Origin of the sequence: Listeria costaricensis, assembly GCF_900183385.1 — a bacterium.
GTDB lineage: Bacteria > Bacillota > Bacilli > Lactobacillales > Listeriaceae > Listeria > Listeria costaricensis.
In genome coordinates, this window is sequence record NZ_FXUT01000006.1 from 5533 (window position 1) to 120875 (window position 115343).

Here is a 115343-nt window from a genome sequence, read left to right on the forward strand (position 1 = left end):
GCAAATCTTTCAGGAGCATTGCGTTTCCCTGATGTAGTCGAAGTACTAAACAACTTAATCAAAGGTATTTTTGGTTGATTCAATGAAAGGACTATCTTAATAGATGGGGACCGGATCAAAATAATTATTAATTAAATATTCGGACTAGATACTATTGTATAAGATGGTCGGCAAAATGTATGGGGTTAGGTGCGACTTAACCCTATATTTATTAGGAGGAGTATTTAGGTGAAAAAAATAATCGCTTTCGTAACAGCGCTGGCTCTGGCATTTAGCGCGATGATTTCCGTACCGCCAGTAAAAGCTGCCAGTAGCAATACAGCAAGTAATTTAACCTATAAAGAAGTAGCGGGAGGCTTCTACTTTGTTGGTTATGAAGATGTGAAGCTTGAAAAAGGAAAAAGTTATGCTTATACCATCAACTATAAAGCAAATGTCGTGAATGAAAACGGTAAAGTCATCAGCGGACAAAATGCGAACTATGGCTTATTTGAACCTCATTCATCAGGTGCGCCAGTAAATACAGCCATTGTTAATGCACAGAATGGTTCTGATGTAGCGGCGCCTGGAAATGATACATTTGAACATAAAATTGCTTTTACAGCCAAAGAAGATGGTGTCGCAGATATTGGGGTCTATCTTTTCCCGGGTTCCGTATTGCAGACAACACCTGATGCAACGCTGATCTGGCTGAGTGCATCGGTAAACGGCGGGGAAGTGCCATCTAGCAATACTGCCCCTGTAATCAACGCTTCGGATAAAGAAATCCAAGTGGGCGACAAATTTGATCCGAAAGCAGATGTCACGGCAACAGACAAAGAAGACGGTGATTTGACAAGCAAAATCGCTGTGACAAAAAATGAAGTCGACACTTCTAAAGCGGGCGTTTATGATGTAAGTTATTCGGTTACAGACTCCGGTAATTTGACCACAACCAAAGCTATCAAAGTCACTGTAAAAGAAAACCCAGTTAACACAGCGCCAACGATTCAAGCAGAGGACCGGACGATCGGTTTGAACGCAAACTTTGATCCACTTGAAAATGTTACAGCAACAGATAAGGAAGACGGCGATTTGACGAGCAAAATCGTGGTCACGCAAAATGAAGTGGATTCCTCCAAAGCAGGCAGCTATAAAGTCAGCTACAAAGTGACAGACTCAGCTGGTCTTTCGGCAGAGAAAACCATTACAGTGACAGTTTTAGCCACTGAAAATGAAGCGCCCGTCATTAATGCTACAGATAAAACGATCAAAGTGGGCGACAAATTTGATCCAAAAGCAGATGTCACAGCAACAGACAAGGAAGACGGTGACTTAACAAGCAAGATTGAAGTGGTCAAAAATGAAGTGGATGCTTCCAAAGCGGGCAGCTACAAAGTAACTTATCGCGTGATAGATTCTGCAGGTATTATGACAGAAAAAACGATCACTGTGACCGTAAAAGATGGAACGATTGATCTTGTTATTAACGGAGATGCAACCATTTCCGGGAAGATTTCAAACGATTCCAAAGCTGAAAATACAGCAGGAAAACAAGCTGTTCAAACGAAGTCAGATGCGAAGAAAATGCCTAAAACTGGTGACACAACAATGATTTGGCTGGTACTAGCAGGAGCGCTACTTGTAACGGGTGCATCTATTGCCATCTATCGCAGACAATCTGCACATAAATAATACCAAGCAGGCAGCGGTCGAAAAAGCTTTCTTCGATCACTGCCTGTAACTTTAGAAAAAGAACAGTCGTGCTCTATCAAGAGAGATTCTGTAAGTGATAAAATGATACCCTAATATGTATTTTTTCAGAGAGGGGAATGGAAATGCCAAAAATTGCTCGTGGAGAAAGACTAGAAATTATCGCTTATGAATACATGAAAGAAAAGATTATTTCAGGGGAATATCCTGCAGGCTATCGCATTATTGAATCGAAGTTATCGGAAGAACTCAACATGAGTCGCACGCCGATTCGTCGAGCGATTGTCAGCCTTGCCCATGCAGGTTTTGTCAAACATCAATATAATAGGGGAGCATTTGTTGAAAACACACAAGTTGATACAGCTGCATTTTTTTCAAGGATGAAGTTGATTGAACTCCTGATCAACGAAAGTGTCGACAAATTAGTATTAAGGGAAAATTATATTGAAGTGGATGATTTAATTGAGAAGGCAGAAAAGATTATTCGTTGCGCCAATGAAAATTCACGAAAAGGAATGATCGAAAGTTTTGAAGAATTTGTCAGTTTATTGATTGGGAAAATAAACAATGACTACTTTAACCGACTTGTGCAGGATTTATGGATTGAACTGGATGATCATGCCACAGAAGAAATTACCATCATTTTCATTTCTGCCAGCAGTCAATTGTGCTGTGAACTAAAAAGTGTCATCAAATATCTGAAAATGAAAGATTACAGTAAACTCAAGGGGGCATCAGCACGGATGATGAACGCAATGCTCCTAACTGTTTTTTAGAAAGGTTTTGAATATGAAAAAAATAGCAATAGGTCTCCTGTGCCTCGTGGTCATTAGCGGACTCTTTTTTCTATATATCAGCTGGCAAAATCAGCAAGAGACACAAGAAACGAAACCCAGTTATGAAACAACCAAAGTCATGAAAGAAGATTTGAAAGTCTTCATATACGCGAAAGGCCAGATTATCCAAGGCGAAAATTCGTGGCCGGATTATAAAGAATATGCGGCAGAAGTATTAGTAGACGAACTGGATATTACGAAGGTCAAAAAAGATCAGACAGTGGATATTCACGTTACAGCTTTGCCAGATAAGACCCTTACTGGAAAAATCACATCGATTGATCAAAACGGAATAATTTCGGGAGATGTAACGCAGTATAAGGTTTCCGTCATGCTGGATGATGAAAGTCAGCTGATGGCAAATATGCATGTGACGGCAGATATTTTAGTTGACGAACAAAAAGATGCCCTGACTTTGCTCAAACAGGCTGTACATACCGATGATCAAAAGAAAAAATTTGTCTATCTGCCGACAAAAAATGGTAAAGTTCGCGTTTTTGTTGAAACTGGCGCCTATAATGATAAAAAAATCCAAATCACTTCCGGTTTAAAAGAAAATGAAACTGTCATTGTTGCAGATAAAAAGTAGGTGAACACATGATCCGAATGGAACATTTAAATAAGGTCTATCAGCAAGGGGGAGAAGAACTGTATGCCCTTCGCGATATCAATTTCTCATTGGAACTGGGAAGTTTTGTAGCCATTGTCGGGCCTTCTGGGTCGGGCAAGTCAACCTTTATGAATATCGTCGGATGTTTGGACCGGGCGACAAGCGGCTCCTATCATTTACACGATCGGGACTTGATGCGCCTGCCGGATAAAAAACTTTCCCAATTTCGCAATCAGTCGATCGGCTTTATTTTTCAACAATTCTATCTGCTGCATCGTTTGACGGCCTATGAAAACATGGAGTTGCCACTGCTCTATCGCGGGACATCAGCAAAGGAACGACGAAGTAAAATTGTAGAAATGTTTGCACTTTTAGGACTGGAAGGGAAAGAACAATTTTATCCCAAACAGCTCTCAGGCGGGCAGCAGCAGCGTGTGGCAATTGGTCGGGCCCTCATTGGTGAGCCGGCGCTTCTTTTAGCAGATGAACCGACTGGCGCGCTGGACTCAAAGACCGGACAGGATGTGATGGCGCTTTTGAAGAACATTCATCATAAAGGGCATACGGTAATGATGATCACCCATGATCCGAAGCTGGCGCAAGAGGCAGACTCGATTTATGAAATGAAAGATGGCAGATTGATGGAGTTGACGCGACGGTGACGATTCAAAAGAGTATCCAAATGGCATTCAAACAATTACGAAGCAGCAAATTACGATCATTTCTTACCATGCTCGGTATCATCATCGGGGTTTTCTCCATTGTTTTGCTAATCAGCCTTGGAAATGGCATGGCGAAAAATGTTGCCTCCGAGCTGAGCGACCTAGGCAGTAACGTCATCTCCGTCAGCTTTGTCCCCCAGAATGTCGAACAGACGCTTGACTATGAGACCGGCATGGCACTGGCACCTGTCGACACAATTGCCGCGCCAGAAGAAACGCGGACGGAGCCCATTGTGGCACATGGTGAGCGTGCGAATGAACAAGTCGTTGGCACCAATCAAAATTATGCCGCGATTAAAAATTTAGTTTTATCAAAAGGCCGCTTTTTAGCCCCAAGCGATCTGACCTATCATGAGCAAGTGGCCGTTATCGGTGCAGGTCTCGCCGAAGAGCTGTTTCCCAATCAATCGGCAGTGGGCCAGTCGATCTTGATTAATGGCGCCCAGTTTGAAGTCATTGGCGTATTGAAAAAGCAAAAGACAAGCCTGACGGGTTCAGCAGATGAAAAGCTACTCATTCCAATGACCAGTGCCAGTCGTTTATTCCAAAGCAACGAAGTCAGTCTTTTTTATTATCAGGCAACAGGCGGACTGGCGGTTGATCAGGCTGAAAAAGAGTTGAAGCAGTCTTTCAGCGAGACCTTTCCACAAAACGAGACAAAGAAAGCGCCCTATACGATTTTAAACCAGCAGGCAACACTGGATGCCGTAAATAGCATCACGTCAACACTTACACTCGGACTCGGGGCAATTGCGATTATTTCACTCATGGTCGGCGGTATTGGAATTATGAATATCATGCTGGTATCTGTTACAGAACGGACAAGGGAGATCGGCATTCGCAAAGCCATTGGTGCGACGGGCGGTAATATTTTAAGTCAGTTTCTAATCGAGGCCATTGTGCTGTCACTTTTTGGCGGATTCATTGGACTTTTAAGCAGTGGGCTCGTGATTCAGCTTCTTTCAAATGTCCTGTCATTCGCCATCCAGCTTGATTTTCAGACCGCCCTCATTGCGCTTGGCTTTTCCGTCCTAACAGGTGTACTTTTTGGCGTAGTGCCCGCCTATCAAGCTTCCAAAAAACTACCGATCGAGGCCCTACGTTTTGAATAAACAAAAAGGTAGGTGATTCAGCCTATGTCTCAAGATGAAGCCGGAAATGATGCCTGGGTATTGATTGAAAGCATCAGCCTCAAAACCTTTTTAGCGCGCGATGAACTTCATCAGCTTCCTTATGAAGAGCTTCTTCATCTATATGAATACATCTTTGAAGGCGGGGAGTTGAAAGGTGATTCGATAGCGGCCAAACTGCTGCAGCTCTCCCGTCAGCGCCCCTAAGGCTTACTTTTTGACCTTTATTGACCATTGTGCTACAATGATTTCGTATTTATTTGGATGAGAGAGGTGTTAGGACAGTGGAACAGGAAAAAAAGCAAGATATGAATAGCTTATTAATGGAAAAACTGATCAGCACACGAACAATCTTAATTTATGGTGAAATTAATCAAGCGCTTGCCAAGGAAGTAACCAGTCAGCTTCTTTTGCTTGAGTCGCTTGGTGACGAGCCAATCACGATTTTCATCAATAGTCAGGGCGGGCACGTGGAAGCAGGTGATTCCATCCATGACATGATTCAATTTGTGAAACCGGAAGTGCGAATCATCGGTACTGGCTGGGTGGCGAGTGCTGGGATTACAATCTATTTGGCCGCTAAAAAAGAAAACCGTTATAGCCTGCCGAATACGCGTTATATGATCCACCAGCCAATGGGCGGCGTGCAAGGGCAAAGTTCCGAAATTGAAATTGAAGCGCGGGAAATCATCCGTATGAGAGAACGAATTAATCGGATCATCAGTGAAGCAACAGGTCAGGACTATGAAAAGGTTTCACTAGATACAGATCGCAATTACTGGATGAATCTAGATGAGGCAATCGAATATGGCGTGGTCACACATAAAATCACACATGCAGGTGAACTAGATTCAAAATAAAAAATCGGGCAGCGCGTAAAAGTGCTGCTCTTTTTCATGTTCCAATTTTATTCCCTGGGAAATAACCATTCTTCCAATTAAATGTTACTATTTGAGCAAAAATAAGCTATAATATAAGAAAAGAAATACGCTCAAAAAATTGGCTTATAGAGAGACAGAATGGCACAAAAGGAGTGGCAGAATTGGATAAAAATCAGCAACTATACGATTATCTTGCGCAACAGGCGGCAGACTTTACGAACGAGTGGTACGAAGGCATTGATAAAGAAGTTTCAGATGGTATATACGCTTCTAACGACCCGGATGTCATTGCAAAGCTCAAACGACTACATAATAGTTTCTACCTTCAGTTTATACATACTTTTGTGTCGGAAAAAGGCGCCTTTTTTGAAAATCTAGATGATTGGATGACTGGAATCTCCAATGATGAGGATCATTTACATACGCCAGTTTATCAAATCATCAGTGAATTTTTACGTGTCCAGCATCAGTTTATAGATGCCGTGCATGATTTTTATGAAAAAAATCAGGATGTTTGTACGCTGGATGACGTGCGGATTTGGAGTACACTGGTTGTCAATCGAATGGGCGATATCATTGTTTGGTTTACAAAAGAGAATATGCTCCGGTCTGAGGAACGTCTGAATGCTCAGCAGGAGACGATCATGGAGCTTAGTTCCCCGGTGATCAAGCTGACAGAAAGCAGTGCACTTTTACCACTGATTGGTGAGATTGACACAGTTCGAGCGCGTTTCTTACTCGAAAATACACTTTTACAATGTGCAGAAAAAAATGTCAGCCGTTTGTTCATTGATCTCTCAGGTGTGATGATCATTGACACGATGGTCGCGCAGCAATTATTCCAACTAGTAGACACGTTACGTCTGATCGGCGTAAAGACGATTCTTTCGGGCTTGCGGCCTGAGATCGCTCAAACGGCTGTGCAGCTAGGGATCGATTTTGAAAACGTGGAAGTTCGTTCGACATTGTTGAACGTCATCAAAGAAGACTTATAAAATTCACCATGCAGCTGATGCTTCGTCAGCTGTTTTTTTTTGTATAAAATTGTATGGAATTTCACAATGACGAATAGTTGTTTTTTGTTAAAATATTTTAGGAAATGTCTTGTACAAGATATTTTTTTATCTTTTAAGGTGCTGGAATGCAATATGTAATCAAGAGCCGCTATTGTTTCCCCTCCTTAAAAGAGACATGTCAGCAAACGATAAGGAGAGAAGGAAGCATGCTTGATGTTGACTTATTGGAAACATATAAGGAAGCGCAAGTTTTAGCTGGAGAGCGGATTGCTGCTCTCTGTCGGAAAGACGGGCTCGAGATCAAATCACTCGAGAAAAATGAACACATCGAAGCGAATAAACAAAGTGAGCGGATTGTCGTCCTTGTTTCAGGCTCCTGCAAAAAAGAATTTGTCGATGAAAATGGCAAAATGCGGACACTGCTTTTTTATAAAGGACCGATCTATATTGAAAATGATCCGCGTCTATATCTGCAAGAGGATATTTTTATGACGACAATGGAGCCAGTGACCTTTTAACTGATTGATGAAAGCTATCTTTATCAAATGGTCAAACAGGACGAGCAGCTCATCAAGTGGATGTATGATGCACTCGGTACGAAGATCGAATACATGACCAGACGTTTCTTTAATCAGCGTTATGACATGTTTCGCAAGTGTGCAATCGCTCTAATCCACACCTATTATATCAGCGGAAAAGAAAGCTGCCTCAGAAATGGGCTGCCACTCACTCAGGAGCAATTTGCCGCCTATGTGGGCATCTCCAGACAAAATGTCAATCAGGCGTTTGCCGCTTTCAAGCAACTGGATGCCTTTGATCCAAAACATTGGGAAATTAAGGATCTGACCCAGATGCTGGCGATTGCGAATGGGGAACTTGACCTGCTCGGCTAGCCTAGTCGATCGCTTGTAGAAATCGCTTTAGAGTGACAGCTTGTCGCTCTGTGTTAATTAGAGTGAAAATTGAGAAAAAAATATAATGGAGACGAAGAGATGAGTAGGCCAACTCATGTACAAGGCGCGACCTAGCGGAATCGTTCTTTTTATTCCACAAAATGAAAGGTCGTGAAAAAATGAAAAACAATGAAACAGATTCAAAAAAAACGCTGACATTATTTGGCTTTTTTGCGCTGACGGCCTCCATGGTCATGACCGTTTATGAATACCCGACATTTGCCACATCAGGCCTGCATTTAGTTTTCTTTTTACTTTTGGGTGGGTTTCTCTGGTTTTTACCTGTGGCATTATGTGCGGCGGAAATGGCGACGGTTAAAGGGTTTCAAGAAGGCGGAATCTTCTCCTGGGTTGGAAACACGCTAGGGGAACGTTACGGCTTTGCGGCGATTTTTTTTCAGTGGTTTCAGATTACCGTGGGCTTTGTCACGATGATCTATTTTATTCTGGGTGCCTTTAGCTACGTGCTCGGCTGGCAGGTTCCGGCTTATCCGCTCCCGGCAGATCTTGAAGACCAAATTATTCAACGGATCGTTTGCAGAGCTGACTTTGGCCATAATATGGCAGAAGAATTTGTGGCCGATTTTAAGATGGCCATTACGGATCTAGAAAAAGCTCATTTGCGCTTTCATGAGCAAGAGAGGAACGATGCATATGGCTTCACTCATTAAAATGCTGCAAATGTTGCCAAAATTATTGAGACAAATTCACGACTAATCGCGAAACAGAAAAGCTTCTTTTACCCCTCAGAGGAAAGAAGTTTTTTTGTTTTTTTCATGTTTTTTGCCCATTATATGCCTTTTTTCAAAAAAGTACGTTATACTAAAAGAAAACGTGGAACAAGGTGATGGCCATTCGAATTTTTGCAGGCGTGCTTTCCTTACAAGCAGCGATTATTGGTTTTTTTACCTCCTATAAACCTATAAAAGACCCAGTTTCTTATTTAATGTTGATTCCGGAAACACTATCAAGAGATGCCAGCTGGATTCTTTCAGTCGTGATGTTTCTTGCCGGAATATTAGTAATCTGTGCACAGAAAAATGATTTTCTATTATTTTTGGCCATGGTATTGTGGGCGTTCGGGCTGATTTTAGGCCTGCTTTTCTGTCCTACTTATTCGGGCTTCTATTTTCGACCGTCGTCATGTGCGATCTGTCTAATCATCAGTTTCTATGTTTTTACAGATTATAGGCGCAGCAAGCATAATCAAACCTAATACTCCTTCCTTCAGAACAGGATTTCTGATGCGTGAGGAGTATTTTTACGTGTATTTCAAATAGTTATTTAGATTTAAATATGAACTTTTTGTGAACAATGAGAATGAAGCTCACTTATTCACACCAATATAATGTGTTTTATTTAAAGCTAAACTTTCTAAAAACGAAAAATATTTATTAAGTATACTATATTTGTGAATAAATTCACTTGTTTGTTGTGGAGGAGGCAGGGAAAAGCTAAGTATGATAATCATGATGTATGCTAGCTGCAAAACATGATTCGAAAAAAGGATGACAAAAAACAGGAGTGAGAATCATGAAAAAAATTGGGATGGCAATAATGCTTTGCCTTATGCTTTTTGTAACCCCTTTACAGACAGGACAAGTAATTGCTGCGGAAACTTATTCGGAAACAGCGGATCATGTTTTAGGTGTGGCTGGAACATTCAATGCTTTTATTCTAAGTGACATGTTGATTGATGGACACGGTACAGATGTGGAAGGCCGACTGGCGGTTGGCGGAGACATCAAAATTAATAACTTTGGCATCGGTTCTAAACTAGCCCTATGTAATGACACGCATCATTTGATTGTAGGTGGTTGTGTGGATATTAAAGGAGGCGAGAATCATTCGGGGAACACATTGATTGATGATCAATCGGCCATAACGAATTTTTCTCTTTCTCATCGCAATCAGAATGCGCAAAATCCTTATAGAGCCAACGTTCAACCGTTTTTTGAAAATGCTCGGCAGGAAATTTATCAAAAAAATACACAAATTGCCGCACTAACGGCAAATGGTCAAACAAATGTCGAATATGGCGCGCTGAAATTGGTGGGCACGAATGAAGATGTGAATACATTTGAAGTAAATGCAAATGACTTGCAAACCGCCAATGGTGTGCATATCAATGTGCCAAGCGGTTCAACCGTTGTGATTAATGTCAAAGGTACTGATGTTCATTTTCCAAGTGCGCAAATGTACTTTAATGGTGTAGGTCTTGGAAATAATCATTCGGAAAATAGCCGGATACTTTGGAATATGGCCGAGGCTGTGCAAATTACAGGGAATGGTGTTTCAGTCAGCGGAACCATTTTAGCTCCATATGCGAATTTCCAAATGCAAAATGGGAATATCAACGGATCACTGATTGTGGATAGTTACAAAGGACATTTTGAAATGCACAACCATCTTTTCTTGCCGGATGCCGACATTTTCGTCGTGACACCGGAAGTGACAGATATTACAGGAACGAAAGTCTGGGACGGCGGTCCGGCCGAGAAACCAACGATCGAACTGCAACTGTATCAAGATGGCAATCCCTATGGTGACGCAGTCAGCCTAGAAAATGGCGAGACGGCATACACATGGAAGGATTTGCCAGCAGGTGATGAGGCAGGAAATCTTTATCAATATACAATCGACGAAGTTAAAGTGCCAGAATCATACACAAAAACAATTAGTCTAGACGGTCTCACGGTAACGAACCACTATGAGCAAGGGACAACAGAAATCACCGGAACGAAAATCTGGGAAAACGGTCCGACCGAGAAACCAACGATCGAGCTACAACTCTATCAAAACGGCAGCCCATACGGCGACCCAGTCAGCCTGCTAAATGGCGAGACGGCCTATACATGGAGCAATCTGCCGCTGAACGACCGGACAGGAGTTGCCTATAAGTATACAATCGACGAAGTAGCCGTGCCGGAATCCTATACGAAAACGATCAGTCAAGATGGCCTCACCGTCATCAATCAGTATGAACCAGGTCAAACGAGTATCACTGGAACCAAAATCTGGGATGGCGGTCCAGCCGAGAAACCAACGATCGAGCTGCAACTGTATCAAAATGGCAGTCCATATGGCGATCCCATCACACTAGCAGATGGCGAAACGACCTACACATGGAATGATCTGCCGCAAAATAATCTGGCTGGTGAAGCCTATCATTACACAATGGATGAGGTGAAAGTGCCAGAATCCTACACAAAAACGAACAGTGAAGATGGCCTCACCGTCACCAATCACTATGACCAAGGAATAACAGAAATCACCGGAACCAAGGTCTGGGAGAACGGCCCGGCCGAGAAACCGACGATTGAACTGCAACTGTANNGCAACTGTATCAAAATGGCACTGCATATGGCGATCCCATCACGCTGGCAGACGGCGAAACGACCTATACATGGAGCAATTTGCCGCTGAACGACCGGACAGGAGCTGCCTACGAGTATACAATCGACGAAGTAGCCGTGCCGGAATCCTATACGAAAACCATCAGTGAAGACGGTCTGACAATTACCAATCACTATGACCAAGGGGAAACGGAAATCACCGGAACCAAAGTCTGGGACGGCGGTCCAGCCGAGAAACCAACGATCGAGCTGCAACTGTATCAAAACGGTGAACCATATGGTCCATCGGTCAGCTTGGCAGACGGTCAGGAAAACTATACATGGACTAATTTGCCGGAAAGAGATTTGGAAGGACAAGCCTATCAGTATACGATCGATGAAACCAAAGGCTCTGATCTTTATACAAAAGAAGTGAGCGAAGATGGCTTGACAGTCACGAACACATTCAATAAACTCACCGATCCAGTAGATCCAGTAGATCCAGTAGATCCAGTAGATCCGGTAGATCCAGTAGATCCAGTAGATCCAGTAGATCCAGTAGATCCGGTAGATCCGGTAGATCCGGTAGATCCGGCTGACCCAGTAAATCCAGTCGACCCAACAAATCCAACCGATCCAACAACTACCACGGATCCGGTGCCTGTTGTGCAAAAGATGTATCTGAGAAATGCGCCTACAATGCTGACGGTAAACGAGCAAGCGAATCCGACTGCTGCGGCCGACAAACCGACCGAAAAGCAGGCACAGACGACGCTTCCTCAAACAGGAGATCAAGATGCTCAGGCCATTGCCTTTGCAGTGGGAGCAGGGCTTCTGTTGATCGCACTTGCCAGAAAATTAAGTAGAAATTAATTAAAATGTAAACCCAGCGAAACCCGCGTGCCGGCTTTCGCTGGGTTTTTTGCGTGGCACAGCTTGACAATCTAATTATTCTAGTGTACTATAATAAGTAGTTCACTTAATACAGATAATACAGGTGGTGGATCCGATGTTTTCTTTAGATCGAACAAATCGAGCGCCCATTTATGAGCAAATCGTTCAAATGATCAAAAAGCAAGTGGTGGCAGGCATATTAAAGCCTGACGATCAGGTTCCCTCAATTCGTGAGATGGCAATCTTGTTGGGCGTAAATCCCAATACCGTCAGTAAAGCCTATCAGGAGCTAGAGAGAAGTGAAGTTTTATATACCATGAAAGGAAAAGGTGCGTTTATTGCAGAGACGACCGGTAAAACGATTTCAGAAAAAGCGCGTCTGGCGGCCGTCAATCAGCTAAAAGAGGCTGTAGTAGATCTGTTGATTATGGGCCTATCAAAGGAAGAAATTATCAACAGGGTGGAAGACATTTATAAGGAGGGGCAAATATGAAAGTCGAACATTTGACCAAGCACTTGAACGGGCGGATTTTACTGGATGGAATTGATTTAACACTGCATAAAGGAGAAATTGTTAGTTTAATTGGTCGAAATGGTTCTGGCAAGACCACATTGCTCCGTTCCATCATGGGCTTTTACAGCATTCAGGAAGGGAAGGTCACGATAGAAGGAGAGGCGCTTGCCGAACACCCCGAACGAAAAGGACAGATTTTCATGCTGCAGGACAATCTGCAACTTTGGCAGTCTTATAAGATTCAGACGATTAGAAAGCTTTTTGAAGAGAACTATCCCAATTTTGATGCAGAAAAACTACATCGACTTATGCAGGAATTAGCCTTGCCAGAAGAGAAGCGTTTTCGGGAATATTCTAAAGGGATGAAAGCCGTTTTTGGCATCATTCTGGCACTTTCCGTCGGGGCGGAATATCTGCTGCTGGATGAACCGCTCGATGGTGTCGATGTGATCACCCAAAAGAAAATTCGCCATTTGCTGCTAAAAGAGATGGCCGCTGGACAAGTGGGGATTTTGATTTCCAGTCATCAGCTGCAGGAACTAGAGCCCATCTCAGATCGTGTTTATCTTCTGAGAGAAGGGCGGATCGAAAAGAGCTATCATCTTGAAAGCCTTCGTGAAACCGGGGTCAAATTGCAAATCGCACTTAAGACGCCTAAATTGCCTGCCTTTTTAACGGAAAAGGGCCGTCTGGTGAAAAATTATGGGCGCGTTTATACCTTACTGTTTCCGGCAATCAGCGAGGAGCTGCATCAGGAAATTCTGGCGCTTGAGCCAATCTTTATCGAAGAAATGCCGCTCGACTTGGAGGACATTTTCTTTTATCATTTAGCTGAAAACGGGGAGGTCTACTAGCATGAGAGGATTATTACTGAAAGAATGGCGACAATCAGGCGGCCTTTTTTGCCTCGTGATTTTACTGATCGGCGCTTTCTATATCAACCACAGTTTCAAAGTTGTTAGCACTTACCAAACGACACTTCAACAGCATGCCTCGCAAGAATTCCAAAAGGATGATCAGGAGTGGCCGCTGAGTGATGCGGACTTCGAGAGCTCACTTAAAGTGGGTGAAACGACTCTCTATACATATGCACCAGTGGTTTTGCTTCTGCTTCTTGTGCTGGGATTTAAGCAGAGTGCAGGTGAACGATTCCGAAAAAATGACTACTTCACATATGGACTGCCACAGCCAAGGTGGCGGATATTTTGGGCCAAACAGCTCGCCTTCCTGCCACTCGCCTTGCTGAGTATCGGGCTTTTCAGCGGCGCGAGCATGTGGTACATTTACATGAAAATTCCCGAGATGTTTTTGCCGCCTGCTACAATGGCAGTCATGATCGTTTTTTCAAGCTTGGCCGTTTATTTCTTTGCTTTTGAATTGACGCTATGTTTAGGCTGGCTGTGTGGCAACCTGATATTCGCCATCTTATCAACCCTATTACTCTTCACGTCGATTTTGTATCTCATCCCTACCGGAGTGCCCTCAATTTGGGTAAGTATCCAGTCATTTGTCGAACAGAAAAGCGTGGATGTGCTCTGGCTGAATAATCTACTTGCCGGACTGGCAAACTATGCGGATTTCCGTAGCAGTGCGAGCTTGATAACATTTCTAATTCTTGGGCTGGTCTGCGGTGGCTGCGCGTATCTGGTCCATCAAAAAATGACACTGGAATACGATGGCGATTTTATCATTCTGCCTAAATTGCGGAAGCCGATTTGGCTATTTGCCAGCCTGTATGTTCCGTTTACGTGGCTATGCTACATGGAAATTTATCATTACAGCGGTTTCCGTATGATCGGTGCAGAGCAATTTTTCGGCATGTGCTTAGGGACGCTTTTCATTCTTTTTATCACAGGAATCATCACGCATTGGTTGATTTTTAAAACCTTTCCTTTTTCAAAAAAGAGTCGCGCATTGCCAGCAAAATAAAGAAGGTGCCTCCAGCCACATGTGGAGGCACCTTCTTCATATTCCCGCCAGAAAGCGGATCGCAGCCTGATAAGCTTCTTTCCCTTCCGCGGCCGTCGTTTTTGTATCGAAATCATGCGGCAGGTCCTCAACAGGATAAAACGCACTTACCAGTGTTCCACGAGCCAGGCGCTCCGATTCTGTGACCGGTACATCCTGATCGGCTCGACTATGGGCCAAAAAGAGCGGCGGCAGAAAGTGGAAATCCTGTTCTTCCTTTAACGAATAGGTTGCCAGCAGGTCTTCACTTGGCGAGTCACCCAGCACCATCTCCAGCCAGTTGCCCGTTTGTCTGGCATAAACATAGAGCGGAAAACGCTGTGCCACGTTGCTTGCGGCAATTTCGTGCGGATAGATCATCGTCTTGACAAGCGATTCGGAAAGCCGGGCAAATTTAGCATAATGGTCATTTTTTTCAATCAGCCAGTTTGCTTTTAAGGAGCTGTACCCGTAAAATGAAAGTACAGCGACTGGCGGCGAAATAAGCGGGTCACTGGCTGCTAGTAAAGCAAGATAGGCACCAGACGATTGCCCCAGAAGAATGTAGTCCTTTGTTTCCAGTTGCCATTTTGGCGCAGCCTCATCGTGGAACCACTGGATTGCCTCCGTAACGTCGCGGTAGATTTCCGGCAGCTTCGTTTCAGGAGCCAATCGGTAGTCGACGGCAAGAAAATGATAGCCGTTATCCAGAAAAAGCGAAATATATTCTTCGGCCAGATCTTTCCGTGAGCCATACATGAGTCCGCCACCGTGGAAATAGATGACCGTTCGGGCGGACGACTGGCTGCTACGATAAAAGTCAGCTTGAAGAAGCAAGCCGTCTCGTTCGGCATAGGTGATGGTTTCAGTTTTCATTATCCAACCTCCTCTCATCTAGTGTAAGCGGGATAGAAGATTTTGACCAGTAAAGTTATAAAAATTGGAAAATCTATCATTTGAAACACCCCTTTTTGAAATTTTTGTGAACAGGTAAGTTAAAACTAGTGTAGTCGAGACAGAACTGTTAAAATCAAACAAGGGTCGCAAACGATTTCAGGCAAGGTTTTGAACAGCTGGAAAGCGGGCAAAGTAAGTAGATTTGTTTTATATAATTTTAGCTTGCTAGGATTATTTAAATAATTTTGATGGAAATGAGAGGGGTATTGAAATGGCAAAAAAAGATAAAACAGTATTGATTATGAATTTTGAAACAGAAAGTGTGGCGTATCAAGCTTTTTCTGATTTAAAAAGGCTTCATGCGGAACGAAAAATTATTGGCTACCAAATGGCCGTTGTGACACACCAAGAAAATGGCAAATTAAAAGCAGATGATTTTTTGGATTTCACTGGTGCAGATAAAAATATCAAAGACAGCCTGATCGGGATGCTGATCGGGATTCTAGGCGGTCCACTTGGCGTACTGCTTGGCTGGGTAGTCGGCAGTGTGGTCGGTTCCATGAAAGATGCCGGCGAAGTGAAGAATGCGATGACTGTTTTTGAAAAAACACTCGAAACGATTCCAGCAGGTCAAACAGGTGTCATTTTGATTGCCACAGAACAAGAACGTGAAGCAGTCAATGATCTTGTTTTCGATAAACTAAGCGGACGTATTGCGCGCATGGATGAAGAACTTGTAGCGAATGAAATCAAACAAGCGCAAGAAGCAGAAAATGAAGCACAAGCCACTGCGAAGAAAAAATGGTTCGGTCGTAAATAATTGTGGGACGCTCATCAGCTAAAGGATTGCTGGTGGGCGTTTTTGGTTGAAAGTTGCGACTGTTGGTTTCTTTTTTGTGGAAACGGGAATCAGATAGAAATCGTTTGATAAAATCGACCGTATGAGGAACGCTTTCATTTAAAAATCAGTTTTAAATGCAAAAGAAACATGCTACAATAGACAAGTTGCAAGCACTTGATGCAAGTATTTGTAAAATTTTAACAGTATGGAGATGAAGTGATTTGGATATAGAAACAAGCCCCTTGATGCAAAAAATTGACTACAGTACGAAGAAAAAGATTGACCTTGTAAATAACAGCATTATCCGTTACATCATTCGTGCAATGCTTGCCTGCCTATTCTTAACGCTTGGAACAGCAGTGGCGGTTATGATTGGTGACAAGGTAGATCATTTTGCACCTGGACTTGGAAAAATCGTCTACGCTTTTATGTTTAGCTGGTCGCTCGTCATGATTATTTATATGAATGCCGAACTTGGTACGAGCAATATGATGTACATGACAACAGGGGTCTATCAAAAAATCGTTCGCCCCGGGAAAGCCTTGCAGATTCTTTTTCTCTGCATTATTTGCAACCTGATTGGCGGGATTTTGGCAGGATATTTGATGTCGCTTACGTCCGCTTTCCAAAATCTTCCGGCAGATCATTTTCTCTATACGGCCGTGAGTGGAAAATTGGAAAAAGCCCCGTTAGAGATTTTTGTAGAAGGTATTTTTGCTAATATTGTTGTTAATACAGCTGTTTTATGTACGCTGCGTATGAAAGATGACGCTGGGAAAGTAATCAGTATGATTTTTATTATTTTCATTTTTGCTTTTCTTGGTTTTGAGCACGTTATTGCCAATTTCTCTTCTTTCTCACTCGCTTTCTTTGCTTCTGGCGGAACACTTGCTGCCATGACAGTCAGCAATGTAGTGACCAATTTGACACTTGCGCTCTTGGGGAACTTTGTAGGTGGAGGTCTTGTGATTGGCCTCGGCTATGCTTGGCTAAACCGAACGAGCTCGATTTATAAAGATTAACCAATGATGACGCTGCTTCTAAAAAGAGGCGGCGTTTTTTAGTGGGGAAAAACGGGATGAGGGTCTCGGCGGCTGTTGAAGCGGCAAGCTTATTTTACAGAAAGCCTATTTACAAGCGCTATGATCTTCGTTAGAATAGAAATTGTGTTTTTGTGATGATTTTCACTTGGTGGGAGGAAGAAAAATGAGTTTTCGCGTATTGATGTATCATGAACTTCGTGATCGAAGTGTGAACAAGGTGGAAGGCTTTTCTGCCATTCAGGTGGCGCAGGATTATGAGGATCAGCTGCCACCGGTATTATTTACGTATGTGGATGATTTCAAAGCGCAGATGCAGTTCTTGAAGGAAAATGATTATCATCTTCTAAGTATGCAGGAAGTGCGAGATTTTTATGAAAAGGGGTCGACGCTTCCAGAAAAAGCGGTTTTGCTGACTTTTGATGATGCGTTCCAATCGGTGTATGAGCTGGCCTATCCGGTATTGAAGGAGCTCGGGATGCAGGCTACATTGTTTGTCGTTCGCGGCTGGCTGAATAAGGCGACCATGCCTTTTGATCCGACACGTTCTGTTGTGATGAGTGAGGCACAACTGGCTGAAATCAAGGATGTTTTCACGCTGGCGAATCATTCAACCAATCTGCACACGAAAGCAGGAGCAGGGAAAAGTGCCGTTCAAACGGTCGGTCTGCAAGCGTTGAAGGAGGATTTGGCTTATTGTGCTGAAATTGTGGATGAACCGCATGCATTTGCCTATCCATTCGGCTTTGTAGATGCCGAGCAAGATCCTGCCCATTTGAAAGAAGCGGGAATTGATCTGGCATTCACGACGACAGGCGGAAAAAATGACCGTACGACGAATCCTTATTTTTTACATCGTGAAACGGTTGTTTTAGGCATCACAATGGAAGCATTCAAACTATTAATCGATTAAGGTGGAAAGAAAATGAAAAAATTGGGCTTATTGTTGGCAGTATTTTTTGTGTTGGTATTAGCTGCTTGTTCAAATACGGGCGATGCAGATAAAGCGTCCGATAAAAAGGAAGCGGAAAAAGAATTAAAAACGACGGATCAGGTGCTGAATATTGGTACCTTGCCGGCCGAGTCAGCGATTCCGATCATCTTGGCAAAAGAAAAAGGTTTTTTTGAAGACGAAGGTGTCAATGTGGAGATCACATCTTTCAACTCGCCAAATGATCGAAATGTTGCCGCACAGGCGGGAAAAATTGATGGCATGATTGGTGACGTGATGACCACCCTTTCGATGCGTGAAAATGATATGAATTTTACCATCACATCGGACATTAATGAAGATTTCAAATTGCTTTCTTCGCCGAATTCTGGAATCACAGATGTGAAGCAGCTCGACGGGAAGGATGTTTCGCTCGTACCAAAATTCTTGCTTGAATATATTATGGATGAGATTGCGGCAGAAAATGACATCAGCTACAATGTGGTTTCCATTCCGTCCATCTCGGCTCGTTATGAAGCGCTGTTGAATGATCAGGTGGATTCAGTGATCTTTACAGAACCGCAAGCCACGATGCTCCAAGAAAGTGGTGCTCACCTTTTGGCAAGTTCAAAAGAATATGGCATTAAAGGCGGTACGATCAGTTTTGCGGATAACGTGATTGATGAGCGCCCTGGAGATATTGCGGCATTCTATCGCGCCTATAATAAAGGTGTCGACTATATGAACAACAATGATGTCTCCACTTACAGCGATATTTTGAAACAATACAAGTTTCCAGATTCGATGAGCGACTATCTTTCCAATAAAAAAGAGGACTATACGAAAGCCGCTGCAATCACAAAAGACCAATATCAAAGTATTGAAGAGTGGACGAAAAAGAAAGAAATGATTACAAAAGATTACGCATATAAAGATGTCACAGATTTTAGCATGCTACCAAACTAATCAAAAAGAAAGTGGGAATCGAGGAGATTCTCACTTTTTTTAGTGCGTGTCATTAAATTTGACTTATCAAATGATAAGAGTTTACAGTAGAGATAGACGAAGGAAACAAGGAGGATTCTCTTGATATTATCAGAAGGCGACAAAATGCTGGAGCTGCATGAACCGGATTTTCGATATTGTGAAAATATTATGCGCAAACATGCAAAAAGCTTCTACAGTGCATTTTCAAAACTACCTATAAAAAAAGCAAATGCGATTTATGCGATCTATGCCTTCTGTCGACTGGCGGATGATGCAATGGATGTACATCAGGATATTCAAGAATTAAATCAGCTTGAGGAAGAGTTGTTTCTTTTTATGGACGGGGAAGTTCCAGATAAGCCATTATGGCGGGCTTTAGCAGTTGTCTGCCATATTTTTCCAATCGAGCTGCGTTATTTTGAAGAATTAATTCAGGGGCAGAAAAAAGATCTCCATTTTGAGCAGCCGACTAGCCAAGCGGAACTAGAGGACTATTGCTATTTTGTGGCCAGCACGGTGGGACTCATGTTGCTACCTGTTTTGACCGATCAGCCAAGTGCCGTTCAAGAGCAGGCAAAAGCGCTAGGTGTGGCGATGCAGCTGACGAATATTTTGCGAGATGTCGGCGAGGATTTAAAAAATGAGCGGATTTACTTACCGACAGATGTCATCCAAATGAACGGTTATTCGGAAAAAGAGTTAGCCACACATACGATTAACCAGGCTTTTGTTAACCTATGGGAATTTGAAGCAGGACGCGCGGAGAAGCTATACAGTGAGGCGCTCACGATGATGCCTTATATAGATGAAGACTGCCGGCTGCCTTTGCTTTTGGCGATTTATTATTACCGAGAAATTTTGAACGCTGTCCGTAATGAGAAGTATCAATGCTTTGAAAAAAGGAATTTTGTCGGCACCCAAAGAAAATATACGCTATATAAAGCCGCCAAAAAAGGTTTGGCAGAGCTAAAATAAGGGAAGTTTTTGGAAAGCAGGCCTAAATGATACGGCCTTTTAGTAACAACAAGTTTGAAAAAGGGGAGGGGCCTGTTTGAAAAAAATAGCAATCGTAGGTGGCGGCATCACAGGACTTGCTTCGGCAGTTCGGCTTGCGGCAAAGGGCCATCAGGTCACACTATTTGAAAAAGAAGCGAATGTTGGCGGTCGGATGAACCAATTGACAAAGGACGGTTTTATATTTGATATGGGGCCAACAATCGTGATGATGCCGGAAGTCTATGCAGATGTATTTGAAGCAGCCGGCAGAAAAATGGCTGATTATTTGGACATGCAGCCACTGGAGAGTATTTATGATATTTATTTTTCTGATGAAGAAAAGATAACGGTAACGACTGATTTGCCACAGCTACATACGACTTTTGAAAAAATGGAACCCGGCTCGATGCAAGGGTTTTTAGATTTTCTGGCAGAAATTTACAAGCGCTATACGATCGCACGAAAATACTTTTTGGAGCGAACGTTTCGCAAGCCAACTGATTTTTATAATCCGTTTACGTTATATCAGGGCTTGCGACTCAAGACATTTAACAGTGCGGATCAGCTGATTAAAAAATATATTCCCAATGAAAAAATTCAAAAACTGCTGGCTTTTCAAACTTTGTATATCGGAATTGATCCTGCACAAGGGCCTTCGCTCTATTCGATTATTCCGATGATCGAAATGATGTATGGGGTGCATTATATTCGTGGCGGCATGTATCGCATGGCGGAAGCACTGGAGAGATTGGCATTAGAGCTTGGGGTTGTGATCGAAAAGGCGGCACCTGTTGCGCGAATACTGGTTGATGAAGCCAAGAAGCAGGCCATTGGCGTTGAAACGACGGCGCCGCATTTTTTTGACCAGATTTTATGTACGGCGGATTTTCCCTATGCGGCCCAAAAACTCCTCCCACCATTAAAAAAATATCCACCGGAAAAAATAGAGGCGATGGACTATTCCTGCTCAGCCTTTTTGCTCTATTTGGGCGTGGACGAGGACTTGCGCGGGAAAATAAATGTTCATAACGTGATTTTCTCGCATGATTTTGAGCAGAATATCCAAGAGATTTTTGGCGGCACCCTATCGGAAGATCCGTCGCTGTACTTTTATGCGCCTTCTACGATCGATCCGTCATTAGCGCCTGAAAATAAAACCGGTTTGTATGTATTGATGCCGGTACCGGAGCGAAAAACGGGCCAATTTGACTGGGATGATCCGGCGTTTTTGGATCAGGTAAAACAGATCGTCTTCCGAAAATTGAAAGAAATTCCGGCGCTTAGCCAATTAGATCAGCAGATTATTTCGGAAACAATTTTCACGCCAGCAGATTTTGAAAGGAATTACCATGCCAAATTTGGTGCGGCATTCGGACTGCGGCCAACACTCAAGCAGAGCAATTATTACCGACCACAAAATGTAAGCACTGATTATCAGCACTTGTATTTTGCTGGCGCCAGTACGCATCCCGGTGCCGGTGTTCCGATCGTCTTGACAAGCGCCAAGATTACAACGGATGAGATGTTGAAGGACATGAACAACGAGTGGTGCTGATATAAAAAAAGAACTGGCAACCAAGCCAACCATTTTATCAATGGGCTAGCCGTGGTTGCCAGTTCTTTTTAGCTTTACGAACGTTTTCTCAGGCCGATGACACCAATGCTACCAGCTATACCTAATAAAATAAGCCAGTCACTACGCGTGTCTCCTGTTTTGGGAAGGGGTGCGTCAGTTGATTTCACCATACTTATAGAAGCACCAGTATCTGGGATGATTAGAGCATTGTCGGCTGGAATTGTAGAAGCTTTATAGATGTAAGTGACCGTTTGATTTTTGAGCAGAAAATACGCCATCCGCATGACCTTTTGTCCCTACAAGTTCATACCCAGGAATAAGCCATGCTTTTGTATGATAAGGTTCTCCTAATTTGCCGGCCTGGACAATATCTTCTGCTAAAGGCTGGCCATTTTCATCTTGATAAGAAGCGGTTACTGTGCTACTTGCAAGAGGAGCCATGACGGTTATTGTAGCAGATGCATTTAATTATATTTCTTGTAAAAATGAGGATTTTCGTTATAAATGTGACAATTCTTAAAAACAAAAAACGCTTTTTAAAATAGCAAAAAAGCGTTTTGTCGATGATGAGCAGGCTTATTTTTCTTTTCGCTGCCAAGGAACTAGCAGATATTCGAGTCCGTCGATACATTTGAAAAGCAGATAGCCGAGCAGGCACAGGGCCAGAATTCCGCAAAACATATCCGGATAATCAATCATGGACCAGGCGTTCATGATGTAGTAGCCCAGACCATAATCGGTCGCATAATTTTCGGCAAAAAAGAGCGAGGCGAGGGCAATTCCGATACAAACCCGCAGACCACTCAAAATTTGCGGCAGGACGGCGGGGAAAAGCAAATGTCTGAAAGTCTGCCATCTGCCTGCGTAAAGGGAGGTCATCACTTGAAAATAGCGCGGTTCGATTTGGCTGATGCCGTCTCGTACGGATAAAATAATTTGGAAAACAATGATCCAGATAATCAACATGATTTTTGAAAAATCTCCCAAGCCGTATAAAATCATAAAGACTGGCAGAAAAGCCACTTTTGGAATGGGATAAATCATGTAGAGAATCGGCGAAAAAATTCGGTCGCACCATTTGTTGACGCCAATCAGGATGCCAAGCGGGACACCGATTAATAAAGAGACCGCGATGGCAATCAGGATGCGATACAGGCTGCTGGCAATATGCGGCAAGAGCAAAGGGAAGTCTTGGAAAAATTGGCCAATCGTTGCGAGTGGACTTGGAATTACGGCCTTATCGATGACGAGATAAAGCAATTCCCAAATCACCAGGATGCCAATCACGCCTATCAAAAACTGACCAACAGCTCGTCGAAGCGTTTTAAATTTCATTGAGGTTGTCCCTCCTCAAGCAGCTGCCGAACCCGGACGCACATTTCGTAAAAAGCAGGCGAAGTGCGCAGGTTTTCTTGACCAAAAAGCGGATTTTCTATTTCAGTGGCGATTCGCCCAGTTTGCATAATGACGATTTTTTGACCCAGCAGAATGGCTTCTTCGATAGAATGGGTCACTTGAATCATGGTGTGTTCGCGAGAGGCGGCAATTTCAGCGAGCGTGTCTTGAAGCGACTCCTTGGTCATGGCATCAAGGGCGGCCGTGACCTCATCTAAAAGTAGCACGGACGGTTCCAGTGCCAGACTGCGGCCGATCGCTGCCCGCTGTTTCTGTCCACCGCTGATCTGATGGGGATAACGGTTCTGAATATCCCTAATTTTTAACCGCTCTAAAATGTGAAGCGTCTTGTCGTGTTGCTCTTTTGGCGGATATTTTTTCATCTTTAAGCCAAGTGCCACATTTTCGTAGACCGTCTTCCAAGGAAATAACGAGTAGTCTTGAAAAATAATCGCCGTGTCCTCCGGGTAGCGAACAAGTGGCAAGCCATCATAAAATACCGTTCCGCAAGTAGGCTTTATAAAGGCGGCCAATGTATTTAGAAGCGTGGTCTTTCCACAGCCTGATGGCCCAATAATCGAGCAACTCGTACCGCCAGCAATTTCAAGCGAAAGGTTCTCTAAAACCGTCTTGTCCTCATATTTGATCGTGACATCTTGCATCTGTATGGCTTTTGCGCCCATCTCTGCACCTCTACTTCAAAAAGTTCTGCTTTTAACATAGCCCAGTTTCAAACCATTGTCAAGGCGCTCTGTAAAGCCGTTTCTTCATGAAAACTCGTCAAAAAATTGCTTCCTCCGCTTAAAAGGCACCTTTTACCCGAGTCAAATAGCGGTGAAAGAACGACTAACCTTGCACAAGCGCCCCAGGATGGATGCAAAAGAAGGGAAGCATCCCGTGCAAAACGGCACTTTTGCAAGGCTAAAGAAAAATTTGGATAAAAAGCAATGTTTTTCGATTTGAATTTTCGGGCTACCTAAATCCCACGAAAATGCGTATAATAGAAATGGAAGGACAGTTGGAGAAAGGAGAGGCACGATTGATTGAATATGATGAATTTGGACCAGCGCGACTTTTCTTTGCTGTTCGGGAGGATAAACTGATTTTTGTCAGCGGCTGTGAATGCGGGGAGAAAGAACTGCAGGACTGGCTGGCAAAGCATTTTCCTGCGGAGCAAACTGTTCGCGTAGAGCTACCGGTTTTTAGAGAGTGGCTGCGGGCTTATTTTGCAGGTGAGAAAGTAGGGATACCGCCATATGGACTGACAGGCACTGCTTTTCAAAAGCAAGTCTGGGAGGCTTTGTTTGAGGTGCATCGTGGTGAGACAATTAGCTATACAGCGCTTGCTGAAAAAATTGGCAAAAAGTCGGCTGTGCGGGCAGTTGCCAGTGCGGTCGGGAAAAATCCGCTGTTAATTGTCTGTCCTTGTCACCGGATTATCGGTAAAAATGGGACGCTGCATGGCTATCGCGGCGGGCTTGCAATGAAAAAACGCTTGCTTGAGTTGGAACAGTCCAACTAGAATGCCTTGAAACACACACTTATAAATTAGCAATCATGCTGAAAAAAAGGATCCATCTTCGCACACAGAAGATAGACCCTTTTTATATGGAGCATAGCGGGATCGAACCGCTGACCTCTTGCATGCCATGCAAGCGCTCTCCCAGCTGAGCTAATGCCCCTTATGAACACGAAATTATTATAGCGATTTTTGCTAGATTCGTCAAGATGTAAAAAAGTTTGCATTTGGATAATAAGGGTATTTTATATTGATAGTACTAGGGGAGGGAATGGAATGAAACGGGTTGCAGAGTTAGCAGTAGGGGTATTCTTTATTCTTCTGCTTGGTTTCGTGACGCATCAAGAAGAGGTAATGGCAGCAAGTGTCGGGCCAATTTCACCGGATGATTTATCACCGGAAATATCGGACAACCGCTTTCAGTCCGCTACAGGAAAAATATTACCGAGCGCGGAAGTGGATATGTCGATCAGTGATCAGAATAATGGGAAATTGGCGATTGACGAAGATTATGAAGTAACGAGTGATGGAGACTATATTTTAATTGGGACCGTTCAGGGGCAATATATTCAAGGGGTGCCCATTTTAAATGAAAAAGGTCAGTTAAATACCGTTCCTAATCGTGATATGGGCGTTATTTTACGTGTAGATAAAGATACGAAGAAAGTGCTTTGGGCGCGAGTTGTAAACGATGAATCGGGCAATTACAGCCCTACTTATGGGTCTGGCTTGTGGCAAAGCTCTTATAAAGCAATTACGAAGAATCCCGCTAGTGATAATTTTTATGTGGGTGGGGAAGTCGTCAATTATTATGGGAACAGTGGTGGCTCAACTTTAATTGTCAAATCGATCAATGCAGACGGGAATTTCCAAATTTCCCATAAATCATTTGTCAACTATAACATACCCGATTCCAGTGATTTGACCTATTCTTATTTTATGGATATCGAGTGGGAAGGAAGCAGCTTGACAATGGCTTTTTCTTCTCGTTATGCACCTGCTGGAAAACAGTTTACCCGGTACAAGCTGGATCCTTCTTCATTTAGCTTGCAAAGTTATGAATATAATCCGCTTGACGATGCGTTTTGGTCCAAATATCAGCGAACCGATATTGCCCATGTAGCAAATAAAGGCGAGATGGTCTATTTGGGAAATGCTTCCGGGACGGCTCAGATGCGCATGTCATTCCAATACGGAAACAACCAATATACGGAGCTGTCACTGTTTGATGCGGTGCCGGAAGTGAAACAAGAGTCCAGTCCGTATATTTTTCTGGAACAGGGCGAAGGGGATACGATTTATGCCGTTCTGGCGACATCATCGAAGTGGTATATTGCTTTAGTAGATGCTTCGACAGAGACGGTCATTGCGAAAAAAGAAATGGCGATGGATTCCTCGACTTCTTTGACAAGTGTGACATATAGCGCGGGTAAAGGCTTGCTACTTGGCGGCAGTACGCAGGGAAAAGAGGATATTTTCAATCATGTGAATTTGACGGCGAATAATGGCTATTATCTAAGCCTTGATAGTAATTTGAATCTATCGGATGTGCAAGTTCTCGTCACCGCGCAGGATACCACACTGCAAACGATTCTATCGGCGGAGGGCGATCAGGTAGAAGGCTTTTTCAAATATGAAGGTCAAAATAATGATGGCTATATTCAAAATGTGACCTATCCTAGCAGCTATACGGTCAATCCGAAAGGCGGCATGCTTTATACGCAATTTGAGATGCAGCCGGCACCAGTGCTTGATACTGGCAATCCAATCATGGCTTTCTATACGGGTGAGCGGGTATCGAATGTGGACGAAATGGCAGGTGTTTCAGCTTGGGTCGATTCAGACGGTGAACAGCAGGATATTACAAGCAATATCATTAAAAATGAATTTGATTTGTTCGCTGTAGGTGTGGAGCAGCAGCTCTATCAGGTGGAATCTTTGCCGGATAGTGGAAATATAACAACGGGGAGCCGCAACATTCAATTTATCCACAAAATGAAGGCGCCGAGCTTTACAAGTGACTACTTGGCTACGAATCCTTCCTTCAATGTTGGGGATACGGTTGATCAGAGCGACATTTGGGCCTTTTCCGGGCTGGACAGTGCGAATAGCATCGACTATGTTGTAACAGCTGTAACGAATGATACAGTGACCCTGCACGCTACGATTCACCGGACGGAAGGAACCAGAAGTGCCACTCCGCTTGAAACGGATATCACCGTGCCGAAAACAAATGCAGCTGACAGCACGGCGATTATTGACGTGACAAGTGCAGTAGTTGCCTCCGGGAAATATCAAAGTTTGCAGGAGGTTCGCGACGAGGGGCATTTCCATATTTTTGCCTATGATGAAGCAACCGGGGCAGCCATTTCACCAGATTATGTCACAATCGAAGAAGATCCAGCTGATCCGCTGAAACTCAATGTTCCGGGTGTCTACAATCTGATTGCAAAATTAGACCCGGCGTCTGGTTATGTGGCAAGTGAAATTCAACTTCAGCTGGCAGTAGTCGACACGGCCCCACCAGAAGTAACGAACATCGATTTGGCGGCCTATAATCCAACCAGTGCAACGGTCAGTGCGATGGATGATGTCAATGGAGACGGCATCTATAAAATGGACTGGCAAATCAAAGACCAAAATGATCTAGTGGTTCTAAGCGGGGAGCAGGCGAGTGCAGGCACGCAAATCGTCCAAACGGAAATCCCGCTGGATGTGTCAACTCTGGCCGACGGAGCTTATAAATTTGAAGTGACGGCAGCTGACCGGATTGGGCATCAGTCGGCAAGCGAGGCCAAGAGCTTTACGATTGACCGGACTGCGCCGGTAATCACGACAAACAAGACAACGATCACCTATGAAGCCTACTCGGAAAAATCCGCAGCTGAATTTTTGACGGATATTGCTGCTACAACGGATGATGGTTCGCCAGTGACGAGCGACTTTGATCAAGTGGTGGATATGCAAGCGGTAGGAAGCTATACGGTGACCTTGAATGCGCAAGATGAGGCGGGAAATCTGGCTATGCCGGTTGAAATCACGGTTGTCGTGAAGGATACGGTACCGCCAACTGTGACAATGGATAGCGCGATTACGTACAATCAAAATGCCAATCGAACAGAGTCGGAATTTTTGACGGATATTCATGCGGAAGCGAGTGAACCGGCTCGGTTTACTACCACATTTGATAGTGCTGTGAACTTTAGTGTTCCGGGTGTCTATACGGTGCAAGTGGTTGCTGAGGATATTAGCGGAAATCAGTCGCCTGCACAAAATGTGACGGTGACGATTCTTGATACGGTCGGGCCGGTGATCACGGCTGATCCTGCCATTATTTACGAAAAAGGAACGACCAAAAATGAAGCGGATTTCTTAACGGATATTCATGCGACGACGGATGACGGTTCGCCGATCACGTCAGACTTTGGCACGGCGGCGGATCTTACAAAACCGGGCACATACGAGGTAACCTTGAATGCTAAAGACACAGAGGGCAATGAGGCAGATCCAGTCATTGTGGAAGTGACGGTCAAGGATACGATTGCACCAGTTATTTCGGCTGATGATGCAATCACTTATGAAAAAGGAACCGAAAAAACAGAAGCTGAATTCTTGGCAGATATTTCCGCTAAGACAGATGACGGTTCAGCGATTACGACCAATTTTGATCCAAATGTACTGCGTCAAGTAGGTGAGTACACGGTGACCTTAAATGCGATCGATGAAAGCGGCAATTATGCGGAGCCGAAAACGGTGACGATCACGGTAGAAGATACGACGGCGCCTGTCATATCGGTGGACAAGACGACAATCACGTATGAACGCGGCACGACAAAAGAACCGCTCGCCTTCCTTGTCGATATTGGCGCACGAACAGATGACGGCTCTTTGGTGGTAAGTGATTTTGCGAAACAGGTCGATATGAACACTGCCGGCAGTTATACGGTCACACTTGAAGCGGTCGATCTACATGGCAATAAAGCGGTACCTGTCCAAATTACTGTTGTTGTCGAGGATACAGAAAAACCGGTGATCACGGCTGACAGCACGATCACTTATAACATGGGGACGGCGCGGACGGAAGCCGAATTTTTACAGGACATTCATGCTGCAACAAATGATGGTTCACCCATCACGACCGATTATGATCCGGCTATTTTGAAAACAGAAGGCACATATACGGTGACGCTTCAAGCGATGGATGCAAGTGGCAACCAGGCGGAACCGTTCAAGGTCACTGTATCGGTGGTGGACCGGGATGCACCGATCATCAATGCGGATGATGCCATCACCTATGAACGCGGTACGAAAAAAACGGAAAGTGAATTTTTAGCAGATGTCCATGCGACAACGGATGACGGTTCGGCGATTACGACGGACTTTGATCCGACTGATCTTGAGACGGCGGGCACATACACGGTCACATTGCGTTCGCAAGATCAGGACGGCAATCAGGCGGAACCGGTGACGGTGAAAATGACTGTGCAGGATACAGTGCCGCCAGTCATCACGGCGGAGACAAGTATCACCTATGAACGAGGCAGCCAAAAGACGGAAGCTGGTTTCTTGCAGGATATTCAAGCTAAAACAGATGATGGGTCACCGGTAACATCAGATTTTGCAACGGTTGACCTAAGCAAGACGGGCGTTTATCAAGTGACACTGAATGCAGAGGATGCAAGTGGGAACAAGGCGCAGCCGCTGCTTGTGACGGTGCTCGTGGAGGATACGGTAGCGCCAGTCATTACGACAGACAAGACGACGCTGACTGTGGAACGCGGTACGGACATGTCGGAAGCCGATCTTCTGAAAGCAATTGGGGCAACAACAGACGACGGTTCGGCCATCACGACCGACTTTGATCCGGCGATGCTGGATACGGCCGGAACCTATACGATTCATCTGCACGCGGTCGATGCGAGCGGCAATCAGGCTGAAACCGTCTCGATCACACTGGTTGTTCAAGATACCGTCCCGCCAGTCATCCAGGCAGATAAAACGATCACCTATACAGAAGGAGATAGTCGAACGGTTAGCGAGTTCCTTCAAGATATCCATGCCACAACGGATGACGGCTCCAAAGTGACAACAGATTTTGACCCGGCCATCTTGAAAAAACCGGGCACCTATACCGTTCATTTGACGGCCAAGGATGCCTCCGGAAATGTGGCACAAACATTTGATGTGACAGTCATTGTAAAAGAAAAAGCCGCTCCGCCGGATAATGGCGGAAACGGGGTACCACCAGCTGATTCCGGCGGTTCATCAGGGGGAACAGATGCAAGTGGTACGTCAAAAGCAAATCCCATTCAGGTAACAAGCGGTGGGGATTCGTCCGAAACGGCAAATAATCAGAAGCTTCCAGCAAGCGGCGATCAGTCGAGTGCCGGCCAGCTGATTGCAGGACTTTTGCTAGTAGGAACAGCCGTGGCTTTGAGAAAATATTGGAAATAAAAAAAGGCGTCTTGTGAGAAAGTGTCACAAGGCGCCTTTTTGGCATTCCCTTAAGAAGGGTAAATTTGCACCGATTCCCGTTCGATCAGATGCGGGGCAAGCGAAATGTGGATAAGCTCGCTGTCTGGATTTTGAAGCCGCCAGTTCATGAGTTCGATCGCTTTTTGACTCATGGAATGTAGGTCGGTACACATGGTGGAAAGCGGCGGATTGCTCAGCATGGTGAACTCGGTATTATCAAAGCAAAGGATCGAAAAATCTTGCGGAATCGTGTAGCCTTTTGATTGCAGGTATGTGTTTAGAATAAAGCCGAGTCCTGAATTGACGCAGAACCAGGCCGAGGGGAATTCGGACATTTTGTCGAGCGCCTGGTAAAGGGCCGTCTGTTCTTCTTTAATCCGAGTGATGGCAAAGGTTTCATCAATGGGAATATGGTAAAAAGAAAGCGCCTGTTTGTAGCCCTCATACCTTTCCTGATAACTGGGGGAAAAAAGGATATCACCTAGAAAACCGATTTTACGATGATTTTGATTGATCAAATATTCGACTGCCGAGAATGCCCCGTCTTTATTCTGTGTCAAAATCGCATCGGCCTTTAAATGCGGCTCGTGATGGTCAATCAAAATGGTCGGAAAGCCGAGATCGATCACCTTGCTACTATAAGCTGTGTTGATATGTGAAAGCAGAAAAATGCCCGTCCATTCCTTGCTTTCCAGTCCAAGTGGCAGAACCCCTTTCTTCGCTTCATCTTCGCCAATCGCAAAAATTGCCAGTTCAGCCTGCTGACTGAAAAGCTGCTGCTTCATATGCGTGACGATTTCACCGAAAAAGCTTTTCTGTGCGAGCGCAAATGAGGAGGCGATAATCGCGAATCGATTTTTAAAAACCTCTCGCGCAATCTCTTTTTTATATTCGTAGCCAAGCTCATCAGCCATCTTAAAAACGGCAAGCTTGGTTTTTTCGCTGACTCCTTTTTTATTGCCCAGCGCCTGTGAAACGGAATTTTTTGAAAGATTCAGCCGGTCGGCAATATCCTGCATGGTTATTTTTTTCTTCATCTGGGACTCCTTCTCTTCACACTAATTGATAATTCTATTATAAAAGTTTTAAAAGAAGAATGCAAAGTTTTTTGTAATTGATAAAATAATTTTATTTGTAATTTTTATTATTGTGGTTATTCTGTTGATTTATAGCTATTTACAGTAAATAAAATTAGAAAAGTAATGATTGACATTACATGACTGTAATGGAATAATGTAATCGTAATTAAACGCTTACAATTACAAAAAGAGAAACTAGGAGGAGTTACAAGATGAAAATGAAAAAGATTGTTTGCGCAGTACTAAGTGTGGCGGCGGCAGGCTCGCTTTTGACAGCTTGCGGCGGGGGAAGTTCGGCTGATGAAAATGACGGCAAAACAAAAGTAACATTTTGGGCAGCCCCCAACCCTACACAAGTGAAATTCTGGAAGCAAATGGCCACTGCTTATGAAAAAGAAAATCCAGATGTCGACATTGAAGTAACGCAAATGAAAGAAAGTCCGTCTTCTGAGGCGACGGTTCAATCGGCGATCGCTTCTGATACAGCTCCAACAATGTCGGAAAATATCAACCGCAGTTTTGCCGCGCAACTGGCAGACAGTGAAGCCATTGTTCCACTGAATGAAGTGGACGGCTTCGATAAAATCATTGAGGAGCGAAATATGACGGAAAGCATGGAAGGGTGGGAATTTTCGGATGGCAATCAATATGTGCTGCCGGTTTATTCCAATCCGATCCTGTTTGGCTGGCGCACGGATATCCTAAATGAACTAGGCTACTCGGAGCCACCGAAAACTTACAGTGAAGCTCTTGAAGTGGGTAAAAAGCTAAAAGAGAAATATCCGGATAAAGTTTTATGGGCGAAGGGTGACCTGGGTGATCCAACCGCTTGGATGCGCTGGTTCGACTTCTTCCCACTTTATGATGCAGCGTCGGATGGGGCCGCATTTGTAGAAAATAATCAGTTTGTGGCTGATAAAGATGCGACAATCGACACGCTCAGCTTTATGTCGGATTTAGCGGATCAGAAACTTCTTTTGACCGATCAGGTAACCGATCCGTTTGAAACTGGAACAAGTATTATGACAGACCTTGGTCCTTGGACATTCCCGAACTGGGCAGAAAAATATCCAGACATGGTGTTCGGTGAAAATTATACCGTTTCCTCACCACTTGTACCGGATGATATGAAAGATGCAGAAGATGTGAAAACCTATGCAGATGCAAAAGGGATCGTGATTTATTCCCAAGCGAGCAAGGAAGAACAAAAAGCAGCGATCGACTTTTTGACATTCGTTTATAGTGATGCAAAAAATGATTTGAAATTCCTCGAAATGACGAACTTGATTCCAGCTCGTGATGATGCTACTGAAAATGAAACCTTCACGGCATTCTTTGAAGAAAATCCGCAACTTAAAGTCTATGCAGAAAACGTGCCAAATGCCATTCCGGCAATGGATAATGCCAATTACAATGACATTCAGCAGATTCTAGGTGAAGAGGCTTGGGTGCCAGTCGTAACAGGCAAGAAAGAACCGGAAAAAGCATGGACCGATCTTTCAAAAGCTGAAAAAGAGGAACTGAAGAAATGAAGCAGCGAAATAACAAGTTGGGCTGGTTTTTTACCAGCCCCTATCTAATTTTTACCGTCATCTTCTTTTTGATTCCGCTCATCTGGTCATTTTGGCTGGCGTTTACAGACTGGAATATGATGAGTCCGGACAGTAATTTTGTCGGACTGGATAATTTTAAGGAAGCGCTGGCAAGTCCGGGCGTTCAAAGTGCCTTCTTTGTCACGTACAAATTTTTACTGATTTTCGTACCGATGGCGGTGATTTTATCGATGATCATTGCCGTACTGATCAACGGGCTGCCTCGCTTTAAAGGGCTCTATCTTGTGGCTTTTTTCCTGCCCTATCTTTCTTCCGGCGTTGTCACCTCGCTGATTGTGAAAGGGGTACTGTCTTATAATAGTCCGCTGAATGAATTCTTGCGGAATCAGTTTGGCATCAGTATCGACTGGCTCGGAACGCCGATGACAGCACTGTTTATTGTGTCAATCATGATCGCTTGGAAAATGTCAGGCTACTATGCGCTGATTCTTGTTTCTGGGCTTGCAAGTATCAATCAGGACGTCTATGAGGCGGCGGCAATTGACGGATCCGGCCGCGTTCGCACATTTTTCAAAGTGACGATTCCCATGTTGTTTCCGGCGCTCTTTACTGTGCTGGTACTGGCAGTGGGTGTCAGTTTCGGGATTTTCACGGAGGTGTATCAGCTGACTGGCGGTGGTCCGGATTATGCGACGAACACCTGGCAGATGGAAATCTATAATCAGGCCTTTATCAATCTGAAATCCGGCTATGCGTCGGCGATTTCACTGATTGCGGCAGTGGTGACTTTTGCCTCTATTGGCGTGATTAAGAAAATTTTGGAGAAATGGGGGGAACGTAATGGTTGGTCAGCATAAAAAAGCAGGAAAAATTATTCGCTATACACTCACGACCATTTTGATGTTGATCATGATTTTCCCGTTCGTCTATTTGGTATTGAATTCTTTTGCCGCATGGGACCAAGTCGACCGGAAGATCATTCCGACAGATTATACACTCAGATCGTGGCAGTGGCTGTTTGGCAATGATGTGACGGCAGCTCCGGCACCGTGGATACGCGCTTTCTTTAATACGGTGATTGTTTCTACGATTGCGACGGGACTCATGCTGCTGTTTGGACTGATGGTCGGCTATGCGCTGGCCAAATTGAATTTCCGCGGGAAGAAATTTGTTAATAATGTTATATTGTTCCAAATGTTTTTCCCAGCCATCATTCTTTTGATTCCGCAATTTTTGATGATTTCAGATGTTCACATGTTGGATACGTTTATGGGGATGATCTTACCAACCGCGGTCAGTTTGTGGGCAATCTTTATGTATACGAACTTTTTCAAGGCGATTCCAGACACGCTGATTGAAGCGGCTCGGCTGGACGGGGCGAGTGATATGAAGATTCTTTTCAAAATTGTTCTGCCAATGTCGAAGTCAATCACGACTGTCATTTTCCTATTCTTATTCACGGAGCGGTGGACGAATCTACTGTGGGATATGCTTGTGACGAAGAGTGACGGAACGGTGACCTTGAACGTGCTCATTTCGCAAATGTTTGGGCCATATGGTACTTATCCGGGGCCAATGTATGCGGCTTCTGTTCTGCTGACGATTCCGCTGATTATTTTGTTCCTGTGTTTCTCGAGGAAATTCCAAGAGGGCATGCAGTTTACGCTGAAATAAGAAAGGGTTTTATGAGTGAAATGGTTTAAACAGACTGTGTTTTATGAGATTTATATCAAATCGTTCGCGGATGGGAATGGCGACGGGATTGGGGATTTTCCCGGGTTGACGGAGCGGCTCGACTATTTGGCGGAGCTTGGCATTGGGGGGATCTGGCTGACGCCGTTCTATCCGTCCATGCAGGTCGACAATGGCTATGACGTGTCGGATTACTGTGCGGTGGATCCGCTCTACGGGACGCTGGCTGATTTCAAGGTGTTTCTGGCGGAGGCGAAAAAGCGGGAGATTCGCGTGGTGATCGATATGGTTTTGAATCACACGGCCATAAATCATCGCTGGTTTACGGAACATCCTGATTACTATATTTGGAAAGAGCGGCCGAATAACTGGACGTCCTTTTTTGGCGGGAGTGCCTTTCAATTTGATGAAAAAAGAGAGCAGTACTACTACCATAGTTTTGCCAAAGAACAGGCCGATCTCAACTGGGCCAATCCGGCTGTGAAAGAAGAGATCAAGCAGGTGCTGAAATTCTGGTTGGCGCTCGGTGTGGACGGTTTTCGGTTTGATGTGATTAATAACCTGACGCTCGACTTGGCATTTCCAGATAATCCTGTGGATGAATTGGGTGAAGTGCTGCACAAATTCGACAAGGATCAGCCCGGCATTGATGGCGTCATGGCAGAACTGGCTGCCTTTTGTCGAGACTTACGGCCGGATGTTTTCTTAGTCGGTGAGATTTCCAGTGACGAGCTGCCAGAGATTGCACGCTACAGTCGTCCGGAGCTGCTGGATGTCACGTTCAATTTTAACTTTGGCAGTATCGAGACTTTTACACCGGAAAAGTTATTTCAGGAACTGGTCGCGATGGAAAAAGCATTGCCGGATGGGCAAATGCCGACCCTCTTTTTTGGCAGTCACGACATGGGGCGCTCGTTTTCCAGATTAGCAGGTCAGAATTTACCGTTAGCCGAATTGCTGGCCTTCATTATTTTGACCGCACGAGGCGTTCCTTTTATTTACAACGGGGAGGAAGCCGGCATGACAGACCTCACTTTTGCGGATGTTTCCGAGATGGCCGACATTCAGGGGATCATGGCTTATGAGCAGGCGGTCGGGAAAGGGGAAACGAAGCAGGAGGCGCTATTTGCAGCCAATCAAAAAACGCGTGATAAAGCGCGCGGCCCGATGATTTTTGCGGATGGCAAAGCATTTTCGGCGACTGGGAAAGCATGGCTGAAGCAAAATCAAGAGCCGGAGGAAAAAGTGCATGCCATTTTTGCCTATTATCAGGAGCTGCTGGCATTTCGGAAGGCGGCCGCTTATGTGACCGAGCCCTATACATCTCTGCAGCTGAAAGAGGCATGCCTAACCTATCAACGCGGAAACTACTATTTTGTCGCCAATTTTAGCGAACGGTGGCAAATGACAGCACCGCCAAATGGCCGATTGGTATTCGGACAGGAGGAACAGGGCGGTATTGCGCCGCTCTCAGGTGCGATTTATCTGATGGAGGAAGAAAATGAAAACTGTAAATGAATTACTGCGTGAATATCGGGCTGGTCAGCAGCCTGCAAAAGGGGAGCGGCTCCAATTTTCGGGAGCGTGTGGAAAAGATGTTTACAATATCACCGCACCGTTTGACTTTGCAGGGAAGACGCTGATTGCCGGACGGATGGAGGAACGGGATAGTGAAGCGGCGCACATTGGCTTTTTTGAAAAAGTGCAGGACGACTGCTACCAGCTTGTAGAAGGAACGGTCGATCTGCCGCTCCAAGACCCGTTTGTGACTTTTATAGGAGGAAAACTGATTCTTGGCGGCGTTGAAACCTATCCGCACCCAGAAGACGCAACCAAACTGCACTGGCGGACGAATTTTTATGAAATGAAGACGCTGGAAGAGGCCGGACTGCTTTTCAAAGGTCCAGGGGGCATGAAGGATTTGCGGCTTAAGGAGCTGGCAGATGGACGACTGCTCGTTCTTACTCGACCACAAGGCGAAAAAGGCGGACGCGGCAAGATTGGAGTCCTTTATTTATCAGCGTTAGAAGAGCTGAGCACAGAAAAAATTGAACAGGCACCGCTCGCTTATGGGAATTTTTTAGCAGACGAATGGGGCGGGGCCAACGAAATCTATCAATTAGCAGATGGTCAGATTGGCGTTTTGGGTCATATTGCGCGCTTTGACGAACACGGCGATCGGCACTATTATCCGATTACTTTTACTTTGAAAGACCAGGCTTTATATGATGTCAAAATAATTGCCGAGCGAAGCAATTTTGCTGCCAGTCCGGCAAAACGCCCTGATTTGGAAGATGTCGTTTTCAGCGGCGGGCTTCACTTTTTGAAAGACGGCACGGCCTATCTATATGCCGGCATTGCGGATGCAACCGGTCAACGTATCAAAATCAAACATCCATTTGAATGAAGAAAGTAGGAAAATCATGAATATTTACCGTTACGAAGAAAATCCACTCATCACACCGCTCGACGTTAAGCCGTTCCATGAAGGCTTTGAAGTGATCGGCGCCTTTAACGGAGGTGTGGCAAAATACGGCGATGAAACCTTGCTCTTGCTCCGTGTGGCGGAAAAACCAATTCCAGCTCATGAAAATGAAGTCGTGGCGCCCGTCTATAATGCGGAAAAAGACGAGCTAACCTTGCACCGCTTTGACACTTCCGACCAGGCATACGATTTTGAAGATCCGCGGATGATTCGCCGCAAAGACAAACTGGAAGGCTTCTCCTATCTGACGTCGCTCTCCTACATTCGGATCGCACGCAGCAAAGATGGGCATCATTTTACATTAGATGAAAAGCCATTTCTTTATCCGTTTAATGCGTATCAGACCTTTGGCATTGAGGATGCGCGAGTGATGCAGCTGGGCGATACGTATTATGTGAATTTTAGCGCCGTCTCGGAATTCGGGGTAACGGATGCTCTTGTGAAAACGACCGATTTTGAAAGCTACGACTATCTGGGAAATATTTTTGCACCGGAAAATAAAGATGTGCTGCTGTTTCCAGAGAAAATTGGCGGCAAATACTACGCGCTACATCGGCCAAGTTTGAAAAGTATCGGTGAGCTGGATATTTGGCTGGCGTCATCGCCGGATTTAACAAGTTGGGGAGATCACAAGCATTTGCTCGGCATTCGGCCAGATAGTTATGACAGCGGGCGCGTTGGTGGCGGCTGCACGCCCATCAAAACAGAGGAAGGCTGGCTGATTCTTTATCATGGAGCTACGAAAGAGCATCGTTATGTGATGGGGGCCGCACTGCTAGATCTAAATGATCCATCAATCGTGCTGCGCCGCTCCAAAACGCCCATTTTAGAGCCAGAAGCTGACTACGAGAAAAACGGATTTTTCGGTGATGTCGTTTTTGCCTGCGGTGTCATTCAAGAAGGCGACCTGCTGAAAATGTATTATGGCGTGGCCGATACGTCCATGGCTGGCTGCGAGCTTAAAATCAGCGACATCCTGCGGCAGTTGGAAGTGGAAGCGGAATGAACATAAAGGAAGAACAGGCTCGCTGGTTCAAGCAGGACTTGCCGGATGAGCTGCGCTTCGACTTGGCACTGGGAGCCGATTTGGAAGATGCCTTCTACTGCGACCTGTCATTCGGCACTGGCGGAATGCGAGGCAAACTTGGCGCCGGACCCAATCGGATCAATCTTTATACGATTCGCCGAGCGGCTTTCGGTGTGGCCAAATGGCTGCAAGCGGACGACCCATCTGCCAAGCGTTCCGTTGTAATCGCCTATGATTCCCGCATTCATTCGCGCGACTTTGCGGAAGAATCGGCCAAGGTGCTGGCAAAAGCAGGCATCCGTGTTTTCCTTTCCGACGAACTGCGCCCGACGCCCGAACTGTCCTTTCTCGTGCGCGATCTGCAAGCGTCCGCCGGCATCATGATCACAGCCAGTCACAATCCCGCGCTTTACAACGGTTTTAAGGTTTATGACGCGACGGGCGGCCAGATCACGCCGGCAGCAGCTGACCAAATCATGGGCTTCATGGCCGAGCAGCGCGACTTATTTGCGATTCAGACAGCCGAACGGACCGATCCGTTGATTCAAATGATTGGCGATGCGGCAGATGCAGCCTATTTGCAAGCCTTAAAAGCCGTCTTCATCCGCCCGGAAATGCTGGCAGCAAAAGGCGCCAACCTGTCGATCTGCTACACACCGCTTCACGGGGCGGGCCGAAAGCTAGTGACAGAAGGGCTGCTGCAAAACGGCTTCACCAACGTGCAACTTGTCGAGCAGCAGACGTGGCCGGATGGCAATTTTTGGACAGTCCGCTCGCCCAATCCGGAAGAACCCGACAGCTTTAGGCAGGCGATCAGCACGACGAAGCCTGGAACGGATCTGATTTTCGCGACCGACCCCGATTCGGACCGGCTCGGCGTGGCGGTTCCGGCATCTTCAAAGGGAGAGTTTCAGATTTTAACAGGGAACCAACTTGGCACCCTGCTGCTCGATTATTTAATCACAGGGAAAAAGGAAAACGGAACGCTCCAGCCCAATGAAGAGCTCGTCACCACCATCGTCACGAGCGACCTCGGGCGAAAAATCGCGACGCATCACGGCGTCCACCATGTCGAAACCTTGACCGGCTTCAAGTTTATCGGGGAAGAAATTGCGCGTCTGGAAAACACCCTCGATTACCACTTTCTGTTCGGCTATGAGGAAAGCTACGGTTACTTGGCCCAGCCGTTTGTGCGCGATAAAGATGCCGTCCAAGCCGCCGTTTTGACAGCCGAAATGTGCCTGTATCACAAGCTGAACGGCCAAACGCTTCATGACCGGCTGGACGCGCTTTATCAGGCATTCGGCTACCACTTGGAAGAGCTTAAGACGTACACCTTTGAAGGGCAGGCCGGCGCTGCCAAAATCGCGTCCATCATGGAGACGCTGCGGAACGAGCCAGCCGATTTTTTCGGTGAGGAGGTAGTGGACAAGGTGGATTTTCTTACACAGACGACCGCCTATCCCCATTTGCCAAAAGCAGATGTTTTAAGCTTTACGTTTACGGACGGTACGAAGCTATTCATCCGACCATCGGGAACGGAGCCGAAATGCAAATGCTACATTCAGGCGGTTGGCAAGTCCAGAAGGCAGGCCGAAGCCAGTTTAACGCGTACGGCACAGCAAATCGAACCGCTATTTCACTAAAAAAAAGGCCCCTCGGCTTTTGTGAGATCATTTTGACCGCAAAAGCTGAGGGGCTTTTTTTAATAGCCTGTTTCAACAGAGGCATTCACAATATACATCAAATCGTTTTTATCGGCTTTGTCGGCTAAAAAGATGCCGCTCGTGGTCATCATTCCGCCGTCCATCAGTTCGACCGTAACCGTCCCGTATGGAATCAATTTTTTGATGCGCGCCTGATCGAGCTTGTCATGATCTGTTGGCACCGCCAGCTTGACATGCACCACCATCCTGTTTAAATCATGGTCCGGCAGCATGGCCTCGATTCCCGCCATTGAATTATGATAGATCGCATTTCTGACCGCCCGTTCCGCCGCCTTTGTCACATCCTGCCCGTGCACATCCACACCAAAACCCGTTTGAATAAATAACAGTTTCTCCATTTACGCCACTCCTCGCACAATCTATTTTCCAAAAAAACGATTGCTTTCTCCAAAAAATAGGGATTGAAAAACATCTCTCCTTCATTATAACGAATTTTCAGATCGAACGATACGATTCATGCTGATCGGGAGCAAAATTTGTCCCCCAGAAAACGGCATAATCCGCTATAGTTAAGGTATCATCCAACTTGGCCAAGGAGGAGGACTTAAAATGGATATCAAAAGATTGAGTTTACTGCATCGCCTGACGCGCATTCTTGACCGCAATCAGTTTGGAACGGTCGACTATGAGCTCGCCAAATTCTTTTTGGAAAATTATCGGTCGATCGGCGCCATGAATATCTATGAGATTGCCGAACAAAATTTTGTCTCACGCGCCAGCATTCGCCGTTTTGCCTGCCATATCGGGTATGAAAATTTTGCCGAAATGAAACAGCATTTTCAAGACTTTGATGAGGGGGCAGAGGTCTACCGGGCCTTTCATGGTGCCGCCGATTTTCGGACGGAGCTGTACCGCGCGCTTTCTTTGATGATGAAAGAACTGAATGTCCGCATGAATTCGAGCGAGGTCTCATGGCTGGTCAAAGAAATCGAGCAGGTGGAGGAAGTGGCATTTATCGCCTCCAGTCACATCGCTGGCATCTTGCAGACTTTTCAACAGGAGCTGGTGATTTTCGGCAAACGAGTCACGCTGCTTTCCAATAAAGAAGATATTTGTGCCAGTTTGGACTATTTCGGCCCTGAAACCATGGTGATTGTGTTTTCGATTTCCGGCCTGCTGGCAGAAACACTTGCGCCGCTGATCGACCGCTTTACCGGCAAAAAAATTCTCTTCACACTCAAACGAGCGCCGACCTTCAATCGCGGTTTTGGGAAAATCTACCATCTTCGCAGTCAGGAAAACACAGAAGTGCCCGATGTATTGTACTACTCCTATGCCGTTCATTACGTCCTTGATGTCATTTTAAGCGAGTTTTTAAAATTGAAAGCGGAAAGGAACGATTTTGATGATTTATAAAAACCAACCACTTTTTCCACCCGGTTTTATGTGGGGAGCCTCCAGCGCTGCTTGGCAAGTAGAGGGCGCTGTCAATGAAGATGGCCGCACACCAGCACTGATTGATTTAAATAGCCAAACCAAGAAACCATTTACAGATAATTCGATTGCTTCGGATCATTATCACCACTATATGGAAGATGTGGCACTGATGGCAGAAGCCGGCTTTAGCTCGTATCGTTTCTCAATCGCCTGGCCGCGCATCTATCCCGACGCATCAGGCAAACCGAATCAGCTCGGTCTTGATTTTTACAACCGACTGATCGATGAACTGGTCAAACACGGAATTGAACCGATTGTAACGCTATATCATTATGACATGCCCGTCTGGGTGGATGAAATGTATAACGGCTGGTATGGCCGCGGGATTATTGAAGCCTTTGATCAGTATGCACGCACCTGTTTTAAGGCGTTTGGCGACCGCGTCAAATATTGGCTCTCAATCAATGAACAAAACATGCAAATCTGTTATGGAGACTGGCTTGGCATTTGTAAAAATGAGTCGACCTGGTTTCATGATAAATGGAAAGTCAATCACATCATGAACCTGTGCCATGCCAAAGCGGTCGTTGCCTGCCACGAACTTGTTCCAGACGGCAAAATTGGGCCAGTTCCCGGCTATGTCCCCATCTATCCCAGCTCGGCGAATCCCGAAGATCAGATTGCAGCCATGAATGCAGAAGAATTGACCGAAAAAGTGTGGAACGACTTTTATGCCCACCGGACTTACAACAGCTTTATCCGCAGCTACTGGAAGGAGCACGAGATCGATCCGGACATCCAAGCAGGCGACATGGAGCTGATCGAAAAGGCCAAAATCGACTTTTTTGCGCTCAACTGTTATCGCTCCAACGCCGCCAAAGAATGCCCAAGCACCGAGACGGAGCAAAAACAACAGCTCAATAAAACCGGCAACAAGGGCGAGTTCGTCTATCCCAAATTTCCCGGCGTCTATCAGCTGACAAGTAACCCCTATGTGGAAACCAATGATTGGGACTGGGAAATCGACCCTGTTTCACTCAGATACATGCTGCGCTATGTCTGGGATCATTACGGCCTGCCCATGATGATTACAGAAAATGGCTACGGCGCCCATGAAGATGTGGCAGCAGACGGCAAAGTTCATGACCCCGAACGGATTCGCTTTTTACGCGATCAAATTTTCCAAGTCGGCAGAGCCATTCAAGACGGCTGTCAGGTCATCGGCTACAATCCTTGGTCCTTCACAGATCTGCTCAGCACAGGAAACGGCATGGCGAAACGATACGGCCTCGTTTTTATCAATACAACCGATGAAGAACTGCGCGACCTGAAACGCATTCCCAAGGATTCCTACTACTGGTACTCGAATTTGATCCGCTCAAACGGACAAGACTGGGGGGACGAAACATGAGCAAATATGACGAACTAATCCCACGAATACTGGAAAATGTTGGCGGAGCCGGTAATATTCGTAGCGCAAATCATTGCGCTACGAGGCTTCGGCTCCAGTTGAACGATCCCAGTCAGCTCGATAAAGCCGCTCTTGAAAAGGAGCCTCAAATTCTCGGAATCGTCGAACGCGGCGAAGAAATCCAGCTGGTGATTGGGCCGGATGTCCCCAAAGTCTATGCGCTCGTGACGGTCAAGCTAGACGATCAAGCAACTGGCGGGAAGCAGCCGCCGATCGATGCCCCAAAAACGCATAAAAATTGGAAGCAATATGGACGCATCGTAATCGACTTCATCAGCGGAACCTTCGTGCCCATTTTACCCGTCCTTGTAGCTGCCGGTTTGATTTCAGCCGTGCTCAATATTGGCGTTACTTTTTTTGGCCTTTCAAATGAAAGCGGTACCTATATTGTCCTGAATGCCATCAATGACGCCGGCTTCTACTTTTTGCCCATCTTTCTAGGCTACAGTGCCGCTCGGAAACTGGGCATCAGTCCCATCATGGGCATGTTTCTCGGGGCCGTCCTTGTAGATGGTCTGATCAACAACGTGGCCGACCTGTCCTTCTTAGGCTTACAAATCCCACAGACCGCCTATAATTCGACGACGATTCCCGTTATTTTCGGTGTATTATTCATGAGCCTCATCGACAAGGCCGCGGATAAAGTGATCCCAGAAGCCATCAAATTTTTCTTCAAGCCACTGCTCGTCATGATCATCACCGTTCCTGTCACCCTGCTCATTCTCGGCCCATTCGGCAATTTTGTCGGCAGTTACATCGCCGAGGTTCTCTCCTTCATGTATGCCCACCTTGGCTGGCTGTCGGTCGGACTGATGGGCGCACTAACCCCGCTGCTCGTCATGACCGGCACCAACCAGGCACTCTTCCCGCTAGTATTTGCCATGATGGCCGATAGCGGTTACGATTCCTTCGTGATGCCCGCCATGCTTGCCGCCAATGTAGCCGTTGGGGCAGCCGCACTCGCTGACATGCGGTTTGAAAAAGATGTCACCAAAAAGTCGCTCGCTTTCTCCGCCGGAATCACCGGTGTCATGGGCATTACCGAACCGGCCATTTTCGGCGTCCTAATCAACCACAAGCATGCCTTTCTCGGCGCCGTTTTTGGCGGCGGCATCGGTGGCCTTTTTGCCGGCCTCGTCGGACTCAAACAGTACGCCGTCGTGTCACCCGGCCTAGCCGCCATCCCGACCTTCATCCCGACAGACGGTTCCGGCTTCAGCAGCAACTTCTGGTACGCCATTTTGACCATCCTCATCGCCATCACCGCTTCAGCCGCCATGACATTCTTCCTTGGCAGCCGTGAACAGAAAAAAGCGATGGCCGGACTGCGCATCAAAAGTCCACTAGCAGGCACGATTCATCCACTTGAAACCGTCCCAGATGAACTTTTCGCCCAAAGGATGCTCGGTGATGGAGTGGCCATCGAGCCAGCTAACAATGACATCCTTGCGCCGGCAGCAGGTGAGATCATCATGACGACCGCAACCAGCCATGCAATCGGCATCCGAACAGAAGCCGGCGTTGAACTCTTGATCCACTGCGGCCTGGATACCGTCAAGTTGAACGGTCAACATTTCCAAACACTCGTGAAAGAAGGGGCCAAAGTCAAAGAAGGCCAGCCGATCATGCAGATGGACGTCGAAGCAATCCGGTCACTCGGCTACAAAACCATCACGCCCATCGTGGTAACAAACAGTGCCGACTACCAATCGATCGAACCCGTGACAGCCAAAACGATCGCCCCACTAGCGCCCCTTTTAAACATTCAGCAACACACATAAAAAAAGATGCTTAGCTCAAGCCTGCCAGTTGGACAGTTGAGCTAAGCATTTTTATCAAGGTGTATTTTGAAGTGACCAAGTGATCGTCGTTTCATACGTTTCCGCTTGAGCCGTATAGGTATCCAAATCGAGCAGGAAACCCTCTTCATCACCCCAATCAATCGAGAATTCATCCCCATTTTGGCTGGCAGTTTCAGCAGTGGCAATCGTGACCGGCATGTTTGGTGCCATAACAGTCGTCACGCCAGCTGCATTTTTATAGACAAAAGCCTGATCGAGCGTATCCCCAGACGTTGTAGAAGTAAGAGGCGCCATTAGTGTAGCCGTCAGCGTCCAGTGCGCATCATTTCCACGTGTATCCCTCACACTGCAATGGAATTTGTCCGGACTGCTGCGGTGAATCAGTTGCCGCGCTTCATTGACAGCCGTCGTTTCAAACGTCACATCTGGAGGCAAATCACTAAAAGTAAGTGTATAAGGAAGAATATGTACAGTGACAGTTTTATTAACCGTATAGTGCGTTTCTGGATTCGTTGAGGTAACCGTCACTTGATAATCGCCCGGTTGATTCATATTCACCACATCCGCAAAATTACTGGAAAGCACGCAATCGGCTGTCGTTTCAGCATGGATATCTGAAAGAAAATCAGCCGCCGATTTGGTTGTCCCTTGAATGTAAGAAATTTCATTGTCGCATTCAAGACTTTGAACTTCATAAGGAATTGTCAGCGTCCCAGTGGCCTTTTTGCTGGTAGAACTAAAGGTATAGCTGACACTTCCAGAACCAGCAAGATTCGTCCAAGTGATCGTATTATTCGAGGCATTGTAAGTCCCGCCATTCTGCGGCGTGATTGTCATTTTCTTCCCATTCTCATCCTTTAATTCAGAACTGACCGGTAAAGTAAGAGAAGACGTCTCAAGCATTTCTTTCGGCAAACTGATCTGTTGATTCGTCCCGTCCCAATCGCTGATGTTGTCAGGAACAGAGGAAAAGTCCTGCACCTGATTATTGAAAAAATACAGCTCATCCAGCGTTGGCGTTTGCGGGATCAAAATTTTGCTTATTTGATTATTATAACAATGTACCAGGACTAAATCAGTGTTATGCGACATATCAAGTTCACCAGCAATTTGATTGTCATTACACTCTAAATTGGTCAATTTAGTTAAAGGAGATAAATCCAATTTTTTAAGCTGATTATTGTTACAAGAAATTGATGTTAATTGAAGATTATGAGACAAATCTAAATCAGTCAGCTGATTGCTTTCACAGCGTAAATCAGTTAAATGAGGGCTTTTGGATAAATCTAACTCGGTTAATTGATTACTGGGACAAATGAGCGTTTCCAGTTCTGGATTATTTAATTCAAGATGTTGAATCAAATTATCATAGCAGTTGACCATTTTTAATTTTGGACAGCCTGTCAAATCTAGTGAACGGATTTGATTATAGCGGCAGGTCAGATTCTCAAGTTGCGGATTATTTAGCTCAAGAGAAGTTAATTGGTTGTTCCCACAATCTAAACTGGTGAGTTGTAGATTTTTTGAGATATCAAGATCGGTGAGTTGATTCTGCATACATCCTAGTATTTTTAACGCGGGATTCTGCGTCACATCTAATTCAGTTAAATGAGTTGCAGAACATTGCAAGGTGGATAATTTAGGAAGTTTAGAAGTATCCAACATGGAAATCGCAGTCGATTCACAATCGAGTGAGGTCAGCTTAGGTGATTCTGGCAAGGTTAGTGTGGTTAACGAATTATTATCCGAACAATCCAGCGTCGTTAAATCGGGCATAGGAGGCAGATTGAGTGATTGAATTTGTGTTTGAGAACAGTTGATCGTTCTAAGTTCATCATTATGAGATAAGTCTAAGTGGGTAATGGGATTGAAGCTGCAATCTAAAATGGTTAGACCAGTTAGATATTCAATTCCTGTCATATCCGATATGCCAAAGCCTGAGCAGTTTAGAACCAGCAGATAAGAAAGGTCTTGTTCTGAAATTGTGTCAGTGGCTACCATACCATATTGCTCGGCGACAGTCGCAGCTAAGATAGGGTCGGGGAAATAGTCATTAAAAGTCTCTTTCGTTGATTTTAAATTTCCCGATGAAGAGTTTGCGGTTAGATTGTCAGCCGCAGCAGCAGTTTTGCTAAGAACAGGAACAGCAGCAGTCGAACCGTCCACTGAATCAACGGCATAGGATTCATTTTCTTGATGATCAGCCGAATCGACTGTAGTATCCGCTAAAACTTGTGGAATAGAAAATAAGGAAATCATTGTTAAAAAAAATAATAAAAATCGCTTAAAAGTACGGATCATGTATTTCCTCCATTTTTTCATAAATAGTCTTATTAAAGAATAATATCACGACATCTAACGAAAAATGGTACAGTATAATACTTTTTTATAGATTAAATGTGAACATTTGTTGAACGAAAGAAAGATAACGATCAAATTTGGAAAATGCAAAATAAATGAACCGATCAGATTTTGTGAAAAGTCATGCATGCTTTTTTATTTTCAGGGTAAAGGGTAGTGAGGAACTTTGAATAAAGGAGGACATCATTATGGAAAACTATCAGAAAATTTTAGTCGCAGTGGATGGGTCAGATCAAGCAGATCGTGCCTTTCAAAAAAGTCTGGAATTGGCACAAAAATACGGGGCAGCATTAGCGATTGCAAGTGTCGTGGATCTTCGTTCTTTTTCACCTAATATATCTTATGACGGATCGCTTGAGGAACGTGCTTGGCGTGCGGCTGAAGCGAGAGTAGAGGACTATGGCAAACGGGCCAAGGAAGCGGGCATTGAAGAAGTCGCCACATTTGTTGACCGCGGCAATCCAAAGATCATTCTGGCTAGTAAGATTCCAGAACATTTTGGCGCTGATTTAATTGTTGTCGGGGCGACCGGGATGAACCGAGTGGAGAAATTCGTTCTCGGCAGTATTTCCAGCTATGTTCTGGCGCATGCGAAAGTGGATACATTAGTGGCACGATAAAAAAAGCATTGGAGCCGATTTTCCGGCATCCAATGCTTTTTAAGTTACTCAATTATTTTTCATTTTGAAAGAAGTTTGGTAGATATTCCTTGTGAGCTTCCAGCAGTTCATCAAGCAAGATCCGCGCTTCCGCATCACTAGGTGTCAGCGGATTGATCGTCATGGCAAGAAGGGCTGTATCATAGTCCCCTGTCACAGCTGCTTCGGCTGTCAAGCGTTCAAATGACTTGATCTGTTGCACGATTCCGTTAGCCGCAATTGGCAGATGACCGCTTGCAAGAGGAATCGGACCTTGACGTGTGATGACACAGTTTGTTTCAACCGCAGAATCAGGATCGATGTCCAAAATGGCCCCATTATTGCGCGTATTCACGATTTGAATGTCACGTTTGTCATTGTAGATCGAGTTGATCAGATTGCAGGCCGCTTCACTGTAGTAAGCACCGCCGCGTTGTTCCAGTTGTTTTGGTTTTTCAGCCAGCTCTTCTTGTTTATAAAGCTCGAAAAGTTCCGCTTCTACTTTTTTCACAACTTCAGCACGTGTACCGTGTTCCGCATAAGCTTTTTCTTGATCTTCAAGCTGTTGCTTTGTTTGCCAGTAGTAGCGCAGATAGTCGATCGGAATCATGTTTAGTGTGCGCAGGAATGTTTTGTCCCAGCCGGTTGCATTGATGTTCTTCAATTTGGAGCCGGAATCGCCCTCTGTCATTTTGAAAACAACTTCGCGCGTCACATCTTTCCCTTGATAGTAAACCGTTTTGGCAAATACCATGTGATTTAAGCCGACAAATTCCACATAAATTTCGGAAGGATCTACGCCCAATGTTTCCGCAATATTCCGTTCAATGCCGATCGGACCATTACATAAGCCGACCACTTTTTTCTGATTGCTGTAACGAAGAACGGCTTCTGTCACCATACCAGCCGGATTGGCAAAGTTGATCAGCCAAGCATCTGGACAAAGACGTTCCATATCTTTACAAATATCTAAAATCACAGGAATTGTACGAAGTCCCTTGAACATACCGCCAGGGCCATTTGTTTCTTGCCCAACGACACCGTGCGAATTAGGAATACGTTCATCCTTCACCCGCGCATCCAGTAGACCAACGCGAAGTTGTGTTGTGACAAAATCAGCGCCTTTTAAAGCAGCCTCACGATCAAGTGTTAGATGAATCTCGATATCAGCGCCAGCTTTTTTAACCATCCGTTTAGCGAGGTTACCAACGATTTCCAGTTTTTCTTTACCAGCTTCCACGTCCACCAGCCAGATTTCACGAACCGGAAGTTCATCCTGCCGTTTGATAAAGCCTTCGATCAGTTCCGGTGTATAGCTTGAACCGCCGCCGATTGTTGCAATTTTAAGACCTTTTGTCATTTCGCCATTCCTCCAATAATTCAAAATAAGGTGCGTCGTCTTCACTAACGCAATTCCTTCTTATATCTTATAGTATACGCATAGTATGAGAAAAAAACGATAGAATGCTGTAGATTCGGTAAGCATTTTCAAAAAAGGAATTTGTTACATTTGAGTAACGCCTTGTTACATGGTAAAATGAGACGAGGAATGAAGAAAAAGAAGGTGAGCGCTTGCTTTTTTTAGATAAGGCAATCGAATTGAACGATACAGAATTAGAAATTTATAACTACATTACCGCCAATCTGGACAAAGTGGTCTACATGCGGATTCGTGATTTAGCAGACGAGGTCCATGTCAGTACGACCACCATCCTACGCTTTTGCCGCAAATTCAAATGCAACGGCTATTCCGAGTTTCGGGTTAAATTGCAGCTTTATGCGGAGGAACAAAAAATGGCACATATCGACATGTCCGATGAGACGACCTACATTGATTTTTTAAAACGCACCGCCCAACCCGAATATAAAAAGCAGCTTCAAGAGGCCGTCACCATTTTGCGAGACAGCGAATTGGTTTTATTCGTGGGAATCGGAGCTTCTGGCGTGATTGCCGAATACGGGGCACTTTACTTTTCATCCCTGTTTACGCTGGCACTGCACATTGAAGATCCGCTCAACCATCCCTTTTACCATTTGTCGAGCAAACTATCGGATAAGATTTGTATGATCGCCATCTCCGTCGAAGGGGAAAATGAAGACATTATCCGTTATATTCACCAGCTTAAAACGCAAAAATGTCAAATCATCTCGATCACCAACAGTGCCAAATCGACCATAGCACGACTATCCGATGCGAATATTTCTTACTATATCAATAAAGAAATGTATCAGGATGCGAATATCACATCCCAACTCCCAGCTCTTTATACGATTGAAAGCATTGCCCGCGAAATTCGGACACAAATCGATCAGGAAAAAGCGGGCAATTAATACAAATTAAAAATGTCTTCTGCCTACACGCGTGTTTAGGAAGAAGACCTTTTTGATTGAGAATAAAGCTGATTGAGTGTTAACAAAGAGGAATGTACAAGAACAAATTTTTTATCAGCAATTAGAAAATAATCGAAGCGATGGAGGAGAAAAATGAAAATCTGGCAGTGGTCAAACTTGACGGCTTATCGTCTAATCAATGGACTATTGGATGATCCGACAATCTTTCAGCAACCAATGATTTTCAAAAGGGAGAGCAGTTACGTCAGCGTGATCAGGATGCGCTTTATTATATTCAAGAAGGGGCAGTTTGCGGGAAACATCAAAATGGCAGGGAGTATGATTTTCAATCGGGTGATTTTATAGACATGCGTTACATCTTGCCGGGACAAATAGCTTCTTGTCAATATGTAGCAGAACAGACCAGTCAAGTGATTCTTTTGAAGAAAACAGACGTCCTCGCCTATGTGATCGGTCAAGGAGACGCTTGGTTTTTAGTGGATCAGCTTCAGTGCGCCCATCAAAAAGTACTTGCCCAGCTTTTTTCATGAGACTTTGTTCGACGGGAACAGCAGGCCCTTCCTCAAACAGGCGATCAGACATTAGCATTTTGGATCGCTCTTTTGGGGGATCATTTTGACCGCGGGTGATTTTGTTAAGAAAAAAATAAAGCAAACGCGTCATCAGGCCAAATAAAAAAACAACTTTTCATTTCTATTTTTAATAGAAGGAGAAAAAGTTGTTTTTTTATGAATTAGAATTCAGTGGGTACTTTACGCGCCAAGCACATGATACCAGCAATAATTGCTAGGACACCTGGAACGATCCAAAGTAGTCCAAGTAGGAAAAACCCAACAGCACCAAGAACAAGAATTAAGATACCGAAAACTTTTGCATTCTTTCTCAAAATAAATGCAAAAATAAAAAGTACAGCACCTATGATTGTGCTAAGAATAGCAGGAATAATCAAAAGCAAACTAGTAGTTGCAAGCATACGTACATCGGTAGTTGACGCACCTAAATCTAAAAAATCTTCTGCTGAAATTGAAACAAGTGCAGTTGCTAATGCACTTGTAGAAACTCTGAACAGTCCTGCAATAATCCCAGTAATTCCAGCAAGTAAACTTAAAATAAATTCTGCTTTTCGTAGATTCATTTAAACTTCACCTTTCTAATAAATCACTATTTAGTATACCATATTTTTCTTCTTTTTATTTGGAGAATTTGTGACAGTTTGGCTCGAAAAGAGTGTTAGAATCTATATTTTTAACACTAAATATCCACAAAGTTTGCTATTTTGCAAAGTTACGTTATAATAAATGTGACGATTTTGTGAACATTCGATCGGAATATAAAGAAAGGTACGGCAATAATGAACCTTTCTTTTTGTTTTTTTGTCTTAAAATAATCCTTTTTAGGATACCCTTCCTTTATAGCGGGTAAGGACTAGTAATAAATTGATTGAAAGTTGAAAAGGGGCGCTTAAGTTGTCTGAACAAAGACGAATAAGCTGGAAATTTCATGCAAAACAAATTTTAAAAAAGGTGACACCGGCAGTTTTCAGTGTCATTCTGTTGGCGGTTATCAGCATCATGATCCTCTTTATTCCTCCCTATATCGGCCTAGCGGATAATGGCGACTTTTTTCGTGCTTATTCCAGCAACGGCTTATACCATAACCAGCCAAACTACGATGCCATGCAATTCGGCTATTTTGTCAAAGAATTCGGCATTTATCAGTATTTTAATGAAAATCAAGTGGCGATTCTGTCCTCCCAAAGCCTACTGATCAAAGCGGCCATTGGCTTAAATTCGCTCTTTCTTCATGATGGAACCTTTGATGTACGTTTTATGGCAGCCATCCAATTACTTCTTTTGCTAGGAGCAGTTTACCTACTAGTTGAGGCCCTCACCACGCGTTTTAAAGGGATATTTGCCTATTTGAGCGCATTTATTGTCGTGCTTGTTTTTGGTGATACCGCGTATATTGCCTATTTTAATTCCTTCTATAGTGAAGGGCTTATGATGATTATGGCGCTTTATATGGCGGCAGCCCTCCTCTTAATGTATCAAAAACGCTACAATGATTACTTTTTGCTCGCTGTTTTTTTCATTTCCAGCATTCTCTTGATTACCGCTAAGCAGCAAAATGCGCCGTTTGGAGTGATTATAACGTTCTTCGGTCTACTGCTGCTTTTTATTCGCCGTGAGAAAAAGTTCCGAATTTTAACCGGCAGTCTTTTAGGTGTGATTTTTGCAACAGGGGTCGCCATGTATGTTTTTATCCCGCAAGAGTTTGTCACAATCAATCAGTATCAGACAATGACACGCGGCGTTTTGCTCAAATCAGATGCACCGGAAAAAAGCCTTGAGCAGATGGGCATTGACCCTGAATTTTCTTTATTAAAAGGGACGACCTACTTTGATAAGTACAAAATGATCGACCCAGACAGTACATGGATGCAAAAGAATTTCTATGATCACTATGGTTTTGTGCCCGTTTTGAAATTTTACTTAACCAATCCGTCTGAATTATACGCAATGCTAAACCTTTCAGCTGAGCATTCCTTTACGATTCGACCACTGGAAATGGGCAACTATGAAAAAAGTGCCGGAAAAGATTTTGGCGAAAAAACGCACTTTTTTACAGCCTATAGCTCTTTGAAACATGCACTTTCTCCAGCAACCTTTGCTTTTATCATTTTATGGGCCGCCATCTTTTTGATTAGTTACAGTCGAGGTTTAGGGCAAGCTTTTCGCGAACGGGATTACCGCGGATTTTTACGACTAGATCTGGCCGTAATGCTCGTAATGATTGGCTTTAGCGTTCTCTTAATCACAATTGTGGGGGACGGGGAGGCAGATCTTGCCAAGCATGAGTTTATGTTCAATATCTGTTTTGATATTTCGATCGTGATGATGATAACTTCCCTCCTTCATGGTCTAGCCAATAAAGCGGAGAAGAGGAGGATCAAGCATGAAAATACCTAAATGGCTGGTTCTAAGCGGACTCTTTTTATTGCTACTAATCGGCAGTCCGGTAGTCGCGCACGCCGATTCTTCTTCCAAAGTACTTTTACTGTACGATAGCTTAGACAAAGAGGGCGCTAGTAATGGAAATATCGAAAGTTTGACACGCACGTTGATTACACTAGGCGAAAAAGTTGAGACAACAAGCGCCTTAGAGATGCCAGATTTAAATGGTTTTTCACGCATTGTTGTTGTTCAAAATAAACCAGAAGCACTTTCTGAAAACTTACAGGAAAAAATAAAAGCCAGCCGACTGCCTGTTTTTTATTTTGGCTCAAATCCACCTGAATGGCTGAAAATACAATTAGGCATTCAATTGCAGGCGGAGGACGCTGAACGCGGGACAGCAGTAGCAGAAAACGGCTGGCAAATTCAACTGCTCTTTCCGGAAAATACCCCTTTTATTCAGACAACCAATACGAATACAAGCGGCCAGCTGAACGTTTCAACCGGGACATTTCCTTACGCCGTTTTCAGCGGACAAAATGGCTATGCGGCTTTTGCGCAGACAGAGACAGCGGGACTTTTACTCGCACAGGAAGCCCTGAAAAAATTCTGTCAAACGGCGCAAACGGCGACTAAGCAATATTTGCTGATAGAAGGAGTCAATCCCTTTGTCGACCCCAATGCAGTAAAAGAAACTGTGGATGCTCTTTATAAAGCGGGGATTCCGTTTATGCTTAGCGCCGGACCAGTTTTCCGCAATACAGATTTTCCAGCAGCCAAGCGTTATGCAGAAATTTTACGATATGCAGCAGCACGAGGCGGGACCATCATTTTACAAGTTCCCGCGGTAACAACGGGAAGCAGTGCCAAGGGAGAACTAACAAACGTGATGGAAAAGTCCGTTCACTTTTTGACCGAAAACGGCTTAGCGCCAAGTGCAGTCAGTGCTGAAACCTATTGGCTGTTTGACCGGGTTTATCGCGACGAAGGCCTCGCACCGTTCGATGGGGCGGTCATTTTCCCGAATCAGCAGGTGATTTTTACAGATGAAACGAAGGAAACCGCTGCTTTTCGTACCGCACCATTTTATTTGAAAGGCACGGATTATGAAAAATTAGTCGAGGCGAACCAAAACCCAAAACGGGACCTGCCGCTTGATACAGTCATCAGCTATCCGCTGTTCACTTCTGAAAAAACACGCAAGCAAACCATCAGCTGGCTACAAAATCAGCCGAACCCGTGGGCCGATTTTCGCGATCTGACGCTCCACGTCCAAACGTCGACCGACCAAGTGGAAACAAAAGACGGCACACTCTCGATTGGCGGGAAGCAGGTGGATACCTCTCTCCAATCGGCCAGTCTGAAAAAAATAGAAGAACAGGAAAAAGCTATACAAGAAGGCACCCTGTCGAGCTTCTTTTCCGTTCAAAGTAAAGTATTCACAGTGATTATTTCCGTAACGCTGCTCGTTTTTGCCATATTATTCATCTTTGGCTACCGGATGTATCGGCGGAAGTATATGAAATGAGGGGATTTTATGACCGTTGCAGATTATCTGTCGCTTTTTGCCGTGATTTGCATTTGGAGCCTGCTGTTAATCAATATCGTGCTGATCATCGCCGGGTACGTCTATTATCTGCGAAATGAAGCGCGCCAAGTACCTGAAATCGAAGGAAGCGCCCCCTTTGTATCCATCATGGTACCCGCACACAACGAAGGAAAAGTCATCGTCAAAACCGTCCTGTCGCTGCTTGACTTTGACTATCCGAAAGACCGCTATGAAGTCATCGTCATCAATGACAACTCAGCGGATAACAGTGCCGAGCTCCTCCAGACAATCAAAGACAGGCATCCTGAACGCAACTTTACGATCATCAACACGGACAGTCAGACAGGCGGGAAGGGGAAATCCAATGCACTGAACATCGGGTTTGCCCAAAGCCGCGGTGAATACATTGCCATTTATGATGCCGACAATACACCGGAAAGAAAGGCCCTGCGCTATTTAGTCGGGGAAATCACCCATGACGAGAAGCTTGGAGCCGTGATCGGCAAATTCCGAACGCGCAATCGAAATGCCAGTTGGCTCACCCGATTCATCAATATCGAAACGCTGAGCTTTCAGTGGATGGCACAGGCTGGACGCTGGGCACTATTCAAATTATGCACGATTCCAGGCACCAATTTTATCGTCCGCCGGAGCATTTTGGAAGCAATTGGCGGCTGGGATGTAAAGGCGGTGGCAGAGGATACCGAAATCAGTTTTCGGATCTACATGATGGGCTACCGAATCAAGTTTCAATCGAAGGCGGTCACCTGGGAGCAAGAACCGCAGACATTGGCCGTTTGGTTTAAACAGCGAGCAAGATGGGCAAAAGGGAATATCTATGTGATTCTGAAAAATGTCCCGCTACTTTTTCAAAAATCCGCCAGACGCGTTCATTTTGACATCCTCTATTTTCTATCAATTTATTTTTTACTTTTGACCTCTTTGATTTTAAGCGATACCCTGCTCATTTTAAATGCGCTCGGCTATGTGCATACAACGCTTGCAGGACTAAGTACGACACTATGGCTGCTGGCGATTTTACTTTTTGTCGCCGGAACCTTCATCACGCTGACAACAGAACAAGGGGAAATCAGCCTCTCCAATTTTCTCTATATTTGCTTGATGTACGTGACGTATTGTCAGCTCTGGATGATCGTCGCCGCTTATGGCTTTTATATTTTTTTGAAAGATACCATTTTGAAACGCGAAACGAAATGGTACAAAACAGAGCGATTCTAAAAGTGGGAGAATAGAAGATGAAAAAATTATTTTTAAGCGCACTGCTTGTTTTTGCCGGCCTTTTCTTCTTCCAAATCGACACACATGCCGCAGATAAAAATTACCAAGTCGTATTTGGGACAGATAAAGAGGCAAAAGGCAAGTACACCACCACCAATCAAAATTTTACAATAGAAGATTACTGGAATGCTGAAAGTGTCAAAGTCAAATTTGTTTATCAAATCACCCAGCTGACCGAAAAAGAAATCTCCACCATCACCTTTTCAATCAATGGCCGCCCGTTTTATTCTTTCCGGCCGGATGTCACAGATTCCGGTACCAAAGAAATTGAACTAGACGTCCCGACGGCAAATTTGAAAAAAGGATCGAATCAGCTGTCAATTGAAGGCTTTGTCTATACCAACCTGCCAGATGACCGCTGTACGATCGATCAGACACCGGCCAATTGGCTGCACATCGATAAAACCACCGCGATCGACATCGGCTACAATGAAGAAGCCTTTCAAAATACCATCCGTGATTTCGGCACCCGATTTACCGGTCTCGACACCATCAAAGAAAAAGCCGCGAGCATTCTCGTATCCAGCAAAAAGGAGGATGCTGAACTAAGCGGTGCCCTCCAAGCCCTGACTGCCTTTTCAGCCGAAAACACCTTGGATGATCAAAACATTGCGTTTGGCGAGTATGGCAACACGGCAAAACAAGACGGTAAAAATTATCAGCTGCTTTTTGCCAAATACGCCAACTTGCCGGAAGAGATCCGCGCCCAAATCACCCAAACCGACCAGCTGGACAAAGAGGCGCTGCTAAAAATCCTCACCATGGGCGACACGCATTATTTGGTTGTCACATCTAATAGCGATAAAGCCTTGCAAACGGCGGCCAAACTGCTGGCCAATCACGAACTTGTCAGTCAGCTTTCCCTAGATGAAAAATGGGTCAAAACAGCGGATGACGTTTTAACGCCAGTAACGAAAACCGACCGAACCTTCACCTTGACAGATGCAGGTGATAAGTTAAAAGGAATCGGTCACGTTGAGCAGGATTATTTTATCAAGATGCCTGCTAACCGGACGATTTCCGGGGGCTCAAAAGTGAACCTTGACATCCGCTATTCGCAAAATCTGGATTTTGAGCATTCACTCGTGACCGTCCTTGTAAACGGCAAACCCGTTGGCAGTCAGAAACTTTCAGCCGACAAAGCAAACGGCGATACAGTCACCCTGACGATCCCGCCGGACATGAAAATCATCGGCAATTTCAGCCTGACCGTTGCTTTTGATCTCGTTTTAAAAGACAATTACTGCGGATTTATCAATGATGCAGAAATTCCGTGGGGCTACATTACGCCGGAATCGAATTTCGAGCTGCATACGATGGAGAAAACCGATTTGCTATTCAACCAGTATCCCTATCCATTTATCCAAGATGGGACATTTGACGAAACAACTGTAATCGTGCCGGACAAGCTGGATACAGATACGACGGACGCACTTGAGAATCTATTCAATCTATTGGGCAAATTTGTCACTGGAAATAATGGTGAGCTAAGTGTCCAAAAAAGTAAAAACTTTGATGGTGAAAATAGCCAGCAGAATTTGATCGCGGTCGGCACATTTAAGAATAACCAGGTCATTAAAAAAGCCAACGATCAGCTGTACTTCCAATATGATGATAAGGGGCAGTACTTCACGTCCAATGAAAAACTAACCATCGATCCAACATACGGCGAACGGATTGGCAGTGTCCAGCTGCTACCATCCATTTATCAGGATAATTTCGGACTGCTAGTAGTCACCGGCCCAACAAGCGCCACAACGAAGCTTGGCTCGACACTGCTGGGCACCAAAGAATCGCTCAGCAAGATTTACGGGGATGCGGCGATTGTCGATCAGGACGACACCATCCATGCCTACCGGTTCAAAAAAGCGGCCAGCCAAGAAACCCAAAGCTTCAGCTCGAAAATCGGTGAAAATAAAGCCACCCTTGTGTTTGTGGCAGTAGCCTTTATGGCGGCGCTCCTGCTCATCATTGCAGTCGTCCTGCTCATTCGCAAATATCGTAGAAAGTGAGGCAAGCAAAATGATTAAAAACCGGAATAATTTTTTGACCGATATGGGCTTTTTGCTGTTCATTCTGCTCTGCTTCATCAGCGTAGCCTTTATTGCGAACGATCCCAGCATGTACCTGCGTAATATCATCTTTTTAAATGTGGCCTTTCTGCTCGTGATCATCACGTATTTTACCAATCTAACCTTGGGGCTGATCCTAAATGTCCTCTTTATTTTCGGCTATGCCTCCTTTGTTTTATACGACATGGTGGCAAACGGCTCGGAAAGTCATTTTAGCAGTTATTTTTGGCTGCTCGTTACACCGCTGTTCACCTTTGCCGCTTATTTGTTCACTAAAAACACCTCCCGCCTGCAACTGGAAAATGAGCGCATCAAGCATCAACATCTATATTTAGGCACCATTGATGAAGACACGCTGCTGAAAAATTTAGTTTCCTTCCAAAATGATGAAGAAATTTTCACCAGCATCTCCAATCGTTACGACCTCCCACTGACGCTGCTCGTGATCAAAGTCAGACATTGGCGCGAGCTGAAACGATTCCTGAGCGAGGAAGAAATGCGGCTGGTGCTTCAGGATGTTTCCCGGCTGCTTGAATCGTGTATCCGAACAAGCGACGTGCTCTATCTGCTCGATAAAGAGGAGGCAACGTGGGGCATGCTGCTTCTGACAGATGATCCCGGCAGCAAACTTGTGATAGAGCGCATTAAAAAGCGGATTGAAACAGCCAATCAAGAAGAGTTTGCCGCAAAATATCGAGTGAAACTTGAGCTTCGAGTCGGCGCGAAACAGTACGATGCAAATGAAATCAAAACACCGCTCGACTTTATTGAACAGACCAGCAAAGAATTGGAATACGACGTGTAAAAGGACAGCCGGCACTTACGAATCGTGTCGGCTGTTTGCTATACTTTTTAAAAAAAGGAGTAGGCAAAATGACTGAAATGAGTGTGAAAGAACAGCAAATCTGGCAGGAATTTCTGGCACAGGCTGACACCAAAGCGTTATTTTTCTCCGTTGTCACCCTCAATTATGATGATGAATCGAGCACACATCCACTTGTGCGGCAGATACTGACGGATGAAACCATCGATCTCGCGGTCGTCAAAGCCTTTTATTTCCGATTAGGCCCGGGCTATGTGAAGCAATATGCCACCTTGGATGAGGCGCCCGATTATCTGCACGACACCTATCGACTGTTGGAACAATTGGAAGAGGGTGTTGCCACCGGCTTTTATACAAAAAATGAATTTTACTACGATCCCGCAAGCGACTTTGGCGAAAACTGGCTTACGGCCTATCCAGATATTGTCGTACAAAAAGAGATCCCTGCCATCATGAAGGAGGCGCTCGATGGTGAAGCGGACCTTGTGGTAGATGAACCGTGGGAAAGCTTTGAGGACGGGCTGCCGTTCGATCTGGCTGAAAAACTATACGAGGACTAAACGTTTGGAATTTCCGAACGTTTTTTTATTTGGATGTAATTAATTAGAAATAAAATCCGATTTAACGAATGATATGGAGGCTGATAAGCTTTTTTTTCGTAAAAACACTAATTTTCGCTACTCGGTTAAAGTGTGATATGCTATAATGAAAACAATTATACATAAGAAGGAGCGATAAACTTGAAGGCCATTTTAACCGTGATTGGAAAAGACAATGTGGGCATTATTGCCGGTGTTAGCACAAAATTAGCAGAACTTGAGATCAATATCGTGGACGTCTCGCAAACCATTATGGACGGCTATTTCACCATGATGATGATGCTTGAAATCAGCGAGCACACACCGGAATTTGATGAGGTAGCAGCAGCTTTACATGATTTAAGCGAACAACTGGCAGTCAAAATCAGCATTCAGCGGGAAGAAATTTTCAACGCCATGCATAAATTATAGGAGGGGTATTCGTGGAAACAGCGCAAATACTTGAAACAATCCGCATGATTGAGGAAGAAAAGCTCGACATTCGGACGATCACGATGGGGATTTCACTGCTCGACTGCATCGATAGTGACGGTGAAAAAGCCCGCGAAAATATTTATCGTAAAATCATTGATAAGGCAGGTCGACTTGTGAAAGTAGGCGAGGCGATCGAGAAAGAATACGGGATCCCCATCATCAACAAGCGGATCTCCGTCACACCAATCGCGATTATTGCCGGAGCAAGCAGCGATACCGACTATGTGGCTTTTGCGAGAACGCTTGATAAGGCAGCGCGTGATGTCGGTGTGAATTTTATCGGTGGCTTTTCAGCGCTTGTACAAAAGGGCTACCATCTAGGCGACCAGCGTCTAATCGAGTCGATTCCGCAGGCACTAGCTGAAACCGAAGCAGTGTGCGCCTCCGTCAACATCGGTAGTACGCGAACCGGCATCAATATGGACGCGGTCAAAGAGATGGGGCAGGTCATTAAGAAAACAGCCGAACTTACAGCAGATACGCAAGGCTTAGGCTGTGCAAAACTCGTCGTATTTGCCAATGCCGTCGAGGACAATCCCTTCATGGCTGGCGCTTTTCATGGCGTGGGTGAAGCAGATTGCGTAATCAATGTTGGCGTCAGCGGCCCCGGCGTTGTCAAACGTGCCCTTGAAAAAGTCAGAGGAGCAAGCTTTGACGTGGTGGCAGAAACCATCAAACAAACTGCGTTCAAAGTGACACGCATGGGTCAGCTTGTTGGCATGACGGCCTCCGAACGTCTAGGCGTCCCATTCGGCATAGTCGATCTATCGCTTGCCCCAACACCAGCCATTGGTGATTCCGTTGCGCATATTCTAGAAGAAATGGGACTTGAACAAGTGGGCACCCACGGCACGACTGCAGCACTCGCCCTGCTAAACGATGCAGTGAAAAAAGGCGGCGTGATGGCATGCGGACATGTGGGCGGCTTGTCAGGCGCTTTTATACCCGTTTCAGAAGATGCCGGCATGATTGCAGCAGCAGAAAGCGGCGCCTTAAATTTGGAAAAACTAGAGGCCATGACCGCCATCTGTTCAGTCGGTCTCGACATGATTGCTGTTCCAGGCGACACCTCAGCAGAAACGCTTGCCGCCATGATTGCAGACGAAGCAGCGATCGGCGTGATTAACAACAAGACAACCGCCGTGCGAGTCATCCCAGCATGCGGCACCAAAGTCGGCGATATGGTAGAGTTTGGCGGACTCCTAGGCCGGGCACCCGTCATGGCAGTAAATGAAAAAAGTTCTGCAGACTTTATTGCCCGGGGCGGAAGAATCCCAGCACCTATCCACTCCTTTAAAAACTAAACAAGAAAAATACAGACCGGAAAACAAAGCGTGTAGTCTCCCCAAAAAAGTTGGATTTTGGAGATCGCACTACAGAAAAAGTTTTCCAGTCTGTATTTTTTTAAACGAGAGAGCCGTTTTGGGACAAAAAAGTCTCCAAACGGTTTTTTAAGTCGTCTTCCGCGCAACAAGATGGAACTCGAGCGGTTTTAACGCCGTATTTTTTTCTTCCAGCTGATTTTGAATAATCGTAAAGGCATTTTCGGCCTGTTTATCAATCGGATAATGAATCGTCGTCATATCAAGCAAATAAGCCGATTCCATATCATCAAAGCCGCAAACCGCAAAGTCTCCCGGCACGTCCAGCCCCAGCCGCTTCGCCTCAGCCACAAGGCCTGCTGCAAAAGCATCATTGGCCGTAATGAAAGCATCCGGTCGATTGTCTTCCTCCAGCCAGATATGTGCCATTTTTTCTCCGCGCCGTCTCGACCCCATGCCATAATAGTGGCGGACAGCCTGCGGATCCAGTGCATATTTTTGACAAAAATCTTGGAAGGCCATCATCCTGCTTTGCGTGTTAAGCCCGGTGGTGTTGCCATAAACGTTGGCAATTTTCCGGTAGCCTTTTGCATAAAGATGCTCCAGCCCCAACATATAGCCATCATACTGATTCATAAAGACAGAAGGAATCTTTTCATTCTCCACCCGCTGCCAAGTGACAATCGGTCCATATTTGGTATAGTGCTCAATCGTGGCCCAGTCATTCAGCCGAATCACAAGCACCAGCGCGTCGACCTGCTTTTGCCGCAGCATTTCTAGAGCATGCCGTTCTTTCTCAGGATCGATTTTTGTCATGAAAAGAGACACATTATAGCCGTGCTCCTGTGCAGCCGTTGTAAAACTCCGAATAAAAACCGCCAGCGAATCAGTGAAACTTGGTGCCACAATCCCAATCTGCTTTGTCGCCCCTTTTTTCAAAGAGACCGCATTCAAATTCGGCACATAGTCGAGCTGGTCAATCACCGCCTGAACCTTCGCACGCGTTTCAGCACTCACATAGTCGCTACTGTTGATCACGCGTGAAACTGTCGCGGAAGAAACGCCAGCCAGCTTTGCAATTTCCTGAATATTTGCCAAATGTCACACCTCCTGCCTTCTAAGTATAGCAAAAAAACCGCCAAAAGGGGGATTTTGCTTATTTCTTCATTTTTTTTTTAAAAAGCGCTTGACCTGTAATGCATTACATGAATTATGATGGCCTTGTAGAAAAGAAAACGTTTTAAATTGGAGGTATTCAAATGAAAGATGGAGTAAAAATCGTAACGATCGGTGGCGGCTCAAGCTATACACCGGAACTAGTTGAAGGTTTTATTAAGCGCTATCATGAACTCCCAATCAAAGAGCTTTGGCTGGTGGATATTGAAGCAGGCAAAGAAAAATTAGAAATCGTTGGTAATATGGCCAAACGGATGGTCAAAGCAGCCGGCCTTGACTGTGAAGTCTTTTTAACACTTGACCGCCGCGAAGCCCTTAAAGATGCAGACTTTGTCACAACACAATTCCGTGTCGGCCTACTTGAAGCACGGATCAAAGATGAAAAAATCCCACTTAGCCACGGCATTATCGGCCAAGAAACCAATGGTGCAGGCGGCATGTTCAAAGCTTTCCGCACAATCCCCGTCATTTTGAGTATTGTAGAGGATATGCGGGAACTATGCCCGAATGCTTGGTTGATCAATTTCACAAACCCTGCTGGCATGGTCACAGAAGCCGTCCTCAGATATGGCAAATGGGATAAAGTGATCGGACTTTGTAATGTACCAATCGGAGCTGTGAAAAGTGCCGAAGCCGTACTGGACAAAAAAGAAGAAGATCTATTCTTCAAATTTGCCGGCATCAACCACTTGCACTGGCACCGCGTGTTCGATAAAGACGGCACAGAACTGACCGAGCAAGTCATTGACGGCCTATACGGACCGAATGCCAACCCAACCAAAGTCGTTGAAAATATCAAAAATATGCGTTTCCTTTATGAACAAGTGAAACATTTGAAAATGCTGCCATGCCCGTATCACCGCTACTACTACATGACAGATGCGATGCTAAAAGAAGAACTGGAATCGTTCCATAATGAAGGCACACGCGGAGAAGTCGTGAAAAAACTTGAAGACAGCTTGTTTGAACTTTATAAAGATCCAAATCTTGATTACAAGCCAGAAGAGCTTTCCAAACGTGGCGGCGCACACTACAGTGATGCCGCATGTGAAATTATCAACTCGATCTACAACAATAAAGGCACCATCATGGTCGTTTCGACACGTAATAACGGCGCGATTGACGATGTTCCGTATGATAGTGCAGTAGAAATCACCAGTGTCATCCGTGCCCACGGAGCCGAGCCAGTCAACTTCGGCAAATTCCCACCAGCACAACGCGGCTTACTGCAAGTCATGAAAGCAATGGAAGAGCTAACCATTGAAGCAGCCGTAACAGGTGATTACAGCACAGCCCTACAAGCCTTCACATTGAATCCACTAGTACCAAGTGGCGATCTAGCAAAAGAAGTGCTGGACGAACTACTTGAAGCGCATAAAGAACACCTGCCACAATTCTTTGCAAAATAAAACCCAATAAGAAAACGAAGCCCCACCAAAGTTGCTAGTAATCTATTTTTACAGGCAATCTTGATGGGGCCTATGATTGAACGGACTACGAAAAGTAGGGAAAGTCATCGCAGCAGCAAATGCACTAGGTCCAAAAAGTGAAGGGAAGTTGAGAATGAAAATTATCTTGGAAGAATCCTATGAAAAGTTAAGTGAGACGCTCGCAATGATTATGATTGGTGAGATGTCAAAAGTGGGACGAGTGAATGTTGATTTCACGGACGGCGTTTCACCAGTAGGCGCTTATGAAATCGTGGCCAAGAAGATTCAGGAAGATCCCGAACGATACCGGAATGTTCATTATTATAATCACGGTGAGACCACTTATCCAGCCAATTTTGTATCCGCCATGTTGAAAAAACAGGTTTTCGATCCATTTATGGTGCCAGAAGAAAATATTCATCTGATCGATGTCAATCATCCGCATAAACAAGTGGAGGACATTGAAGCAGCAGGCGGCCTGGATCTATCCGTTTTAGGAATAGGTGCAGATGCCCATTTTTGCATCAACTATCCTGACGCGACAAAATTTGACAAACTGATTTACAAATACGAACCAAAAGACTATGACTGGTATGAGGAATGCTGCCAGAAATATGGTTTAGATGAATTCCGCAGCGTCTATACTTTTGGCTTTAAAATGCTCACAAAAACAAAACGTGTCGTCATGATTGTGAATGGGGCAAATAAAGCACAAGCTGTAAAAAATATGCTGACGCAGCCAATTTCAGCCCACTATCCAGCCACGATTTTGCGCTGCCTGGATAATTTAACATTGATCTTAGATGCCGATGCAGCCTCCCTGCTGACAGAAGAGGATCTTGCCAACGCCAGATTATAGGAAATAAAAGCAGATATAGCTAAAAATAATTTTAAAAAAAGCTAAAGTCATGCAAAAACCATTTTAAGAAATGGCTCTCATGCATGATTTTAGCTTTTTTACTGGAAAAATCGTTATCTAATAGTGAAATAGCGCATTACAACGGTAAATCCTTTTTCTTAAATATAATGGAACCGGCAATATAACAGAGAAGACCAATCGCAACAAGAGCCACAAGTTTCCCTGCAAATGCTTCACCGTTTACAATCGCCTCTGTATCAAACAGAGTATTAATGGAGAGATAGCGCAGGTTTTCAAGGGAGTCACTCATGTCCGATAACTGCTGAAGCGCAAAACACGCAAGCGGGATTCCGGCTCCAAGGGCAAGGGATTTGCCAGATGAATTAAATAGACATGAACCTAAAAAAGAAATCGCACTTATAGCGAAGTGAAGTAGCAAGCAGCCTAACGACAACTGTAAAAATACATCGATGTCAAGCTGACCTGGTTGAGTTATCTCAGCAACAGCAATACCAACACCATCAATACAGCCAAACATCACAATAAGAGAGACTATCATATAGATCGCACTTGTGAAGGTAATTTGTGTTCTTGAAAGCGGAGCCGCTAAATCATTCGCCATGCTACCTTTGTCAACTTTTCCCGCAATCATTTTATTGCCCGTAATAAAAATATAAACCATAGGAAAAATGATAGCGAACATCCCGAAATATTGATTGGATATGAGGGATAGGAGAGAAGACATTTCACCAAGCGGGTTGAAGCCACCCATTGCTTCCTGCTGTGCAACCATTTCGTTGATCATTTCCGGATCGAACACTTTCATAACGATCCCGATTAAAAGACAAAGAACACCTGTTATAATTGCCCATAGCTTTATATTAGATTTAATCGTTCGCTTAAAATAAGTCAGACTAAACATTGCGGCTGCCTCCTTCATAATGGCTCATAAAATATTCTTCGAGCGTATGCTTCACTTCACTAATAAACTTAACCTTATGCTTAGAAAGAGCCAAAAGAAGGTCATTTATATGCGAATCCTCAATATCAATAATCAGTTGGTTTTGCTCGGGCTTTTGCTCCCTAATCGTAAAACCACTGTTAAGCATTGCAAGGTAATCCTCGCTTGAAAGAAACGCTATTTTAAAAGTTTTCTTTTCATTTTGCTTGATATCTTTAGGGCGTACAATAGAAATTATTTTGCCATCCTTAATCATGCCAATCCGGTCACAAGTTTCTTCTACTTCCTCAAACATATGGCTGGACATCAAAATGCTTCGACCGTTTGCTTTTTCTGCCTTGATCAATTCGACAAAATTTGCCTGCATAAGTGGGTCGAGTCCGCTGGTTGGCTCATCAAGAATAAGAATCTCTGGATCATGCATAAACGCGCAAACAATGCCCATTTTTTGCTTCATCCCTTTTGACATGCGTTTCATATCACCTGATGGATCAAGTTCAAACTGTTTAATCAGTCTATCTGCTTTTCTCATATCTTTCAGCTCGCGCAAAGCAGCAATGTACTTGATATATTCAGTGCCTTTCATGTCGCTAGGAAAAGCAATTTCCCCTGGAAGATAGCCAATCTTTTTTTTCACTTCTTTCGCTTTTTCCCATGCATTTAAACCGTTTATGGTTGTTTTGCCGCTCTGTGGCTTGGAAAAACCTAAGAGGTGCCGCATGGTGGTTGTTTTTCCAGCTCCGTTCGGCCCTAAAAAGCCGAAAACCTCCCCCTTATTTACCTCGAAGGACACATCAAAAACGCCTTTATTTTCACCGAAGTCCTTCGTTAAATTTTCAACTGTTATGACAGACATAAAAAGTCTCCTTTCTCAGAGAACGATCGCATCCTCTTATTGACAAAATCCGACGCCGTGTTGTACGATTTAGTTTAGCATGATCAAAATAGGCGAGCAACCAACAATGAGTAGCAGAATGTCGGATTTTTAACTAGGAGGGATTATTTTGAAAAAGCGATCTGCCGTAACAGCCATTACAAAGAAGAATATACAAGACTCTTTTTGGCAGCTTTATTGTGAAAAACGTATTGATAAAATAACCGTGCGTGAAATCATGGATAAAGCGGGATATAACCGAGGAACATTTTACGAATACTACACCGATGTATATGATGTATTGGAGCAGCTAGAAAATGAATTACTCCCCAATCTAGATAATATGCCACTATCTTCTCCAATAACTGACATACCTGCCAATCCTTTTGAATTTCATGTATTTTTTAGATTTTATGAAGAAAATAATAAATATTTCACCGTTCTCTTGGGCGAAAAAGGGGACCCGTCTTTCCTTGCTAAGATGAAAAATGCGGTTAAACCCGTTATCAAGCAGGGATTAATCGCTAAAGGTGCCAAGGATGATTTTGCGCTTGAAGTATTGATTGAATATAATCTCTCTGCCATGCTCGGCGTATTTAATTTCTGGTTCACTTGTGAAAATAGACCATCCATCGAAGAATTTATTGAATGTGTCTATAAAGCGGGAAACTTGGATAAAGTAAATAGTGAAAAACCCGGCAGGCAGTAAGCAAACCGGGTTTCTTTTTCTATAGAATGAGCCGATCTATTTTTCCCAAGCGGCTAAATTTTTCTGAACAAATTGCCGGAAAGTCTGAGGTTTCTTACCCATGATTTGCTCAAATACGGTGGTTGTTTTCTTCGCAGTACCCAGACGTGTCATCATGTACAGCATACCCATCACAGTCGAATACTCCTTATCCAGGCCGCGTATATTAATCCAATATTTTTTAGCAAGGGAAGGCTTAGGATTGGCATAGGTAATCGTTCTGCCCAATTCTTCTGATAAAATTTGAGCCGCTTCAAAGTAGTCAACCGCATCCGGTCCAGTAATCGAGTAGCCATTATTTTGATGCTTTTCCGGTTCAGTTAGCACCTTCGCCGTAATTTCACCAATGTCCTCTGCATCAATAAAACTAGTCAATGCCTTCTTTACAGGCACCACAATCCGGTCAAAATGCTTAATTTCATAAGCATGAACGCCACTGATGTTCTGCATAAAAAAGCTCGGCCGAATATGGCAATAAGGAAGCCCTGCCCGCTCAATATATTTCTCAATTTTATGATGTGGCGGCACAGGATTTTTTTCCACGCCTATAAGAGAAAGAAAGCTGACAAGTTTAATATCGCCTTTTGATTTTAAGGCCTCCACAAAGGGTTTCAAATCTTCCGGTTTTCCCAAATGAGGGGGACGCATGATAAATACGCGGTCAACATTTCTGAGCGCCAATTCAAAGGTTTGGGGATCTGTGAAATCAAAGAATACAGCCTCTGCCTCGTCACCAAACTTATTTTGCAAAGCTTCCACATTAATATCAGCCGCCACAACTTCCTGCTCATTTTGCATTAAATATTTTGCTACATAGCCACCCACATTTCCCAGTGCACCAGTTACCATTACTTTACCCATTTTCTCGTTCCTCCAGTAGAATTTTATTTGCTTTATCAAGCAGAATAATCAGTGTTTCAAAATCATTGCCAAGCTTTGTTGCAAGATGTGACATGGTGCTCAGATACTCTGTAAAGGTTTCCTCAACCAAGGTTTTTGCCTTGCTAGTGGGGCGGAGAATAAAGCTGCGTTTATCCGTTTGAGACGGCACTTTTTCTAAATAGCCCGCCTTTGAAAGAGACGCTACCTGTGCAGCAATCAACGGCTTTTTAACCTTAAAGAAATCTGCCGCCATGACGGATGTGACCGCCACTTCTGTTTTACAAATGTAAATTAATAGCCCCATCTCTCCTGAACGAACAGGCAGATTCTTTTTGGTATTGATATTCAGTCGACAGAAAAGCGAGACGGCTTCTGCCCCATGTTCCAATTTGTTGTCCATAAAAGCCACTCCTTTAAAAAAAGTTAATCAGCTTAACTACATAATAGTTAATCCGATTAACTTTGTCAACTCATTTTACTTATTACATGCAGGTAGAACGACTTCTTAGCTTGATTAATTAATAGCACACAGGCAAAAGTTGAGGCTCTGTCTATAAAAAACTGCAAACCAAGCAGGAAATACTTAGTTTGCAGCCACAGCCCTTAAGAAAGGGATTGTTTATTTTTCCACCACATGAACGTCATCAAGTGTACCGTATTTTGTCCACCAAGGAACAGCACCGGCATCTAGCAACTCATTAAGGGATGTAATATTTTCTTTTCCTTGCGTACGTAGCCACTCGCGCAAAGCGTCATCGCCTTGTTTCCCGTAAACTTCAATACCATCTTTCCAAGTTGCACGTCCGCAAAGCACACCGCTGTATTGAACATTATGCTGATTGGCAAATGCAATCGTTTTATGGAAAAGTTCAGCCGTTACCCCCGCACTCAAATAAATAAATGGCAGTGGGCTCAGATCAGAGCATTCTTCAAAGTGTTCAGCTGCTTCCGCTTGCGTATAAGCCGTTTCACCTTTAGCAAAACCTTCCACATAGTTAAAGTTGACCGGAACTTCTAGTTTTAATACATCCACACCATAGCGCGGTTTAGCAAATTCCTTAATCGCTGCTTTAACTTTAGCCGGTTTTAGTTTGGCATATTCAAGCGAACTGGAATCCGTCACTTTTGAATCATAGGTAATCGGTTCAAGGAAGAAAGGAATGTCAACCGCACGACATTCAGCCCCAATCCGTTCCAAAAAGGCGTATTTGATTTCATTGATTTCAGCAGGCTCATCTGGATCATAATAAACAAGGATCTTCACAGCATCGCCGCCGTTTTCTTTGATCCGAAGTGCAGATAAATCTTCAATTAAATCAGGTAATTTTCCAGCAATCGTAGTATCATAACCAGTTTTCTCATAAGAAGTGAGGAGACCACAGCCTTCGTGGCGAGCCTTAATAGCGGGTGTTCCAAACTCCAAATCAAGAAGGATGGCAGAAGCATAAGGAGTCAACTCTTCAGATACAAGCTGTTTAAAGTCCTCCACATCTTTTTTATCTTCCGTGCCTTTTGCTTCCTTGATCATTTTTTTGAGGGAGCCGCGTTGATCGATCGCAAGTGCCGCAATCACACCATTTTCGTTCGAAAGTCTTTGAAGTCCATCAAATTTTCCTTTAGTAATAGTTACCATATTTATCGATCTCCTTTGAATAAATTTCTGGCCTAACCTGACTATTTTTGTTTACCCTGGAAATATCTGGTTAAACCTAATGATAAAGAGTTTTCAAGATTTCTGCAAATCATAATCTAAAATTTGCAAAACAGAACGGTTTAGACTACTATCTAATCAGGAGTCTGTGCACAGTGGTTTGGGGGAACCAGTTAACTTTCTTGCGTAAAACTTTTCTGAGCGATAAGTTTTGAAATAGGAAGTGATAGAATGAAAAAGCAGCAGATCAGTCGGGCGATGCGAAACAAACATCGAAAAAGAAAGCAGCTGCTTTTCAGTGTTTTCTCAATTCTACTTTTGTTGATCTTGGTATTTGGCGCGGTTAAACTATTCACGCCACAAACTTTGTCAAAAGCAGTAGAGGAAGAGCAGAAGGAAACAGCTAAAAAGCCAAAAGACACCACGAAACCTACCGAACCAACTAAGAAGGAAGAAAGCTTTGTTCCGACAGAAACGATCGTGCAAAATCAGAAAATCGATCAATACCTGCAGCAAATCGGCTTTAGCGGAACGGCAATGGTCGTGCGGGAAGGAAATATCATTATTGACAAAGGCTACGGCCAAGCGAATCGGGAACAGCATATCGAAAACCGCACAGATACTGGTTATTACATTGGCTCTGCTCAAAAAGCGTTTATTGCGACAGCCATTTTACAACTTGAAGAAGCGGGCAAACTAAATGTGGACGACCCGGTCAGTCGCTTTTTGCCAGATTTTCCCAATGGTCAAAACATCAAACTGCGCAATCTGCTGACCCACACTTCCGGTATTGTTGGTCATACAGAAGGGCAGGGGGCGATTACCCCCGAAGAACTGGTGAAGGATATTGAAAAACAAGGAATCAAGCAGCAACCAGGCAAGTGGAATTATTTGGACTCTAATTATACCGTGCTGGCCTATCTCGTAGAAAAAATTAGCGGCATGCAGCTATCTGATTATATTCAGACCCACATTTTCGATCCGTGTGGAATGAAAGGCGCCGGTTTTTACCAGACATTTAATCAGCAAAAATATCCGTCGACTGGTTATTATGTGGCCAAAGACGGGACATATGGAACGCCATCCTTACCAGATTTGTCACAGCTATTTGGCGTCGGGAATATGTATATGCGAGCGATTGACATGTATTTATTTGATAAAGGTTTAGCAGAACGAAAGCTAATAAATGAAGATAGCTATCAAAAAATGTTTACAAAAGGCAGCAGCTCAGGCTACGGCTTTGGCTTCTATGTGGACCCTGGCAGCTACAATAATCACGGGGTATTAAATGGCTGGAATGTCTCCAATAGTTTTAGTCACAGCGGAAAAACCTTTGTGGTCCTCTTGTCGAACGTTCAAAATAACATTCCGTCATTTGGAAAAGTGAATAATGAAATTTACCAATTATTAAATCAAGCAGATACATCAAAGTGACACAAGGTGAGTCGTGTGGGAGCCTTAAATGGTTACCAAGAAAATAACAGAATCTAAAATCAAGTAATAGCACCATTTCTAAGAATGGGAATTACATGATTTTAGGTTCTTTTTTATGATGCTTCCCTTTCTTTTTTGCAAGATTTTGGTAGAAAATGAAAGTTATTATGCCGAAATCTGCCATTATTATGCAGCCAGAAAGCCTATTTATGGTAAAATATGAATGTAAATAAAAGGAAATGATAGATAATGAAAGAAAATGATTGATTTTGGATGATCGTGATGTTAAGATATAAATGGATGGAGGAAATGAAATGTTAAATGCAGAACGAAAACAGCGCATTATTGAAAACCTAGAACGAGTGGGTGTCATTAAACTGGCAGAACTAGTTGAAGCTTTGGACTGTTCAGAGTCTACCATCAGAAGAGACCTGATCGAATTAGAGCAGGAAGGATTACTTGAACGAGTTCACGGCGGGGCTCGACTGCTAAATGCGCATAATATCGAACCAAGCATGAATGAAAAATCCTTCAAAAACATTCAAAGCAAGCAAGAAATTGCCCGATACAGTGCAGAATTAGTGGCAGAAGGCGACTGCATTTATCTAGATGCAGGTTCCACAACGATTGAAATGATTCCGTTTCTAGCAGATCGACGCATTACAGTTGTCACAAATGGACTAGCGCACATTGAAAAACTTGTGCAACTTCGAATTGATGCCTATCTCTTAGGTGGCAAAATGAAAGTGCATACAAAAGCAGTTGTCGGTGCAGTGGCATTAAATAATTTGACGAATTATCACTTCGATAAAGCTTTTCTCGGTACAAACGCGATTCATTTAGAGTATGGACATACAACGCCTGATACGGAAGAGGCATTATTAAAACGTTCAGCAGGCAAGCAAGCAGCAAACACTTTTGTACTGGCTGATCATAGCAAATTCGGACACATTCATTTTGCCCGTATCTTTGATTTAGAAGATGCGACGATTGTGACAGATTATATTCCACAAGAAATGAAAGATTCCTTTATCCAAAAAACAAAAATAATCGAGGTGGGAAAATGATTTATACAGTAACCTTGAATCCATCGATTGACTATATTGTTCAGGTTGAAGATTTAAAACTTGGCGAACTCAACCGAATGAAGCATGATGATAAACTGCCTGGCGGGAAGGGAATCAATGTCTCGCGTGTTTTGAATCAGCTAAATGTCAATTCGAAGGCCACAGGATTTTTAGGCGGATTTACAGGTAGATTTATCAAAGATTGGCTAGAAGAAGAAGGTGTCAAAACAGGCTTCGTCAAAATTTCCGATGATACCCGCATCAATATCAAATTAAAACATGGCGAAGAAACAGAGATTAATGGCTTAGGGCCAACGATTTCAGAGCATGAACAAGCCGTCTTTTTTGAGGAAATGCAAGCGGTCAAAATGGGTGATATTGTCATTCTATCCGGTAGTGTTCCGCCTTCACTTGGAACAAACTTCTATGAGCGCATTATTGCCCATTGTTTAGAAATTGGGGCTGATTTTATGATTGATACGACAGGACCTGAGCTCCTTGAAGCATTACCGAAAAAACCGCTTCTAATCAAGCCGAATCATCATGAACTGGCTGAACTTTTTGGTGTGAACCTTGAGACTAGAGAAGACATTATAACTTATGGGAAAAAATGTCTGGAATTAGGCGCACAACATGTGATCGTCTCCATGGCAGGAGATGGGGCACTGTTTTTTGAAGGGGAAGATGTCTATTTTGCCGAACCTATCCAGGGTGTTGTAAAAAACTCCGTTGGCGCAGGAGATTCCATGATTGCCGGCTTTGTCGGGGCGTATTCCGTCACAAAAGAACCGCTGGAAGCATTTAAAACGGGCGTAGCGACAGGGACAGCTACTGCTTTCTCTACAGATTTAGCGAAAAAGGCCTTTATTAATGAAATGAAACCAAAAGTGAAGCTTATCAAACTTTAAAAAATGGAGGAACTAAAATGAAAATTACGGACTTACTTAGTAAAGACGTTATGATAATGTCACTTCAAGCCCGAACAAAAGAGGCAGCCATTGATGAAATGATCGCTTCTCTTAAAAAACACAATAAAATTAGTGATGTGCACGTTTTTAAAGAAGCCATCATGGCACGTGAAGCCCAAAGTTCAACTGGAATTGGCGAAGGGATTGCCATGCCGCATGCTAAAACAAAAGCAGTCAACACACCAACCGTTGTGTTTGCTAAAAGTGAAGCAGGACTTGATTATGAATCATTGGATGGTCAACCGGCACATTTATTCTTTATGATCGCTGCTCCTGATGGTGCCAATGAAACCCATTTGGAAACACTTGCCGCACTTTCACGTTTGCTCGTTCATCCAACGTTTGTAGAAAATCTGAAAAAAACACAAACACCAGATGAAGTTGTAGCACTATTCGATCAAGAACAAGCGGATTCAGAAGAAAATGCACAGGAAACTCCTGTATCTGCAGACGTCGAAAAAGAGTTCGTTGTGGCTGTCACAGCTTGTCCCACAGGCATCGCGCACACCTATATGGCGGAAGACGCGCTTAAAAATAAAGCCAAAGAATTGGGCGTTGAAATCCGCGTTGAAACCAATGGATCAGAAGGTGTCAAACATCGATTGACAAAAGAAGAAATCGAACGTGCTGCGGGTGTCATCGTAGCTGCCGATAAGAATGTTGAAATGGCTCGTTTTGACGGAAAACATGTATTACAGACGCCAGTAAGTGATGGTATCCGTAAGCCAGAAGAGCTTATCAATCGCGCACTAAAACAAGATGCACCGGTTTATCATAGTAACGGAGCTGTGAATAAAGAAGAATCTGAAGAAAAGTTGTCAGTCGGCAGTAAAATTTACAAAGACCTGATGAACGGAATTTCGCACATGCTGCCATTTGTTGTCGGCGGCGGGATTTTAATGGCTATATCCTTCTTAATTGAAGGTTTTGCACCGGATAGCTCGATCTTTAAAATGCTCGGACAAATTACAGGTGGCGAAACAGGAGCTTTCCTCTTCCTGATTCCAATATTAGCCGGTTTCATTGCCAGCAGTATCGGTGATCGTCCAGCTCTAATGCCTGGTATGGTCGGTGGTTTAATGGCTGCACAAACAGGCGCAGGGTTCCTTGGCGGTTTAGCAGCTGGTTTCCTTGCAGGCTACGTAGTTCTAGGACTTAAAAAAGTATTTGCAGGCATGCCGAAATCTTTAGAAGGCCTAAAACCAATCTTGCTCTATCCAGTCTTTGGCCTATTAATTACCGGCGGCATCATGTATTATGTGGCTGATCCGATTTTCAAAGTTATCAATGATTTCCTTGTGACACAGCTAGAAGGCTTAGGAACGACTAATGCAGTGATTTTAGGGGTTGTCTTGGGTGGTATGATGGCCATTGATATGGGAGGACCGTTCAATAAAGCGGCATATACCTTTGCGATTGGCGTATTTACCTCGACAGGTGATGGCACATTTATGGCCGCTGTTATGGCTGGCGGTATGGTTCCACCACTTGCCATCGCACTTGCAACTACTTTCTTCCGGAATAAATTTACAGAGCAGGAAAAACAAGCAGGTTTAACCAACTATGTCTTAGGTCTGTCATTTATTACAGAAGGAGCGATTCCGTTTGCCGCGGCAGATCCGCTTCGTGTGATTGTATCCTCCGTCATTGGTTCGGCAATTGCCGGCGGGTTGACGCAATTCTGGCATTTGAATGTTCCGGCTCCTCACGGCGGAATCTTTGTTGCACCACTTGCAAATAATCCTTTACTGTTCCTGTTAGCTATTCTGATTGGTACAGTTGTTGCCGGACTTATTTATGGTTTTTGGAAGAAACCGGCGAAAGAAATTTAAATCTATGCCAAACAGTCTTTCTTGTCAAAAGGGAGGCTGTTTTTTATTGAAATAGTCGAATTCTCAAATTTCTGCTGTTATAATAAAAGAGAAGAAGGGGTGGTACATATGGATTTTGGTGAAAAATTAATCAATCTACGGAAAAAGAATCGTATGACGCAGAAACAGCTAGCCCAAAAAATTGGTGTAACAGCATCTACAATCAGTAAATATGAGAATGACAACCATCGTCCGCCAATCTTCATTCTGGCTAAGCTTGCCGAGACTCTCGGTACCACAACAGATTTTCTGTTAGATGATGTGGCGGGACTGCGTGAAAAAAATTCAGTAAATGCTTTTCCATTAATTGGAAACCCGGAACTTGAAAAGTGGTATTTAGAACTCCCATATACATTGTCTGAAAGAGAGTTGCTTCTTCTCAAACAAATTTCTGAGGCGATTGAAAGACAAAAATCTTAAAGAGATAAGCCAGCATGTGAAGAAATGCTGGCTTTTTATGATATTGCCGTGAGAAGTTTGTTATAGTGAGAACATTTTATTTTTCATTGTGTAATTTTTTATCAACTTGATAAATAAGTTGTTTTTCGGCAGCAAGTGTCGCTGGTGGGAAAAACATATTGATATACGGATACTCTGCTTCAATCGCCCGAACCTTTTGCGAATATTTCATATGTAGCATACTAGTTCGCGCCACTTGATTATTGAATGAGTGAAGAGAAATATCAATTTCATAGGTATTTAGATTAGCAAATTGGATAGCAGTCTGATTAATTTTAAAAGAATCATAGTCTCGAATATGCTGAGGAAACACCCAGATGCAGTTTGGATTTTGGGGTGAAGCAGTTGGAAATGCATAAGTAAAAGTAAGTGGATCAATAATTAAAGGCGGTTTGTGCGTTACACCAATTAGGTGTTTGGTACCATCTTTGCGTCCAATAAAACTTGCACCATATAATTTACAACTGGTTTTAATAATTTCAAACGGGGTAAATTTAGATATATAACGAGCGTTCAATTCTAAAATTTCTGAGTGAAGTTCCCCGTCTGTTATTTTAGGCAGGATCATCATTGTATGAGGATTAATTTCGTAAATCGATTTGCTGGAATCTAGTCCCTTTTTCAAATTCATCATCTCCTGGTGTAATATTTTTTATAATGCGTAGAATTAGTGAATGCAGTCTTCTCACAGCAAATTCATTCATGCATATAGTAATTTTGTAGCTATTATAACATGGATTTGAATAGCAGTCACTATAATTTGAAAAAGTTCAATTTTCAATCGATTTATAGAATTTTCAGCTCGTTTTATAAAATTTTGAAGGAAAAGGAGTGATTAGTCGTGGAAATGCGTGATTTCTCTAACTCGTTGATGAATCAGGTCGGAATGTTGAAGGGTGAGAAAGAATTAACGAATGTCTTTATCGAATGCTACATGACGATGCTCCTAGATAAACGAAAAGTCGAGCAGCTTAAGGAAGAAATTGACAAAGCCTTGGATCAAAAGGATAAAGATAAATTCATCGAACTCACTGAAAAACTGCAGCAGGTTGAAAAAGAAATGTTAGCTTTTAAGTGATTTTTATGAAAAACTAGGATAGTATTGAATTATTGAGCTATCCTAGTTTTTTTGTGGATAAAAATAGTATTTTGACGCCTTTTTAATGCTCAAAAAAGAGATGGACGAGCAGCAAAAAAAGTCGTATAATAAAACAAACATATGTTCGGTGGTGAAGAAATGACATTCCAAATGATACTGGGGAAAGCGGGCAGTGGCAAGACAACGTATCTAGTAGCTGAAATTGCAGCGAAAATGAAGAAAGAACAACATAAGAATATCATTTTGATTGTACCTGACCAAATGACTTTTCAAATGGAGACTTATTTTCTTAAAAAAACGGGCAGTGCAGGAATGATGAATTTACAAGTATACAGCTTTAACCGTTTAGCTTTTCGTGTGCTCCAAGAAACAGGCGGTCTATCCAATACATTTTTAACAACGACGGGTATGGAAATGCTGGTGAGGGACGCAATACGTGAAAATGAATCACAACTCAAGATTTTTAAACGTGCGGCCAATAAAAAAGGTTTTTACAAAGAATTAGTTCAATTATTTAAAGAAATGAAACAGTATGAGATTGACAAAGAAACGATGACACAAGAAACGACAGACCATGCAACTAATCAAAAAATGCAGGATGTAGCGTTGCTCTATGAAAAATATCAAGAGAAATTATTTGGCAAATACATGGAAAAAGAGGATTATTTACGTTTGCTAAAAGAGCAGATGGAGAACAGCTCTTTTATGAAAGATACCCTTATATATATAGATGGCTTTGATCATTTTTCTGCGCAAGAAAGATCTGTAATAGGAGAAATGATGAGACTGACAGATAAGGTCACAATATCTATGACGTTGCGTGAGAACCGTTCAAATACCCAAAATTTGGATCTTTTTCAAATGGTTCAGGAGACGTATGAGCAGTTGCGGACCTTGGCGGCTGAATATCATGTGATTGAAGAACCGCCAGTTTTATTATCCGATAATAAGAGGGCGCGTCGACCTGCTCTCTCGTTCTTAGAAGAAAATTGGGGAAACGCCTTTTCACGCCGATATGAAGGAGAAACTGACGGGCTGCATCTCCATCAAGCTAGCAATCGCCGAGCAGAGTTAGAAGGTATAGCCCGAAATATCAAACGTTTAGTTCAAGAAGAAGGCTATCGGTTCCAAGATATGAGTATCCTTGTCCGGAACTTAAAAGATTATACAACGATTATAGAAGCTGTTCTGCTTGATATGGATATTCCTTACTTTTTAGACCATAAACGTTCAATGGGTAGCCATCCGTTTATTGAATTTATTAAGTCGAGCCTTGAAACCATCCGTAAAAATTGGGCTTATGAGACGATTTTTCAAACCGTTCGAACAGAATTTTTATTTCCACTTCAAGAAGATTCTCAGCATTTTCGACAAAAGGTAGATCAATTTGAAAATTATTTACTAGAGAATGGCATTTATAATAAGCAGCGATGGTTTCAAAGTGAGACGTGGCGTTATAGGAAAATACGTGGTTTAATGACAGATATTGGTGTGCAAACGGACGAAGAAAAAGAGATGGAGCAGCTGATTAATGATCTGCGCTCGTCTATTCAGACACCTCTTTTATTTCTGGAGCAACAGTTAAAAGGAGCGAATACTGGCCGAGATTATGCGGCTGCTTTCTATCAATATTTGCAGCGGATAGAGGCGCCTGAAAGATTAGAACTATGGCGGCAAAAAGCTGAAGAAAGAGGCATGCTTGAACTTGCACGAGAACACGAGCAAGCTTGGCGTCAGTTCTGTTCGTTATTAGATGAATTTGTTGAGATTCTTGGAGAGAGCACACTATCACAGAATGATTTTACAGAAATCATCTTAACTGGATTGGATGCGCTTGAGTTCTCGCTTTTACCACCTGCACTTGATCAGGTGATTATTGGTGATATGGAAAAAGCAAGGCTTCTAGATGCCAAAATTGTCTTTGCTATTGGTTTGAATGAAGGTGTCTTTCCAAAGCGTCTAGCAGATGGAGGCGTGCTTTCTGAACAAGATCGTCAGGCGCTTGCTCAAAACGGTATTGAGCTCAAACCGTCTAATCAAAAACAACTGGTTTATGAGGAGTTTATTGCTTACCGGCTATTTAGTTTGCCAAGTGATCATCTTTATTTGAGTTATCCGGCAGCCGACGAGGAAGGTAAGCTATTACCTGAATCTAGCTATCTTAGAAAATTAAAAACACAGTTCCCGCAGTTAACAGAAACCATCGATGTACTCGATCCAACATTGCTTCAACCCACGGAACAATTAGCCTATATCGTTTCTGGGAAAAACGTTTTGAGTTATTTGACCACACAACTACAGCAATACAAGCGCGGTTATTCAATGGATGACGTGTGGTGGGAGACTTATAATTATTATGCTCGCACAAAAAATAAAGATGCTATGCAAATATTGCAAAGTCTTTCTTATGAGAATCAAACACATCGGTTACAAGAAACAACGGCAAAAGAATTGTTTGGTGAAAAAATTCATGCGAGTGTTTCGCGTATGGAGGGGTTCTTTAGTTGTGAGTTTCAACATTTTGCCCAATACGGATTAAAACTAGAAGAAAGAGCGACTTATTCTTTGGAAGCCGTTGATATGGGAGATATTTTTCACGGTGCAATGGAATGGATTGCTATAGAATTGAAGCGGCGTGGACTAGACTGGGGAGCACTTGATTCCGCCATTTGTGAAGATCTTGCGCAGAAGGCCATGGATTATCTGGCACCAAAGCTACAGCATGAGATTTTACTTAGCAGTCACCGTATGGCTTATATTCAATATAAGCTATTAAGAATTATTACGCGTGCCACAAAAGTGCTGAATGAACAAGCGAAATACAGTGCCTTTCGTCCGCTTGATTTAGAAGTAGCTTTTGGAATCAACGGACAGATTCCCCCCATGCGTGTACCACTCAAGCATCAACAGGAACTGATACTTCAAGGGCGTATCGACAGAATTGATGTAGCCGAACAAAATGATCGAATGTTTTTACGGATTATTGATTATAAATCAAGTACACATGACTTACCTCTTACAGAAGTTTATTATGGAATTGCTCTACAAATGCTGACCTACTTAGACATTGTGGTAACGAATGCAGATAAACTAATTGGGCGGACAGCTGAGCCGGCGGGTGTCCTTTATTTCCATCTGCATAATCAGCTTATTCATGCGGACCATCCGTTGACAGAACAAGAAATCGAAAAAGAATTACAAAAAAGCTATCGCATGAAAGGCCTAATTTTATCTGATCCACTAGCTGTCTCACTGATGGATAATTCGCTGGATGATGGTGGAAGCTCATTGATTGTTCCAGCTGAAATCAAAAAAGATGGGACGCTAGGTATGCGTTCGAAAACAGCTACCAAAAAAGAGTTTGAGCAAATGCGGCATTATGTGCGAAAAAAATATCAGGAAGCAGGAAATCGAATCGTCACGGGTCAAGTTTCGATCAATCCGTATAAACTGAGAGAACAAACGCCGTGTACTTTTTGTCCGTTTCGTTCTGTCTGTCAATTTGACCCGGCTTCTGGACACGACCATTACCGCTTTTTAGCAAATGCTCAAGCAAAAGAAGTCTTAAAGAAAATAGCGGAAGGAGAGGAAGACGATGAAGCAAATTCCTAAAAAACCGCAAGATGCGACATGGACAGATGAGCAGTGGCGGGCTATCCACGCAGACGGTCAGAATATCCTTGTAGCTGCTGCGGCTGGTTCAGGTAAGACGGCTGTCCTTGTCACAAGAATTATTGAAAAATTAAAGCAAGAAGACAGCAGAGTCCAAGTGGATGAATTGCTGGTTGTCACCTTTACCAATGCTTCAGCCGCTGAAATGAAGCATAGAATTGGTCAGGCATTAGAAAATGAACTATTGAAAACACCGGATTCTGTCCATCTAAGAAAACAATTGGCCCTGCTTAGTAATACTTCAATCTCCACGCTGCATTCATTTTGCTTAGACCTAATTCGAAAATATTATTATCAAACAGATATTGATCCAGATTTTCGACTAATCGAGCCGATCGAAAGTGGTATGATTCGAGATGAAGTTTTGGATGAACTATTAGAAGAGCAGTATAGTATGGCTGAAAATGACGCTTTCTTTCATCTTGCGGATGCAATCACGGGTGATCGAAGTGATCAAGGGCTATATGATTTGTTAATAAAGCTTTATGAATTCTCAGAAGCGAACCCTGAACCAAACAAATGGTTGCAAAGCTTGAGTGATTATTATCAGACAGCTCAGATGGAGAGCTTGGCAGATTTAGATTATTATCCGCTGATTCTAAAAGCAATCAACATGAGCTTAGATCAAGCCATCAGCGAACTAGCCTATGCGGTTCAATTAGCAGAACAAGCAGGAGGACCAGATGTCTATTTGCCGCTTCTAAAAGAAGAAAAGCAGCAATTATGCCAAATCAAAGCAGCGGAAACAATGGATTTCTCCTCGTTAGCAGAAGTCTGGAAGGCCATTCAATTTAAGCGTCTGCCAACTTTAAAAAAGAAGGAAGAATATGACGCTCTGCTAGTAGATGCGACAAAAAAAGCACGAGATACTGCAAAAAAAGCGGTTCAGCAAGTCATGAATGATTGGTTTACGCGGACAGAACAGCAGTATCTAGATGATTTATCTGCCATGTTGCCAGATGTCAAAGCGTTAGTAAGTCTCGTGCAAGCATTTGCGATACGTTTTAAGGAAGCTAAAAAAGCGCAAGGCGTACTGGATTTTAATGATCTAGAACATTTAGCTCTCGAAATTTTGATGGATAAAGATCAAGATAAGATCGCGCCATCTGAGATTGCACTTCGGCTGAGAAAGCAGTATAAAGAAGTATTAATCGATGAATATCAAGATACCAATATGGTACAAGAGACCATTTTGAAGCTTTTAACACATGATGAGGAAGCAGCAGGAAATTTATTTATGGTAGGTGATGTTAAGCAGTCTATTTATCGCTTTCGACTGGCTGAACCATCCCTATTTCTTGGAAAATACAGTAGATATCGTTTGGATGGAGAAAAAACAGGATTAAGAATTGATCTAGCGAAGAATTTCCGAAGTCGGCATGAAGTACTTGATATCACTAATTTTCTATTCCGCCAGATAATGGACCAAGAAGTTGGCGAAATTAATTATGATGCCGCTCAAGAACTAAAATTAGGAGCAAATTTTGCGGAAAATAGTTGCTATGAAACAGAATTGCTTCTTGTAGATATGGAAAAAGGTGAACAGGCAGAACTGACAGATGATCTGTCTCCCCAAGAATTGCAAAAAAATCAATTGGAAGCAAAAGCCATTGTAAGGAAAATTGAGGAACTAGTAGCTAAGCAATTTCCTATCTATGACAAGAAATTAGGTGAATTCCGACCAGTAACTTACCGTGATATCGTCATATTATCAAGGTCTATGTCTGGAGCTCCTGAAATTGAAGAAGCGATGAAAGAGCGGGATATTCCGTTTTATGTGAACAGTCGTACGGGCTATTTTGAGGCGACAGAGGTTGCGATCATGATTTCTTTATTGAAGTTGATCGATAATCCATATCAGGATATTCCATTAGCCTCTGTGTTACGTTCACCTATTATTGGCCTAAATGAAGAAGAACTCGGCCAAATTCGAGCGATTAAAAAAAGAGGGTACTATTTTGAAGCTGTACAGACTTATTGTCAAGAGAAGCAAGATGGTTTAGCAGAAAAGTTGAGTGATTTTCTTAAGCAACTCAACCAGTGGCGAGAACTATCCATTCGGGAGAACTTAACTACGCTACTTTATCAAATTTATAATGAGACAAATTTTTATGAATTTGTAGGGGGGCTCCCAGGCGGCAAGGAACGTCAGGCTAATTTAAGAGCATTATATGATCGAGCTCATCAATATGAAAATACGGCTTTTCGCGGACTTTTCCGTTTTATTCGCTTTGTTGAACGTTTAGAATTGCGAGGAGATGACCTTGGGACAGCCAAAACTTTAGGGGAAAAAGAAGATGTCGTACGAATGATGACTATTCATGCAAGTAAAGGACTAGAATTTCCAGTTGTTATTGTAGCTGGAATCAATCGTCGGTTTAACATGCGGGATATTCATGCCAAGGTACTCCTAGATAAAGATTATGGATTTGCAGCGAGTTATACAAATGTAGAGAAACGTCTGACGTATCCTACAATCATGCAGCAAGCGATCAAGCAAAAGAAATATCAAGAAATGATTGCCGAAGAAATGCGTGTACTATATGTCGCGCTGACGCGGGCAGAGGAGAAGCTCATTTTATTAGGGACAGTTCCAGACTGGCAAAAGATGCTTCTTCAAATTGAACCAGTCGCCATGCAAGCGGAGGAGATTTTAGCAGCAAGTGAGCGATTTAAGGCTAAAACATATTTAGAATGGATCAGTAAAAGCTTTGTTCGCCACCCGGATTTTGGTAAACAGACGGGGCTGTCAACAAATGGTCATATTCTCCCTACGAATAGCCGCTTGCAAGTAACAGTCTACACACATGAAAACCTTATCCAACAGGCAGATGTGAAAAAGGAGCAGCAAGTCTATCTGGAAAATTTAAAGCAGTTCCAACCTGTTCAAGTGCAGACAGAATATCAGGAAATCATCCGAAATCGTCTTGAGTATGTCTATCCTTACAAGCAGCAAACCAAAATTCGTTCCAAACAATCTGTAACAGAAATTAAACGCCAGTTTGCGTTAGCCGATAGTTATAGTGACCAAGAGTTTATCAAGCAATTACAGCCAGTTTCTCTAGAACGCCCTAAGTTTTTACAAGAGAAAATGTTATCTCCGACAGAAATAGGCACTGCTATGCATACGGTTATGCAAAATATTCCGATTGATCATCATCCGACTGCAGAGGAACTAGAGGCGCTGCTTCAAGAACTCGTTGATCGGGAAGTTTTGACAGAAGAACAAAAAAACGCCATCAATCAAATTCAGATTCTAGAATTCTTTCAGACTGAGCTTGGCGAACAACTGATCGAAAATCATTCATCCGTCCGGCGTGAAGTACCATTCAGTTACCTATTACCAGCACAGCAAGTCGACGAAAATGCGGAAAAAGAAGACACCATTCTCATCCAAGGGGTCATTGATAGTATGATTGAGCTACAGGATGAAATTATTTTGATTGACTATAAAACCGATCGTATTAAAGGAAAATACGCAGCTGACTTTAAAGAGATAGAACCGATTTTAAAGAAACGATATCAGACTCAAGTGAGTTTATATCAGGAAGCTGTGGAGCAAATTACACAAAAGCAAGTGAACAAGGCGTATCTGTACTTTTTTGATGGCGGTCATATTTGCGAGATGCAGAATGAAAGTGAGGAAGAACAATGAAATGGATCAGCTTCCGGTATCAAGGAAAGCAAGATTATGGAGTTTTGACTGAGAATGAGGAGATTTTTAGTTCAGAGCAATTGTTTGGTGAAGCTAAGCCGTCAAGTTTGCTTGCTTACATTGAACAACCGCAGCCCATTTTAAATTTAGCCCAAATACCATGTTTTCAGTTGAAGGATGTAGTAGTAGAGATTCCAATTATACCGCCAAACAATGTGATGGCGGTTGGAAAAAATTATTATGAACATGTTTTGGAGATGGGATCAAAAGAAGATGTACCAGAAAAGATGATGCTCTTTACTAAAAGTAAAAATGCATTGCTCCCCCATGCTGGTCATATTGAACTTCATCAATCTGTGACGAGTCAACTGGATTATGAAGGGGAGCTCGCCGTAATTATTGGGAAAAAAATCAAGAATGCAACACTTGATGAGGCAGATCAGGCCATCTTTGGTTTTACCATCTTAAATGATATTACTGCACGCGATTTGCAGAAACAGCATAAACAATTTTTTATCGGGAAAAGTTTAGATACAAGTGCTCCCATGGGTCCAGTGATTTTACAGAAAAGTCGACCGTTAGCTGAACAATCCTTTTCGATTCAAACATTGGTAAATGGCGAACTCCGGCAAAATGGCACCACTGATCAACTCATTTTTCCCATTGCACAAATTGTGGCTGAGCTTTCGCAGGGACATACATTGCTACCAGGTGATATTATTGCAACAGGTACCCCAAAAGGAGTAGGAAAGGGTATGAAGCCACCTCAATTTCTAAAAGAGGGGGACCAGATAGAGATTATTATTTCTGGTATTGGCACATTAAAAAATACAGTTGTTAGGTCAACTGAAAGAAAAGAGGAACAATAATGTGGAGTTATATGCATTTGATTTCATGGGCGGCCATCATCATTTTGACGTTAACCGCTTGGGTTATCTATCCAAGGAATGCACGTCTATTTACAATTTTACAAATGGTTAATCGCGTATTTTACCTAACCGTTATTTTGAGTGGCGTTATGATGATTCAGTATAGTATTGAGACGAGCTGGGTATTAGCTATACTGAAAATTTTATTAGGTATTACAACAATTGGTATTGTAGAAATGCTTCTAAGTTATCGTAAAAAACAAAAGCGCAGTCAACTATTCTGGGTATTGTTTGTTGTATTGATTATAGCTACTGTATCTCTAGGTTTTTACCTGTCAGGTGGAAGACCGCTATTCTAAACTAAAAGAAAAGCCTTCTTAAGAAAGACAATCTTTCTAAAAAAGGCTTAAAGCGGGAGATTTTCTTCCAGATATAACGCAATGCCATCTTCTTCGTTGGAGGCAGTAATGTAATTGGCAGCATTTTTTGCTTCAGGGACAGCATTTCCCATTGCCACACCTACACCAGCATAATCCAGCATTTCCAAGTCATTTGTTTCATCGCCAAATGCAATAATATCTTTGCGATCAAAACCGAGTGTGTTGGCTGCAGCTTTTACGCCGACAGCTTTATGGATCCCGTGTTTGACAACTTCTACCGCAGGCCAACTTGCGCCCCACGTGTGATATGAAATGACTTCTGAAAGTGAATGATCGAGATGTGTACTAATGCGTTCCAATTCTTTTTTCTGACCGAAAAATAAGAGCGAAGTGGGATCTGCTTGAATATTATTTTTTAAATCGCCGATAAAGATTTGACGCACACCTGACCGAAAAGTTTCTGGAACACTGTCATTACTTTCTTTCAGAAAAACACTGTCTTGAACTTCTGCAGCAATATTGGAGAGCGGAAAATCCAACGTGAAATCTAAAAGCTCCCTGACAATGGCGAGATCAATTGATTGATGATAGCTATCTGCAAAATGACTATCTAGCGGATGATGAAAAACAGCACCGTTAAAATTGACAATAGGCGTAGAGAGCGCTAATTCTTTGTAATAAAGTTCGCTCAGGCGGTACGGTCTTCCAGTTGCAATCATTACTTCATGACCGTAGTTACGAGCTTTTTGCAAGGCTTGAGCTGTGCGCTTGGAAATCGTCTGGTCATCTTTCAAAGTTGTACCGTCAAGATCCAAGACGATTAATTTTTTATCCATAATGAAGCTCCTTTTGGTAGTCTGATTTAGGGTTCTTCTGTAGAAAAGAGCTATGAAGAAGCCTATGTCTATGATAGACAAAAGAAGAGAGTTTGTAAAATGATGCGTATTTAACAGATTCTTAATAAAATGAAATGAGGCGAAGATGTGATACTAGTTGACCACCAAACAATTGCAGAAATTCCCGTTTTAAATATTGTGAAAGAAGATAATCAAGGAAAGTCATTGCCTACCATTTTTTTCTATCATGGCTTTGGTTCACAAAAGGAATTATATCTGCACTATGGCTATTTACTTGCCCAACGTGGATTTAGAGTGATTTTACCAGATGCGAAATTACATGGTGAGCGTCAAGGCGAAGCGGATGAAAGTGAACAAGCTGTTTATTTCTGGCATGTTGTGCAAAGCAATATTGATGAGTTGTTAACATTAAAAGAGGAATTGCTTGCACGACACGAAATTGATCCAGAGCGAATTGGCGTGGGTGGTGTTTCGATGGGGGCCATTACTTCTTTAGGGATGCTTGCGCGATATGATTGGATTAAAGTAGGTGTGAGTTTGATGGGAAGTGCTTATTATGGCCACTTTGCCAAGCAGCTTCTTATACAAGCGACAGATCAAGGCTTGCAATTCCCTTATGATGTGGATGAACGCTTGGCATCGCTAAATCCGTATGATTTGAGTGAGCAATTGGAAAAATTGGGGGATCGTCCACTTTATTTGTGGCACGGTAAGATGGATAATGTTGTGCCTTTTGCCTACAGTGAACGGCTTTATCAAACACTTGTTGAAGACGGGGAAGCTGAAAATGTGAAACTGGTTGTCGATGAAAAAGCAAAACACAAAGTATCGATTGAAGGGATTCTAGGAAGTGTTTCCTTTTTTGAAAAGTATTTGTGAGTAAAATTACAGTGAAAATGATTCTCAAATATGATACAATACAGTTAGAAATGGTCAAAAAGGAGGTTCACACTTCATGGATGAGGAATTGAAAGAAAATATACTTGGGGCACTTGAACAAGTAATTGACCCAGAATTGGGTATTGATATTGTGAATATTGGACTTGTATACGACGTTGACTTGGATGAGGACGGACTATGTACAGTGACAATGACACTGACGACAATGGGATGTCCGCTAGCTGGTATTTTGACTGACCAGGTTCATGCAGCGCTTAGTGATATACCAGAAGTAAAAGACTCGAATGTGAACATTGTCTGGAATCCGCCTTGGACAAAAGATCGGATGTCCCGTTATGCAAAAATTGCATTAGGTATTCGTTAAATTTATACATGAAAAGAGTCCTTTATCAGGTGGAGCGCATCTATTTGATCTAGGACTTTTTTTGCGAGTTTTGCTGATATTCAAGGGCGCTGATTCGTTCTTCCAGCTCGGCTTGAACTTGATATTGGTGAATGATTCGCTTTGCTAAATTGAGCTCGGCTTGGGCGGTCATAATGTGATCTTGTCCATGGATTAATAAAAAAGAAGGGGCGTTTGGATGTACCTGTTCTTGTCTAAGTGCCACAAGTTTTGTTTGCCAGACATGGCCTTTTTTAAATTCTTCTTCCGCCAGATGCAAATGGTGTTCGGCGTCTTTAAATTGATAATTTTCAGCCGCATCAATAGCAGTGTATGCTTCCTTACGTACGTTCCCTCCATGTAAGATTAATTTCACAACTGCTTCTTCTGTTTGAATTTCCATAATTTCACCTCATAAGTTTTTTCTATGTTTATATTTTAGCAAAATTCTTGGGAGGAAAGCAATGATTCATACAGGAAAATCAGTCTATGGGTGGATACAATTTGTATGTGGACTGATTATAATGAGGAAAAGGAGTTGGGAAGAATGGAAGAAAGACTATATGATCTAGAGGATAAAATACAGGATTTAGAGCTGGAAATGATCGATTTGAAAGAGCAGATTTTAAGCCTCGAAAAGCGTTTGGCAACCCAGAAACGCGCATCACAGCCGGGTTGGGTGGTAGTTGCAATCGTCGCAATGATCTGTGGTACCATTATTAGTATTTGGGGTTGAAAATTTTACTAGCTTTTTGGGAATAAAACAAGTACAATAAATAAGGATTTGATTTTTCTTAAGAGAACTTGAAATAATTCTATTTTGTTCGCTTGCTTTTTTTAGAAAGAATAGTAAAATAGAGTGTAGAAGGTGTTATTTCGATGTAAGGAAAGTTACTTTTTAGCTTTGTTTTCATGGGGATAAGACCCTATCATGGTTATAGTGGTTTTCGGTGTATCCATCTTCCAATAGATTAACAATTGTTAATCGTCTTATAGCACCGAGCCATTATTTGTTTTCATTCATCTCATTTGCCGTGTAGTTTCTGTCTACGCCTCATCCCGTTATGCGTAGATAAATGAACATGATGGCGACGCTGAATTTACTTCAGCGTATTTTTTTTGCTCCGAATTAATAAAAAACAGCCGTTTGATAAGTAAGATATCTTATATCAAATGGCTGTTTTTTTATTACATATAATAACTGAGAATGAAACCAATAAAACTTGGGATAGCCGCTAAAAATAGCATGATACTCCAGTGAAGCTGTTTTTTTCGCGCTTCTCGATTTGCACGACCACTCAGAGATACGACTGCAGAACAAGCAATCGAGAAAAAAATCAACAAAGTGGCAACAAAAGATAACATGGTTGAAAGTGTATAGCTAGAAGTGAAAAAGCTCATGAGGAATACCACAAGTGCCAGTCCGATGCCAGCTAAAAAAGATTTCCAATACAAAATACGTCACTCATTTCTTACAGATTGATAGTTCATTTATAGCAAAAAAAGGTAGGTCTTGTCTAGTTAAAAGAGGCTCAGAGTCTTCGGGGGGAAGAATCTGAGCCTCTTGGACGGTAAGCAATTTTAATGTGGTAAGAAGGCAACGAGAATAAAGAAGAGAATCGCAATGACGATTAGGAACCAGTTTAACTCACGCCATTTACCTGTAAACAATTTAAGGATAGGGTAAGAGATGAAGCCGAAAGCAAGCCCAATTGCAATGCTGCTTGTTAGTGGCATGGCTAAAATAACAAGGAATGCCGGAAATGCTTCATCAAGTGTATCCCAGTCAATTTCACGCACAGCACCGATCATCATGCTGCCGACAATGATAAGCGCAGGAGCCGTGATCGCCGAGATACTGGAAACAGCGCCAACTAGTGGAGCGAAGAAAGCAGAGATAATAAAGAGAATGGCTACAGTAAGTGTTGTAAGCCCGGTGCGTCCTCCAGCTGCAACTCCAGCAGAAGATTCAATATAAGCACTTGTAGGCGTTGTACCAAAGATTGAGCCGACAGTTGTGGCTACGGCATCTGCCATCAAAGCTTGTTTGGCATTAGGTAAAGATTCACCTTTCATTAGTCCAGCGCGCTTAGCTACGCCGATCATTGTACCTGTAGTATCAAAAATCGTAATCAATAAGAAGGAAAGAATTACCGCATAGAGACTGTAACTGACCACATCTCCAAATGCATGAAGCGGATTGGTGAAAACAAATTCTGGCATAGGCGGTAATTTGACAATGCCATCTGTAAATTTTAGTTCCCCGGTAAAGAAGGAAATAATCGCTGTGGCAATCATGCCGAGAAAAAGAGCGCCTTTTACGTTTAACGCCAGGAAAATAAGTGTGATTAAAAGCCCAACAATTGCAAGCAATGCCTCGGGTGAATGAAGATCCCCCAAACCAACCAGATTAGAGTCGTTTTGCACGATAATGCCTGTCATTCGGAAACCTAAGAAAGCAATAAACAAGCCAATACCTGCTGTGATGCCTGCTTTTAAATTATGTGGAATCGCTGTAATGATTTTTTCACGAAGCGGTGTTAAAGATAATAAGAGGAAAATAATTCCGGCAACAAAAACGGCTGCAAAAGCAACACTATAGTCTAGATTTTGTGTTGTCACCACAGTCACAAAGTAGGCATTCATTCCTAAGCCTGGTGCGATGGCAATTGGATAATTGGCGAATAGAGCCATCCACAAGGTACCGACAACAGCAGAAATGATGGTTGCCATAAAAACTGTATTAAAAGGAACACCAGCTGCAGATAAAATGGCCGGGTTGACCACGACGATATAAACCATGGTTAAAAAAGTCGTGAATCCTGCAATTACTTCTGTTTTAGCATCGGTCCCATGTTCTTTTAATCGAAACATTCTTATACACTCCCTTTTGTTAATTACGAACAATAATAACCCCATATAAAATAATATTCGTTTTTAAGATGAAATGCAAGTATATTTGATGATTTTTTTTATGGAAATACAAAAAAGTATGAGATATGGTACAATGAAGGAAATGAAATGTGCGGGAGGAAGGGCATGAAAGCGATTATTTTTGATTTTGACGGCACGATGATCGATACGGAAAATTTATGGCGGGAAGCTACAATGAAATATTTGAAAGAGACCTATGACATTGATTTGCCTAATGAAATTTATGAATCGATTATTGGTACTTCTGAAGAGCCGCTTCATCGTTATTTAATAGAACAAACGAAGGGGCAATTTGATATAGACGCTTTTACAACGCATGTAAAGGGCGTTTTGCATCAAGAAAAAGAGGGATTGGTGCTGCGTGAGGGCTTTCAGCAGGTATTTGAGCTTGCTGTTAAAAAGGAGCTGAAAATCGGTCTAGCAACGAGTTCGGGGATGGATTGGGTAGTGCCGGTTCTCGAAAAATTCGATTTGCTGCCTTATTTTTCAACGATTCAGACGGCTGAGAAAGTCGCTTCGATCAAACCACATCCAGCCCTCTATTTACAGGCCCTTGAAGAGCTTGATGTAGCCGCAGAGCAAGCGCTGGCTGTGGAGGATTCGCTCAATGGTGCAATATCTGCTTTAGAAGCTGGACTGCATGTGGTTGCTGTCCCGAATGAAGCGACAAAACGGATTACTTTCCCGAAAGAAGTCCAACGCTTTGAAAGCTTTGATGAACTGGACTTAACCTCATTTTTAGCTTGAAATATAAGAACATGCCAAAAAACTGTCTGATAATGGGCGCATCAGACAGTTTTTTTACGTATCAAAAGGTCAAAGTGGCCATTCGGTTGAACGCTTCTTCCAGCACAGACAAGTCCTGCGTTGCGGCCAGACGCACATATTGATCACCGCTATCACCGAAGGCTCTTCCAGGAATGACGAGCACCTTGGTTTCTTTTAAAAGGTATTCACTGAAAGTCACAGAGTCCATCCCGGTCGCACTGATGTTCAAAAAGGCATAAATCGAACCTTTCAGTGGATGAAGGGATAAATAGGGAATGTCCTGAACTCGCTTGTCAATGTACTCTAGGCGTTCCTGAAAGACGGCTGCTACTTGGGGGATCAGTTCTTCCGCGTGATTCAGCGCATAGATAGCCGCTCGCTGAGAAGGTGTTGGGGCAGAATAAGTAATCCCCTCATTGATAAGCTTGGCAGCCTGATTGATGTAGCTTGGCGCAATCATATAGCCAAGTCGCCAACCGGTCATGGCAAAGTTTTTCGACATGCTGCCGAAAGTAATCGTATGATCTGGTGCATAAGTGGCCATTGGAACAAATTTTTCATAAAAGCTGAATCCGTCATAAACTTCATCTGAAAGAATATAGAAATCATATTTTTGAGCCAAGGCAGCAATTTCTTGAAAGGTTTCTTGACTGAAAACGGCCCCAGTTGGATTGTTTGGCGAATTCAGAATCAAAGCTTTGGTTTTAGGCGTAATGGCTGCCTCTAGTACAGCGGTATTGATCGCAAAACCGTCTTTTTCATAAGTGGGGATAAAAACGGGAACACCGCCGGAATGGATGACCTGATCCTTGTATGGCGAGAAATAGGGCTCATGGATGATCACTTCATCACCCGGATCTAAAATCGTTTGTAACGCTAAATACATCCCATGCAGGGCGCCAACTGTTGCACGAACTTGGTCACGCTGAAAAGATAACTGATAAGTACGATCAAAAAAATGAATGATTGCATCGATTAATTCCACATCGCCGCCAGATTCTGTATATTTGGTGGCACCTAATCGGGTGTCGTGAAAGGCGGCCTCGATAATGGACTGGTCGGTAATTAAGTCTGGATCACCGATAGACAGATCGATAAGGTCCGGTGTTGTTTTGGCCAAGGTGCCAATATCAGCAAGAATATTGACAGGTGGCGCTTGGTGACGTTTAGCAATTTTTGTGATATCCATCATAATAGGTAACCTCCTCAATAAAAAGGAATGTACACCACATACATTCCTTTTTATTGTAGCATAATTTTTTTATAGAACCTTACTTAAGAAGTCTTGCGTACGTTCATTTTGCGGATGATTGAAAATTTCTTCCGGCTTGCCTTCTTCTTGGATAATTCCAGCATCCATAAAGACGACCCGGTCTGCTACTTCACGTGCAAAGCCCATTTCATGCGTGACGACTACCATGGTCATTCCTTCTTTTGCAAGGGACTTCATAACAGAAAGCACCTCGCCGACCATTTCTGGGTCAAGGGCAGAAGTCGGTTCATCAAATAGCATTACGTCTGGATTCATCGCTAAAGCCCGCGCAATGGCGACACGTTGCTGCTGCCCACCGGAAAGACTTGTCGGATAGCTTTCGGCCTTATCTTTCAAGCCAACTTTTTCCAGCAGCTCTAAGCCATGCTGTTTTGCTTTATCCGCCGTTTCATTTTTCACTTTTAAGGGTGCTAGCATCAGATTTTCGAGAACTGTTTTATGCGGGAAAAGGTTGAATTGCTGAAAAACCATTCCCATACGCTGACGCAGCCCATTAATATCTGTTTCTTTGTCGAGAAGATTATTTCCTTCAAACTCAATCTTGCCATCAGTCGGCATTTCAAGAAGATTAAGGCAGCGCAGGAAGGTACTTTTTCCGCTTCCAGAAGGGCCAATCACGACGACAACTTCTCCCGTTTCAATCGTTAAATCAATGCCCTTGAGAACTTCATTTTTACCAAACTGTTTATAGAGATTCGTTACATTAATCACTCGTTCTCATTCTCCTTTCAGCAACACCAAGCAGTCTTGACAAGCTAAATGTCAGTACGAAATAAATCAGTGACGTGATGATCAGTGGGATAAACGGTTTGAAGCTTGCCCCTTGAACCACACCGGTCATAAACATCAGCTCCGTTACACCGATGACCGAAACAACCGAGGATTCTTTGATAACTGTCACGAACTCATTTCCGAGTGCTGGTAAAATATTTTTGATGGCTTGCGGCATAATGATGAACCGCATACTTTGGCTTTGCGTCATTCCGAGTGAGCGAGCAGCTTCAGCTTGGCCTTTATTGACACCTGAAATACCGGCCCGAATGATTTCTGCCACATAGGCGGCACTATTCAGTGAAAGTGCGATACAGCCTGATGCAAAGGCCGAGACGTCCACACCGAGGAGCTGCGTTCCAAAGAAGACCATGAAAATTTGGACAAGAAGCGGGGTGCCACGTACAAATTCAATATACCATGTCGCTGGCCACCGTAGCCATCTTGTATTGGTAAGTTTCAATAAGGCTAAAGCAGAGCCGAATACCGCCCCGCAAAGAACGCCAATAGCAGCAAGGGCAATGGTATAGAGTGTCCCTTTTACAAAATAGCTGCCATATTGAGTGAAGAAGTTACTTTTTTGGAACATAAGATCATTGGCTTCTTTTTGATATTCTTTCAGCAAGTCGTCATCTTTGATCGTTTTGATGGAGGAATTGACTTGTTTTTCAAGAGAAGTAGCGCCTTTTGGCATGGCAATCGCTGTTTGTTTTTCACCATTAACGAATTCAATATCCGAAATGGCCAGCGAATCGTCTTGGCTGACGTAAGCCTCTGCGACAGGACCTTCTAAGACGACACCATCAATTTTATTGCTCTTTAAATTTAAAATTAAATCAGGTACTTTTTGAAGAGAAGTCACAGTCGAGCCGGTTAGTTCATTTTCAGCAAGCTCTTCTTGCGTCGTCTGCTTTTGAGCCCCGACTTTTTTGCCGTTGAAATCATTGGTTGTTTGGTACTTGTCTTTATCTGACTTACGAACGACGACTTTTTGTTGGACCGTCATGTAAGGATCGGAAAAATCAACCTCTTTTTCACGTTCGGGTGTAGGGGACATGCCAGAAATAATCATATCGATTTTGCCGGTCTTAAGCGCCCCAAGCAGACTGTCAAAGCTCATTTCTTTGATTGTCAGTTTCACGCCCATATCATCCGCAATTTTTTGTGCGATTGATACATCAAAACCTACAATCTCGTCTTTCCCTTTAATGGTTTGGTGAAATTCATAAGGCGGATAATCTGCGGATAAACCTACAACAAGTTCTCCTTTATCCTGAATTTGCTTGAGTGAATCGTCTGTAGCTGCTTCGACTGGCTGAAAGAAACTGAATAGAAAAACAAAGATGAAACCAAAGACGGCCAGTTTTTGCAGAATGCTTTTTTTATGCATGAACACAACTCCTTTTTGATGAAATTAATTGAGTAGAATAAGAAGCGGTCCATCTTATTCTTAATATATTATAATAATACATTTAAATGTTTAAATATGCAACTGTTTTTTATTGATTTTATTTGTAAACGCTTTATCCGAAGAGGGTTTAGAGCATGGCAAAGGAGTCCCGTTGAATATAGTAAAAGGGAATGCTTTTCATTAACATTCATTTTTGATTAAATGGAAAATAAAGTAGCTGAGTAGAAAGAAATTATCTGGCATATTCGTGTTATCAACGAGAATTTTAACTTGCAAGTAGGACACTGAGGAGTCGGTTTGCACTTCTTGGATAAAGGCACTTTCCTGTTGATGAAATTTGATGAGTAATGAGCCGGAAGTTGACAGTTCGAGCATATCAATCGGAAATTCGGCTTCTTTGGAATGAATGTGCAGAATATGTGGAGAATCAGGCACGGCTTCAAAAGCAATTTCTCTCTGATTCTTTTTATCGTGATAAACAATAACAGGATCGGCTTTTCCTGACCAACCGAGCTCCAGTGTCAAATACGCGCATTCCTGTTCAAGTATATTTTTGGAAGCAAAAGCGGAGCCTTCTTTTAGATAAAGAATTTTGGCCGCTGTTCTCATGATTTTTGCAATGGTTTGATGGTCGCTATTTTTAATCTCTACGGGTTGATTTTTATTTAGAGTGTCTGGCTTTTCAAAATAATAAATCGTCATCCATTCAGTCCCCCCCTGGGCTATTTTTCCTTTGTTTTCCCTCTTTTTTAAGCGTAAAACAGCACAAAGAAAAAGCCGAAGCTGCAAAAGCCTCGGCCTTGAATATATTATAGGAAAAGATTCAATATGAAGAAAATCAAAGCTGCAATGGTTGCAGAAATAGGCAATGTAATGATCCATGTAATGATCATTCTTTGGGCTGTATCCCATTTAACACCTTTTACACGATGACTCGTACCAACACCAAGAATGGAAGAGCTGATAACGTGTGTAGTTGAAACAGGTAGGTGAATGAATGTAGCACCAAAAATAACAAAGACGGAACTTAGATCTGCCGCAACTCCGTTAACCGGTTTGATTTTCATAATCTTGCCGCCAACGGTTTTGATGATTTTCCAACCGCCGATACTTGTACCGACTGCCATAGCGAGCGCACAGGAAACCTGCACCCAAAGCTGAACATCATCAGTAGACTGGAATGAGCCGGCAATCAGGGCCATCGTAATGATCCCCATTGATTTTTGTGCATCATTCGTACCGTGCGAATAAGATTGAAGTGCCGCTGTCGCAATTTGAATCAAGCGGAAGCGTCGATTGGTTGTGGATAGATTTAAATTCTTCAAGAAAATCTTAAACAATGTATAAATAAGATAACCGACTGCAAATGCTAAGAACGGTGAAACCACTAAACCAATCAGAATCTTGATAAAGCCACTATATTCAATAGCGCCAAATCCAGCAGCTGCAATCGCTGCACCGGCAATCGAACCAATCAATGCGTGAGAGGAACTGCTGGGAATACCGAAATACCAGGTAATCAGGTTCCACGCAATCGCTGCAATCAGAGCCGCGAGAATAACAATTTGACCATTATCGAGTGCAAATGGGTCAACGATATCTTTGGTGATGGTTTTGGCAACCCCAGTGAATGAAATCGCCCCAATAAAGTTCATCGTTGCAGCAAGAATGATCGCATGTTTAGGTTTTAATGCCTTTGTTGAAACACTGGTTGCAATCGCGTTGGCGGTATCGTGAAAGCCATTGATCAAGTCAAAAGCTAGCGCCGCAAGCACGATGACAATTGTAATGAATAACATTCCTTCCATTGGCCGTCCCCTTACGCGTTTTTCATAACAATTGATTCAAGTGTATTGGCCACACTTTGACAACTGTCAGCGATTTCTTCAAGATCTTCATAAACTTGTTTCAAACGAATCAATTTGATCGGATCCTTTTCATTTTGGAAAAGTTGAATTAAAGATTCCCGATAAACGTCATCACATTTGGATTCATAATCCTTGATACCGATCGCAAGCTTGCGGACATCTTTCAGCTTCTTATCGAAAACGAGATCAACTGCTTTTTCGATTTCCACAGTACTTGCTTGAATTGCTTGGATAAATTTCAGCATATATTCATCATAACGTGTGATTTGGCAAATTTCTAATGAGAAGGCGGTTTGTTCAAGACCGTCCATGACGTCATCAAGACGATTTGTAAGTTCGAGCATATCTTCACGTTCAATCGGTGTGATAAACGCGTCATTAAGCTCCATAATCATTTTGTGAACCATTGAGTCACCAGTTGTTTCATACTCTTTCATCTTGTCTGAGAAAGTATGCAAGTCCTCAACAGATTCAATGTTGTACGATGCAAAAAAGTTGGCACCCTCATGCAAATTCACCGCGATGTCATGCAGCAAAGATGCAAAACGGTCTTTCTTATTTTTAAAAGCCATTTTTTACAATTCCCCCGATCTTTTTGGTAAGTAAAATTTGCGTGTCAATGCCCCCGTTCTCTAAGAAAAGAGCGGGTTGTTTCTTTAACAGATTCCTTACAAAAGAATAACAATATGCTGATTGAAATTTACCACAATTCAATACTAACATAGGAAGCAGGCAAATAGGAACCTTTTTTTTAACGGTAATTTGGGGTTCTAAGTCGTAACCGCTTCCAACCTTGTGATAGGCACAATCGTTAAAATATAGCGAGATAGAAAAAATTTTTTCAGCTTTTTGATAGTCGGATGAGGCGAGTTTGGGTATACTAAGATTATGACTTTACCTAACATTCCAGCCTTTTATGAGTAGGAGGGGGCACGTGAAAATAACGAAAAATTTAAATGATCGTCTGACCCTTAGAACGGGCGAACAAATTCCTTATATCGGTCTAGGCGTCTTTCAAATGAGTGAGCAGCACTACATCACTTCCGCAGTCGAACAGGCGATTGAAGTCGGCTATAAATTGTTCGATACGGCGGCTGTATATAATAATGAAAAAATGGTTGGCAAGGCTATTAGTGAAAGCGGTGCCCGCCGTGAGGATATCTACATCAGTTCAAAAGTGTGGAATGGAGATCTTGGCTATGACGAAACGCTATTTGCTTTTGAGCGGACGCTGCGAAATTTGCGGCTCGATTATTTGGATTTATATTTGATCCACTGGCCGATTGCGGGCAAATATCGGGAGGCTTGGCGGGCAATGGAGCGGCTTCATCAAGAGGGGGCAGTGCGATCGATCGGTGTCGCCAATTTTAGGCAGCACCATTTGGCCGATCTGTTGATTGTGGCTAATGAAAAACCTGTGCTCAATCAAGTGGAGACGCACCCGCTTTATCCGCAAAATGAGCTGCGCAAGTATTTGAAGGAGCAACAGATCGCCCACGCTGCCTGGTCACCGCTCGCCAAAGGGACGCTGATGCAGAATCCGGTCATTGTGGACATTGCGAAAAAACACGAGGCCCAGATAGATCAGGTGATTTTACAGTGGCACCTCAATCGTGAAACCATTATTATTCCGAAATCGATTGCCTCAAGCAGAATCAAGATGAATGCTCAGCTGGATCATTTTCGGCTGGATCAGGAAGATATGCACCGGATCGACATGTTGGAAACTGGGAAAATGGTGGGACCGGATCCAGACGACCTGCCGTACTTTTTGGAAAGCTTGGAACGCGAGAAGGAACTGATGGCGCAAAAGTCGGAGGATACGGGGGAATGAGCGACTTACTGACAATATGGACGACTCGTTACAGAAACAACGCCGTTCCTGAGCAGCGGCCAGCCATGGAGGCCTATATGAAGAACCGCTTTCCATTTTTGGGGATTCGGGCGGGGGAGCGAAAGGCGCTGATGAAAGAGCTGCTGAATGAATTGGGTGAACCGGAGGACCTGTTTGCTTTTGCTAAACGGCTATATCAGGAACCAGAGCGGGAGTTTCATCAGCTGGCAGTTGATTTACTGATCAGGAAAAAGAAACAGGCGGATGTGCAAGCGCTTAGTGCGTATGAGTGGCTGCTTCAAACGAATTCGTGGTGGGATACGGTCGACCCGATTGCCAGTCACTTGGTGGGCAGCTATTTGGAACGTTTTCCGGAAAAGCGGGATCCGGCTGTTCAGAAATGGCTTGCTAGCGGCAATATCTGGCTGATTCGGACGGCACTTTTGTTTCAACTCAAATATAAAGAAAAGACCGATGAGCAGTTACTTTTTCGTGTGATCAATGAGGAGCGGCAGTCAAAGGAATTCTTTATCCAAAAGGCGATTGGTTGGAGCTTGCGCGAATATGCTAAAACGGCACCAGATGCAGTTTACCATTTTGTCGATCAGATCGAACTGGCCCCGCTCAGCAGACGAGAAGCACTGAAACATTTTAAGAATGATTAAAAGCGGACGTCTCAGAAAATCCAGAGTCGTCCGCTTTTTTATTGGTCAATTTACCAGTCTGTCGGTAAATGTGCTTCCTTTGTAACAATTGTATCGAAAAACGGGTGGTAAAAATCGATCCTTGCTGCATGGAGCATGACACGTTTTTGACGCACCTTGCTGCCGTAAAGCTTATCGCCGACGATTGGATGACCAATGCTTGCCAAATGGACACGAATTTGGTGTGTCCGTCCAGTTTCCAGTTCGCAGGAAACGAGTGTCTGATTAGTTGCGGCCAAATAGTCAAGCGGTGTAAGATGTGTAGTTGCCTGCTGACCGCCAGTACTAATATGCTGCTTGCCGGATATGTGCCGGTCTTTGCCGATCGGCTTGTCAATCGTTTGCTGTTCCGTTATTTTGCCCTCAACAAGTGCTATATAGCTGCGCTTGATCGTGCGCTTTTCGAGCTGATAGGAGAAAGCGGCCAGTGCCAGTCGATTTTTGGCAAACAACACGAGTCCACTTGTTACCTGATCCAGACGGTGGACATGATAAGCAGAGGCGGACGGCTTTTCAGTTTGGATAAAATAATGCTGCAGCCGATTGACAGCAGTGTCATGATCAGACGAGCTGTTCGGATGTGTTTTGAGGCCAGCTGGTTTACTAACTAGCGCAATAAAATCATCCTCATAGAGCACGTCTAGCGGGCCGGACGCAGGGCTTGGAGTCAGCTCGTTTAAAAGTGGCAATTGTAGCTTTTGACCAGAGACCACTTCTTGCTCAAGTGAAACTGGCTGATTGTCGAGCAGGACACTTTTGCTCATACGATATTCATGTCGCGCTTTTTTTCCAAGATGAAATTGATCGGCTAAAAGATCTTGAATCGTTTTAGCAGCAAAAGAGGGGATAATGGGAATTTCAATAAAATACATCAAAACGCTCCTTTCTTTTTTAGTATAGCAAAATTAGTAAAAGGATGCGCCACAAGGAGGCACCAAAAATTGTTTGCTTTAGAAGGCTTTATAGAGAAGGGCACGCAGCCAGAGTTAACTTTAAATCAGCTTGCAGATAATATTCAAGATTGGCAGATTGCTTCGCAGCCAGTTTTGAAAATGCAGACGATGCCTTTTCCACGAGATAATCCGCGCACATATATCACACTGACATGGGATGAAAAATGGTGTGTATCCATTCATTTAATTAAAGCCGATCAGGATTTTGAGCAGGAGATTGCGGAGATGGCTCGAGCTGTTGCAAAAGTAGATCTTCAAAAAGCACAAGCCATTCAGCATGCTGATCAAATACTTCGGGTAATGATGGGAAATGATCTAAGTGACGATTACATCAGCCATCTGGGCATTCTTTTAACAGAAAGACTTGCGGAATTTACGGGCTGTATTTTTGTTGAACCGAATCAAAAAAGATTGTTTTAAAAAGAGAAGCTACAGTCAAGCAAGGAGCCATTCTGCAAAATGGGTTTCAGCTTGATTGTAGCTTCTCTTATTTTTTCATCATTGCTTGTCTGTTACTACTTGGTCGTCAAGGTGCATCTTGAAGCGTCCAATTCAGCGTGCAATGATAGGTTTCGGCTTTTACAGAATTGCCATCTACCGTGACCTCAGGACCTTCCACACCTTTTTCCCAGTTAGAAGAGATATCCGTAGTTGCATTTGAACGGTCGGCATTTCCAGTCATAACAGGTGCCGAGACCTCATCAGACAGCAGATATTTTTGACCATCATGGTAGTAGAAAACATTAGCGGCTAAGAGCTCGTTGCTACTTTCGCCTGTCAGCGGGGAGCTAAGTCGAACGCTCATATTCCATTTGTGTCCAGTTGAGCGGTCATCCTTCACTGAAAGTGCCTGATCGGGTGTTGCAGCATAGCTTTTGGCTGACAGGGGAATCATTTCACCGCCAGCTTGGCTAAATGTCAATGTGTTGGGCACTGAAGCAAAGGCAAGGCTCCCCGTTTCGACAAGAACATCCGGTGCAGTTGACTGGCAGCTTGTTGAAACGCCATTCGTAAATGTAGCATCCGCACTTATTTGGACACGGATAATAGATTGATCCGCCGTATCTTCTGCAATCGTTCCTTTGAAAGAAATTCTTAGCATCTCATCTCCAGGAACATTCGTTGAGGTAAGGTGGATGTGCATTTTTGACGGATCACTTGCATCAACAGTACCGACGCCCACCTGCTCTCTATCCTCATTTTCAAGTTTTATTTGATCAATCGTAGAGAAATTGGCTAATCCCGTCACTGTAAAATCAGCTGATTGATACTTGGTTGTGGAAGGTTGGTCAAACGGCGGCACAAAGGAGGCGTTATATTGCAATGTGTCTCCTGTATAGGCTTTGGTAATGGCACTGGATCCGTTTGAAACTTTAATGCCTAGAGTAGAAGGCTTTTGGTCATAAATAAATTGAACAGTTTCGCTTGGTGCTGAAAAAGTACCGTTTGCTGTACCCACTGTTTCTTTATAGGTATAACCGTCAATGGTCAATTGGGTGGCTTGATAAGAGGTCCCCATTTGCCCCTTTAATGTTGCATTAGCATGGATAGTATTTCCTGATGCGTCCAGATATTGAACGGTCACCTCGCAAAGCTGTTCTTTCAGTGTAACCTGTTCACTGGAAGACGTTAAACTGGATGTGTCGGTCGCGTAAACTTTGATCGGCACCTGTTTATTTTCAACAAAACCTTCTGCTAGAATCTGTTCAGCGGGAATCGTGTAGGAATAAGCATGTGCCGCACCTTTTTGGGTATTGGCTACTTGGCTGGCAAATTTGACAGGTGATTCACTGCCGATTTGATAATAAAGATCCACGGATTCACTGTCTGCATCTGTCCAAGTTCCGCTAATCGCGTAATCATTGCCATAATAATTAACCGTGTCTGTTCCCGTTGTTGCCTGATCAAGCGAGAGCTCAGGTGCTGATTTTGTCTCCGTTGGGCCAGCGCTGATGGTGTAATTATATGAAACCGTCCCACCATCTGCCGCTAAGGTCAACGGTTGACTTTTGGCATAGATGGCCGTATCTGTTCCACTATATGCAACCGTTCCGGCCGTACCGTTCAGTGCTTCCTGTCCTGTTCCAGCATTGGTATTAAAAGGATTACTATTCAGCGGACTGGTAGAAGAGGCTTGATCTTTGTAGCCACTCCAGTTGGAAAATCCAGAGCCGTCACTGAATAAATAGTTCAATTGATATTTGCCGTCTGGAGAAGTAACGCTCAACCCTTTATTGTCACCAGTATATTGGATTTCGATACCTTCATTTCCTTCCATGGCAATATCAAATTTGTTGATCATACTCATATCTCTTAGCGTATTGTAATGGTTGTTGGTCAGTGTTTCTGTGACTTTTACGCTGCCATCTGTTTGCCCGTCCATTTCGATCGTCATACTACAAGAACCGCGACCGACAGATAGGGGGAAAACAAGTTTAAGTGCTAACAGACCATTCGCTTGCGTTTTATAGTAAAAATCAAAAGACTGCAAGTTCATGTTGGGTATTTCTGTATATTCTAGATAGTTAGAATCATAAAAGCTGATGTAGGAACTGGCCGTTTTATTATCACCGCCAGAAAGCGTATAAATCTTATTTCCACTAGCATCTTTAAAATAAACGTGTGGAATAACATCTTGATCCATTGTAATTGCAGAAGGTACACGAGTTTGCGGATAATCGCCGCCAAACTGATAACAGAGCGTTGTTCCGTCTTTAAGTGGAATCTCGCCTATTTTCAAATGGTTGGTTTCGTGTGTCCAGCCGTCGTCGCTTTTCAAATTGTTACTTGGTACGTTTTGTTGTTCGGCGTTAGGCTGAACGGACATTGAAAGAGTTGCTTTTGCCTCGGCTTGTTCAGCGGCTAATGTTACATCGCCAGTCTGATTTGCCTGAAGCTCAAGATCTGCTTCTGTCGATTGTCCATTTTGAAATTTAATAGAAAGAACTTGCCCTTCGGATTGAACCGTTATATTTGCTGACGGACTGGTTATAAAAGAAACTCCTTCTGGCAAAGTCATCTGAATATCTGAGTCACTATTTGAAGAGAGGTGCAACGTAAATGCTTTGCCCTGATAAATCTCAGATGTTTCTTCTATTGATAAAGTGAGGATGGTTTCTTCGTCAGCCAGCGTCGGCCTTATACAAGTAAACGCCAGTAACAAAATTAGCAGTACTGCTAAAGTTTTTTTCGTGAAATTCATGATTGTCCCCCAAAATAATTTACTAATTGGTGAATTCATTTATATTATAAAGGATAACTAAATAAAACAAGTCCGAATAAAGCACAAAAACACGTTAGAAATGTTACAGAAAAGTTAACAATTGCAAAAAAAGAAATAGCTTGCAAAATAGTGGTTATTTTTTGTATAACGAAAACCATAGACTAGATATATGGTTCAGGAGAGCTTTCAGCCGAAGAATAAACCACCCGTTCTCACAGGTGGTTTTTGATTATTATTCTGGATTTACTTTTTGTAAAATCTCAATATACTCGATATGGTGAGGTTCTGCCTGTTTGACACGGAAAATATATTCTCCATATTCAATCTCGTCCCCAACCTCGACTTCATAATTTTGTGTGAGGAACCAGCCGCCGATAGTATCGACTTCTTCCTCCTCGATATCTGTACCAAGAATATTATTCACTTCATCAATTAATAGCTTGGCATCTACAATAAAGTGTCCATCTTTGATTTTACGAATTTCTGGAATTTCATCGGCATCGAATTCATCGCGAATATCACCGACAATTTCTTCTACAATATCTTCTACGGTGACAAGCCCTGATGTGCCGCCATATTCATCTAACAGAATGGCAATATGGGAACGCTCTTTTTGCATGCGAATGAGTAATTCTTTAATGGGAATTGTCTCAATAACCCGAATGATTGGTTTCACATAGGGGTCAATACTGAACGATGGATCTGAACCGTGTTTGACATAGGCGGATAAAATTTCTTTGAGATTAAGTACACCAATAATATGGTCCTTGTCGCCATCAATCACTGGATAGCGCGTATAACGTTCGTTTTCCATAATATCCGATAAGTCCGCAATCGATTGGCCAGTCTCAACCGTCACAATCTCCGTCCGCGGAATCATGACCTCTTTAGCCATCCGCTCATCAAAATCAAAAATCTTATTTACATAGCGAAATTCCGACTGATTGATTTCGCCGCTCTTATAGCTTTCCCCAACGATGATCCGCAGCTCCTCTTCCGTATGTGCGATTTCATGCTCGCTCGCAGGCTCCAAACCGAAAAGCTTAGAAATTAGTACAGAAGATTCATTGAGCAGCCAGATAAATGGAAACATCAGCTTATAGAAAATATGCAGCGGTCGCGCTACGGAAAGGGCTACAGCTTCTGTTTTGTCGATAGCCAATGTTTTCGGCACGAGTTCACCCACGACTACATGCAAGAAAGTGATGATCACAAAGGCAAGAATAAAGGAAAGAACGGTCACAACTGAGCTTGGTACGGAAAGTAGGTCGAATAATGGATGGAGGGCTGCTTCAACAGTGGATTCCCCCAGCCAACCAAGACCGAGTGAGCTGATCGTGATTCCGAGCTGACAGGCAGAAAGATAGGCATTCAAGTGATTATAGATATGCCGGGCAAGATGTGCGCGCTTATTTCCTTCCGCAAGCAGCTGGTCGAGGCGGCTCGGCCTCATTTTAACAATGGCAAATTCCGTTGCAACGAAAAAAGCCGAAACGCCAATCAATAAGGCGATAATGACAAATTTAATGGTTAATATCAATCGTAGGCCGCATTAGTCGAAACTAGTACGGCAAACACCTCCTATAAGATTAAAATAGTGTGGCCAAAGAGCAGGTGCTGTTTCTGCGTAAATGGATTGGATATCGTTTAACGGAGAAAATATTCAGCGACATGCTTTTGGCGATAATGGTCGTTATTTTGAAAAAGTGAATCAGTTTCTCTGCCCCATGGTGAATATTCCCTCCCAACATTTTTTAACTATACTTATCTAAATTATAAGACAATACGTAATTTATGACAAATAATAGTTACCTGCCCGATGAGGACTTATTTTCTTCAAAAGGCTCGATATGCACAAGTGTATATGTATTTTGGAACTCTTGGCGAATCGTCGCTTCAATTTTTTCAGTGATCGCATGACTTTCGGTGACATTGAGATCTGCTGAAACGGCAATGGTGGCATCAATCCAGATGCGGTTGCCGTTCAGCCTTGCTTTGATGTCGCGCACTTCCTTGACACCCTCGACCGATGCGATCAGACGGTGGATGGTTTCTAGTTTGGATACGTCGAAACCATCTGTCAAACTATGTGCGGCATCATAAAAAATTTTGATGGCTGTATAGCCAATTAGTAGTCCTACTAATAAAGCGGTAAAGGGGTCAAGCCAAGGCAAACCAATCGCCGCTCCCAGTATTCCAAGAAAGGCGCCAAAGCTAACAAAAGCATCCGACCGATTGTCGAGTGCTGCTGCCCGTACTGCCTGACTGTCGATTTTTTTCGCAAGCTGAAAATTAAACCGGTAGATGCCATACATGAAAAAGCCAGAAAAGAGGGCGACAATTGCCGTAAGCATGGAAGGAGCCGCATAATCTTTTGCAAGAAGTGTTTGAACGGCGCTTATGACCACTTGAATAGCAACAAGTACCATAATAATCGAGGCAATGAGCGAACTGATTGTTTCGGTTCTTCTGTGCCCGTAAGCATGATCAGCATCCGGCGGAATCCGCGAAATCCGTAAACCAATCAATAAGGCAAGAGAGGCAATCACGTCCGTTGTATTATTGAGACCATCAGCCAAAAGGGCATCTGAATGACCGATTTTACCGACGACGACTTTTAAAACAGCCAAAAATATGTACGCGGCAATACTCAGCAGCGCAGCTCGCTCTCCTTTACGAATGTCCTGATAGGTATCCATGATGATTTCCTCCTATGTCTAATAAAAATCTCTCCGGCAGGGTTTACTTATAAACCATTCCGGAGAGTCACAAAATCAAACTTCGATTAAATCTTGCTCTAATTTTTTTACGGATAGTGCGATTCGGTCACACACTTCTTGATAGCAGGCCCATTTGACAGAAATTCCTTCCTGCTGTTCAGGGTCTTCAATATCCCAGTAGATCACTTTATCGTGCCATTTTCTGGGGAATGATGGTGCAAGCTCATGTGTGGAATCATAAATGGTCACAATCAAATCAGCATCTTGTAAAAGTTCGCTTGTCGGCGGAAAGGAGCGACTGTCGGGAGCTGAAAGTGCGTATTCATGGAGAGCATCATTGATAAAAGGTGTTTTTTGTTCTTTTTTCCATGAACCGCTGATAAAGGTAACATCTCTAAGCGACAATTTCTTTGCCCATGCTTCCGCGATGGTACTGCGAATATGCGATTGTGATAAAAAATAAATCAGCTTGTGGGTCATGTTCCATTTCCTTTCCAAAAGCATAATCTTGCTCCTGTTTCGGAGTCTTTTGTCAACGGGTGGCTGACACTAATATCTACCCCATTTAAACGGGAGAAAACATTTTTGGCAAAAATATATGCATTTAGTAAAACCTTTTACAATTTCTGAAATTAAATTGTCGATGAATGAAAAAATCATACTTAAGATGGTAGAAAAATTTGTGTAAGTAACGTAAAATATGAATGACCGTGTAAACATGCGGTTATACTATTATAGAAAGACAGGAGATGCTATTTGCAAAGTTTTAAGCAGCTTTTAGGGCGTTTTTTCGGCTTTATTTGGAATGGAATCAAATTGGGATGGCAGAAATTCCGCCGTTTCCTTAAAAATAAGCATATCGTCAAGATTATCATTTTGACGATTTTGATCCTGATTCTAGGCCTTATTATTTATTTAGTTGTTGTTGCCAAGTCAGCCGATATTGATGCACTTAAAAAGGGACTGGAAACTGCCACCATCATTTATGACAAGGATGGGGACAAAGCAGGGGAGCTTTCAAGTACAAATGCGACTTTTGTCAAGATCGATGAAATTTCACCAAATGTAGTAAATGCAGTAGTTTCTATTGAAGATCGTGATTTTTACGAACATAATGGCTTTGATATAAAAGGGATATTACGGTCTGTGTGGGGCCTTGTAACCACGGGCGAAATTACCGGTGGGGGAAGTACGATTACGCAGCAGCTCGCCAAGAATGCACTCTTAAGTCAGGAGCAGACCTTTACGAGGAAAATAAAAGAACTTTTTATGGCGCGAGAGATTGAAAAAACCTATAGTAAAGATGAAATCATGGAAATGTACTTAAACAGTTCCTACTTTGGCGAAGGGGAATATGGCGTTGAGAATGCCTCCTTAAAATATTTTGGCAAGCATGCTTCGGAACTAGATATACCGGAAGCGGCTACCATTGCCGGACTTTTGCAGGCGCCAAGTGCGTATGACCCATATAATCATATGGATAAAGCAACAGAACGGCGCAATATGGTGCTGAAAGCCATGTGGGAAAATGACAAAATTTCCAAAGCAGACTACGAAAAATACAAAAAAACGGATATCGTGCTAAATGATCAATCGAAGCAAAATAAAGATACCAAATATCCATGGTACATCGATGCAGTCATCAATGAAGCGGTGGATAAGGCGGGCATCTCACAAGATGAGATCATGAAACGCGGCTACAAGATTTACACGGAACTGGATCAAAACTATCAGGCCTCTTTGGACAGTGTTTATGCGAATGACAGTTTGTTCCCAGAGAATGCAAGCGACGGGACGATGGTGCAGTCGGGGGCGGTACTCATGGATCCAGCAACAGGTGGGATTCGAGCACTTGTCGGCGGCCGTGGCGATCATGTTTTCCGTGGCTTTAACCGGGCGACACAGATGCAGGCTCAGCCAGGGTCCACCATGAAGCCGATTGCGGTCTATACGCCAGCACTTGAAAACGGCTATCAAGTGGATTCCATGCTGAAAGATGAAAAAATCACCTATAAAGGCGACTATACACCGACCAATGTAGATGGTGTTTATCGCGGCGAAGTACCAATGTATCAAGCGGTTGCCTATTCGATCAATGCACCGGCAGTCTGGTTGCTCGATCAGATTGGCATGGAAAAAGGGTACAAATCGGCACAAGAATTTGGTATTCCAGTAGAAGAAAGTGACAAGACGCTAGGGGCACTGGCTCTTGGTGGCTTGAGCAAAGGAGCCTCTCCAGTGGATATGGCAACCGCCTATTCGACTTTTGCAACTGGCGGGGTAAAACCGGAAAGCTACATTATCAGCAAAATAGTCGACCCGTCAGGCAATGTGGTCTATGAGCATGAGCCAGAGACGAAGCGGATCATTTCTGAAAGTGTTTCGGACGATATGACATCGATGCTTCTGGATGTAATCAACTACGGAACGGGGAACAATGCGGCCGTATCTGGCCATGAGATGGCAGGTAAAACTGGTTCGACTCAAGTTTCCTACGATAAAAACGGAACGAAGGATCAGTGGTTTGTTGGCTATACGCCGAACCTTGTTGGAGCGGTCTGGATGGGCTTTGATAAAACGGATGAAGACCATTATTTAACGACCAGCAGTTCGACGGGTGTGGCCACACTGGCGCATTATGTGATGAATAGCGGTTTGAAATATCAGGAACCAACGGATTTTGACACAAAAGGCGCCAAACAAGAGACGCAAAAAGAAAATAGCAAAGATTCGTCCAGCAGCAGTTCTTCGGATGACAGTGACTTCTGGGGTTCTGTCAAGGAGAAGGCAGATGATGCGGGCGAGTCCATCAAAAAGGGCGCAGAGAAAGTGAAGGAATTTGGTAACGATGTGACTGATAAAGTTAATAAGTGGATCGATTCCTGGTGAAAATAGAGCGGTTCAAAGCAGTGGCAAAGCTTTGGATCGCTTTTTAGATTGCCTTTTTTGGTAGTTTGTTATATTATGTATATAACAGATAGAAAAGGAGCGATAAAAATGGAGGTTTTGGGTGTTAATATCCTTGTTGTCCTGCCCTTGCTAATTCTTTATTTCATTTTACTCATTACGGCTTTGGTCGACCTTGTCCGCCACTGGTCAGATCGGCGTCAACCGATTCTTTGGCTGGTCGTCATTTTGTTTATTAATATACTCGGCCCGATTTTATACTTTATCTTGGGGCGGAAGGAGTACTAAAATGCTGAAAATCGAGCATATCGAAAAGAGCTTTCAAAAGGAGCCTGTATTAAAAGACGTCTCGTTTGAAATAGCCTCAAATTCTTGCACAGCACTTATCGGACCAAATGGAGCCGGTAAAACTACACTTCTGCATCTTATTGTGCAAATTTTAAAAGCAGATGCGGGGGAAATTTTAATAGAAGGAACGCCCGTCTATAAGAGAAGAGGCGAAATTGGCTTCTTACCGCAAACACCGCAGTTTTATCCATGGATGACCGCTCAAGAAAGTTTGCTATTTGCTGGACGCTTATCCGGCATGTCAGAGGCACAGTGCAAAAAGCGGGCTAAGGAAGTGCTGCAAATCGTCGGACTGGATGAGAAAGCGGCGAAAAAACGGGTTTCCCAATTTTCAGGTGGCATGAAGCAACGGCTAGGCATCGCGCAGGCAATTATTCATGAACCCAAATTATTAGTCATGGATGAACCAGTTTCAGCACTCGATCCCATAGGACGACGAGAAGTGATTGCCTTGATTGAAAAATTAAAGCAGCAGACGACGATTCTTTTCTCCACGCATATTTTGGCAGATGCAGCAGAGGTCAGTGAGCATGTACTCATGATTCGGCAAGGCGAAATCATTTTGCAGCGTTCATTGGAAGAATTGACAAGAGAGTCCGCCACCAATCGGCTGTATGTGGTGATTGATGGGAAGCCGCTTGCGCTGGATTTAGTTCAAAAGTTAACGGAACTTTCAGGTGTGAAAATTGTCGAGCAAAAGGGCAGACGGTACGAACTGCAGGTGGAGGACCCAGCAGAAATCAGTCCGCGCATTTTACAAAAGCTGCTCGATTGGAACATTGGCATCGAACAATTCGAGCACGTGCATGAAGATTTAGAGCAGATTTTTTTGAGGAGGTTACAGGAATGATGGCTTTTAAGGCTTTTGTAGCAAAAGAATGGCTGGAAATTTGTCGAAATCTGAAAATTATTTGGCTGCCGGTTGCTTTGATGCTACTTGGTGTTATGCAGCCGGTCATGATGTACTTTCTGCCTCAAATTATCGAAAAGACTTCAGGGATTGAAAATGGGGAGGCGCTGATTGCTCTATTTGAGCAGCAGACCAGCGTGGAAATTTTTAGTCAGACGCTATCCTCGCAGTTCGATCAGTTGGGCATCATGATCATTTTGATTAGTGGAATCAGCCTGATTTCTGCTGATCGTCAAAGTGGCATGCTGAGCTTTATTTTGACAAAGCCTGTTAGTCTGGCTCACTATCTATCCGCAAAAGTCGTAGTTCAATTCGGTTTGATTTTCGTTTCACTGCTGGCGGGTTATTTTCTGGCGGCCTATTATTCAGTGTTGTTATTTGGCGATTTGCCGCTTGCTGCTGTGGGACAGGCCTTTTTTATCTATAGCATCTGGATTTTCTTTTTATTCACACTCTTACTTTTCTTGAGTACCATTTTGGAAAGTGGGACTGTGGCGGGTATTTTAGCGATTGTTAGTGGCATCTTGCTTACGACACTCACCGGTCTGGAAGCTGCTGGGCAGATTTTCAACCCCGCATATCTCAGCAAAGCGGCTGTTTCGCTCATTCAAAACGAGCAGCTTGTGGATTATTTTTGGCCGAATTTATTTGTCACGTTACTGATTAGCATCGCGCTTCTAATTGGCAGCTTCTTTTTGGTAAGTTGGCGACCACTTTCACGTCAATCGAAATAAAGACGAACTATATAGACTTCTTTTCTAAAAATATCCGTGTTATACTGGAAAAGAGGTGAAGCAGAGTGAACCGAATTGAAAAAGATACGCTTGGTGAAATTGAAGTGGAAGCATCCCGGCTTTGGGGAGCGCAAACAGAACGAAGCAGAAGAAACTTTCAAATTGGGGGAAAAATGCCCTTGGAAGTTATTCGAGCAATGGCTGAGTTGAAAAAAGCTTGTGCGATTGTCAGTGGTGAAGCTGGCAGATTAGCACTTGAAAAACAAAAAGCGATTACAGCTGCGTGTGACAAAATTATCTCGGGTGAATTAGACGATCATTTTCCATTAGTAGTCTTTCAAACCGGTAGCGGGACCCAGACGAATATGAATATCAATGAAGTGGTGGCGCATGTGGCGAAGGCGGAGCATGGGGCGGATGTGCATCCTAATGATGATGTCAATCTTTCGCAAAGCTCAAATGATACATTTCCGACAGCCATGCATATTGCTGCTTACGAGGCGATCCATACGAGGCTGATTCCTGAAATAAAGGCCCTTGAAACGGAATTTGCCCAAAAAGTAGCGGAATATCAGACGCTTGTAAAAATTGGACGCACTCATTTGCAAGATGCCACGCCACTGACATTAGGTCAGGAAATCAGCGGCTGGCAGGCCATGCTTACAAGGGCTTTGAAGCAACTTGAAACAAGTGCTGAAGAATTGCTGCCGCTTGCCATCGGAGGAACAGCTGTCGGTACGGGAATCAACGCGCCGCAGGAATTTGGCGAGCAGGTGGCTAGTCAGCTTGAAAAACAAACCGGCCATCCGTTCTGCTCAGATCCGAATAAATTTTTTGCTTTGACAAGTCATAGTCCGCTTAATTTTGTTCATGGCGCGTTAAAAAGTTTAGCGGCAGATCTGATGAAAATTGCCAACGACATTCGCTTTTTAGCGAGCGGCCCTAGAAGCGGGATTGGTGAGTTGGAAATTCCGGCCAATGAACCCGGCAGTTCGATCATGCCGGGAAAAGTGAATCCCACACAATGCGAGGCGGTGACCATGGTGGCCGCGCAAGTGATGGGCAACGATGTCACGATCCAAATCGCAGCCAGTCAGGGAAACTTTGAGCTCAATGTCTATAAGCCTGTCTTAATTGCCAATTTCCTGCAATCCGTGCAGCTTCTGAGTGAAGGACTGCATTCTTTCCGGATTCATTGTGTGAGTGGCTTAAAGGCGAATGAAGCAGTCATCGAGGAGAAAGTGGCACGTTCGCTCATGCTGGTGACGGCACTTAATCCGCATATCGGCTATGAAAAAGCGGCAAAAATCGCCAAGCTTGCCCATCAAAATGGCTGGACATTGAAAGAAGCAGCCCTTGAAACAGGCTATTTAACTGAGACGGAATTCGATCAGTATATCGACCCGTTAAAAATGACCGGACTCGGACTTTAGAATGAACTTCCCCTGATAGCATTGTTATCAGGGGCTTTTTCTCGTATAATGAAACCACTTTAAAAGTGAAGGATGAGTTCATTGCACACTTTATTAGCTGTATTTTTCATGGTAGCGATTGGTGCGCTGATCGGTGCCTTTACCAATTATTTAGCCATCCGCATGCTGTTTCGCCCCTATCGTGCGCATTATCTGGGTCGCTTTCAATTACCATTTACACCCGGATTAATTCCCAAACGCCGCATAGAACTAGCCGAAAAGATCGGACAGGTGGTTTCAGAACATTTACTGACGGGAGAAGTGATTCGCGAAAAGCTTCTTGATCCCAAACTTGAAAAAGAATTAACGGCCACTGCCCGCCAATTTTTTGAAGAAAAAATGAATCAATCCACCTCAACAAAAGAAATCATTCAGCAGCTAGGGTTTCCAAATGGCGATAAACAAATCAGCCAGTTTCTGGAGCAAAAAATAGAAGGCAAGCTGGTTCATTTTTTAGACATGCATCGCACAGAAAAAATAGCAGAGCTTTTGCCCAAAACGGTCATAGAATCTGCCGAGCGCCACTTGCCGGAACTCAGTGAAGCAGCACGTGGCAAGGTGGTCAGATTCTTAGAAAGCCCACAAGGCGCAGAACAGCTTACACGCTTATTAACACAGTTTTTAAATGATCATGGCCGCATGTTCAGCATGGCAAAATTATTTTTAAATGTAGATACGCTCGCAGGGAAATTGCAAAAAGAGCTACTCCAACTGCTTGAGCGACCAGAAATTCAAACAGAACTCGCAACTCTCTTTGAACAAGAATGGCAGAAAATGCTCGAACGGGATTTGACAAGCCTGATTGACCCGGAAAATGAGCAGAAGCTGGCGCAGCAGGTCACAAGTGAAGTGCGAGATATGCTAGAACTAGACGAGCGCTTTTCTCGACCGCTTCAAGACGAAGTGAGACCGTACCAAGTTGTCATGACGGATAAAGTGCTGCCATATTTAGTTCGGCTCATCTTGGAATTTGCAGCAAAAAATAGCTCGGAGTTTTTGGCACGGCTGGATTTTGCCACGCTGATTGAGCAGCAGATCAATGCCTTTTCGCTGGAAGAGGTGGAAAAGCTGGTGGTGGAAATATCGGGACGCGAGCTTAAAATGATTACACTTCTAGGCGGCGTTCTGGGCGGTTTGATTGGAGTCGTACAGGGATTGTTGGCACTTTTGATGTGATAGCTTTTTAACTAGCATCTGTACGGGTCTTTTGTTATAGTGATAAAGTAGAAATAAAATCAGATATCTGGAGGATTTATCATGAGCGAAAATATTTATGATTTAGCAAACGGTTTGGAACGCGGCATCCGTGAAACAGCGGAGTTTAAGAATTTGCAAGAAGCGTATAAGGAAGTAAATGCAGATGCAGAAGCAAAGGAAAAATTCGACCGTTTTCGTGAAGTTCAAGTGACGATTCAAGAACGCCAAATGACAGGACAGGAATTAGATGACGAACTTGTCCAAAAAGCACAGGCTGTTGCTGAAGAAGTACAAGCCAATCAAACAATCTTAAAACTAATGGAAAAAGAGCAAGCAATGAGCACAATCATCAATGATCTTAACCGGATCATCATGATGCCGCTTCAAGACCTTTATAACATTCAAAACGACTAATTTTTATGGAGACACGGAAATCCGGCAGTCGCGTCATTGAAACATGACCATTGCCGGATTTCCGTTTTTTTATCGTGCATCTTCGTAAAGCGTTTTGATCAAATTTAAAAGGGGCGTGGCACTCGCTTCAGTAATTTTTTCAAGTGGCAGCATCACAAATTCGGCAGGTTTTTCAGCAGGCGTTTCAAAAATTAATGGAATCTCTTTTTCACGTGCAAAATACAGCTTCAACTGAAAGACCAGTGCGATTTGATGGATGATCTGCGCTTTTCCGTAGCCAATTAAAAAATCATAGCTGCCTAACTGTGCGGCAGTCTCAGCTTCTGTATCAAACCGATACATATGGCGTTTTAAAGCGTCTACCAACATTTCATTTTCGAGCAGTGTGCCACCGGGCAAGTCATATTTATTTTGAAAAGGTCCCTCTTCTTTTCGTAACACGCTGAAAATTTTTCCTTTTTCCATATAAACACCATACACACCAAGTTGTTGTTTCCAATCCGCCATTTTTGCTCCCTCCAAGCTTGTTTTTCTTTATTGTAGCACAATCAAAACGATTTGCGGACAGCATGTATAGACGCTTGCAACAGAGGGGGGAAACAAGTATAATAAGAACATACATTCGTTTTAGAGGAGACGCTTTTATGAAAAATTTGCGATTCATACATATGGCTGATCTGCATTTGGACAGTCCATTTACTGGCCTTAAAAAAATACCTGAGCGCTTCTTTGCAGAAATCAAGGAAGCCGCCAATCGCTCGTTAGCCCGCGGCGTGGATGCTGCGATTCGTGAAACGGTTGATTTTGTGCTCATCGCCGGAGACATTTACGATAAAGAAGACTTGAGTGTTCGTGCCCAAGTGGTATTTTATCAGGAAATGAAACGACTAGAACAGGCTGATATTCCAGTCTATCTGATTCACGGCAACCATGATTTCTATGCAGAAGGACAGGATCGGTTACAGCTACCTGAAAATGTGACAGTTTTTCCCGCACATGTGGAAGCGGTCCTTTTTCAGCGTCCCAATCGTCCAACGGCGAATATTTATGGCTTCAGCTATGACAAGCGCCATATTCCAGAAAAGCGAATTCAAGAATATCAACGGGTCGGGGAAGCAGATTTTCACATTGGATTGCTCCACGGTTCAGAAATCACACAGTCGGAAGCGCATGATGTATACGCGCCGTTTTCTGTGAATGAATTGAAGAGCAAGCGTTTTGATTATTGGGCTTTAGGACATATCCATAAGCGAATGACTCTGGCGGAAGAACCGATGATTCATTACCCGGGTAATATGCAGGGGAGAAGCCGTAAAGAACAAGGGGCAAAGGGCTGCACGTTGGTTACACTTAATGAAGCAGGTGCTAGTGCGGCTTTTATTCCAACAAGCCCGCTGATTTGGGAAGATGTAGCCGTTCGGTTTAATGAGATTCCGGATAAGACCGAGCTTTTCAAACGGTTAACAGATTGCTTGGCACGCTATAAGGAGCTGCCGGAATCCTACTTTTTACAAATTCATATTGAAATGCCGCATAGCGATAAATTGTTGCGTGAGGACTGGCTTTCCATGCTGCAGGAACAGGCCCCAGTGGAAGACGGGTCATTTGTTTGGGTGAACCAGCTGTTTTTTTCCGAAAACAAAGAGGAAGTGGCTTTCGATTGGTGGAAAAATGGGTTGCTCCAAGAAGAATGGCAATTCGCAAAAGATAAGTTAGATGCAGAAGGCCCTTTTTTCCAAAATATTGAAGCCCTTTATTTTCATTCAAGTATGAGCCGCTTTCTAGAGGATATCAGTGAAGAGAAACGGCAGGACATAACGACCCGTGCCATGCTGCGTGTGGGTCGATTGCTTGCGGAACTGGAA

At 43.4% G+C, this 115343-nt stretch carries 107 protein-coding genes, 1 tRNA gene and 1 pseudogene (1 of these 109 running past the window's edge); 75 read left to right on the forward strand and 34 right to left on the reverse strand.

Going from position 1 to position 115343, the window contains the following annotated elements:
- Positions 1 to 228 precede the first annotated feature (228 nt).
- From CS921_RS04765 to CS921_RS04845, 17 genes and pseudogenes are all read left to right on the forward strand, one after another.
- Positions 229 to 1674 (forward strand): LPXTG cell wall anchor domain-containing protein, encoded by a 1446-nt coding sequence (locus CS921_RS04765; protein ID WP_099221922.1) that lies wholly within the window; start codon positions 229 to 231, stop codon positions 1672 to 1674.
- Positions 1675 to 1817: 143 nt separating this feature from the next.
- Positions 1818 to 2468, forward strand: a complete 651-nt coding sequence (locus tag CS921_RS04770) for a GntR family transcriptional regulator (RefSeq protein ID WP_099221923.1) — start codon at positions 1818 to 1820, stop codon at positions 2466 to 2468.
- A 13-nt stretch (positions 2469 to 2481) separates the two neighbouring features.
- Positions 2482 to 3117: an efflux RND transporter periplasmic adaptor subunit gene (locus CS921_RS04775; protein ID WP_099221924.1), complete on the forward strand. Its 636-nt coding sequence runs from the start codon at positions 2482 to 2484 to the stop codon at positions 3115 to 3117.
- An 8-nt stretch (positions 3118 to 3125) separates the two neighbouring features.
- Positions 3126 to 3800, forward strand: a complete 675-nt coding sequence (locus CS921_RS04780) for an ABC transporter ATP-binding protein (protein WP_099221925.1) — start codon at positions 3126 to 3128, stop codon at positions 3798 to 3800.
- Positions 3797 to 4972, forward strand: coding sequence for an ABC transporter permease (locus tag CS921_RS04785; RefSeq protein ID WP_099221926.1), 1176 nt, complete (start codon positions 3797 to 3799; stop codon positions 4970 to 4972). Before CS921_RS04780 ends, CS921_RS04785 begins: the two co-directional genes overlap by 4 nt.
- 24 nt (positions 4973 to 4996) lie before the next feature.
- Positions 4997 to 5197, forward strand: a complete 201-nt coding sequence (locus CS921_RS04790) for a hypothetical protein (protein WP_099221927.1) — start codon at positions 4997 to 4999, stop codon at positions 5195 to 5197.
- Positions 5198 to 5274: 77 nt separating this feature from the next.
- The gene (locus CS921_RS04795; RefSeq protein WP_099221928.1) at positions 5275 to 5850 is read left to right on the forward strand and encodes an ATP-dependent Clp protease proteolytic subunit; all 576 of its coding nucleotides are present in this window, start codon (positions 5275 to 5277) and stop codon (positions 5848 to 5850) included.
- 182 nt (positions 5851 to 6032) lie between these two features.
- Positions 6033 to 6866: an STAS domain-containing protein gene (locus CS921_RS04800; RefSeq protein WP_099221929.1), complete on the forward strand. Its 834-nt coding sequence runs from the start codon at positions 6033 to 6035 to the stop codon at positions 6864 to 6866.
- Positions 6867 to 7093: 227 nt separating this feature from the next.
- Positions 7094 to 7405 carry a hypothetical protein gene (locus tag CS921_RS04805; RefSeq protein WP_099221930.1) on the forward strand — a complete coding sequence of 104 codons (312 nt, stop codon included), beginning with the start codon at positions 7094 to 7096 and terminating at the stop codon, positions 7403 to 7405.
- Between the two features lie 27 nt (positions 7406 to 7432).
- Positions 7433 to 7780 (forward strand): helix-turn-helix domain-containing protein, encoded by a 348-nt coding sequence (locus tag CS921_RS04810; RefSeq protein WP_099221931.1) that lies wholly within the window; start codon positions 7433 to 7435, stop codon positions 7778 to 7780.
- A gap of 179 nt (positions 7781 to 7959) precedes the next feature.
- Positions 7960 to 8316: pseudogene (locus tag CS921_RS04815) on the forward strand (amino acid permease); the annotation flags it as partial.
- 371 nt (positions 8317 to 8687) lie between these two features.
- Positions 8688 to 9056 (forward strand): hypothetical protein, encoded by a 369-nt coding sequence (locus CS921_RS04820; protein WP_240422304.1) that lies wholly within the window; start codon positions 8688 to 8690, stop codon positions 9054 to 9056.
- Positions 9057 to 9409: 353 nt separating this feature from the next.
- The gene (locus CS921_RS04825) at positions 9410 to 11266 is read left to right on the forward strand and encodes a choice-of-anchor A family protein (protein ID WP_476738460.1); all 1857 of its coding nucleotides are present in this window, start codon (positions 9410 to 9412) and stop codon (positions 11264 to 11266) included.
- Positions 11221 to 12048, forward strand: coding sequence for a Cna B-type domain-containing protein (locus CS921_RS15680; protein ID WP_240422310.1), 828 nt, complete (start codon positions 11221 to 11223; stop codon positions 12046 to 12048). The genes CS921_RS04825 and CS921_RS15680 overlap by 46 nt, the downstream gene beginning before the upstream one ends.
- 136 nt (positions 12049 to 12184) lie before the next feature.
- Positions 12185 to 12562: a GntR family transcriptional regulator gene (locus tag CS921_RS04835; RefSeq protein ID WP_099221934.1), complete on the forward strand. Its 378-nt coding sequence runs from the start codon at positions 12185 to 12187 to the stop codon at positions 12560 to 12562.
- Positions 12559 to 13437 carry an ATP-binding cassette domain-containing protein gene (locus tag CS921_RS04840; RefSeq protein ID WP_099221935.1) on the forward strand — a complete coding sequence of 293 codons (879 nt, stop codon included), beginning with the start codon at positions 12559 to 12561 and terminating at the stop codon, positions 13435 to 13437. Before CS921_RS04835 ends, CS921_RS04840 begins: the two co-directional genes overlap by 4 nt.
- A 1-nt stretch (position 13438) precedes the next feature.
- On the forward strand, positions 13439 to 14512 hold the full coding sequence (locus CS921_RS04845) for a hypothetical protein (RefSeq protein ID WP_099221936.1): 1074 nt from the start codon (positions 13439 to 13441) through the stop codon (positions 14510 to 14512).
- Positions 14513 to 14548: 36 nt separating this feature from the next.
- On the opposite strand, the gene CS921_RS04850 is transcribed toward CS921_RS04845, so the two are convergent.
- On the reverse strand, positions 14549 to 15406 hold the full coding sequence (locus CS921_RS04850; RefSeq protein WP_162921697.1) for an alpha/beta hydrolase: 858 nt from the start codon (positions 15404 to 15406) through the stop codon (positions 14549 to 14551).
- A 292-nt stretch (positions 15407 to 15698) separates the two neighbouring features.
- Between CS921_RS04850 and CS921_RS04855 the strand changes: the two genes are divergently transcribed.
- From CS921_RS04855 to CS921_RS04880, 6 genes are all read left to right on the forward strand, one after another.
- Positions 15699 to 16247: a DUF1269 domain-containing protein gene (locus tag CS921_RS04855; RefSeq protein WP_099221938.1), complete on the forward strand. Its 549-nt coding sequence runs from the start codon at positions 15699 to 15701 to the stop codon at positions 16245 to 16247.
- 242 nt (positions 16248 to 16489) lie between these two features.
- On the forward strand, positions 16490 to 17290 hold the full coding sequence (locus CS921_RS04860; protein WP_099221939.1) for a formate/nitrite transporter family protein: 801 nt from the start codon (positions 16490 to 16492) through the stop codon (positions 17288 to 17290).
- Between the two features lie 184 nt (positions 17291 to 17474).
- Positions 17475 to 18221, forward strand: coding sequence for a polysaccharide deacetylase family protein (locus CS921_RS04865; protein WP_099221940.1), 747 nt, complete (start codon positions 17475 to 17477; stop codon positions 18219 to 18221).
- Between the two features lie 12 nt (positions 18222 to 18233).
- Positions 18234 to 19205: an ABC transporter substrate-binding protein gene (locus CS921_RS04870; RefSeq protein ID WP_099221941.1), complete on the forward strand. Its 972-nt coding sequence runs from the start codon at positions 18234 to 18236 to the stop codon at positions 19203 to 19205.
- A 120-nt stretch (positions 19206 to 19325) separates the two neighbouring features.
- A complete protein-coding gene (locus CS921_RS04875; RefSeq protein WP_205527766.1) occupies positions 19326 to 20201 on the forward strand; it encodes a phytoene/squalene synthase family protein in 876 nt (291 codons plus the stop codon).
- A 76-nt stretch (positions 20202 to 20277) separates the two neighbouring features.
- Entirely contained in the window at positions 20278 to 21777 is a 1500-nt protein-coding gene (locus tag CS921_RS04880; RefSeq protein WP_099221942.1) for a phytoene desaturase family protein, read from the forward strand.
- 74 nt (positions 21778 to 21851) lie between these two features.
- On the opposite strand, the gene CS921_RS04885 is transcribed toward CS921_RS04880, so the two are convergent.
- The 4 genes from CS921_RS04885 to CS921_RS04900 form a co-directional block, all read right to left on the reverse strand.
- A complete protein-coding gene (locus CS921_RS04885; RefSeq protein WP_099221943.1) occupies positions 21852 to 22082 on the reverse strand; it encodes an LPXTG cell wall anchor domain-containing protein in 231 nt (76 codons plus the stop codon).
- A complete protein-coding gene (locus CS921_RS15845; protein WP_099221944.1) occupies positions 22030 to 22239 on the reverse strand; it encodes a MucBP domain-containing protein in 210 nt (69 codons plus the stop codon). The genes CS921_RS04885 and CS921_RS15845 overlap by 53 nt, the downstream gene beginning before the upstream one ends.
- Before the next feature lie 135 nt (positions 22240 to 22374).
- Complete coding sequence (locus CS921_RS04895; RefSeq protein ID WP_099221945.1) at positions 22375 to 23133, reverse strand: ABC transporter permease; 759 nt, start codon at positions 23131 to 23133, stop codon at positions 22375 to 22377.
- Complete coding sequence (locus CS921_RS04900; RefSeq protein WP_099221946.1) at positions 23130 to 23876, reverse strand: ABC transporter ATP-binding protein; 747 nt, start codon at positions 23874 to 23876, stop codon at positions 23130 to 23132. The genes CS921_RS04895 and CS921_RS04900 overlap by 4 nt, the downstream gene beginning before the upstream one ends.
- 356 nt (positions 23877 to 24232) lie before the next feature.
- Between CS921_RS04900 and CS921_RS15785 the strand changes: the two genes are divergently transcribed.
- On the forward strand, positions 24233 to 24715 hold the full coding sequence (locus CS921_RS15785; RefSeq protein ID WP_276106841.1) for a methylated-DNA--[protein]-cysteine S-methyltransferase: 483 nt from the start codon (positions 24233 to 24235) through the stop codon (positions 24713 to 24715).
- A gap of 87 nt (positions 24716 to 24802) precedes the next feature.
- Here the strand turns inward: CS921_RS15785 and CS921_RS04910 are convergent.
- Positions 24803 to 24875 (reverse strand) — tRNA-Ala (locus CS921_RS04910).
- A gap of 113 nt (positions 24876 to 24988) precedes the next feature.
- Between CS921_RS04910 and CS921_RS04915 the strand changes: the two genes are divergently transcribed.
- Positions 24989 to 30166 (forward strand): LapB repeat-containing protein, encoded by a 5178-nt coding sequence (locus CS921_RS04915; RefSeq protein ID WP_099221948.1) that lies wholly within the window; start codon positions 24989 to 24991, stop codon positions 30164 to 30166.
- Positions 30167 to 30216: 50 nt separating this feature from the next.
- On the opposite strand, the gene CS921_RS04920 is transcribed toward CS921_RS04915, so the two are convergent.
- Positions 30217 to 31224: a LacI family DNA-binding transcriptional regulator gene (locus CS921_RS04920; protein WP_099221949.1), complete on the reverse strand. Its 1008-nt coding sequence runs from the start codon at positions 31222 to 31224 to the stop codon at positions 30217 to 30219.
- Between the two features lie 254 nt (positions 31225 to 31478).
- On the opposite strand from CS921_RS04920, the gene CS921_RS04925 reads away from it, so the two are divergent.
- Genes CS921_RS04925 through CS921_RS04955 form a run of 7 tightly spaced genes read left to right on the forward strand, consistent with a single transcriptional unit; the run spans position 31479 to position 39669 of the window.
- Complete coding sequence (locus CS921_RS04925) at positions 31479 to 32798, forward strand: ABC transporter substrate-binding protein (protein WP_099221950.1); 1320 nt, start codon at positions 31479 to 31481, stop codon at positions 32796 to 32798.
- The gene (locus tag CS921_RS04930; protein WP_099221951.1) at positions 32795 to 33676 is read left to right on the forward strand and encodes a carbohydrate ABC transporter permease; all 882 of its coding nucleotides are present in this window, start codon (positions 32795 to 32797) and stop codon (positions 33674 to 33676) included. The genes CS921_RS04925 and CS921_RS04930 overlap by 4 nt, the downstream gene beginning before the upstream one ends.
- Positions 33660 to 34493: a carbohydrate ABC transporter permease gene (locus tag CS921_RS04935; RefSeq protein WP_099221952.1), complete on the forward strand. Its 834-nt coding sequence runs from the start codon at positions 33660 to 33662 to the stop codon at positions 34491 to 34493. Before CS921_RS04930 ends, CS921_RS04935 begins: the two co-directional genes overlap by 17 nt.
- 15 nt (positions 34494 to 34508) lie before the next feature.
- Positions 34509 to 36029 carry an alpha-amylase family glycosyl hydrolase gene (locus CS921_RS04940; protein WP_099221953.1) on the forward strand — a complete coding sequence of 507 codons (1521 nt, stop codon included), beginning with the start codon at positions 34509 to 34511 and terminating at the stop codon, positions 36027 to 36029.
- Positions 36013 to 36918: a DUF1861 family protein gene (locus CS921_RS04945; protein ID WP_099221954.1), complete on the forward strand. Its 906-nt coding sequence runs from the start codon at positions 36013 to 36015 to the stop codon at positions 36916 to 36918. The genes CS921_RS04940 and CS921_RS04945 overlap by 17 nt, the downstream gene beginning before the upstream one ends.
- A gap of 16 nt (positions 36919 to 36934) precedes the next feature.
- Positions 36935 to 38002, forward strand: a complete 1068-nt coding sequence (locus CS921_RS04950) for a BtaManbiosPhlase (protein WP_099221955.1) — start codon at positions 36935 to 36937, stop codon at positions 38000 to 38002.
- The gene (locus CS921_RS04955; RefSeq protein ID WP_099221956.1) at positions 37999 to 39669 is read left to right on the forward strand and encodes a phospho-sugar mutase; all 1671 of its coding nucleotides are present in this window, start codon (positions 37999 to 38001) and stop codon (positions 39667 to 39669) included. The genes CS921_RS04950 and CS921_RS04955 overlap by 4 nt, the downstream gene beginning before the upstream one ends.
- 59 nt (positions 39670 to 39728) lie before the next feature.
- On the opposite strand, the gene CS921_RS04960 is transcribed toward CS921_RS04955, so the two are convergent.
- Entirely contained in the window at positions 39729 to 40088 is a 360-nt protein-coding gene (locus CS921_RS04960) for a Lin0512 family protein (protein WP_099221957.1), read from the reverse strand.
- A gap of 211 nt (positions 40089 to 40299) precedes the next feature.
- On the opposite strand from CS921_RS04960, the gene CS921_RS04965 reads away from it, so the two are divergent.
- From CS921_RS04965 to CS921_RS04975, 3 genes are read left to right on the forward strand one after another with little or no spacing between them, the layout of a single operon-like run.
- The gene (locus CS921_RS04965; RefSeq protein ID WP_099221958.1) at positions 40300 to 41106 is read left to right on the forward strand and encodes a MurR/RpiR family transcriptional regulator; all 807 of its coding nucleotides are present in this window, start codon (positions 40300 to 40302) and stop codon (positions 41104 to 41106) included.
- Positions 41096 to 42538 (forward strand): glycoside hydrolase family 1 protein, encoded by a 1443-nt coding sequence (locus tag CS921_RS04970; RefSeq protein WP_099221959.1) that lies wholly within the window; start codon positions 41096 to 41098, stop codon positions 42536 to 42538. Before CS921_RS04965 ends, CS921_RS04970 begins: the two co-directional genes overlap by 11 nt.
- Positions 42535 to 44379 carry a glucose PTS transporter subunit IIA gene (locus CS921_RS04975; RefSeq protein ID WP_099221960.1) on the forward strand — a complete coding sequence of 615 codons (1845 nt, stop codon included), beginning with the start codon at positions 42535 to 42537 and terminating at the stop codon, positions 44377 to 44379. Before CS921_RS04970 ends, CS921_RS04975 begins: the two co-directional genes overlap by 4 nt.
- 54 nt (positions 44380 to 44433) lie before the next feature.
- Here CS921_RS04975 and CS921_RS04980 read toward each other — a convergent pair whose 3' ends face one another.
- Entirely contained in the window at positions 44434 to 46701 is a 2268-nt protein-coding gene (locus tag CS921_RS04980; RefSeq protein WP_099221961.1) for a leucine-rich repeat domain-containing protein, read from the reverse strand.
- A gap of 248 nt (positions 46702 to 46949) precedes the next feature.
- On the opposite strand from CS921_RS04980, the gene CS921_RS04985 reads away from it, so the two are divergent.
- Positions 46950 to 47381 (forward strand): universal stress protein, encoded by a 432-nt coding sequence (locus CS921_RS04985; RefSeq protein ID WP_099221962.1) that lies wholly within the window; start codon positions 46950 to 46952, stop codon positions 47379 to 47381.
- A gap of 52 nt (positions 47382 to 47433) precedes the next feature.
- Here CS921_RS04985 and CS921_RS04990 read toward each other — a convergent pair whose 3' ends face one another.
- On the reverse strand, positions 47434 to 48759 hold the full coding sequence (locus tag CS921_RS04990; RefSeq protein ID WP_099221963.1) for a 6-phospho-beta-glucosidase: 1326 nt from the start codon (positions 48757 to 48759) through the stop codon (positions 47434 to 47436).
- Between the two features lie 212 nt (positions 48760 to 48971).
- Here CS921_RS04990 and CS921_RS04995 point away from each other — a divergent pair, with 212 nt between their 5' ends.
- The 3 genes from CS921_RS04995 to CS921_RS15535 all read left to right on the forward strand — a co-directional run bounded on the left by CS921_RS04995 (position 48972) and on the right by CS921_RS15535 (position 50281).
- The gene (locus tag CS921_RS04995) at positions 48972 to 49730 is read left to right on the forward strand and encodes a MurR/RpiR family transcriptional regulator (protein ID WP_099221964.1); all 759 of its coding nucleotides are present in this window, start codon (positions 48972 to 48974) and stop codon (positions 49728 to 49730) included.
- A gap of 153 nt (positions 49731 to 49883) precedes the next feature.
- A complete protein-coding gene (locus tag CS921_RS05000; RefSeq protein WP_099221965.1) occupies positions 49884 to 50096 on the forward strand; it encodes a hypothetical protein in 213 nt (70 codons plus the stop codon).
- On the forward strand, positions 50024 to 50281 hold the full coding sequence (locus CS921_RS15535; RefSeq protein WP_338037318.1) for a hypothetical protein: 258 nt from the start codon (positions 50024 to 50026) through the stop codon (positions 50279 to 50281). The genes CS921_RS05000 and CS921_RS15535 overlap by 73 nt, the downstream gene beginning before the upstream one ends.
- 203 nt (positions 50282 to 50484) lie before the next feature.
- Here CS921_RS15535 and CS921_RS05010 read toward each other — a convergent pair whose 3' ends face one another.
- A complete protein-coding gene (locus tag CS921_RS05010; RefSeq protein ID WP_099221967.1) occupies positions 50485 to 50886 on the reverse strand; it encodes a DUF4064 domain-containing protein in 402 nt (133 codons plus the stop codon).
- A gap of 331 nt (positions 50887 to 51217) precedes the next feature.
- Here CS921_RS05010 and wsfD point away from each other — a divergent pair, with 331 nt between their 5' ends.
- The 8 genes from wsfD (at position 51218) to CS921_RS05050 (ending at position 60825) form a co-directional block, all read left to right on the forward strand.
- On the forward strand, positions 51218 to 52720 hold the full coding sequence (wsfD, locus tag CS921_RS05015; RefSeq protein ID WP_240422305.1) for a glycan biosynthesis hexose transferase WsfD: 1503 nt from the start codon (positions 51218 to 51220) through the stop codon (positions 52718 to 52720).
- On the forward strand, positions 52707 to 54233 hold the full coding sequence (locus tag CS921_RS05020; protein ID WP_099221968.1) for a DUF2334 domain-containing protein: 1527 nt from the start codon (positions 52707 to 52709) through the stop codon (positions 54231 to 54233). Before wsfD ends, CS921_RS05020 begins: the two co-directional genes overlap by 14 nt.
- Positions 54234 to 54242: 9 nt before the next feature.
- Positions 54243 to 55493 carry a glycosyltransferase family 2 protein gene (locus tag CS921_RS05025; protein WP_099221969.1) on the forward strand — a complete coding sequence of 417 codons (1251 nt, stop codon included), beginning with the start codon at positions 54243 to 54245 and terminating at the stop codon, positions 55491 to 55493.
- 17 nt (positions 55494 to 55510) lie between these two features.
- Positions 55511 to 57565 carry a cellulose biosynthesis cyclic di-GMP-binding regulatory protein BcsB gene (locus tag CS921_RS05030; RefSeq protein ID WP_099221970.1) on the forward strand — a complete coding sequence of 685 codons (2055 nt, stop codon included), beginning with the start codon at positions 55511 to 55513 and terminating at the stop codon, positions 57563 to 57565.
- Between the two features lie 10 nt (positions 57566 to 57575).
- Positions 57576 to 58430: a diguanylate cyclase domain-containing protein gene (locus CS921_RS05035; protein WP_099221971.1), complete on the forward strand. Its 855-nt coding sequence runs from the start codon at positions 57576 to 57578 to the stop codon at positions 58428 to 58430.
- Positions 58431 to 58498: 68 nt separating this feature from the next.
- Positions 58499 to 59008, forward strand: coding sequence for a DUF4274 domain-containing protein (locus tag CS921_RS05040; protein WP_099221972.1), 510 nt, complete (start codon positions 58499 to 58501; stop codon positions 59006 to 59008).
- Between the two features lie 180 nt (positions 59009 to 59188).
- Positions 59189 to 59458: an ACT domain-containing protein gene (locus CS921_RS05045; RefSeq protein WP_099221973.1), complete on the forward strand. Its 270-nt coding sequence runs from the start codon at positions 59189 to 59191 to the stop codon at positions 59456 to 59458.
- Between the two features lie 11 nt (positions 59459 to 59469).
- Positions 59470 to 60825 carry a PFL family protein gene (locus CS921_RS05050; RefSeq protein ID WP_099221974.1) on the forward strand — a complete coding sequence of 452 codons (1356 nt, stop codon included), beginning with the start codon at positions 59470 to 59472 and terminating at the stop codon, positions 60823 to 60825.
- Positions 60826 to 60972: 147 nt separating this feature from the next.
- Here CS921_RS05050 and CS921_RS05055 read toward each other — a convergent pair whose 3' ends face one another.
- Positions 60973 to 61941 (reverse strand): LacI family DNA-binding transcriptional regulator, encoded by a 969-nt coding sequence (locus CS921_RS05055; RefSeq protein WP_099221975.1) that lies wholly within the window; start codon positions 61939 to 61941, stop codon positions 60973 to 60975.
- A 161-nt stretch (positions 61942 to 62102) separates the two neighbouring features.
- Between CS921_RS05055 and CS921_RS05060 the strand changes: the two genes are divergently transcribed.
- Complete coding sequence (locus CS921_RS05060; RefSeq protein ID WP_099221976.1) at positions 62103 to 63428, forward strand: 6-phospho-beta-glucosidase; 1326 nt, start codon at positions 62103 to 62105, stop codon at positions 63426 to 63428.
- A 76-nt stretch (positions 63429 to 63504) separates the two neighbouring features.
- Positions 63505 to 64308, forward strand: a complete 804-nt coding sequence (locus tag CS921_RS05065) for a 6-phosphogluconolactonase (RefSeq protein WP_099221977.1) — start codon at positions 63505 to 63507, stop codon at positions 64306 to 64308.
- Positions 64309 to 64444: 136 nt separating this feature from the next.
- Here CS921_RS05065 and CS921_RS05070 read toward each other — a convergent pair whose 3' ends face one another.
- Together CS921_RS05070 and CS921_RS05075 are read right to left on the reverse strand one after the other, a co-directional pair.
- A complete protein-coding gene (locus CS921_RS05070; RefSeq protein ID WP_162921700.1) occupies positions 64445 to 65230 on the reverse strand; it encodes an ABC transporter permease subunit in 786 nt (261 codons plus the stop codon).
- Positions 65223 to 66125 (reverse strand): ABC transporter ATP-binding protein, encoded by a 903-nt coding sequence (locus CS921_RS05075; RefSeq protein WP_099221979.1) that lies wholly within the window; start codon positions 66123 to 66125, stop codon positions 65223 to 65225. The genes CS921_RS05070 and CS921_RS05075 overlap by 8 nt, the downstream gene beginning before the upstream one ends.
- A gap of 148 nt (positions 66126 to 66273) precedes the next feature.
- Between CS921_RS05075 and CS921_RS05080 the strand changes: the two genes are divergently transcribed.
- Positions 66274 to 66852, forward strand: a complete 579-nt coding sequence (locus CS921_RS05080) for a TetR/AcrR family transcriptional regulator (RefSeq protein WP_099221980.1) — start codon at positions 66274 to 66276, stop codon at positions 66850 to 66852.
- Positions 66853 to 66888: 36 nt separating this feature from the next.
- On the opposite strand, the gene CS921_RS05085 is transcribed toward CS921_RS05080, so the two are convergent.
- The 3 genes from CS921_RS05085 to CS921_RS05095 all read right to left on the reverse strand — a co-directional run bounded on the left by CS921_RS05085 (position 66889) and on the right by CS921_RS05095 (position 69406).
- Positions 66889 to 67752 carry an NmrA family NAD(P)-binding protein gene (locus CS921_RS05085; protein ID WP_099221981.1) on the reverse strand — a complete coding sequence of 288 codons (864 nt, stop codon included), beginning with the start codon at positions 67750 to 67752 and terminating at the stop codon, positions 66889 to 66891.
- Positions 67745 to 68173 carry a MarR family winged helix-turn-helix transcriptional regulator gene (locus CS921_RS05090; protein ID WP_099221982.1) on the reverse strand — a complete coding sequence of 143 codons (429 nt, stop codon included), beginning with the start codon at positions 68171 to 68173 and terminating at the stop codon, positions 67745 to 67747. The genes CS921_RS05085 and CS921_RS05090 overlap by 8 nt, the downstream gene beginning before the upstream one ends.
- A gap of 219 nt (positions 68174 to 68392) precedes the next feature.
- Positions 68393 to 69406: a tagatose-bisphosphate aldolase gene (locus CS921_RS05095; protein ID WP_099221983.1), complete on the reverse strand. Its 1014-nt coding sequence runs from the start codon at positions 69404 to 69406 to the stop codon at positions 68393 to 68395.
- A 264-nt stretch (positions 69407 to 69670) separates the two neighbouring features.
- On the opposite strand from CS921_RS05095, the gene CS921_RS05100 reads away from it, so the two are divergent.
- The 5 genes from CS921_RS05100 to CS921_RS05120 all read left to right on the forward strand — a co-directional run bounded on the left by CS921_RS05100 (position 69671) and on the right by CS921_RS05120 (position 75184).
- Positions 69671 to 70858, forward strand: a complete 1188-nt coding sequence (locus CS921_RS05100; RefSeq protein ID WP_162921707.1) for a serine hydrolase — start codon at positions 69671 to 69673, stop codon at positions 70856 to 70858.
- Positions 70859 to 71172: 314 nt separating this feature from the next.
- Positions 71173 to 71925, forward strand: a complete 753-nt coding sequence (locus tag CS921_RS05105; protein ID WP_099221985.1) for a DeoR/GlpR family DNA-binding transcription regulator — start codon at positions 71173 to 71175, stop codon at positions 71923 to 71925.
- Entirely contained in the window at positions 71922 to 72833 is a 912-nt protein-coding gene (pfkB, locus tag CS921_RS05110; protein ID WP_099221986.1) for a 1-phosphofructokinase, read from the forward strand. The genes CS921_RS05105 and pfkB overlap by 4 nt, the downstream gene beginning before the upstream one ends.
- 17 nt (positions 72834 to 72850) lie before the next feature.
- Positions 72851 to 74725: a PTS fructose transporter subunit IIABC gene (locus CS921_RS05115; protein WP_099221987.1), complete on the forward strand. Its 1875-nt coding sequence runs from the start codon at positions 72851 to 72853 to the stop codon at positions 74723 to 74725.
- Between the two features lie 108 nt (positions 74726 to 74833).
- Complete coding sequence (locus tag CS921_RS05120) at positions 74834 to 75184, forward strand: helix-turn-helix domain-containing protein (RefSeq protein ID WP_099221988.1); 351 nt, start codon at positions 74834 to 74836, stop codon at positions 75182 to 75184.
- Positions 75185 to 75260: 76 nt separating this feature from the next.
- On the opposite strand, the gene CS921_RS05125 is transcribed toward CS921_RS05120, so the two are convergent.
- On the reverse strand, positions 75261 to 75854 hold the full coding sequence (locus CS921_RS05125; RefSeq protein ID WP_099221989.1) for a competence protein ComK: 594 nt from the start codon (positions 75852 to 75854) through the stop codon (positions 75261 to 75263).
- Positions 75855 to 76064: 210 nt separating this feature from the next.
- Between CS921_RS05125 and CS921_RS05130 the strand changes: the two genes are divergently transcribed.
- From CS921_RS05130 to CS921_RS05150, 5 genes are all read left to right on the forward strand, one after another.
- Entirely contained in the window at positions 76065 to 76301 is a 237-nt protein-coding gene (locus CS921_RS05130) for an IDEAL domain-containing protein (RefSeq protein ID WP_099221990.1), read from the forward strand.
- A gap of 159 nt (positions 76302 to 76460) precedes the next feature.
- A complete protein-coding gene (gene addB / locus CS921_RS05135) occupies positions 76461 to 79934 on the forward strand; it encodes a helicase-exonuclease AddAB subunit AddB (RefSeq protein ID WP_099221991.1) in 3474 nt (1157 codons plus the stop codon).
- A complete protein-coding gene (gene addA, locus CS921_RS05140) occupies positions 79918 to 83649 on the forward strand; it encodes a helicase-exonuclease AddAB subunit AddA (RefSeq protein ID WP_099221992.1) in 3732 nt (1243 codons plus the stop codon). The genes addB and addA overlap by 17 nt, the downstream gene beginning before the upstream one ends.
- Complete coding sequence (locus CS921_RS05145) at positions 83646 to 84518, forward strand: fumarylacetoacetate hydrolase family protein (protein ID WP_099221993.1); 873 nt, start codon at positions 83646 to 83648, stop codon at positions 84516 to 84518. The genes addA and CS921_RS05145 overlap by 4 nt, the downstream gene beginning before the upstream one ends.
- Positions 84518 to 84877, forward strand: coding sequence for a YisL family protein (locus CS921_RS05150; protein WP_099221994.1), 360 nt, complete (start codon positions 84518 to 84520; stop codon positions 84875 to 84877). The genes CS921_RS05145 and CS921_RS05150 overlap by 1 nt, the downstream gene beginning before the upstream one ends.
- Positions 84878 to 84924: 47 nt before the next feature.
- Here the strand turns inward: CS921_RS05150 and CS921_RS05155 are convergent, their stop codons facing one another.
- Entirely contained in the window at positions 84925 to 85734 is an 810-nt protein-coding gene (locus tag CS921_RS05155; protein WP_099221995.1) for a Cof-type HAD-IIB family hydrolase, read from the reverse strand.
- A 147-nt stretch (positions 85735 to 85881) separates the two neighbouring features.
- Between CS921_RS05155 and yjfP the strand changes: the two genes are divergently transcribed.
- On the forward strand, positions 85882 to 86634 hold the full coding sequence (gene yjfP / locus CS921_RS05160) for an esterase (protein ID WP_099221996.1): 753 nt from the start codon (positions 85882 to 85884) through the stop codon (positions 86632 to 86634).
- Between the two features lie 76 nt (positions 86635 to 86710).
- A complete protein-coding gene (locus tag CS921_RS05165; RefSeq protein WP_099221997.1) occupies positions 86711 to 87019 on the forward strand; it encodes a metal-sulfur cluster assembly factor in 309 nt (102 codons plus the stop codon).
- Positions 87020 to 87068: 49 nt separating this feature from the next.
- Here the strand turns inward: CS921_RS05165 and CS921_RS05170 are convergent, their stop codons facing one another.
- Positions 87069 to 87440, reverse strand: a complete 372-nt coding sequence (locus tag CS921_RS05170) for a PTS lactose/cellobiose transporter subunit IIA (protein ID WP_099221998.1) — start codon at positions 87438 to 87440, stop codon at positions 87069 to 87071.
- 144 nt (positions 87441 to 87584) lie between these two features.
- On the opposite strand from CS921_RS05170, the gene CS921_RS05175 reads away from it, so the two are divergent.
- Positions 87585 to 87773: a hypothetical protein gene (locus CS921_RS05175; protein WP_099222177.1), complete on the forward strand. Its 189-nt coding sequence runs from the start codon at positions 87585 to 87587 to the stop codon at positions 87771 to 87773.
- 452 nt (positions 87774 to 88225) lie between these two features.
- Here CS921_RS05175 and CS921_RS05185 read toward each other — a convergent pair whose 3' ends face one another.
- Both CS921_RS05185 and CS921_RS05190 read right to left on the reverse strand, forming a co-directional pair.
- Positions 88226 to 88492 carry a hypothetical protein gene (locus CS921_RS05185; protein ID WP_099221999.1) on the reverse strand — a complete coding sequence of 89 codons (267 nt, stop codon included), beginning with the start codon at positions 88490 to 88492 and terminating at the stop codon, positions 88226 to 88228.
- A gap of 126 nt (positions 88493 to 88618) precedes the next feature.
- Positions 88619 to 89911: an NCS2 family permease gene (locus tag CS921_RS05190; protein ID WP_099222000.1), complete on the reverse strand. Its 1293-nt coding sequence runs from the start codon at positions 89909 to 89911 to the stop codon at positions 88619 to 88621.
- 165 nt (positions 89912 to 90076) lie between these two features.
- Here CS921_RS05190 and CS921_RS05195 point away from each other — a divergent pair, with 165 nt between their 5' ends.
- Positions 90077 to 90718 (forward strand): HAD family hydrolase, encoded by a 642-nt coding sequence (locus tag CS921_RS05195; RefSeq protein ID WP_099222001.1) that lies wholly within the window; start codon positions 90077 to 90079, stop codon positions 90716 to 90718.
- Positions 90719 to 90779: 61 nt separating this feature from the next.
- Here the strand turns inward: CS921_RS05195 and CS921_RS05200 are convergent, their stop codons facing one another.
- The 6 genes from CS921_RS05200 to CS921_RS05225 form a co-directional block, all read right to left on the reverse strand.
- Positions 90780 to 91928, reverse strand: a complete 1149-nt coding sequence (locus CS921_RS05200) for a pyridoxal phosphate-dependent aminotransferase (protein ID WP_099222178.1) — start codon at positions 91926 to 91928, stop codon at positions 90780 to 90782.
- Positions 91929 to 92000: 72 nt separating this feature from the next.
- Positions 92001 to 92723 carry an amino acid ABC transporter ATP-binding protein gene (locus CS921_RS05205; RefSeq protein ID WP_099222002.1) on the reverse strand — a complete coding sequence of 241 codons (723 nt, stop codon included), beginning with the start codon at positions 92721 to 92723 and terminating at the stop codon, positions 92001 to 92003.
- Entirely contained in the window at positions 92716 to 94173 is a 1458-nt protein-coding gene (locus CS921_RS05210; protein ID WP_099222003.1) for an ABC transporter substrate-binding protein/permease, read from the reverse strand. Before CS921_RS05210 ends, CS921_RS05205 begins: the two co-directional genes overlap by 8 nt.
- 201 nt (positions 94174 to 94374) lie before the next feature.
- Positions 94375 to 94896, reverse strand: a complete 522-nt coding sequence (locus tag CS921_RS05215) for a hypothetical protein (protein WP_099222004.1) — start codon at positions 94894 to 94896, stop codon at positions 94375 to 94377.
- Positions 94897 to 95003: 107 nt separating this feature from the next.
- Entirely contained in the window at positions 95004 to 96002 is a 999-nt protein-coding gene (locus CS921_RS05220; RefSeq protein WP_099222005.1) for an inorganic phosphate transporter, read from the reverse strand.
- 11 nt (positions 96003 to 96013) lie between these two features.
- The gene (locus tag CS921_RS05225) at positions 96014 to 96634 is read right to left on the reverse strand and encodes a DUF47 domain-containing protein (protein ID WP_099222006.1); all 621 of its coding nucleotides are present in this window, start codon (positions 96632 to 96634) and stop codon (positions 96014 to 96016) included.
- Between the two features lie 368 nt (positions 96635 to 97002).
- Here CS921_RS05225 and CS921_RS05230 point away from each other — a divergent pair, with 368 nt between their 5' ends.
- A complete protein-coding gene (locus CS921_RS05230; protein ID WP_420843741.1) occupies positions 97003 to 97896 on the forward strand; it encodes an aldo/keto reductase in 894 nt (297 codons plus the stop codon).
- Entirely contained in the window at positions 97893 to 98561 is a 669-nt protein-coding gene (locus tag CS921_RS05235; protein WP_099222008.1) for a DNA alkylation repair protein, read from the forward strand. Before CS921_RS05230 ends, CS921_RS05235 begins: the two co-directional genes overlap by 4 nt.
- A gap of 50 nt (positions 98562 to 98611) precedes the next feature.
- Here the strand turns inward: CS921_RS05235 and CS921_RS05240 are convergent, their stop codons facing one another.
- Positions 98612 to 99472 (reverse strand): RluA family pseudouridine synthase, encoded by an 861-nt coding sequence (locus tag CS921_RS05240; protein WP_099222009.1) that lies wholly within the window; start codon positions 99470 to 99472, stop codon positions 98612 to 98614.
- A 69-nt stretch (positions 99473 to 99541) separates the two neighbouring features.
- On the opposite strand from CS921_RS05240, the gene CS921_RS05245 reads away from it, so the two are divergent.
- Entirely contained in the window at positions 99542 to 99973 is a 432-nt protein-coding gene (locus tag CS921_RS05245) for a hypothetical protein (RefSeq protein ID WP_099222010.1), read from the forward strand.
- A 106-nt stretch (positions 99974 to 100079) separates the two neighbouring features.
- Here CS921_RS05245 and CS921_RS05250 read toward each other — a convergent pair whose 3' ends face one another.
- The 4 genes from CS921_RS05250 to CS921_RS05265 form a co-directional block, all read right to left on the reverse strand.
- Positions 100080 to 102755 carry a MucBP domain-containing protein gene (locus CS921_RS05250; protein ID WP_162921701.1) on the reverse strand — a complete coding sequence of 892 codons (2676 nt, stop codon included), beginning with the start codon at positions 102753 to 102755 and terminating at the stop codon, positions 100080 to 100082.
- Positions 102756 to 103008: 253 nt separating this feature from the next.
- Complete coding sequence (locus tag CS921_RS05255) at positions 103009 to 104316, reverse strand: hemolysin family protein (protein ID WP_099222012.1); 1308 nt, start codon at positions 104314 to 104316, stop codon at positions 103009 to 103011.
- Positions 104317 to 104584: 268 nt separating this feature from the next.
- Positions 104585 to 105475 (reverse strand): cation diffusion facilitator family transporter, encoded by an 891-nt coding sequence (locus tag CS921_RS05260; protein ID WP_099222013.1) that lies wholly within the window; start codon positions 105473 to 105475, stop codon positions 104585 to 104587.
- Positions 105476 to 105550: 75 nt separating this feature from the next.
- Positions 105551 to 105976: an arsenate-mycothiol transferase ArsC gene (locus CS921_RS05265; RefSeq protein ID WP_099222179.1), complete on the reverse strand. Its 426-nt coding sequence runs from the start codon at positions 105974 to 105976 to the stop codon at positions 105551 to 105553.
- 276 nt (positions 105977 to 106252) lie between these two features.
- Between CS921_RS05265 and CS921_RS05270 the strand changes: the two genes are divergently transcribed.
- The 7 genes from CS921_RS05270 (at position 106253) to CS921_RS05300 (ending at position 113478) form a co-directional block, all read left to right on the forward strand.
- A complete protein-coding gene (locus CS921_RS05270; protein ID WP_099222014.1) occupies positions 106253 to 108385 on the forward strand; it encodes a transglycosylase domain-containing protein in 2133 nt (710 codons plus the stop codon).
- 108 nt (positions 108386 to 108493) lie between these two features.
- Entirely contained in the window at positions 108494 to 108691 is a 198-nt protein-coding gene (locus CS921_RS05275; protein WP_099222015.1) for a PLD nuclease N-terminal domain-containing protein, read from the forward strand.
- Position 108692: 1 nt separating this feature from the next.
- The gene (locus CS921_RS05280; protein ID WP_099222016.1) at positions 108693 to 109601 is read left to right on the forward strand and encodes an ABC transporter ATP-binding protein; all 909 of its coding nucleotides are present in this window, start codon (positions 108693 to 108695) and stop codon (positions 109599 to 109601) included.
- Entirely contained in the window at positions 109598 to 110395 is a 798-nt protein-coding gene (locus tag CS921_RS05285) for an ABC transporter permease subunit (protein WP_099222017.1), read from the forward strand. The genes CS921_RS05280 and CS921_RS05285 overlap by 4 nt, the downstream gene beginning before the upstream one ends.
- A 65-nt stretch (positions 110396 to 110460) precedes the next feature.
- Positions 110461 to 111828 (forward strand): class II fumarate hydratase, encoded by a 1368-nt coding sequence (gene fumC, locus CS921_RS05290; protein WP_099222018.1) that lies wholly within the window; start codon positions 110461 to 110463, stop codon positions 111826 to 111828.
- Between the two features lie 81 nt (positions 111829 to 111909).
- Positions 111910 to 113043, forward strand: a complete 1134-nt coding sequence (locus tag CS921_RS05295; protein WP_162921702.1) for a DUF445 domain-containing protein — start codon at positions 111910 to 111912, stop codon at positions 113041 to 113043.
- 81 nt (positions 113044 to 113124) lie between these two features.
- Complete coding sequence (locus tag CS921_RS05300) at positions 113125 to 113478, forward strand: YlbF/YmcA family competence regulator (protein ID WP_099222020.1); 354 nt, start codon at positions 113125 to 113127, stop codon at positions 113476 to 113478.
- Positions 113479 to 113547: 69 nt separating this feature from the next.
- Here CS921_RS05300 and CS921_RS05305 read toward each other — a convergent pair whose 3' ends face one another.
- Positions 113548 to 113985 carry an NUDIX hydrolase gene (locus tag CS921_RS05305; protein WP_099222021.1) on the reverse strand — a complete coding sequence of 146 codons (438 nt, stop codon included), beginning with the start codon at positions 113983 to 113985 and terminating at the stop codon, positions 113548 to 113550.
- Between the two features lie 137 nt (positions 113986 to 114122).
- Here CS921_RS05305 and CS921_RS05310 point away from each other — a divergent pair, with 137 nt between their 5' ends.
- Positions 114123 to 115343, forward strand: partial view of a metallophosphoesterase family protein gene (locus CS921_RS05310; RefSeq protein ID WP_099222022.1) — the 5' portion only. Its footprint extends 15 nt past the window's final position; the window shows 1221 of its 1236 coding nt (coding positions 1-1221); the start codon lies at positions 114123 to 114125; its stop codon lies off the right edge, out of view.

Excerpts from the sequence above, each read along its gene's own strand:
- CS921_RS04770 (WP_099221923.1), top strand. The coding sequence starts at position 1,818 with ATGCCAAAAATTGCTCGTGGAGAAAGACTAGAAATTATCGCTTATGAA.
- CS921_RS04775 (WP_099221924.1), top strand. The coding sequence starts at position 2,482 with ATGAAAAAAATAGCAATAGGTCTCCTGTGCCTCGTGGTCATTAGCGGA.
- CS921_RS04780 (WP_099221925.1), top strand. The coding sequence starts at position 3,126 with ATGATCCGAATGGAACATTTAAATAAGGTCTATCAGCAAGGGGGAGAA.
- CS921_RS04790 (WP_099221927.1), top strand. The coding sequence starts at position 4,997 with ATGTCTCAAGATGAAGCCGGAAATGATGCCTGGGTATTGATTGAAAGC.
- CS921_RS04805 (WP_099221930.1), top strand. The coding sequence starts at position 7,094 with ATGCTTGATGTTGACTTATTGGAAACATATAAGGAAGCGCAAGTTTTA.
- CS921_RS04810 (WP_099221931.1), top strand. The coding sequence starts at position 7,433 with ATGGTCAAACAGGACGAGCAGCTCATCAAGTGGATGTATGATGCACTC.
- CS921_RS04820 (WP_240422304.1), top strand. The coding sequence starts at position 8,688 with ATGGCCATTCGAATTTTTGCAGGCGTGCTTTCCTTACAAGCAGCGATT.
- CS921_RS04835 (WP_099221934.1), top strand. The coding sequence starts at position 12,185 with ATGTTTTCTTTAGATCGAACAAATCGAGCGCCCATTTATGAGCAAATC.
- CS921_RS04840 (WP_099221935.1), top strand. The coding sequence starts at position 12,559 with ATGAAAGTCGAACATTTGACCAAGCACTTGAACGGGCGGATTTTACTG.
- CS921_RS04845 (WP_099221936.1), top strand. The coding sequence starts at position 13,439 with ATGAGAGGATTATTACTGAAAGAATGGCGACAATCAGGCGGCCTTTTT.
- CS921_RS04850 (WP_162921697.1), bottom strand. The coding sequence starts at position 15,406 with ATGAAAACTGAAACCATCACCTATGCCGAACGAGACGGCTTGCTTCTT.
- CS921_RS04855 (WP_099221938.1), top strand. The coding sequence starts at position 15,699 with ATGGCAAAAAAAGATAAAACAGTATTGATTATGAATTTTGAAACAGAA.
- CS921_RS04865 (WP_099221940.1), top strand. The coding sequence starts at position 17,475 with ATGAGTTTTCGCGTATTGATGTATCATGAACTTCGTGATCGAAGTGTG.
- CS921_RS04870 (WP_099221941.1), top strand. The coding sequence starts at position 18,234 with ATGAAAAAATTGGGCTTATTGTTGGCAGTATTTTTTGTGTTGGTATTA.
- CS921_RS04885 (WP_099221943.1), bottom strand. The coding sequence starts at position 22,082 with ATGCGGATGGCGTATTTTCTGCTCAAAAATCAAACGGTCACTTACATC.
- CS921_RS15845 (WP_099221944.1), bottom strand. The coding sequence starts at position 22,239 with ATGGCTCCTCTTGCAAGTAGCACAGTAACCGCTTCTTATCAAGATGAA.
- CS921_RS04895 (WP_099221945.1), bottom strand. The coding sequence starts at position 23,133 with ATGAAATTTAAAACGCTTCGACGAGCTGTTGGTCAGTTTTTGATAGGC.
- CS921_RS04900 (WP_099221946.1), bottom strand. The coding sequence starts at position 23,876 with ATGGGCGCAAAAGCCATACAGATGCAAGATGTCACGATCAAATATGAG.
- CS921_RS04915 (WP_099221948.1), top strand. The coding sequence starts at position 24,989 with ATGAAACGGGTTGCAGAGTTAGCAGTAGGGGTATTCTTTATTCTTCTG.
- CS921_RS04920 (WP_099221949.1), bottom strand. The coding sequence starts at position 31,224 with ATGAAGAAAAAAATAACCATGCAGGATATTGCCGACCGGCTGAATCTT.
- CS921_RS04925 (WP_099221950.1), top strand. The coding sequence starts at position 31,479 with ATGAAAATGAAAAAGATTGTTTGCGCAGTACTAAGTGTGGCGGCGGCA.
- CS921_RS04930 (WP_099221951.1), top strand. The coding sequence starts at position 32,795 with ATGAAGCAGCGAAATAACAAGTTGGGCTGGTTTTTTACCAGCCCCTAT.
- CS921_RS04935 (WP_099221952.1), top strand. The coding sequence starts at position 33,660 with ATGGTTGGTCAGCATAAAAAAGCAGGAAAAATTATTCGCTATACACTC.
- CS921_RS04945 (WP_099221954.1), top strand. The coding sequence starts at position 36,013 with ATGAAAACTGTAAATGAATTACTGCGTGAATATCGGGCTGGTCAGCAG.
- CS921_RS04950 (WP_099221955.1), top strand. The coding sequence starts at position 36,935 with ATGAATATTTACCGTTACGAAGAAAATCCACTCATCACACCGCTCGAC.
- CS921_RS04955 (WP_099221956.1), top strand. The coding sequence starts at position 37,999 with ATGAACATAAAGGAAGAACAGGCTCGCTGGTTCAAGCAGGACTTGCCG.
- CS921_RS04960 (WP_099221957.1), bottom strand. The coding sequence starts at position 40,088 with ATGGAGAAACTGTTATTTATTCAAACGGGTTTTGGTGTGGATGTGCAC.
- CS921_RS04965 (WP_099221958.1), top strand. The coding sequence starts at position 40,300 with ATGGATATCAAAAGATTGAGTTTACTGCATCGCCTGACGCGCATTCTT.
- CS921_RS04970 (WP_099221959.1), top strand. The coding sequence starts at position 41,096 with ATGATTTATAAAAACCAACCACTTTTTCCACCCGGTTTTATGTGGGGA.
- CS921_RS04975 (WP_099221960.1), top strand. The coding sequence starts at position 42,535 with ATGAGCAAATATGACGAACTAATCCCACGAATACTGGAAAATGTTGGC.
- CS921_RS04980 (WP_099221961.1), bottom strand. The coding sequence starts at position 46,701 with ATGATCCGTACTTTTAAGCGATTTTTATTATTTTTTTTAACAATGATT.
- CS921_RS04985 (WP_099221962.1), top strand. The coding sequence starts at position 46,950 with ATGGAAAACTATCAGAAAATTTTAGTCGCAGTGGATGGGTCAGATCAA.
- CS921_RS04990 (WP_099221963.1), bottom strand. The coding sequence starts at position 48,759 with ATGACAAAAGGTCTTAAAATTGCAACAATCGGCGGCGGTTCAAGCTAT.
- CS921_RS05000 (WP_099221965.1), top strand. The coding sequence starts at position 49,884 with ATGAAAATCTGGCAGTGGTCAAACTTGACGGCTTATCGTCTAATCAAT.
- CS921_RS05010 (WP_099221967.1), bottom strand. The coding sequence starts at position 50,886 with ATGAATCTACGAAAAGCAGAATTTATTTTAAGTTTACTTGCTGGAATT.
- CS921_RS05020 (WP_099221968.1), top strand. The coding sequence starts at position 52,707 with ATGAAAATACCTAAATGGCTGGTTCTAAGCGGACTCTTTTTATTGCTA.
- CS921_RS05025 (WP_099221969.1), top strand. The coding sequence starts at position 54,243 with ATGACCGTTGCAGATTATCTGTCGCTTTTTGCCGTGATTTGCATTTGG.
- CS921_RS05030 (WP_099221970.1), top strand. The coding sequence starts at position 55,511 with ATGAAAAAATTATTTTTAAGCGCACTGCTTGTTTTTGCCGGCCTTTTC.
- CS921_RS05035 (WP_099221971.1), top strand. The coding sequence starts at position 57,576 with ATGATTAAAAACCGGAATAATTTTTTGACCGATATGGGCTTTTTGCTG.
- CS921_RS05040 (WP_099221972.1), top strand. The coding sequence starts at position 58,499 with ATGACTGAAATGAGTGTGAAAGAACAGCAAATCTGGCAGGAATTTCTG.
- CS921_RS05060 (WP_099221976.1), top strand. The coding sequence starts at position 62,103 with ATGAAAGATGGAGTAAAAATCGTAACGATCGGTGGCGGCTCAAGCTAT.
- CS921_RS05070 (WP_162921700.1), bottom strand. The coding sequence starts at position 65,230 with ATGTTTAGTCTGACTTATTTTAAGCGAACGATTAAATCTAATATAAAG.
- CS921_RS05075 (WP_099221979.1), bottom strand. The coding sequence starts at position 66,125 with ATGTCTGTCATAACAGTTGAAAATTTAACGAAGGACTTCGGTGAAAAT.
- CS921_RS05085 (WP_099221981.1), bottom strand. The coding sequence starts at position 67,752 with ATGGGTAAAGTAATGGTAACTGGTGCACTGGGAAATGTGGGTGGCTAT.
- CS921_RS05090 (WP_099221982.1), bottom strand. The coding sequence starts at position 68,173 with ATGGACAACAAATTGGAACATGGGGCAGAAGCCGTCTCGCTTTTCTGT.
- CS921_RS05095 (WP_099221983.1), bottom strand. The coding sequence starts at position 69,406 with ATGGTAACTATTACTAAAGGAAAATTTGATGGACTTCAAAGACTTTCG.
- CS921_RS05105 (WP_099221985.1), top strand. The coding sequence starts at position 71,173 with ATGTTAAATGCAGAACGAAAACAGCGCATTATTGAAAACCTAGAACGA.
- pfkB (WP_099221986.1), top strand. The coding sequence starts at position 71,922 with ATGATTTATACAGTAACCTTGAATCCATCGATTGACTATATTGTTCAG.
- CS921_RS05115 (WP_099221987.1), top strand. The coding sequence starts at position 72,851 with ATGAAAATTACGGACTTACTTAGTAAAGACGTTATGATAATGTCACTT.
- CS921_RS05120 (WP_099221988.1), top strand. The coding sequence starts at position 74,834 with ATGGATTTTGGTGAAAAATTAATCAATCTACGGAAAAAGAATCGTATG.
- CS921_RS05125 (WP_099221989.1), bottom strand. The coding sequence starts at position 75,854 with ATGAATTTGAAAAAGGGACTAGATTCCAGCAAATCGATTTACGAAATT.
- addB (WP_099221991.1), top strand. The coding sequence starts at position 76,461 with ATGACATTCCAAATGATACTGGGGAAAGCGGGCAGTGGCAAGACAACG.
- addA (WP_099221992.1), top strand. The coding sequence starts at position 79,918 with ATGAAGCAAATTCCTAAAAAACCGCAAGATGCGACATGGACAGATGAG.
- CS921_RS05145 (WP_099221993.1), top strand. The coding sequence starts at position 83,646 with ATGAAATGGATCAGCTTCCGGTATCAAGGAAAGCAAGATTATGGAGTT.
- CS921_RS05150 (WP_099221994.1), top strand. The coding sequence starts at position 84,518 with ATGTGGAGTTATATGCATTTGATTTCATGGGCGGCCATCATCATTTTG.
- CS921_RS05155 (WP_099221995.1), bottom strand. The coding sequence starts at position 85,734 with ATGGATAAAAAATTAATCGTCTTGGATCTTGACGGTACAACTTTGAAA.
- CS921_RS05165 (WP_099221997.1), top strand. The coding sequence starts at position 86,711 with ATGGATGAGGAATTGAAAGAAAATATACTTGGGGCACTTGAACAAGTA.
- CS921_RS05170 (WP_099221998.1), bottom strand. The coding sequence starts at position 87,440 with ATGGAAATTCAAACAGAAGAAGCAGTTGTGAAATTAATCTTACATGGA.
- CS921_RS05175 (WP_099222177.1), top strand. The coding sequence starts at position 87,585 with ATGGAAGAAAGACTATATGATCTAGAGGATAAAATACAGGATTTAGAG.
- CS921_RS05190 (WP_099222000.1), bottom strand. The coding sequence starts at position 89,911 with ATGTTTCGATTAAAAGAACATGGGACCGATGCTAAAACAGAAGTAATT.
- CS921_RS05195 (WP_099222001.1), top strand. The coding sequence starts at position 90,077 with ATGAAAGCGATTATTTTTGATTTTGACGGCACGATGATCGATACGGAA.
- CS921_RS05200 (WP_099222178.1), bottom strand. The coding sequence starts at position 91,928 with ATGGATATCACAAAAATTGCTAAACGTCACCAAGCGCCACCTGTCAAT.
- CS921_RS05210 (WP_099222003.1), bottom strand. The coding sequence starts at position 94,173 with ATGCATAAAAAAAGCATTCTGCAAAAACTGGCCGTCTTTGGTTTCATC.
- CS921_RS05215 (WP_099222004.1), bottom strand. The coding sequence starts at position 94,896 with ATGACGATTTATTATTTTGAAAAGCCAGACACTCTAAATAAAAATCAA.
- CS921_RS05220 (WP_099222005.1), bottom strand. The coding sequence starts at position 96,002 with ATGGAAGGAATGTTATTCATTACAATTGTCATCGTGCTTGCGGCGCTA.
- CS921_RS05225 (WP_099222006.1), bottom strand. The coding sequence starts at position 96,634 with ATGGCTTTTAAAAATAAGAAAGACCGTTTTGCATCTTTGCTGCATGAC.
- CS921_RS05235 (WP_099222008.1), top strand. The coding sequence starts at position 97,893 with ATGAGCGACTTACTGACAATATGGACGACTCGTTACAGAAACAACGCC.
- CS921_RS05240 (WP_099222009.1), bottom strand. The coding sequence starts at position 99,472 with ATGTATTTTATTGAAATTCCCATTATCCCCTCTTTTGCTGCTAAAACG.
- CS921_RS05250 (WP_162921701.1), bottom strand. The coding sequence starts at position 102,755 with ATGAATTTCACGAAAAAAACTTTAGCAGTACTGCTAATTTTGTTACTG.
- CS921_RS05260 (WP_099222013.1), bottom strand. The coding sequence starts at position 105,475 with ATGGATACCTATCAGGACATTCGTAAAGGAGAGCGAGCTGCGCTGCTG.
- CS921_RS05265 (WP_099222179.1), bottom strand. The coding sequence starts at position 105,976 with ATGACCCACAAGCTGATTTATTTTTTATCACAATCGCATATTCGCAGT.
- CS921_RS05275 (WP_099222015.1), top strand. The coding sequence starts at position 108,494 with ATGGAGGTTTTGGGTGTTAATATCCTTGTTGTCCTGCCCTTGCTAATT.
- CS921_RS05280 (WP_099222016.1), top strand. The coding sequence starts at position 108,693 with ATGCTGAAAATCGAGCATATCGAAAAGAGCTTTCAAAAGGAGCCTGTA.
- CS921_RS05285 (WP_099222017.1), top strand. The coding sequence starts at position 109,598 with ATGATGGCTTTTAAGGCTTTTGTAGCAAAAGAATGGCTGGAAATTTGT.
- CS921_RS05300 (WP_099222020.1), top strand. The coding sequence starts at position 113,125 with ATGAGCGAAAATATTTATGATTTAGCAAACGGTTTGGAACGCGGCATC.
- CS921_RS05305 (WP_099222021.1), bottom strand. The coding sequence starts at position 113,985 with ATGGCGGATTGGAAACAACAACTTGGTGTGTATGGTGTTTATATGGAA.